Origin of the sequence: Longispora sp. NPDC051575 (assembly GCF_040681875.1) — a bacterium.
In the GTDB taxonomy this organism is placed as follows: domain Bacteria; phylum Actinomycetota; class Actinomycetes; order Mycobacteriales; family Micromonosporaceae; genus Longispora.
Window position 1 is genome coordinate 569185 of the sequence record NZ_JBFAZP010000004.1, and the last position, 112174, is coordinate 681358.

Annotated in this window: 106 protein-coding genes (2 of these 106 running past the window's edge); 43 read left to right on the top strand and 63 right to left on the bottom strand. The window is 72.9% G+C overall.

What is annotated here, in order from left to right; translation table 11 throughout:
• Nucleotides 1-1274: the 5' end (the start) of a tetratricopeptide repeat protein gene (locus AB0M43_RS13430; protein WP_363724207.1), read on the bottom strand. Its footprint begins 1684 nt before the window's first position; the window shows 1274 of its 2958 coding nt (coding positions 1-1274); its start codon is at nt 1272-1274; the stop codon falls past the left edge of the window.
• A gap of 241 nt (nt 1275-1515) precedes the next feature.
• Between AB0M43_RS13430 and AB0M43_RS13435 the strand changes: the two genes are divergently transcribed.
• Nucleotides 1516-2130: a VanZ family protein gene (locus AB0M43_RS13435; RefSeq protein WP_363724209.1), complete on the top strand. Its 615-nt coding sequence runs from the start codon at nt 1516-1518 to the stop codon at nt 2128-2130.
• Here the strand turns inward: AB0M43_RS13435 and dnaN are convergent.
• Nucleotides 2079-3215, bottom strand: coding sequence for a DNA polymerase III subunit beta (gene dnaN, locus AB0M43_RS13440; RefSeq protein WP_363724211.1), 1137 nt, complete (start codon nt 3213-3215; stop codon nt 2079-2081). The two genes, AB0M43_RS13435 and dnaN, sit on opposite strands and share 52 nt — an antisense overlap.
• Nucleotides 3216-3732: 517 nt before the next feature.
• Between dnaN and AB0M43_RS13445 the strand changes: the two genes are divergently transcribed.
• Nucleotides 3733-4089, top strand: coding sequence for an MmcQ/YjbR family DNA-binding protein (locus AB0M43_RS13445; protein ID WP_363724213.1), 357 nt, complete (start codon nt 3733-3735; stop codon nt 4087-4089).
• Nucleotides 4090-4098: 9 nt separating this feature from the next.
• The gene (locus AB0M43_RS13450) at nt 4099-5049 is read left to right on the top strand and encodes an NAD-dependent epimerase/dehydratase family protein (protein ID WP_363724215.1); all 951 of its coding nucleotides are present in this window, start codon (nt 4099-4101) and stop codon (nt 5047-5049) included.
• Nucleotides 5050-5090: 41 nt separating this feature from the next.
• Here AB0M43_RS13450 and AB0M43_RS13455 read toward each other — a convergent pair whose 3' ends face one another.
• Both AB0M43_RS13455 and AB0M43_RS13460 read right to left on the bottom strand, forming a co-directional pair.
• Complete coding sequence (locus AB0M43_RS13455; RefSeq protein WP_363724217.1) at nt 5091-5942, bottom strand: GNAT family N-acetyltransferase; 852 nt, start codon at nt 5940-5942, stop codon at nt 5091-5093.
• Nucleotides 5943-5992: 50 nt separating this feature from the next.
• Nucleotides 5993-7192 carry an ABC transporter substrate-binding protein gene (locus tag AB0M43_RS13460; RefSeq protein ID WP_363724219.1) on the bottom strand — a complete coding sequence of 400 codons (1200 nt, stop codon included), beginning with the start codon at nt 7190-7192 and terminating at the stop codon, nt 5993-5995.
• 161 nt (nt 7193-7353) lie between these two features.
• Between AB0M43_RS13460 and AB0M43_RS13465 the strand changes: the two genes are divergently transcribed.
• Together AB0M43_RS13465 and AB0M43_RS13470 are read left to right on the top strand one after the other, a co-directional pair.
• Complete coding sequence (locus AB0M43_RS13465) at nt 7354-8085, top strand: 5-oxoprolinase subunit PxpA (protein ID WP_363724220.1); 732 nt, start codon at nt 7354-7356, stop codon at nt 8083-8085.
• 139 nt (nt 8086-8224) lie between these two features.
• The gene (locus AB0M43_RS13470; RefSeq protein ID WP_363724222.1) at nt 8225-8992 is read left to right on the top strand and encodes a C1 family peptidase; all 768 of its coding nucleotides are present in this window, start codon (nt 8225-8227) and stop codon (nt 8990-8992) included.
• A 111-nt stretch (nt 8993-9103) separates the two neighbouring features.
• Here AB0M43_RS13470 and AB0M43_RS13475 read toward each other — a convergent pair whose 3' ends face one another.
• Nucleotides 9104-9733: a GNAT family protein gene (locus AB0M43_RS13475; RefSeq protein WP_363724224.1), complete on the bottom strand. Its 630-nt coding sequence runs from the start codon at nt 9731-9733 to the stop codon at nt 9104-9106.
• A 121-nt stretch (nt 9734-9854) separates the two neighbouring features.
• Complete coding sequence (locus AB0M43_RS13480) at nt 9855-10793, bottom strand: helix-turn-helix domain-containing protein (protein WP_363724226.1); 939 nt, start codon at nt 10791-10793, stop codon at nt 9855-9857.
• A 940-nt stretch (nt 10794-11733) separates the two neighbouring features.
• On the opposite strand from AB0M43_RS13480, the gene AB0M43_RS13485 reads away from it, so the two are divergent.
• Both AB0M43_RS13485 and AB0M43_RS13490 read left to right on the top strand, forming a co-directional pair.
• Entirely contained in the window at nt 11734-12990 is a 1257-nt protein-coding gene (locus AB0M43_RS13485) for an MFS transporter (RefSeq protein ID WP_363724228.1), read from the top strand.
• A gap of 9 nt (nt 12991-12999) precedes the next feature.
• A complete protein-coding gene (locus AB0M43_RS13490) occupies nt 13000-13557 on the top strand; it encodes a GNAT family N-acetyltransferase (protein ID WP_363724230.1) in 558 nt (185 codons plus the stop codon).
• Here the strand turns inward: AB0M43_RS13490 and AB0M43_RS13495 are convergent.
• The 8 genes from AB0M43_RS13495 to AB0M43_RS13530 all read right to left on the bottom strand — a co-directional run bounded on the left by AB0M43_RS13495 (nt 13532) and on the right by AB0M43_RS13530 (nt 19648).
• The gene (locus AB0M43_RS13495; protein ID WP_363724232.1) at nt 13532-13819 is read right to left on the bottom strand and encodes a hypothetical protein; all 288 of its coding nucleotides are present in this window, start codon (nt 13817-13819) and stop codon (nt 13532-13534) included. The genes AB0M43_RS13490 and AB0M43_RS13495 overlap by 26 nt on opposite strands.
• A 57-nt stretch (nt 13820-13876) precedes the next feature.
• Nucleotides 13877-14995 (bottom strand): AAA family ATPase, encoded by a 1119-nt coding sequence (locus tag AB0M43_RS13500; protein ID WP_363724234.1) that lies wholly within the window; start codon nt 14993-14995, stop codon nt 13877-13879.
• Entirely contained in the window at nt 14985-15743 is a 759-nt protein-coding gene (locus AB0M43_RS13505; RefSeq protein WP_363724236.1) for an RNA ligase family protein, read from the bottom strand. The genes AB0M43_RS13500 and AB0M43_RS13505 overlap by 11 nt, the downstream gene beginning before the upstream one ends.
• Nucleotides 15744-15818: 75 nt before the next feature.
• Nucleotides 15819-16367 (bottom strand): NUDIX domain-containing protein, encoded by a 549-nt coding sequence (locus AB0M43_RS13510; protein WP_363724237.1) that lies wholly within the window; start codon nt 16365-16367, stop codon nt 15819-15821.
• Entirely contained in the window at nt 16364-16765 is a 402-nt protein-coding gene (locus tag AB0M43_RS13515; RefSeq protein WP_363724239.1) for a cupin domain-containing protein, read from the bottom strand. The genes AB0M43_RS13510 and AB0M43_RS13515 overlap by 4 nt, the downstream gene beginning before the upstream one ends.
• On the bottom strand, nt 16762-17562 hold the full coding sequence (locus tag AB0M43_RS13520; RefSeq protein WP_363724240.1) for a serine/threonine protein kinase: 801 nt from the start codon (nt 17560-17562) through the stop codon (nt 16762-16764). Before AB0M43_RS13520 ends, AB0M43_RS13515 begins: the two co-directional genes overlap by 4 nt.
• 28 nt (nt 17563-17590) lie before the next feature.
• A complete protein-coding gene (locus AB0M43_RS13525) occupies nt 17591-19288 on the bottom strand; it encodes a hypothetical protein (RefSeq protein ID WP_363724242.1) in 1698 nt (565 codons plus the stop codon).
• A gap of 9 nt (nt 19289-19297) precedes the next feature.
• Nucleotides 19298-19648 carry a helix-turn-helix transcriptional regulator gene (locus AB0M43_RS13530; RefSeq protein ID WP_363724244.1) on the bottom strand — a complete coding sequence of 117 codons (351 nt, stop codon included), beginning with the start codon at nt 19646-19648 and terminating at the stop codon, nt 19298-19300.
• A gap of 118 nt (nt 19649-19766) precedes the next feature.
• Here AB0M43_RS13530 and AB0M43_RS13535 point away from each other — a divergent pair, with 118 nt between their 5' ends.
• Together AB0M43_RS13535 and AB0M43_RS13540 are read left to right on the top strand one after the other, a co-directional pair.
• Entirely contained in the window at nt 19767-20873 is a 1107-nt protein-coding gene (locus AB0M43_RS13535) for an alkane 1-monooxygenase (protein ID WP_363724246.1), read from the top strand.
• Between the two features lie 9 nt (nt 20874-20882).
• Nucleotides 20883-21479 (top strand): TetR family transcriptional regulator, encoded by a 597-nt coding sequence (locus AB0M43_RS13540; protein ID WP_363724248.1) that lies wholly within the window; start codon nt 20883-20885, stop codon nt 21477-21479.
• Between the two features lie 27 nt (nt 21480-21506).
• On the opposite strand, the gene AB0M43_RS13545 is transcribed toward AB0M43_RS13540, so the two are convergent.
• The gene (locus AB0M43_RS13545; RefSeq protein ID WP_363724250.1) at nt 21507-21905 is read right to left on the bottom strand and encodes a DUF1801 domain-containing protein; all 399 of its coding nucleotides are present in this window, start codon (nt 21903-21905) and stop codon (nt 21507-21509) included.
• Nucleotides 21906-21976: 71 nt separating this feature from the next.
• Here AB0M43_RS13545 and AB0M43_RS13550 point away from each other — a divergent pair, with 71 nt between their 5' ends.
• Both AB0M43_RS13550 and AB0M43_RS13555 read left to right on the top strand, forming a co-directional pair.
• Entirely contained in the window at nt 21977-23170 is a 1194-nt protein-coding gene (locus AB0M43_RS13550) for a cytochrome P450 (RefSeq protein WP_363724252.1), read from the top strand.
• A complete protein-coding gene (locus tag AB0M43_RS13555) occupies nt 23167-23394 on the top strand; it encodes a ferredoxin (RefSeq protein WP_363724254.1) in 228 nt (75 codons plus the stop codon). Before AB0M43_RS13550 ends, AB0M43_RS13555 begins: the two co-directional genes overlap by 4 nt.
• A 144-nt stretch (nt 23395-23538) precedes the next feature.
• Here AB0M43_RS13555 and AB0M43_RS13560 read toward each other — a convergent pair whose 3' ends face one another.
• From AB0M43_RS13560 to AB0M43_RS13570, 3 genes are all read right to left on the bottom strand, one after another.
• Nucleotides 23539-23772, bottom strand: coding sequence for a hypothetical protein (locus tag AB0M43_RS13560; protein ID WP_363724256.1), 234 nt, complete (start codon nt 23770-23772; stop codon nt 23539-23541).
• An 88-nt stretch (nt 23773-23860) separates the two neighbouring features.
• Entirely contained in the window at nt 23861-24283 is a 423-nt protein-coding gene (locus AB0M43_RS13565; protein ID WP_363724258.1) for a hypothetical protein, read from the bottom strand.
• A 238-nt stretch (nt 24284-24521) separates the two neighbouring features.
• Nucleotides 24522-26453 (bottom strand): FUSC family protein, encoded by a 1932-nt coding sequence (locus AB0M43_RS13570; RefSeq protein ID WP_363724260.1) that lies wholly within the window; start codon nt 26451-26453, stop codon nt 24522-24524.
• Nucleotides 26454-26521: 68 nt separating this feature from the next.
• Here AB0M43_RS13570 and AB0M43_RS13575 point away from each other — a divergent pair, with 68 nt between their 5' ends.
• Complete coding sequence (locus AB0M43_RS13575; protein WP_363724262.1) at nt 26522-27997, top strand: potassium/proton antiporter; 1476 nt, start codon at nt 26522-26524, stop codon at nt 27995-27997.
• Between the two features lie 18 nt (nt 27998-28015).
• On the opposite strand, the gene AB0M43_RS13580 is transcribed toward AB0M43_RS13575, so the two are convergent.
• From AB0M43_RS13580 to AB0M43_RS13595, 4 genes are all read right to left on the bottom strand, one after another.
• Entirely contained in the window at nt 28016-28561 is a 546-nt protein-coding gene (locus tag AB0M43_RS13580; RefSeq protein ID WP_363724264.1) for a histidine phosphatase family protein, read from the bottom strand.
• Between the two features lie 167 nt (nt 28562-28728).
• Nucleotides 28729-28989 (bottom strand): Prokaryotic metallothionein, encoded by a 261-nt coding sequence (locus tag AB0M43_RS13585; RefSeq protein ID WP_363724266.1) that lies wholly within the window; start codon nt 28987-28989, stop codon nt 28729-28731.
• 52 nt (nt 28990-29041) lie between these two features.
• Nucleotides 29042-29440, bottom strand: a complete 399-nt coding sequence (locus AB0M43_RS13590) for an OsmC family protein (RefSeq protein WP_363724268.1) — start codon at nt 29438-29440, stop codon at nt 29042-29044.
• Nucleotides 29421-30638 (bottom strand): EamA family transporter, encoded by a 1218-nt coding sequence (locus tag AB0M43_RS13595; RefSeq protein ID WP_363724269.1) that lies wholly within the window; start codon nt 30636-30638, stop codon nt 29421-29423. Before AB0M43_RS13595 ends, AB0M43_RS13590 begins: the two co-directional genes overlap by 20 nt.
• A gap of 66 nt (nt 30639-30704) precedes the next feature.
• Between AB0M43_RS13595 and AB0M43_RS13600 the strand changes: the two genes are divergently transcribed.
• Nucleotides 30705-32171, top strand: a complete 1467-nt coding sequence (locus tag AB0M43_RS13600; protein ID WP_363724270.1) for a PLP-dependent aminotransferase family protein — start codon at nt 30705-30707, stop codon at nt 32169-32171.
• 287 nt (nt 32172-32458) lie between these two features.
• Here AB0M43_RS13600 and AB0M43_RS13605 read toward each other — a convergent pair whose 3' ends face one another.
• The 10 genes from AB0M43_RS13605 to AB0M43_RS13650 form a co-directional block, all read right to left on the bottom strand.
• Entirely contained in the window at nt 32459-32731 is a 273-nt protein-coding gene (locus AB0M43_RS13605; protein ID WP_363724272.1) for a hypothetical protein, read from the bottom strand.
• A 151-nt stretch (nt 32732-32882) separates the two neighbouring features.
• Entirely contained in the window at nt 32883-33761 is an 879-nt protein-coding gene (locus tag AB0M43_RS13610) for a hypothetical protein (RefSeq protein ID WP_363724274.1), read from the bottom strand.
• Between the two features lie 614 nt (nt 33762-34375).
• Nucleotides 34376-35275 carry a proteasome subunit alpha gene (gene prcA / locus AB0M43_RS13615; protein ID WP_363724276.1) on the bottom strand — a complete coding sequence of 300 codons (900 nt, stop codon included), beginning with the start codon at nt 35273-35275 and terminating at the stop codon, nt 34376-34378.
• 28 nt (nt 35276-35303) lie between these two features.
• A complete protein-coding gene (gene prcB / locus AB0M43_RS13620) occupies nt 35304-36131 on the bottom strand; it encodes a proteasome subunit beta (protein ID WP_363724278.1) in 828 nt (275 codons plus the stop codon).
• Nucleotides 36050-36562: an endonuclease domain-containing protein gene (locus tag AB0M43_RS13625; RefSeq protein WP_363724280.1), complete on the bottom strand. Its 513-nt coding sequence runs from the start codon at nt 36560-36562 to the stop codon at nt 36050-36052. Before AB0M43_RS13625 ends, prcB begins: the two co-directional genes overlap by 82 nt.
• 6 nt (nt 36563-36568) lie before the next feature.
• Nucleotides 36569-36784, bottom strand: a complete 216-nt coding sequence (locus tag AB0M43_RS13630; RefSeq protein WP_363724282.1) for a ubiquitin-like protein Pup — start codon at nt 36782-36784, stop codon at nt 36569-36571.
• Nucleotides 36785-36869: 85 nt separating this feature from the next.
• Nucleotides 36870-38387 (bottom strand): depupylase/deamidase Dop, encoded by a 1518-nt coding sequence (gene dop, locus AB0M43_RS13635; RefSeq protein ID WP_363724284.1) that lies wholly within the window; start codon nt 38385-38387, stop codon nt 36870-36872.
• 112 nt (nt 38388-38499) lie between these two features.
• Complete coding sequence (locus tag AB0M43_RS13640) at nt 38500-38850, bottom strand: VOC family protein (protein WP_363724286.1); 351 nt, start codon at nt 38848-38850, stop codon at nt 38500-38502.
• Between the two features lie 20 nt (nt 38851-38870).
• Nucleotides 38871-39137, bottom strand: a complete 267-nt coding sequence (locus AB0M43_RS13645; protein ID WP_363724288.1) for a peptidoglycan-binding protein — start codon at nt 39135-39137, stop codon at nt 38871-38873.
• Between the two features lie 241 nt (nt 39138-39378).
• Nucleotides 39379-39912: a GNAT family protein gene (locus AB0M43_RS13650; RefSeq protein WP_363724290.1), complete on the bottom strand. Its 534-nt coding sequence runs from the start codon at nt 39910-39912 to the stop codon at nt 39379-39381.
• A gap of 168 nt (nt 39913-40080) precedes the next feature.
• Here AB0M43_RS13650 and AB0M43_RS13655 point away from each other — a divergent pair, with 168 nt between their 5' ends.
• Nucleotides 40081-40617 (top strand): DUF402 domain-containing protein, encoded by a 537-nt coding sequence (locus AB0M43_RS13655; RefSeq protein ID WP_363724292.1) that lies wholly within the window; start codon nt 40081-40083, stop codon nt 40615-40617.
• Between the two features lie 97 nt (nt 40618-40714).
• Here the strand turns inward: AB0M43_RS13655 and arc are convergent, their stop codons facing one another.
• Nucleotides 40715-42481 (bottom strand): proteasome ATPase, encoded by a 1767-nt coding sequence (arc, locus tag AB0M43_RS13660; RefSeq protein ID WP_363724294.1) that lies wholly within the window; start codon nt 42479-42481, stop codon nt 40715-40717.
• Nucleotides 42482-42631: 150 nt separating this feature from the next.
• On the opposite strand from arc, the gene AB0M43_RS13665 reads away from it, so the two are divergent.
• Nucleotides 42632-42910 carry a ferredoxin gene (locus AB0M43_RS13665; RefSeq protein ID WP_363724296.1) on the top strand — a complete coding sequence of 93 codons (279 nt, stop codon included), beginning with the start codon at nt 42632-42634 and terminating at the stop codon, nt 42908-42910.
• 111 nt (nt 42911-43021) lie between these two features.
• Here AB0M43_RS13665 and AB0M43_RS13670 read toward each other — a convergent pair whose 3' ends face one another.
• The 3 genes from AB0M43_RS13670 to AB0M43_RS13680 are packed head-to-tail and all read right to left on the bottom strand — an operon-like array spanning nt 43022 to nt 45598.
• Nucleotides 43022-43579, bottom strand: coding sequence for a hypothetical protein (locus AB0M43_RS13670; RefSeq protein WP_363724298.1), 558 nt, complete (start codon nt 43577-43579; stop codon nt 43022-43024).
• On the bottom strand, nt 43572-44513 hold the full coding sequence (locus AB0M43_RS13675) for a tRNA (adenine-N1)-methyltransferase (protein ID WP_363724300.1): 942 nt from the start codon (nt 44511-44513) through the stop codon (nt 43572-43574). Before AB0M43_RS13675 ends, AB0M43_RS13670 begins: the two co-directional genes overlap by 8 nt.
• Nucleotides 44513-45598, bottom strand: a complete 1086-nt coding sequence (locus AB0M43_RS13680) for a M50 family metallopeptidase (protein WP_363724571.1) — start codon at nt 45596-45598, stop codon at nt 44513-44515. The genes AB0M43_RS13675 and AB0M43_RS13680 overlap by 1 nt, the downstream gene beginning before the upstream one ends.
• 86 nt (nt 45599-45684) lie before the next feature.
• On the opposite strand from AB0M43_RS13680, the gene AB0M43_RS13685 reads away from it, so the two are divergent.
• The 6 genes from AB0M43_RS13685 to AB0M43_RS13710 all read left to right on the top strand — a co-directional run bounded on the left by AB0M43_RS13685 (nt 45685) and on the right by AB0M43_RS13710 (nt 52830).
• On the top strand, nt 45685-46515 hold the full coding sequence (locus AB0M43_RS13685; RefSeq protein ID WP_363724302.1) for a PD-(D/E)XK nuclease family protein: 831 nt from the start codon (nt 45685-45687) through the stop codon (nt 46513-46515).
• 208 nt (nt 46516-46723) lie between these two features.
• Nucleotides 46724-47926, top strand: coding sequence for a sensor histidine kinase (locus AB0M43_RS13690; RefSeq protein ID WP_363724304.1), 1203 nt, complete (start codon nt 46724-46726; stop codon nt 47924-47926).
• A complete protein-coding gene (locus tag AB0M43_RS13695) occupies nt 47919-48596 on the top strand; it encodes a response regulator transcription factor (protein WP_363724306.1) in 678 nt (225 codons plus the stop codon). The genes AB0M43_RS13690 and AB0M43_RS13695 overlap by 8 nt, the downstream gene beginning before the upstream one ends.
• A 115-nt stretch (nt 48597-48711) precedes the next feature.
• Nucleotides 48712-49473 (top strand): ABC transporter ATP-binding protein, encoded by a 762-nt coding sequence (locus AB0M43_RS13700; protein ID WP_363724308.1) that lies wholly within the window; start codon nt 48712-48714, stop codon nt 49471-49473.
• Complete coding sequence (locus tag AB0M43_RS13705) at nt 49473-51995, top strand: FtsX-like permease family protein (protein WP_363724310.1); 2523 nt, start codon at nt 49473-49475, stop codon at nt 51993-51995. The genes AB0M43_RS13700 and AB0M43_RS13705 overlap by 1 nt, the downstream gene beginning before the upstream one ends.
• A 136-nt stretch (nt 51996-52131) precedes the next feature.
• Nucleotides 52132-52830 carry an MBL fold metallo-hydrolase gene (locus AB0M43_RS13710; RefSeq protein WP_363724312.1) on the top strand — a complete coding sequence of 233 codons (699 nt, stop codon included), beginning with the start codon at nt 52132-52134 and terminating at the stop codon, nt 52828-52830.
• A gap of 25 nt (nt 52831-52855) precedes the next feature.
• Here AB0M43_RS13710 and AB0M43_RS13715 read toward each other — a convergent pair whose 3' ends face one another.
• Nucleotides 52856-53500 (bottom strand): HAD family phosphatase, encoded by a 645-nt coding sequence (locus AB0M43_RS13715; protein ID WP_363724314.1) that lies wholly within the window; start codon nt 53498-53500, stop codon nt 52856-52858.
• A 42-nt stretch (nt 53501-53542) separates the two neighbouring features.
• Here AB0M43_RS13715 and AB0M43_RS13720 point away from each other — a divergent pair, with 42 nt between their 5' ends.
• The 4 genes from AB0M43_RS13720 to AB0M43_RS13735 all read left to right on the top strand — a co-directional run bounded on the left by AB0M43_RS13720 (nt 53543) and on the right by AB0M43_RS13735 (nt 57601).
• A complete protein-coding gene (locus AB0M43_RS13720) occupies nt 53543-53866 on the top strand; it encodes a multidrug efflux SMR transporter (RefSeq protein WP_363724316.1) in 324 nt (107 codons plus the stop codon).
• 231 nt (nt 53867-54097) lie between these two features.
• Complete coding sequence (locus tag AB0M43_RS13725; RefSeq protein ID WP_363724318.1) at nt 54098-55477, top strand: alkaline phosphatase family protein; 1380 nt, start codon at nt 54098-54100, stop codon at nt 55475-55477.
• A 1-nt stretch (nt 55478) separates the two neighbouring features.
• On the top strand, nt 55479-56702 hold the full coding sequence (locus tag AB0M43_RS13730) for an MFS transporter (RefSeq protein WP_363724320.1): 1224 nt from the start codon (nt 55479-55481) through the stop codon (nt 56700-56702).
• Nucleotides 56699-57601: a hypothetical protein gene (locus AB0M43_RS13735; protein WP_363724322.1), complete on the top strand. Its 903-nt coding sequence runs from the start codon at nt 56699-56701 to the stop codon at nt 57599-57601. Before AB0M43_RS13730 ends, AB0M43_RS13735 begins: the two co-directional genes overlap by 4 nt.
• Here the strand turns inward: AB0M43_RS13735 and AB0M43_RS13740 are convergent.
• The gene (locus AB0M43_RS13740) at nt 57598-58608 is read right to left on the bottom strand and encodes a GNAT family N-acetyltransferase (RefSeq protein WP_363724324.1); all 1011 of its coding nucleotides are present in this window, start codon (nt 58606-58608) and stop codon (nt 57598-57600) included. The genes AB0M43_RS13735 and AB0M43_RS13740 overlap by 4 nt on opposite strands.
• 155 nt (nt 58609-58763) lie before the next feature.
• Here AB0M43_RS13740 and AB0M43_RS13745 point away from each other — a divergent pair, with 155 nt between their 5' ends.
• Together AB0M43_RS13745 and AB0M43_RS13750 are read left to right on the top strand one after the other, a co-directional pair.
• Complete coding sequence (locus tag AB0M43_RS13745) at nt 58764-60224, top strand: SDR family oxidoreductase (protein ID WP_363724326.1); 1461 nt, start codon at nt 58764-58766, stop codon at nt 60222-60224.
• A 186-nt stretch (nt 60225-60410) separates the two neighbouring features.
• Nucleotides 60411-61451 (top strand): Gfo/Idh/MocA family oxidoreductase, encoded by a 1041-nt coding sequence (locus AB0M43_RS13750; protein WP_363724328.1) that lies wholly within the window; start codon nt 60411-60413, stop codon nt 61449-61451.
• Nucleotides 61452-61666: 215 nt separating this feature from the next.
• Here AB0M43_RS13750 and AB0M43_RS13755 read toward each other — a convergent pair whose 3' ends face one another.
• From AB0M43_RS13755 to AB0M43_RS13775, 5 genes are all read right to left on the bottom strand, one after another.
• Nucleotides 61667-63538: a S8 family serine peptidase gene (locus AB0M43_RS13755; protein ID WP_363724330.1), complete on the bottom strand. Its 1872-nt coding sequence runs from the start codon at nt 63536-63538 to the stop codon at nt 61667-61669.
• An 81-nt stretch (nt 63539-63619) separates the two neighbouring features.
• The gene (gene thrS / locus AB0M43_RS13760) at nt 63620-64783 is read right to left on the bottom strand and encodes a threonine--tRNA ligase (protein ID WP_363724332.1); all 1164 of its coding nucleotides are present in this window, start codon (nt 64781-64783) and stop codon (nt 63620-63622) included.
• 161 nt (nt 64784-64944) lie between these two features.
• Nucleotides 64945-66189: an ATP-grasp domain-containing protein gene (locus AB0M43_RS13765; RefSeq protein WP_363724334.1), complete on the bottom strand. Its 1245-nt coding sequence runs from the start codon at nt 66187-66189 to the stop codon at nt 64945-64947.
• Nucleotides 66189-67445, bottom strand: a complete 1257-nt coding sequence (locus AB0M43_RS13770; protein ID WP_363724336.1) for an MFS transporter — start codon at nt 67443-67445, stop codon at nt 66189-66191. The genes AB0M43_RS13765 and AB0M43_RS13770 overlap by 1 nt, the downstream gene beginning before the upstream one ends.
• A gap of 2 nt (nt 67446-67447) precedes the next feature.
• A complete protein-coding gene (locus tag AB0M43_RS13775) occupies nt 67448-69445 on the bottom strand; it encodes a PEP/pyruvate-binding domain-containing protein (RefSeq protein WP_363724338.1) in 1998 nt (665 codons plus the stop codon).
• Nucleotides 69446-69678: 233 nt separating this feature from the next.
• Between AB0M43_RS13775 and AB0M43_RS13780 the strand changes: the two genes are divergently transcribed.
• Entirely contained in the window at nt 69679-70254 is a 576-nt protein-coding gene (locus tag AB0M43_RS13780; RefSeq protein ID WP_363724339.1) for a hypothetical protein, read from the top strand.
• A 150-nt stretch (nt 70255-70404) separates the two neighbouring features.
• On the opposite strand, the gene AB0M43_RS13785 is transcribed toward AB0M43_RS13780, so the two are convergent.
• Nucleotides 70405-72150: an ABC transporter ATP-binding protein gene (locus AB0M43_RS13785; protein WP_363724341.1), complete on the bottom strand. Its 1746-nt coding sequence runs from the start codon at nt 72148-72150 to the stop codon at nt 70405-70407.
• Between the two features lie 289 nt (nt 72151-72439).
• Here AB0M43_RS13785 and AB0M43_RS13790 point away from each other — a divergent pair, with 289 nt between their 5' ends.
• Nucleotides 72440-73279, top strand: a complete 840-nt coding sequence (locus AB0M43_RS13790) for a chitosanase (protein ID WP_363724343.1) — start codon at nt 72440-72442, stop codon at nt 73277-73279.
• A gap of 150 nt (nt 73280-73429) precedes the next feature.
• Here the strand turns inward: AB0M43_RS13790 and AB0M43_RS13795 are convergent, their stop codons facing one another.
• Both AB0M43_RS13795 and AB0M43_RS13800 read right to left on the bottom strand, forming a co-directional pair.
• Nucleotides 73430-74803, bottom strand: a complete 1374-nt coding sequence (locus AB0M43_RS13795; RefSeq protein ID WP_363724345.1) for an MFS transporter — start codon at nt 74801-74803, stop codon at nt 73430-73432.
• 92 nt (nt 74804-74895) lie between these two features.
• Nucleotides 74896-77802: a YbhB/YbcL family Raf kinase inhibitor-like protein gene (locus AB0M43_RS13800; RefSeq protein ID WP_363724347.1), complete on the bottom strand. Its 2907-nt coding sequence runs from the start codon at nt 77800-77802 to the stop codon at nt 74896-74898.
• 248 nt (nt 77803-78050) lie between these two features.
• Here AB0M43_RS13800 and AB0M43_RS13805 point away from each other — a divergent pair, with 248 nt between their 5' ends.
• Both AB0M43_RS13805 and AB0M43_RS13810 read left to right on the top strand, forming a co-directional pair.
• The gene (locus tag AB0M43_RS13805) at nt 78051-80075 is read left to right on the top strand and encodes a hypothetical protein (protein WP_363724349.1); all 2025 of its coding nucleotides are present in this window, start codon (nt 78051-78053) and stop codon (nt 80073-80075) included.
• Nucleotides 80075-80611, top strand: a complete 537-nt coding sequence (locus AB0M43_RS13810) for a hypothetical protein (RefSeq protein WP_363724351.1) — start codon at nt 80075-80077, stop codon at nt 80609-80611. The genes AB0M43_RS13805 and AB0M43_RS13810 overlap by 1 nt, the downstream gene beginning before the upstream one ends.
• A 54-nt stretch (nt 80612-80665) precedes the next feature.
• On the opposite strand, the gene AB0M43_RS13815 is transcribed toward AB0M43_RS13810, so the two are convergent.
• The gene (locus AB0M43_RS13815; protein WP_363724352.1) at nt 80666-81427 is read right to left on the bottom strand and encodes an IclR family transcriptional regulator; all 762 of its coding nucleotides are present in this window, start codon (nt 81425-81427) and stop codon (nt 80666-80668) included.
• Nucleotides 81428-81541: 114 nt separating this feature from the next.
• On the opposite strand from AB0M43_RS13815, the gene AB0M43_RS13820 reads away from it, so the two are divergent.
• From AB0M43_RS13820 to AB0M43_RS13830, 3 genes are all read left to right on the top strand, one after another.
• Complete coding sequence (locus tag AB0M43_RS13820; protein WP_363724353.1) at nt 81542-82453, top strand: 5-dehydro-4-deoxyglucarate dehydratase; 912 nt, start codon at nt 81542-81544, stop codon at nt 82451-82453.
• Nucleotides 82453-83709, top strand: a complete 1257-nt coding sequence (locus AB0M43_RS13825; RefSeq protein WP_363724355.1) for a glucarate dehydratase family protein — start codon at nt 82453-82455, stop codon at nt 83707-83709. Before AB0M43_RS13820 ends, AB0M43_RS13825 begins: the two co-directional genes overlap by 1 nt.
• 89 nt (nt 83710-83798) lie before the next feature.
• Complete coding sequence (locus AB0M43_RS13830) at nt 83799-84998, top strand: hypothetical protein (protein ID WP_363724357.1); 1200 nt, start codon at nt 83799-83801, stop codon at nt 84996-84998.
• A gap of 148 nt (nt 84999-85146) precedes the next feature.
• Here the strand turns inward: AB0M43_RS13830 and AB0M43_RS13835 are convergent, their stop codons facing one another.
• The 3 genes from AB0M43_RS13835 to AB0M43_RS13845 form a co-directional block, all read right to left on the bottom strand.
• Complete coding sequence (locus AB0M43_RS13835) at nt 85147-86556, bottom strand: BNR-4 repeat-containing protein (protein ID WP_363724359.1); 1410 nt, start codon at nt 86554-86556, stop codon at nt 85147-85149.
• A gap of 11 nt (nt 86557-86567) precedes the next feature.
• On the bottom strand, nt 86568-87434 hold the full coding sequence (locus tag AB0M43_RS13840) for a carbohydrate ABC transporter permease (protein ID WP_363724361.1): 867 nt from the start codon (nt 87432-87434) through the stop codon (nt 86568-86570).
• Between the two features lie 97 nt (nt 87435-87531).
• Nucleotides 87532-88437, bottom strand: coding sequence for a sugar ABC transporter permease (locus AB0M43_RS13845; RefSeq protein ID WP_363724363.1), 906 nt, complete (start codon nt 88435-88437; stop codon nt 87532-87534).
• 122 nt (nt 88438-88559) lie between these two features.
• Here AB0M43_RS13845 and AB0M43_RS13850 point away from each other — a divergent pair, with 122 nt between their 5' ends.
• Entirely contained in the window at nt 88560-89813 is a 1254-nt protein-coding gene (locus tag AB0M43_RS13850; RefSeq protein ID WP_363724365.1) for a transposase, read from the top strand.
• 39 nt (nt 89814-89852) lie between these two features.
• Here AB0M43_RS13850 and AB0M43_RS13855 read toward each other — a convergent pair whose 3' ends face one another.
• Complete coding sequence (locus AB0M43_RS13855; RefSeq protein ID WP_363724367.1) at nt 89853-91067, bottom strand: sugar ABC transporter substrate-binding protein; 1215 nt, start codon at nt 91065-91067, stop codon at nt 89853-89855.
• A 367-nt stretch (nt 91068-91434) separates the two neighbouring features.
• Here AB0M43_RS13855 and AB0M43_RS13860 point away from each other — a divergent pair, with 367 nt between their 5' ends.
• From AB0M43_RS13860 to AB0M43_RS13890, 7 genes are all read left to right on the top strand, one after another.
• Nucleotides 91435-94143 carry a carbohydrate-binding protein gene (locus tag AB0M43_RS13860; RefSeq protein ID WP_363724369.1) on the top strand — a complete coding sequence of 903 codons (2709 nt, stop codon included), beginning with the start codon at nt 91435-91437 and terminating at the stop codon, nt 94141-94143.
• 207 nt (nt 94144-94350) lie between these two features.
• Entirely contained in the window at nt 94351-94470 is a 120-nt protein-coding gene (pqqA, locus tag AB0M43_RS13865) for a pyrroloquinoline quinone precursor peptide PqqA (protein ID WP_363724371.1), read from the top strand.
• 2 nt (nt 94471-94472) lie between these two features.
• Nucleotides 94473-95519, top strand: a complete 1047-nt coding sequence (locus AB0M43_RS13870) for an MBL fold metallo-hydrolase (protein ID WP_363724373.1) — start codon at nt 94473-94475, stop codon at nt 95517-95519.
• Entirely contained in the window at nt 95516-96196 is a 681-nt protein-coding gene (pqqC, locus tag AB0M43_RS13875; RefSeq protein WP_363724375.1) for a pyrroloquinoline-quinone synthase PqqC, read from the top strand. Before AB0M43_RS13870 ends, pqqC begins: the two co-directional genes overlap by 4 nt.
• On the top strand, nt 96193-96444 hold the full coding sequence (gene pqqD, locus AB0M43_RS13880; protein WP_363724377.1) for a pyrroloquinoline quinone biosynthesis peptide chaperone PqqD: 252 nt from the start codon (nt 96193-96195) through the stop codon (nt 96442-96444). Before pqqC ends, pqqD begins: the two co-directional genes overlap by 4 nt.
• 200 nt (nt 96445-96644) lie before the next feature.
• Nucleotides 96645-97814 (top strand): radical SAM protein, encoded by a 1170-nt coding sequence (locus AB0M43_RS13885; RefSeq protein ID WP_363724379.1) that lies wholly within the window; start codon nt 96645-96647, stop codon nt 97812-97814.
• Complete coding sequence (locus tag AB0M43_RS13890; RefSeq protein WP_363724381.1) at nt 97811-99349, top strand: glycoside hydrolase family 88 protein; 1539 nt, start codon at nt 97811-97813, stop codon at nt 99347-99349. Before AB0M43_RS13885 ends, AB0M43_RS13890 begins: the two co-directional genes overlap by 4 nt.
• A 121-nt stretch (nt 99350-99470) precedes the next feature.
• Here the strand turns inward: AB0M43_RS13890 and AB0M43_RS13895 are convergent, their stop codons facing one another.
• Entirely contained in the window at nt 99471-100400 is a 930-nt protein-coding gene (locus AB0M43_RS13895) for an IclR family transcriptional regulator (protein WP_363724383.1), read from the bottom strand.
• A gap of 792 nt (nt 100401-101192) precedes the next feature.
• Complete coding sequence (locus tag AB0M43_RS13900) at nt 101193-101699, bottom strand: 2'-5' RNA ligase family protein (protein ID WP_363724385.1); 507 nt, start codon at nt 101697-101699, stop codon at nt 101193-101195.
• A 250-nt stretch (nt 101700-101949) separates the two neighbouring features.
• Between AB0M43_RS13900 and AB0M43_RS13905 the strand changes: the two genes are divergently transcribed.
• Nucleotides 101950-102705 (top strand): class I SAM-dependent methyltransferase, encoded by a 756-nt coding sequence (locus AB0M43_RS13905; RefSeq protein ID WP_363724387.1) that lies wholly within the window; start codon nt 101950-101952, stop codon nt 102703-102705.
• 176 nt (nt 102706-102881) lie between these two features.
• Here the strand turns inward: AB0M43_RS13905 and AB0M43_RS13910 are convergent, their stop codons facing one another.
• The 10 genes from AB0M43_RS13910 to AB0M43_RS13955 form a co-directional block, all read right to left on the bottom strand.
• Nucleotides 102882-104060 carry a hypothetical protein gene (locus AB0M43_RS13910; protein ID WP_363724389.1) on the bottom strand — a complete coding sequence of 393 codons (1179 nt, stop codon included), beginning with the start codon at nt 104058-104060 and terminating at the stop codon, nt 102882-102884.
• Nucleotides 104061-104071: 11 nt separating this feature from the next.
• A complete protein-coding gene (locus AB0M43_RS13915; RefSeq protein WP_363724391.1) occupies nt 104072-104620 on the bottom strand; it encodes a hypothetical protein in 549 nt (182 codons plus the stop codon).
• Nucleotides 104621-104661: 41 nt separating this feature from the next.
• The gene (locus AB0M43_RS13920; protein WP_363724393.1) at nt 104662-105282 is read right to left on the bottom strand and encodes an LUD domain-containing protein; all 621 of its coding nucleotides are present in this window, start codon (nt 105280-105282) and stop codon (nt 104662-104664) included.
• Nucleotides 105283-105343: 61 nt separating this feature from the next.
• Complete coding sequence (locus AB0M43_RS13925; RefSeq protein ID WP_363724394.1) at nt 105344-106828, bottom strand: lactate utilization protein B; 1485 nt, start codon at nt 106826-106828, stop codon at nt 105344-105346.
• Entirely contained in the window at nt 106825-107532 is a 708-nt protein-coding gene (locus AB0M43_RS13930) for a (Fe-S)-binding protein (protein ID WP_363724396.1), read from the bottom strand. The genes AB0M43_RS13925 and AB0M43_RS13930 overlap by 4 nt, the downstream gene beginning before the upstream one ends.
• 1 nt (nt 107533) lies before the next feature.
• Nucleotides 107534-108373 (bottom strand): amidohydrolase family protein, encoded by an 840-nt coding sequence (locus AB0M43_RS13935; protein ID WP_363724398.1) that lies wholly within the window; start codon nt 108371-108373, stop codon nt 107534-107536.
• A gap of 2 nt (nt 108374-108375) precedes the next feature.
• Nucleotides 108376-109371, bottom strand: a complete 996-nt coding sequence (locus tag AB0M43_RS13940) for an ABC transporter permease (protein WP_363724400.1) — start codon at nt 109369-109371, stop codon at nt 108376-108378.
• A complete protein-coding gene (locus tag AB0M43_RS13945; protein ID WP_363724402.1) occupies nt 109368-110876 on the bottom strand; it encodes a sugar ABC transporter ATP-binding protein in 1509 nt (502 codons plus the stop codon). The genes AB0M43_RS13940 and AB0M43_RS13945 overlap by 4 nt, the downstream gene beginning before the upstream one ends.
• Nucleotides 110873-111913 (bottom strand): sugar ABC transporter substrate-binding protein, encoded by a 1041-nt coding sequence (locus tag AB0M43_RS13950; RefSeq protein ID WP_363724404.1) that lies wholly within the window; start codon nt 111911-111913, stop codon nt 110873-110875. Before AB0M43_RS13950 ends, AB0M43_RS13945 begins: the two co-directional genes overlap by 4 nt.
• On the bottom strand, nt 111910-112174 hold the final stretch of the coding sequence (locus AB0M43_RS13955) for an SDR family oxidoreductase (protein WP_363724406.1). 506 nt of this gene lie beyond the right edge of the window; the window shows 265 of its 771 coding nt (coding positions 507-771); its start codon lies off the right edge, out of view; its stop codon occupies nt 111910-111912. The genes AB0M43_RS13950 and AB0M43_RS13955 overlap by 4 nt, the downstream gene beginning before the upstream one ends.

Below are 112174 nucleotides of genomic sequence, written 5' to 3' on the forward strand. Positions count from 1 at the left end.
TCCCCGTCGGACAGCACGTCGAGGGACACCGGGACCGCGCCGCTGACGGTGGCGAGCCGGCGGCGGCTGGTGATCAGGACCAACGAGCCGCGGGTACCGGGGATCAGCGGCCGGACCTGCGCCGCGTTCGCCGCGTTGTCCAGGACGACGAGGACCCGCCGGTCGGCCAGCTCGCCCCGCCACAGGGCCGCGCGTTCGTCCAGCTCGTGCGGGATGGCCCCGTCGGGCACCCCGAGGGCGCGCAGCAGCGAGCCGAGCGCGGCCCGGGGCGCCAGCGGCGCGCGGCCGGAGGTGAACCCGTGCAGGTCGACGAACAGCTGCCCGTCCGGGAACTGGCCCGCGAGGCTGTGCGCGACGTGTACGGCCGTCGCGGTCTTGCCGACCCCGCCCATCCCGTCGATCGCGGAGATCACCACGGTGGTGGCCGCCCGGGCGGCGAGCGCGGCCAGCCGGGCCACCTCGGCGCCGCGACCGGTGAAGTCGGGCACGTCGTACGGCAGCAGCCGGGGCACCGGCCGGGTGGCGACGGCGACCGGCGCGGGCGGCGTGGACGTCAGGGTCGGGTCGCCGCGCAGGATCCGGCCCTGGAGCGCGGCCAGCTCCGGCGAGGGCTCCAGCCCCAGCTCGTCGGCCAGCAGCCGCCGGCCCTCGTCGTACCGTTCGAGGGCCTCGGCCTGCCGCCCGCCCCGGTACAGGGCCAGCATCAGCAGGCGCAGCGGTTCCTCCCGGAGCGGGTACGCCCCGGTCAGGGTGGAGAGTTCGGCCAGGACCTCGCGGTGCAGGCCGGCGTCGAGTTCGCGGTCGAGGCAGGTCTCCAGCGCGGTCAGCCGCTCCTCGGTCAGCCCGGCCCGGACCCGGTCGACCAGGTCGCTGCCGGGCAGGTCCGCGAGGGGCTCGCCCCGCCACAGGTCCAGCGCCGCGCGGAGTCCGGCCCGGTCCCCGGCCGCGCGGGCCTCGGCGGCGCGCTGGCGGAACACGTGCAGGTCCACCTGGTCGGGCGGCAGGTCGAGCACGTACCCGGCGCCCCGGCGGGTGATCGTCGTCCCCACGGGGCGCAGCAGGGCGCGCAGCCGGGACACGTACGTCTGGATCATGCCCTGCGGCCGGGCCGGGGAGTCCTCGCCCCACAGGCCGTCGACCAGCCGGTCCACGGACACCGGGCGGCCGGCGTCGAGGGCGAGGACGGCCAGCACGGCGCGTTGCATCGGGGGCCCGAGGGGGAGCGGCCGGTCGTCGTGCCAGTACTCCACCGGACCCAGCAATCCCAGTCTCACCGCCGGACCCTAACAAGCCCCGCCGGTGGCCCCCACGGCCGCCGCCGCGACCGGGAACCCGCTCACACCCGCGCCCACCGGGCAACCCCGCAGCCCCTCGGCCGGGCGGGTCGGGCGCTCCGGACATCCGACCCGGGCGGGCTCCGTCGGTGCCGCTCCCGGCAGACCGCTCCGTCGATGGGCGTGACGCTCCCGGTCGGCTCCGGGGCCGGGTAGATTCGCGGTCGGACGGGGAGGTGGCATGGTCAAGGGGTGGCACGGTCTGTTCGGCACGTTCACCGGCGTCGCGCTCCTCACGGTGGCTCTCCTACCGGTGGCCGTGCTGGTGGTGTGGGTCCTGGCGCGCCGTCGCCGGGCCGCCGGCACCCCGGGGGCGTGGCGGCTGTCGCTGGCCGAGGTCGGCATCGTCTACGGGACCGTGCCGTGGGTGTGGATGATCCTGTTGCCGGGCAGCCGGGCCGGCGCCGTCACCGGCCGCCTGAGCCTGGTACCCCTGCATGATCTGGTGAAGATCTTCGCCGACGGGCCGGCGAGGGCGACCGGCCAGATCGTCGGGAACCTGCTGGTGTTCGCGGCGTTGGGGTTCTTCGCCCCGGTGCGGTTCGCGGCGCTGGCGTCGGTGACCCGGGTCCTGGCGCTCGGGGCGGGCTGTTCGGTCCTGGTCGAGGTCGCGCAGTACGTCCTGCGGCTGGACCGGGTGTCGTCCGTGGATGACGTCCTGCTCAACGCGGCCGGTGCCGGGCTGGCCGCGCTGGCGTCGCGCCGCTGGTGGCGCACCCCGGCCGACGCGCCGTCAGGCCAGCCTCACCCGGCCGCCGTGTCACCGGCGGGGAGGCGGACCGCCGCGAGGAGGTAGCGGAAGTCGGTGCCGTCGGTCAGGGTCGCCGGCTTCCCCGGCCCGCTGAACGTCATCCGCACCGTCTCCCCGGACAGCGCCGCCAGCCCGTCGAGCAGGAACCGCGGGTTGAACCCGATGCTCAGCCCCTCCCCGTGGTACTCGGCCGGCACGCTCGCCGTGGCCCGCGCCTCGCTGCCGGTCCGCGCCTCCAGCCGCAGCAGCCCGGGGCTCAGCGCCAGGTGCACGGGCGTCTGCGGGGCCGCGACCAGGGCGACCCGCTTCACCGCGTCGAGCAGCGCGCCGGTCGCGACCGTGGCGTGGATCGCGCCGGTGGCCGGGAACTGGGCGACGTAGTCGGCGAGCGGGTTGTCGAGCAGCCGGGTCACGGTGTGCCGGGCCCCGCTCTCCAGCCCGAGCAGCCCGTCCCCGGCCGCACCCGACCGGCCGCCGTCCGTGGCCAGTCGCAGGGTCAGCGGGGTCCCCGGGGTCAGCTGCCGGACGACGGCCGCCAGGGTCCGGGCCGGCACGAGGGCGGTGGCCTCCAGGCCGGGCCGGGCGGGCGCCCAGGGCAGGTGCCGGACCGCCATCCGGTACCGGTCGATGCACGACAGCGTCAGCGTCTCCCCGTCGAGCCGCAGCCGCGCGCCCGTGAACGCCGGCACCGTGTCGTCCCGGCTCGCCGCGAGCACGACCTGGGTGACGGCCTCCGCGAACGGCACCGGGTCGACCGTGCCGGCCACCGGCGGCGGGACCGGTGGCGCCGGGTAGTCCTCGATCGGCAGCGCGGCCAGCGTGAACGTGGCCACGGCGCAGCCCACCACGAGCCCGGCCCCCTCGGCGGTCAGCACCAAGGGCCCCGCCGGCAGGCTCTTGACGATCTGGGCGAGCAGCCGCCCGGACACCAGCAGCTCCCCCGGCTCGGCGACGGTCGCCGGCGCGGTGGCGGCGGTCGAGACCTCGTAGTCGAACGCGGAGACGGTGAGCCCGTCGCCCGCGCGCAGCACCAGGCCGGCGAGCACGGGCAGCACGGGCCGGGCCGCGAGCCCCCCGGCGGCCCAGGCCACGGCGTCGAGCAGGTCGGCACGTTCGATCGTCAGCTTCACGGCCGCCACCCTAGGCCGGGGGTACGACACAACGGCTTCCGGCGCGTCAGCCCCCGGAACCGTGCCGGCGGGCACCGCGACCGAGGGCCGAGGTGGCAGCCAACCGGGGCGACCGTCAGTCCACGATGGCCACACCTCGAGAAAGTCTTGGCTGGTCAGATGGCCCGGGGGTCGAAAATGCAGTCCGCGTCATGAAAAATTCATGCGGCCGGGCGTAGCTTTCTCGGTGTCGGGGCACCCATCCCCGGCAGTGGTGGGCCGACGCAGCCCACCCACCCGTCCTTCCGGGGGGCGTCATCCGTCTCGCAAACACAGACGCCCCCCGGAAGAGACAAACCACAAACCTCTGATGGTTACGAGTGGGGCACCGACCCGTCGCGCATCAGCTCGGGCCCGGCACCTGGGCCGCCCCGAACTCCCCGGCCCGCACGGCCCCGAGAAACACGACCCAGTCCGGGGCGGGCGGTTAACTATTGATCACCGAGTGCGACTATTCGCCGGAGTACACAATAGGGGCATGGATCCCGTCGACAGACTGCGCGAACTCTGCCTGGCCCTGCCCGAGACGACGGAGCGGTTGTCGCACGGCGAGCCGACCTGGTTCATCAGGGGCAGGAAGGTGTTCGTGACCCTCGCCGACCACCACCACGACAACCGGCTCGGGTTCTGGTGCGCGGCCCCGCCCGGCACGAGCGAGGCGCTGGTCACCGAGGACCCGGAGCTGTACTTCCGGCCGCCCTACGTCGGCGGGCGCGGCTGGCTGGGCGTGTACCTCGACGTGCCCGTCAACTGGGACGAGATCCGCGACGTGGTCACGGAGGCGTACCTCATGGTGGCCCCGAAGTCCCTGCACGCCCGGATGCGCGAGGGCTAGATTCCCCCCATGCGGATCCTGGTACTGGGCGGGACGTCCTTCGTCGGACGCGCCATCGTGGAGGAGGCCCTGCGGACCGGGGCGGAGGTGGCGGTCTTCGGCCGGGGAAGGACCGGGACGGACCTGTTCCCCGAGGTCCCCCGGCTGATCGGCGACCGGGACACCGGCGACTACGCGGCCCTCGCCGACGGCAGCTGGGACGCGGTCGTCGACTCCAGCGGGTACGTGCCCCGACATGTCGACCAGGCGATGGACGCGCTCGGCGACCGGGTCGGGCGGTACCTGTTCGTGTCCAGCCACGCGGTCTACGCGCTCACCGGCCTGGCCCCCGGCAACGACGAGGACACGCCCCTGCGCCCGGCCGTCCGGCACACCGAGCACCTGGACGAGGCGACGTACGGGCCGAACAAGGTGGCCTGCGAGGAGGACGTCCTCGCGCGGTACGGGGACCGGGCCACCATCGTGCGCCCTGGCAAGGTGGCCGGCCCGAACGACAACCAGAACACCCTCACGTACTGGGTCCGCCGGGTCGCGCGCGGCGGCCGGGTGGCGCTGCCGGGGCGGCCCGAACAGCCGGTGCAGATCATCGACGCGCGGGACCTGGCGACCCTCGTCGTGCGGCTGCTCCGCGACGACCGGCCGGGCGCGTACACGGCCGTCGGGCCCACGGTCGCCCTCGGCGAGGTGATCGCGCTCTGCGCCCGGGTCGCCGGGGTCGACATCGAGGTCGTGCCGGTCCCCGAGGACGCGGTCGGGCCGATGTACCCGCTGGTCCGGCCGGTGGAGGTGTGGGCGGGGCAGCAGCGGAGCTCCGCGCGGGCCCGGGCCGCCGGGATGCCGGTCACGCCCCTGGAGACGACGATCCGCGACGTGCTCGCCTGGGACCGCGCGACCGGCGAACGACCGATCGACTGGGGCATCACCCCCGAGGAGGAATCCCGCCTCCTCGCCGACCACTAGCCCCACCCGGCCACGCCGGTCCGCCTCCCAGCCGGGATCCCTCAGCCCGCAGTCGCCCCGTCGAAGCGCCAGACCCGGAGGTCGTGCACCGGCACGTACCCGATGGCCTGGTAGATCTTGTTGCTCGTGGGGTTCGCCACGTCCGTGTAGAGGCTGCACACCGCCCCGTCATCGAGGATCCGCTGACTGACGGCCGCGACACACCCGCTGGCATATCCGCGCCCCCGCGACCCGGGCGGCGTGTAGACCCCGCTGACCTTGGCCACCCCCAACAGTGGCGGATCGACCCACAGCATCGACACCGGGCCGTCGCCGTCCTCCCACAGCCAGACCTCTCCGGCGTCGAGGTGCCGGTCCACCATGGCCGGCACCTGGGACACGTCCTCGTCCGGGACGGCCTCCCGGAAGAACCCGGCCACCCAGGCCAGCACCACCTCGCGGTCGCCGGGGCCGGCCTGCTGGAGCGCGCCCGGGACCCCGAGCGGCGGGACGACGGCGTCGAGCCGGAACAGCCGGGTACCCCTGGTCGCCGACAGCTCCGCCCCGGTGCGTTCCGCCCACAGCCGGGCGAACTCGTCCGACGCCGTCGCCGGGCCGCCCACGGCCGGGAGCCCGGGCAGGTGTCCGGCGCACCAGTCGACCAGGGCGGCCACCACGTCGGGGCCGACGGCGGTCAGGAGCAGGGGGTGCGGCGGGGTGCGCAGGGCCACGCCCACGAGGTCGTCGCCGTCGTGGACGGCGAGCCAGAGGGCGCCCTCCTCGACCGGGACCGCACCGGCGGCGCGGGCGGAGACGAGGTTCGCGGCGATGTTGTGCCGGACCGGGTCGCGGCCCAGCCAGGGCAGCACCTGGTGGGCGAAGGCCTCGACGGAGGGCTCGGAGTGAACACGCATCCCCCATTGTCGCCCGGCCGGGCCCCGCGCGCGGCCCCGCCCGAGCCCGGTCAGTACAGGAGCTGCCAGCCGCCGAGCCGCACCACGAACGTCGTCAGCGTCCCCTTGTCCACCCCGCCGTGGTGGTCCGGCCCGAACACGTAGTTGCCGGCCACCCCGTCGTAGTGCGTGTTCTCCAGGGCGTCGCGCAGCGGACCCCGCTCGGTGCCCTTCGTGGTCGTGATCGCCTCGGTGATCATGTGCAGGGCGTCGTACGCGCTCGGCGCCACCCCGGAGTACGTGTTGTACTCCTGGATGTACCGCCGCCGGAACTCCTGCTGGGCCAGCCCCGCCGGGGTGGTCGCGATGCTGTTGGGGTCGAGCACGGCCGGGTGCACCATGAACATGCCCTCGGCGTCGGCGGCCGTCGGCCCGGACAGGAACTGGTCGGCCCCCGCCGACGGGTCGAGGAAGATCTTCCCGGTGTACCCGGACGCCTTGATCGCCGACACCGCGCGCGCCGCCCCGGGCATCAGCGCGCCGAGCAGGATCGCGTCGGGCCTGGCCTCCAGGAGCGCGGCCAGCCGGTCGGTCACGTCGGAGCCGTCCTCGGCGAACCGTTCGCCCTTCACCAGGCTCAGTCCGTCGCTGGACCGGATGGCGAGCGCGCCGGTCATGACCTGGGTGACGATGTCCCCGTAGGTGCCCCTGGCGGTCAGCAGGCCGATCTTCTTCGCGCCCATCCGCAGCGCGTTGTCGGCGATGGCCGCCGCGATGTCGCCGCCGTTCGGGGACACCTTGAAGCAGAACTTCCGGGCCGAGACCGGGGTGACGATGGCGTCGCTGGCGGCCAGGGACACGAGCGGCACGCCCAGTTCCTCGGCGACCGGCACCATCGCCATGGTCACGGCGGTGGTGCTCGCGCCGACGATGGCGGCCACGTGGTCGTTGGTGACGAGTTCGCGGGCGGCGGCGGCGCCCTTCGCCGGGTCGCTGGCGCTGTCCTTGACGACGAGCCGCAGCTTGCGCCGCTTGCCGTCGACCAGTACCCCGCCCTCGTTGATCTGGTCGACCGTGACCCGCAGCGCGTTGCGGTGCACGGTGCCGATCGGGAGGCCGGGCCCGGTGAGCTCCACGACGGCCCCGACGACGACCTCGCCCTCCAGCACCACGGCACCCCGGTCGGACGTCGCGGGGCCGCCACAGCCGGCGGCGACGGACGCGACGAGTACGGCGGAGGTGAGTCCGGCCCAGAACCTGCGATCGACCATCCGCGATGGTGGTCACATTCCGTCGCGATGGTCAAGTGACGAACACGGACATTACAGGACCCTGACCTGCTTTTGCCCGCCGATTCCCCGAAGTTCCATCACAGTGGGTTACTCGGATATGCCCGACTTGCCGGCACCCGCCGGGCGGGCAGAATGGGCCGATGGATCTCAACGCGGACCTCGGCGAGGGTTTCGGCCGCTGGCACCTGACCGACGACGACGCCCTCCTCGACGTCGTGACCAGCGCGAACGTGGCCTGCGGCTTCCATGCCGGCGACCCGGCCACCATGCGCAGGGTGTGCGAGGCCGCCGTCGCGCGCGGGGTCCGGATCGGCGCCCAGGTGTCCTACCGCGATCTGGCCGGCTTCGGCCGCCGCGCGATGGACGTCCCGGCGGACGAACTGGCCGACGAGGTCACGTACCAGATCGGGGCCCTGCGGGTCTTCGCCGAGGCCGCCGGCGGCACGGTCGGCTACGTCAAGCCGCACGGCGCGCTCTACAACCGGGTGGTCGACGACCCGGCGCAGGCGGCGGCGGTGGTCGCCGGGATCGTCCGGGCCGGGGGCGGGCTGCCGGTGCTGGGGCTGCCCGGCTCGGAGCTGCACGCCGCCGCCCGGGCCGCCGGGTTGCCGACCGTCGCGGAGGCGTTCGCGGACCGGGGGTACACGGCGCGGGGGACGCTGGTGCCGCGCGGCACGCCGGGCGCGGTCCTCGGGGCGGAGGCGGCCGTGGCGCAGGCGCTGGGGATCGCGCGGGACGGCCGGGTCACGGCGGTCACGGGCGAGGTGGTCGAGGTGGCGGCCCGGTCGGTGTGCGTGCACGGGGACACGCCGGGGGCGGTGGCGGTGGGGCGGGCGATCCGCGCGGCGTGGGAGATGACGCCGTTCACCTAGGCGCCGGGTGCGGGCACGCGTGGCGAGCTCGGCCGGATCCGCGGCATTCGCGTGGTCCCGGCCGCCCGTCGGGTAAGGACTGTGTCGGCTCCTGCACAGGGGACTGGCGCGATCGAGCTCCGAAGCGGATCGTGATCTCATGACCACTCCCCGCAATGCGATCTACGGTTGGGTCCCTGACCTGCCCGATCAGCGGGACCACCTGTTCTCGGCGGCCCCGACCACCACCCCGCTGCCCGCGAAGGTCGACCTCCGTGGTCAGTGTCCACCCGCGATCTACGACCAGGGCGCCCTGGGCAGCTGTACGGCGAACGCGATCGGCACCGGGTTCGAGTACACCCTGATCAAGCACGGGTTGGAGATCTTCACCCCGTCCCGGCTGTTCGTCTACTACAACGAGCGGGTCATCCTCGGCACCGTCGACAGCGACAGCGGCGCCATGATCCGCGACGGCATCAAGTCCGTGGCCAAGCAGGGCGTCTGCCCCGAGCCCGACTGGCCCTACGACATCGCCCGGTTCACGGAGCGGCCGCCCGCCAGCTGCTACGAGACCGCGCTCGACCACCGGGTGACCGCCTACAAGCGGGTGCCCCAGACCCTGCGCCAGCTGAAGAGCTGCCTCGCGCAGGGCTACCCGATCGTCTTCGGCTTCGCGGTGTACGAGAGCTTCGAGTCCCCCGAGGTCAGCGGCACCGGCACGGTACCCATGCCGGACGTGGACTCCGAGCAGATGCTCGGCGGGCACGCGGTGCTGTGCGTGGGCTACGACGACGAGACGATGCGGTTCCTGGTGCGCAACTCGTGGGGCGAGCGCTGGGGCGACCGGGGCTACTTCACGATGCCGTACCCGTATCTGACCGACTCCACGCTGTCGCGCGACTTCTGGATGATGACGCGGACAACGTGATCGGGGGCGGCGGGCGGCGGCCGGTGGGGGCCGCCTCCCGCCGCGCACTCCGGGCACTCCACCCGGGCCGGGCGCCCAGAACCCGGCCCGGGTGCCCGGCGGCGCGCTCCGTCACGCCACCCCGAAGTACTCGCGCACCACGTCCGGCAGCACCAGGCCCACGGTCCCGGCGTGCCGCGCCTCCCACACGTCCCGCGTCAGCCGCATCCGCACCATGTCATCGGCCCCGCTCCCCTCGCGAGGGTGCCGCCCGACCCCGTTGTCCACGTACCCCACGGCCCGGGACACCCCGAGCGACGCGGCGTTGTCGTGCCACGCCTCGGTCTCGGCGACCTGCGCCCCGAGCCCGTCGAACGCCAGCGCCAGGGCCGCGATCCGCATGGCCTTCCCGATCCCGCGCCCCCGGAACTCCGTCCCCAACCAGGACGCGGTCTCCACGGTCCGTAGGGTCGCGAAGTCGGCGGCCTCCAGGTTCTGGGACCCGACGATCCGGCCCCCGACCCGGACGGTCAGGTCCAGGCACCAGGATTCGGGGTGCCAGCCGCCCAGGTGGCGCCAGTAGTACTGGTGCACGGCACGGCCCGCGCGCTCCTCGGTGGCCCCGAATCTCGGCAACCGGGGGTCGAGTTCCACGTCGGCGGGCATGAGGTCGGCGAGCGGAATCAGGTCGGCGTCGACGGTCGGGGTGAGCACGACATCGCCGAGGGTCATGTGCACCGCGGAGAAGGGCCAGTAGGTCATGCCCGCATCGTGGCAGCTCACCCACTGCGCCGCACCCGGATAACCGGCCGGGCCGGGGCTCGGACCGCCCGGGGCGCACGCACAGCACCGGGAGTCGGCGCCGGCCACCCGCGGCCGGGGGCTACCGCCGGAACGCGCTCCGGTACGCGGCCGGGGACACCCCGACGACACCGTGCAGGTGCTGGCGCAGCGAGGTGGCGGTGCCGAACCCGGCCCGTTCGGCGATCCGGTCGATGGGCAGGTCGGTGGTCTCCAGGAGCTGACGGGCCCGTTCGACGCGCTGGGCGGCGAGCCACCGGGCGGGGCTGAGCCCGGTCTCCTCCCGGAACCGCCGGGTGAAGGTGCGCACGCTCATCCGGGCGTGCCCGGCCATGGCCCGCAGGTCGAGGTCGTCCTCCAGCCGGGTCAGCGCCCAGCCCCGGGTCGGCCCGGTGCTGGCGTCCCCGGTCTCGGGCACGGGCCGCTCGATGAACTGGGACTGCCCGCCGTCCCGCCACGACGGCACCACGCACCGCCGGGCGGCCCGGTTGGCGACCTCGCTGCCGTGGTCGGACCGGATCACGTGCAGGCACAGGTCGATGCCGGCGGCCACCCCGGCGGAGGTCAGCACCCGCCCGCCGTCGACGAACAACACATCAGGATCAAGATCCACTTTTGGGTACCGGGCCCGGAACAGCTCCGCGTAGTCCCAGTGCGTGGTGGCCCGCAGCCCGTCGAGCAGCCCCGCCTCGGCCAGCACGAACGCCCCGGTGCAGATGGACATGATCCGCCCGGGGAACTCCCGCAGCGCCCGCAGCACCGGCTCGGGCGTCCCGCCGTCCCGGACCAGCTGCGACCGGCCGTGCACCCCGGGCACGATCACGGTGTCGGCCGTATCCAGCGCCTCCAGCCCGAGGTCGGGCACCACGGTGAACCCGCCCCCGGCGGCCCGCACCGGCCCGAGGCCGACGGTGACCACCTCGTAGTAGGGCGCGCCGAGCCCCATGGGGTCGACATCGGACCACCCGTCGGCCCCGGGCACCCACACCCCGCTCCCGACGGGCCCGGCGGACTCCCCCACGCGGTCCTCCGCCGCCGACCACCGGTCCTGACCATCCGGGGCCTCCCACCGACCCGGACTTCCCCCTCGGGCTCCCTGGCCGGCACCTCGGCCAGCGTCCCACCCGTCCCGGCGACCCGGGTCCCAACCGCCCTCGCCGCCAGCGTCCCGGCGACCCAGGTCCCAACCGCCCTCGCCGCCCCCGTCCCGGCGACCCGGGTCCTGCCCGCCTTCGCTGCCCGTGCCCGCATGGCCGCCCCCGCCCCGACCTGTCCGGCGACCTCCCGAACGGCCGCCCGGGGTGTCCCAGCCGGACCTCTCCCCGCTGTCGGCACCCCACGAAACCTGGCCGGCACCCCACGCGTCCGACGCCGGGCCCACTCGGTGGCCGAGCCCGGAATCCGGTCGCACGGCTCCTTCGAAGTGGCCGGCGGCCGTCCCCCCGAGTGCACGACCCGCCACCGGGCCGAGGCCCGCACGGCGCGGGTCACGGTCTGCGGCGTCTTCGCCCAGCCGGTCGCCCTCCCACCGCCCGGTGGCATACCGGCGCGAGGCGGCAGGCTCCGACCCGACCGCGGCACCAGGGCCCGACCTGTCACGACCCCCACGGTCCGACGTGCCCTCGACACGGCCTGGCTCCCCGCGCCCGTCCCCACGATCCCCGCTCCGCGACCCGGCACGGCGGCGACCATCCCCGACGGCCGAACCATCGCGGCCCGGATCCGCACGGCCGCCGGCACGGTCACCTGCCACCCGGGTGCCCAGGTCCCCGTCCGGCAAGCCGCCCACCGCCGGCCGTTCCCGGGCCGCGCCGAACACCTGGGCCGGCGTCCCCAGGTCGAACGCCACGAACAGGTCGAGGGCGATCACGGCCACCCGGTGCGGTCTCATGGCCCGATTCTTTCACACATTGGCTTTCGGGCCACTCCTCCGCCGACCCCCGGGCACGGAGGATGACCGGGTGAGAACACTCCACCGCGCCTGGGTCATCGCCGCCGTCATCCTCGTGGCCATCGTCGGGGCGGCCGGCTTCCGCGCCACCCCCGGCGTCCTGATCACCCCGTTGCGGGAGGAGTTCGGCTGGTCCCGGGGCACCATCTCGGCGGCCGTCTCCGTCAACCTGCTGCTGTTCGGCCTGACCGCGCCGTTCGCGGCGGCCCTGATGGAGAAGCTCGGCGTCCGCCGGGTGGTCGCCGGGGCGCTGGTGCTGGTGGCGACCGGCAGCGGGCTGACCGTGTTCATGACGTCGAGCTGGCAGCTGATCCTGTGCTGGGGCGTGCTGGTCGGGCTCGGTACCGGCTCGATGGCGCTGGCGCTGGTCGCCACGATCACCGGCCGGTGGTTCACGAAGCACCGGGGCGTGGTCACGGGCGTGCTGACGGCCGGCGGGGCCACCGGACAGTTGATCTTCCTGCCGCTGCTGGCGTTCCTGGCCCAGGAGAACGGCTGGCGGGTCGCCGCGCTCAGCGTCGCCGGTTCCGCGCTGGCGGTCGTCCCGCTGGTCTGGTTCTTCGTCCGGGACCGGCCGCGCGACGTGGGCGCGCTGCCCTACGGGGCGACCGAGGAGCCGCCGGTCGTGCCGCTGGCCCCGGGCGGGGCGGCCCGGCGGGCGGTGGGGGCGCTGCGCACGGCGGCGCGTACCCGCTCCTTCTGGTTTCTCGCCGGGGGTTTCGCGATCTGCGGGGCCAGCACGAACGGCCTGGTCGGCACGCACTTCATCCCGGCCGCGCACGACCACGGCATGGCCGAGACCACGGCCGCCGGTCTGCTGGCCCTGGTCGGCGTGTTCGACATCGTCGGCACGATCGCGGCCGGCTGGCTGTCGGACCGGATGGACTCCCGCAAACTCCTCGCCGGGTACTACCTCCTGCGCGGCCTGTCCCTCCTCGTCCTGCCCAGCCTGTTCTCGGCCACCACGGAGCCGAACATGCTGATCTTCATCGTGTTCTACGGCCTGGACTGGGTGGCGACCGTGCCGCCGACCGTGGCGCTGTGCCGGGAGGTGTTCGGCGAGGCCGGCCCCGTGGTGTTCGGCTGGGTGTTCGCGGCCCACCAGATCGGCGCGGCGGTCGCGGCCGTGGGCGCCGGCCTGATCCGCGACTCGTTCGGCCACTACGACGCGGCCTGGTACGTCGCCGGGGCGCTGTGCTTCGCGGCCACCGCGTTCTCCCTGGGGGTGCGCGAAAAGCCCAGGACTCCGGTGACGGCCGGCGTCTAGGGTTGGCCCATGATCCCCGACCTGCCCATCGAGACGGACCGGCTGCTCCTGCGGGCGTACGCCCCGGGCGACGTCGACGACCTGTACGCCTTCGAGTCCCTGCCCGAGATGCACCGCTACGTCTACTCGGTCCCCCGCACCCGCGACCAGGTCGCCACGATGGTCGCCGAACGCGCCGGCCGGACCGTTCTGACCGCCGAGGGCGACTTCCTCGGCCTGGTCGTGGAGCTGAGGGAGACCGGCACGGTGATCGGCACCGTGGTCCTCAAGTGGGCGAGCGCCGAGCACCGCCAGGGCGAGATCGGCTACGCCCTGCACCCGGCGTACCACGGGAAGGGTCTCGCCCTGGAGGCGGCGACCCCGCTGCTCCGGCTCGGCTTCGAGGGCCTGGGCCTGCACCGGATGTACGGGCGGATCGACGGCCGCAACACCGCCTCGGCGAAGCTGCTCGAACGGCTCGGGATGCGCCGCGAGGCCCACCTCGTGCAGAACGAGTTCGTCAAGGGCGAGTGGACCGACGAGATGGTCTACGCGGTGCTGGCTAGCGAATGGCGTTCTTCTTCTTGATGCCCCACACCACCACGCCGATGATCACGGCGGACACCAGGCCCAGGCACAGCCAGGTCATGAAGCTCGGGTAGGTCGACGAGGAGCCGCTGACCCCGTGGCCGCCGCTGGACCCGCCCCGGTAACCGCTCGACCGGCCACCGCTCTTGCTGCCGCCGCCACCGCCCCGGCCACCGCTGCCGCCACCCTTCGCGAAGGCCGTGGCGGGCAGGACGATCAGGCTGAAGTAGACGGTTGTGGCGATGGTCGCGACTCGGCGCACGGGTCCCCCGGGTGATCGACGGCGAGACCCCCAGGATGGGAGCCCCGGTCCCGGACGTCAAGCGTTGTCGATCCAGGTCACGCTGTGCGCCTCCGTGACGTCCGGAGTCTCCCACTTCGCGGCGAGCCGGCCGATCACCGCGTCGGGCACCGGGGCGGGCCGGGCGCGGTTGCGGGCCCGGAGCACGGCGGGCGGCGCCTCCAGGGCCACCAGGTCGACCCGGCCGCCGTACGCGGTGATCAGGCCGACGCACTGTTCGCGCAGCTGCCGGGTCACGTTCGTGGCGTTCCAGACGAAGGGGCGGCCGGCCCGCAGGTGCTCGCGGGCCTCCCGCTGGGCGGCGGAGACCACCACGCCCTGGTCCCCGGTCGGCTTCACCCCCAGCCGGGTACGCACCGCGTCGAGGCTCACCACCGGCAGCCCCGGCCGGTGCGCGGCGACCCAGTGGTCCTTGCCGACCCCGGGCAGCCCGGACAGCACGGTGACCGTGAGCCGGGTGTCGTCGTGCGCGGCGTAGTCGGGGTCGCGGGCCTCCCGGCGGAAGTACTCGAACCGGGCGTGGTCGGAGGGGAACGCGCGCGGGGCGTCGAGGCAGCGCTGCTCGGCGCAGTACTCGGCGTACAGGGTCACGTTGTCGAGGACCTGGTCGGCGTCCGCGCAGGTCCGGCCCAGGATGTCGGCCGTGGCGAGGAGTACCAGGTCGGAGTTGTTCGCCAGCAGGCTGACCCGGAACGCGATCTTCTCCAGGTCGGGCCGCTCCAGCGCCCAGAACGGGATCTGGTGGTGCCGGATCAGCGCCGCGACCTGCTCGCGGAACTCCCGGGGCGCGCCGCCCTCCCACAGCACCCGGCGCGCGAACAGCTCGCCGCGCCGGGAGTGGCCGTGCGCGGTGATCCGGCCGCCCTCGTCCACCCGGGTGCAGTCGGGCTTGGCGACGTCGTGCAGGAGCACGGCCGCGAACAGCCGGACCCGGTCGGCGGCCGGCAGCGCGCGCCAGGCGGGCAGGGCCGCCAGGGCCTCGCACGCCATCCGGGTGTGCACGGCGACGTCACCCTCGGCGTGGTGCACCGGGTCCTGGGGCACGCCGGCCATCCGGCGCACCCAGTCGAAGGCGTCCTCGATCGCGGCCCACGGCACGGTCCACGCCGGGCCGGTCGGGCACAGGTCAGCGAACATACATCACCGCCGGGTCGGCGAGCTGGTTCGGCGTGATCGGCCGGTCCTGCCAGTGGCTGCCCGAGTCGAGGACGGCGGTGAGGAAGCTGGGCCGGACCCACTTGTACCGGCCGACGGTCTCGCCGTTCTCCTCGACCTTGACGTAGAGCCCCTCCATGTCGTCGGAGCCGTCCGTCTCCCCGTCGGCCGCGCCGGTCGCGGCCAGCGCGGCGCGCCAGTCCGGCGTCCGGCAGGTCGACGGGCCGACCAGGGCGGTGAGCTGCGCGAGGGTGTCCAGCGGGCCGGTGCGCAGGACCGGGACGGAGCACACCGGGGTGCCGTCCAGGAGCGCGCGGCGGCGGTCGGTGGACAGGAACGTCCCCGTGTCGCGGTCGAGGATGTCGAACTCGCAGAAGTAGTGCGGGAGGGCATCGTAGAAGACGGTGTGCTTGGCGTACAGCCACTCGCCGTACAGGACGTGCCGGGTGCCGAGCCGGGGGCGGAGCAGGTCGGCGACGGTGGCCGCCCAGGCCTTCAGCGGGGCGAACTGCCGCTCCCGGGGGCCACCGGTCAGGTAGTGGCCCCGGCTCTGCAACAGCAGCGCCCCGTCGGCAGCGAAGCTGATCGCCGCGTTCGCCCCGTCCAGCTTCTCCTCGACGACGAGGTGCCGGCCCCGGATCTCCCCGAAGGGCACCGCCGCGAGGTCGGCGTCGCCCGGCTGGAGCCGGGAACCCTGGAGATGGGGGGTACGGGGGTACTTGCGCAACATCCCGTCAGTTCTACGTCACCCGGTGCGGTGACTCAACGTGATTTCCGGCCCGGGGCGAGGTCCGGGCCGCGTTCCTCAGCCGCGCGCGGCCCCGGAATCCCGGGCCCGGAGCTCCACCGCGAGGTCGATCATCTCCGCGAACTCCGCCCCGTCGGACAGCAGCAGCACCCGGGCCTCGGCCGCCGGCACGGCCCGCACCTCCAGCACCTGTTCCCCGTCCTCGGGATTCGTCGGCGCCCCGTCGAGGGTCACGTCGGCGTACACCCACAGCCACGCCCGCTCCGGATGCGGCTGCCACGGCCTGTACGGCTCGGGCAGGTCGCTGACCCCCCGGTGCGCCCCGACCACGCCCAGCGGCCCGGCGAGGACCGCCCCGGCCTCCTCGCGCAGTTCCCGCGCCACACAGTCGACAATGGACTCGCCCTCCTCCCGGGTACCGCCGGGCAGGAACCACACGTCGCGCCCGTCGCGGCAGACCACGATCCGCTCGCCGACGAAGCAGACGGCGTGGATGTTGGTCACGAGTTCGTCGGGCGGTTCCGTGGTGGAGAAGACCATGTCGAGGCCGCCCCACTCCCAGCGGGCCGGCGCGTGCAGTACCGGAAAACGTCGTTCGAAGTTCATGAGCCGTGCACCCGGAGGTCGGCCTGCTCGAAGCCCGGGGTCACGACGCAGGACAGCAGGACCTCCTTGTCCCACAACGGTCGCGCCGACTGCCACGTGCCGCCGGGGACCACCAACTGGAGCACCTCGCCGGCCTCCAGGTCGGGGCCGAGCACCGTCTCGGTCACGTCGCCGGGCTCGTCACCCGTGCCGCCGGTGCGCAGCAGGAGCGGCCCGCCCAGGTGCCACAGCCACAGCTCGTCGGAGCCGGCGGCGTGCCACAGGGCCTCCTCGCCGGAGCGCAGCAGGTAGTGGATGCAGGTCACCGCGGGACGAATGCCCTGGTCAGGGGAGGTCCAGGTCCGCCGGTACCAGCCGCCGACGGGGTGCGGCTCCAACTGGAGCTGCTCGATGGTCACAGAGTCGCCTTTCGCCAGGCGGCCGCGAGGGACCGCACGCTGTCGAACCGCCGCTCCGGATCCGGCTGGCAGGCGACGCCGACCACGTCCAACTGGTCCGCCGTGCCCCGCCACGCCGACTCGTCGTCCTCGCTGTCGAGGAGGGTGCGGAGAATCCGACCCAGGGTGTACACCGTGGTCCGGATGTCGATCACTTTATCCGGTGCGAACGGGTACTCCTCCGGAGCCATCAGCCGCACGGCCCCCGAGACCTGTTCGGTGGGCGTGAACGGACCCGGCCGGTACTCGTCGAGATCGCACAGCGCGAGGGTGCCCGTGCCGAAGTCGTAGAGCAGCGCGCCCTCGTTGAGGTCCACGGCCACCAGCCCGGCCCGCTCGACGGCCAGGTGCGCGTCGAGGAGCCGGCCGAGGGCCCGTTCGACCTCGCGGACGGGGCGCTGGCGGAACCGGGCGAGCGCGCCGGCCGGGTCCCTTCTGGACCAGCCGGGCTGGTGCAGCACCTCGCCGCGCTGCCACGAGTACACCAGGGCCAGGGTCTCCCCCACCGTGATCGCGTGCCGCAGGGGCACGATCGCGGGGTGCCGGACCATGGCGTGGAACGCGACCGCCCGGCGCAGGGACGCGTCGGCCGACCGGGTGAGGGCGGTCTTCACGAACCAGCGCCGGGCGTCGACCTCGACCCCGTAGGCGACACAGCCCGAACCCTGCTGGTCGAAGGTGCGGAACACCTCCCCGACCCGGTGCAGGTACGGCGCGACGGCGTCTACGGCGGCGATGTCCAGCAGGGGATGCGACATAGGGCAGCATCTTGCCACTTCGGACACCTCACAGGACGGGCTCCGTGTCCGTCACCCTCACGACGGCCCGGGCCCGCAGCCGCCGGGCGAGCAGCACCCCCGCCCCGGCCGCGACGATCAGCACCACCGTGGGCACGACCTCGCCGTGCAGGGTGACCAGCAGGAACCAGGTCCCGCCGCCGAACAGCCCGACCAGCGCCCAGAGCATGCCCCGGTCCGCGCGCAGCACCCGGTCCGCCCCGACGAACACGGCCAGCGCGAAGGGCACGATCACCAGGGCCGGCACCGTGACGGCGAGATAGCCCCACAGGGTCGCGAACGCCTCGGCCCCGCCCGCCGCCCCCGCCGCCGGATCCGTGAACACCATCTCGGGAACGGTGAACAGGAGCGGCGCCAGGAGCAGTGCCACCGCGGCCACCGACCACACCGCCGGGCGGGCCGGACGTTCCCGCAGTCCGGCCAGCGCCACGGGTGCGAGCAGCACACCCGCGAGCGCCATCCCCGTCCTTGACGGCTCCCACCACACCATCGCGAGGAACGCCGCCGACGCCGGCACCGCGAGGTACGGCACGGCCGCCGGCCACCACCGCCACGCCGCCGCGGCCAGCAGCATCAGCGCGTGGCCCGCGAGCATCGGCGTCAGGTCGCCGTTCGCGACCTGGAACGGCAGCAGCACCGCCGAGACCGCCGCCCCCACGCCGAGCGCGACGGTGGTGACCGCGCCCGCGCCGAGCGCCCGGGTCGCCCCGGAACGCACCGCCAGGAACAGCACCCCGGCCGCGCCGAGCAGCTGCAGCGGGGCCGTGGCGTGCCCGCTGAGGAAGAAGGTGCCCCCCTCGGCCCCCCAGTCGTCCAACGTCAGGAACCAGGGCATGGCGAGCCAGGTCGCCGGCAGCAGGAGCACCGCCGCCGCCCACAGCCACCCGCTGGCGCCCCGACGCCGGTGGGCGAGCAGCCCGGCCGCGACCATGGCCGCGAGCGCGCAGAGCGCGGGCAGCAGGGGGTAGCCGACCAGTTTGACGTACCCGTAGCTGTGGTCGCCCGCGTCCCACCGGAACACCCCGCCGGGGATCCCGCCCCGGCCGGTCAGGTCGGTGACCGACAGGGCCGCCCAGCCGAGGCCGCCCGCGACCGCGAGCAGGCGCACGGGGACCCGCGTGACCGAGTCCCGGGTGCCCAGGAAGGCGACCGCGCCCAGCAGCGCGTACGCGCCGAAGGTCGCCGGGGACATGCTCCGGCCCTGGTTCGGGTCGTTCGTGAACAGGGTGGTGGACGTCAGCCCGGACACGAACTGGCCGGAGACGGTGCCCGCCAGGGCCACGCCCACCAGCACCCGGCCGACCGTCCGGGGCAGCACCGCCCAGCCGAGGGCGGCGACGAGCCAGACCACCGTGGTGCCGGCGACGAAGTAGACCCACCAGGTGGCCGGGAACCCGGCGCGCAGCTCCCACCCCCGGGTCATCAGCTCGACGCCCGACAGGCAGGTGAGCAGGAACAACGCGACCGGCGCGGCGAGCCGCAGCCCGGTTTCCACTCCGGCGTGCCGGTCCAGGCCGAGCCGGCGGCGCAGGCCGCTGCCGACCAGGTCGGCCGTGTCGCCCAGGGTCGGGTGGGTCTGGCCGGGCCGGGCCCCGTCGAGGAGGGTGGCGACGAGCTGGTCGCCGTGCTCGGCACGGAATTCAGAGGGGTACGCGCGCAGCAGCGCACGGTACCGACGCTCCAGCATGGCTCTCTCCTAGGTGGTGGCGAGTCGGGGGGCGGCGGGGCTGGTCCGGGCGCTCAGCCGGGCGGTGGCCTCGGCGGCGTTGCGGGCGAGCCGGTCGGCCTCCTCGGCGAGGATCGCGGCGCCGGAGTCGGTCAGCCGGTAGTACCTCCGGAGGCGGCCGTCGACGACCTCCTCGTGGTCGGGGGCGACCTGGCCGGCGGTGGTGAGCCGGTCGAGGGCCGCGTAGAGGGTGCCGGCGCGCAGGGTGAGCCGGCCGGCGGACAGGGCGGTGACCTCGGTGATCACGCCGTAGCCGTGCAGGGGGCCACCGGCGAGCGCGGTGAGGATGAGAAACGTCGGTTCCTGGATGGACTGGGCCATGGGTTCAATATACCGATGGTCGGCATATACCGCCAGACGTAGACAGAGAATCTGCTCTTGTCTTTGATCTTTACACGTACTAGCTTGCTGTAAACCGCTCGCGAAAAGAGGTCCGTCGATGACCGCTCCCGACTGGCAGGACGGCAAGCGCTACCTGTGGCCGCTGGGCCTGCTGGTGCCCCTGATCCCGTTCGGCGCCTGGCTCGGCGTGCTCCTCACCGGCTCGCCGGTGTTCTGGTGGGTCGGGCCGATCCTGGTGTTCGTCGTGTTCCCCCTGGTGGACACGATCGTCGGCCAGGACACCGAGAACCCGCCGGAGGCGGAGATCCCGGGCCTGGAGGCGGACAGGTACTACCGGTGGTGCACCTACCTCTACCTGCCCGTCCAGTACATGTCCCTGGTGCTCGCCTGCTGGCTGTGGACCCGCCCCGAACTGGGCGTCGTCGACCGGATCGGGCTCGCCGTCAGCGTCGGCTGCGTCAGCGGGATCGCGATCAACACCGCCCACGAACTGGGCCACAAGCGCGAGAACGTGGAGCGCTGGCTGAGCCGGATCGCGCTCGCCCAGACCGGCTACGGCCACTTCTACGTCGAACACAACCGGGGCCACCACGTCCGGGTCGCCACCCCCGAGGACCCGGCCAGCTCCCGGCTCGGCGAGAGCTTCTGGGCGTTCCTGCCCCGCTCGGTCGTCGGCAGCGCCCGGTCGGCGTGGAAGCTGGAGTTCGCCCGGCTCCGGCGCGGCGGCGGCAACCCGTGGACCTGGCGCAACGACGTGCTCACCTCGTGGGCGATGACCGTGGTGCTCTTCGCCGTGCTCCTGGCCGTCTTCGGACCGGGCATCTGGCCGTACCTGCTGGTCCAGGCCGTGTTCGGCTTCTCGCTCCTGGAGGTCGTCAACTATCTGGAGCACTACGGGCTGTCCCGGCAGCGCGAGACCACCGGCCGGTACGAGAAGGTCCGCCCCTCGCACTCCTGGAACTCCAACCAGGTGCCGAGCAACCTGCTGCTCTTCCACCTCCAGCGGCACAGCGACCACCACACGTACCCGACCCGGCGGTACCAGTCGCTCCGGCACTTCGACGAGGCCCCGCAGCTGCCGTCCGGGTACCCCCTGATGATCGTCCTGGCCTGGGTGACCCCGCTCTGGCGCCGCGTCATGGACCCCCGGGTCCTCGCCCACTACGGCGGGGATCTGAGCCGGACCAACCGGGGGCCGCAATAGGATCGGCGCATGACGTATGCCCACGCCGCGCGCGCCCTGCTGCGCGACACCCTGCTCGACGCGGTCGCCGAGCTGCTCACGGGCCGGGCGTTCGGTGAGATCACGATGGCCGGGGTCGCGTCCGTGGCCGGGGTCAGCCGGCAGACGTTGTACAACGAGTTCGGCTCCCGCCCCGCGCTCGCCCAGGCCTACGTGATGCGCGAGGTCGCCCGGTTCCTCGACGGCGTCGAACGGGCCGTCCTCGCGCACGCCGACGACCCGCACGCGGCCGTCACGGCGGCCTTCGGGGTGTTCCTGTCGACCGCCGCCGAGCACCCGCTGATCAAGAGCCTGGTCACCAACGACGGCAACGCCGAGCTGACCGCGCTGATCACCACCGGCGGGGAGCCCGTGCTGCACACGGCGACGGCGTTCCTCACCGAGCTGATCACTCGGACCTGGCCGCACGTGGACCCGGAGGCCGCCGGGCTGCTGTCGGAGGCGGTGACCCGGCTGGCGATCAGCCACGCGATCCTGCCGAGCGCCGCGCCGGAGCTGACGGCGGCGGCCGTCGAACGGTTGCTGTCGCCGTTCATCACGGCGGAGACGGGGCTGGCGCCGCGCTGACGCCCGGCGGTCGCGGACCCGGCCCGGTCAGGCCGCCCCCGCGCCGCCCTGCTCGGCCGCCGCCAGGAAGATCTCCGCCAGCACCGCCTGGTCGACGTCCGACAGCCGCTTGAACCGGATGCAGCTCTTGCCGATGTCCGCCTTCGGCAACCGGTCCTGGTAGGACTCGGGGAGGTAGCCGCCGTCGGGGGCGAGCGCCGTGACGTACACCGAGATGTAGTTCTTCCGGCTCGCCATGGAGATCAGCACGGTGTCGCCCTCGCGCCCGCTGGCGTACCGGTAGTGGAACCTGCCGTAGCCCGGCATGCCGAACTCCATGGTCGGCTCCAGCGCGGGCACGGTGCGCCGGATCAGGTCGTGCAGCTCGCCGAGTTCCGTCCTGCGTGGCTGGTCGAGCCCCGCGACGTACTCCTCCGGGGTACTCATGTCTTCATTCTTCCCGAAGGGGGCACGATTGGGGTATATATAAACCACCGTCGATAACGTGAGGGGTTCTCATGCCCATTCCGTTTCCGTTGCCGGACCCGCCCACGCTCTACCACCCGACTCCCCTGCTCGCCGAGCTGCGGGCGAACGACCCGGTCACCCAGGTGGAGTTCCCCGACGGCAAGCGCGCCTGGCTCGTCACCCGGTACGCCGACGTGCGCACCGTGATGATGGACGCCCGGTTCAGCCGCGCCGCCGCGAGCTCCCCCGACCAGCCGCAGATGGGCCTGGGCGCGCTGGCCAGCGAGTCCCTGATCGCCAAGGACCCGCCCGAGCACACCCGGCTGCGCCGCCTCGTCGCCCGCGCGTTCACCCACCGCCGGGTCGAGGAGCTGCGTCCCCGGGTCGCGGAGGTCGTCGCCGACCTCATCGCCGGCCTGCGCAAGCAGCCCGAGCCCGCCGATCTGGTGGAGAACTTCTCCCTCCCGCTGCCCGTGCAGGTGATCTGCGACCTGCTCGGCGTGCCGGCCGGCGACCGGGACCGGTTCCACGGCTGGTCGGACGCCGTGATGGGCAACTGGGAGCGCGACCAGGCGATCATGGTCGGCGGCTTCACCGAACTCGGCCGGTACTTCGCGGAGCTGATCGCCGAGAAGCGCGCGCACCCCGGCGACGACCTGATGACCGGCCTGATCGCGGCCCGCGACGAGCACGACAAGCTCACCGAGGAGGAGCTGGTCACGCTCGGCATCGGGCTGCTGATCGGCGGGCACGAGACCACCGCCAACCAGATCAACATGTTCCTGCTGACCCTGCGCGAGCACCCCGACCAGCTGGCGCTGCTGCGGTCCGACCCGGCGCTGCTGGAGACCGGGGTCGAGGAGCTGATGCGGTTCACCCAGCTCGGCAACTCCGTGTCCAGCATGATCCGGGTGACCACCGAGGCCGTGGAACTCAGCGGGGTGACCATCCCGGCGGGCGCGCCCGTGATGCCGGCCCTCGGCGTGGCCAACCGCGACCCGGCCGTGTTCGCCGACCCCGACCGGCTCGACGTGACCCGGGCGGACAACCCGCACATCGGCTTCGGCGCGGGCGCGCACCACTGTCTCGGCGCGCAGCTCGCCCGGATGGAACTCCAGGAGGCCCTGCGCGGCCTGCTGCACGGCCTGCCGAACCTGCGGATCGTCGCCGACGACGCGGACCTGGTCTTCAAGCCGACGATGATCGTGCGCAGCCTGCACACCCTCCCGGTGGCGTGGTCATGACCGCGCAGTGGCAGGTGTCCGTGGACGGGTTCGGGTGCATCGGCTCGGGGATGTGCGCGGCCTCGGCCCCGGACTTCTTCGAGCTGGACGGGCGCGGCAGGTCCCGGGCCCTGCACGAGAAGATCGACCCCGATGAGCGGGTACTGGACGCGGCGGTCTCCTGCCCCGTCGAGGCGATCAGCCTGGTGGACCTCGCGACGGGCGAAGAGGTGCCCCTGGACTGACGGGCCGCCCGGCGGCGGGGTCCGACCCCGGCCGCCGGGCCGCCGGCCATCCGGTAGCTCCTCCGGGACGGTGGCCGTCCGGGCCACGACCAGGGGTTGTGTGGCCAGCCGCACCGCCGGCACCATGCCGAGCCGGGCGGGCGGCTAGTCCTCGCGGACCCAGCCGCGGCTCGTGCACAGCATCCACACGCCGTCGACGTCGATCTCGTCGCCGACGTTGTAGGCCTTGCCGACGAAGTAGCAGTGCGTGCCGGCCGGGGCGGCGGCCTGGGCGGGCGCCGGGGTCAGGAGCGTCGCCGGGAGCCCGACCACGGTGAGTCCCGCGAGGGCGGCCGCGCCGACGAGGGCGGTGCGCAGGGCGGTGCGGGCACGGTTCACGGTGGCCTCCTGGCTGTACCCGCGCCTTCGGTGGCGCCGGACGTGCGGCACAAGCTACGCCCCGCGCCAGATCGACTCCATCCGCCGATCAGCGGAGTCCAGAGTGGAGGTATCCGCGCAGGGCCCGGGTCCGGCGTTCGCACAGGGCGCGGGAGTAGCTGGCCAGCACCGTCGTGTCGACCGGGTCCCGGCCGGGCGCGCGGTGCACGACGGGCGCGTGGATCGACAGGAACGGCCGGTCCTGCACGGTCGCGCACTCCACCCGGTCGACCTCGGCCCACGGCACGGTCTGGGTGCTGGTCAGCCGGCGCAGCACAAGGTGGTCGGCCGTGAGGGTGACCCCGCGCATCGGGGCCCGGACGATGCCGGCGAGCGCGGCCAGGCCCAGGGGGACGTAGACGAGCATGACGTCGAGGTCGCGGCTCCGGGCGAGGGAGGCGACGCTGACCGTGAGGAAGAGGCCGAAGACGCCGAGCAGCGCGATGGTCTGCCACCACGGCCGCCAGGTCACCCGCGAACCCCTCTCTTAACCTTCCTTCCCGCTACCTTAGCCAGCACCGCCGGCCGGCCGCATCCCGGCGCGGTATAGGTCACAGCGGGGTAACGGCCACGCCGCCGGGGACGCCCGCCCAGGTCAGGGCACGGATCGCCGAGTCCGAGCCGCGCCGTCGACCCCGACCCCGACCCCGACCCCGGCCCACCGTGGCAGCCGGGGCGGCGCCGCACCGCTCCGGGCGCGGAGTACCCGTCTAGGGCTCTTCCTCCGGGGTGGGGCCGGCCACCAGCAGCCGGGCCGCGCGGACGTGCTCCACGATGTCGGCGAGCGCGTCGTCGGCCTCGTCGTCGACCTCCGGCAGCGGCAGGTCGGCCGGCGGGTGGTGCAGCACCACGGACGCGGCCAGGTCGTTGAGGGCCGCCGACAGCTGGGCGGTCTGGGTGGCGTCCGGCGGCGGCGCGCCGGTGTCGAGCCGGACCGCGTAGCCGGTGACCGCGTCGGTGACGTTCTCCAACGCGACGACGGCCGGCCACCACGCCGCCGCCCGGGTACTCGCCGGGGGCGGCTCCGCGAGCGCCTGCTCGACGGCGGTCCGCGCGTCGGCCAGCCCCCGGTACGCCTGCCGGCGCAGCCGCACCCGGTCGGTCGTGGCGGCCGGCCGCAGCGCCCCGTCGAGGTACGCGGCGACCCCGCGCACGGCCGTGGCGAACCGGGGCCCGATCCGGGCGTGCCAGGTCTCCGGCCACAGCAGGTAGCCGGCGACCAGCACGATCAGGCAGCCGAGCACGGTGTCCACGATCCGCAGCCCCAGCAGCCGCGAGCCGGCGTGGCTGGTCAGGTCGATCAGGAACAGGAACGCGGGCGTGGTGGCGATGGTCATCACGCCGTAGCCCCGGACCCGGCTGATCGGCACCAGGGCCATGGCCAGCACCACGAACGGGACCATCGGCCAGCCGGGCGGCACCAGCGCGAGCACCGCCCCGGCGACGGCGACCCCGAGGACCGTGCCGGCGGCGCGCTGGGCGGCCCGGGCGAACACCGAACCGAAGTCGGGCTTGAGGACGAACGCGACGGTGGTGGGCAGCCAGTACGACCGGTCCTGGTGCAGCAGGTCCGCCGCGACCAGGGCGATCCCCATGCACAACGCCAGCCGGGTACCGAACATCAGCGCCGCCGGGGACAGCACCCGCGCGTACGCCTGCCGGAGCCGGTCCGGCCGGGCCGCGCCGGGGGTGCCGTGCCCGGTGAGATGGTCCTGCCCGGACTCGGAGACCGCGCGCAGCGCCACCCGCAGCGAACGCAGGCCCGGGGTGTCGCCGGGCAGCTTCTCGGGCAGCCGGGGCGGGCGGTCCTCGCGGATCGCGTCGGCCAGCTCGAAGACGGCGGCGACCATCCGGTCCGGGACCGGCTTGTTCTCCCACACCAGGGCCGAGGTGGACTCGCCCAGCAGGGTACCGGCGTTGAGCAGTTCGAGGAGCTGGCGTTCCTCGTCGGTGCGCGGGCCGGTCCGCAGCCGGTACCCGAGGAGGTTGTCGTAGGCGTTGTTGAACGCGGCCGTCACGAACCGCCGGGCCGGGACCGCCGCCGGGGTACCGGTCACCGCCAGCTGGTTGACGAGCGCGTCGAACGCCGCCGCCACGGCCGCGCGCTGGGGCCGCTGCCGGGCCAGGGGCCACTCGGCGAGCGCGAGGAGCAGCAGGAGGGCAGCGCCGGCCAGATACAGCAGCGGCGGGGCCCACAGTGGCCCGGACAACGGCATCGAGTAGCCCAGGACCCCGGTCACCACGAACTGCAACCCGGCCAGCGAACTCACCGGACCGGCCGCCGCCGCGGCCCCGCTGACGAAGAACAGCGCGACGAGGACGGGCAGCGCGTACACGTGGTGGCGCAGTTCGATCCCGACCACCATGCCGAGCGCGCCGGCCAGGGCGGGCACCGCGATCCGCAGCAGCCGGGTCCGGTACGCCTCCGAGCGGTCGTTCGCCGAGGACAGCAGCATCGCCAGCGCGGCGGGCACCACGAGCGGCAGGTGGCCGGTCGCCAGGCCGACGGCGAGCACCACGACGACCGCCACGGTCAGCCGCAGGGTCGGGCCCCACGGGATGGGCGCGGACACCGGGCGCAGGGACAACACCAGCCAGTCCGGGGCGTAGCGGTCGGGACGCCACCACTGGGCCTGGGTCATATCTGAAAGATAATAGGCTTTCTCAGCGCTGTGAAAAGATCACACACACCGCCGACGAAAGGGACCGGGTGCATTCGGACAACCTCTACGTGATCCTTCTCATCGCCGGCCTCGCGGTCCTCGCCAGCGTCGGGGCCGCCCGACTGGCCAGCGGCGCCGGTCTCCCCGTCCTGCTCGCCTACCTGGGCGTCGGCCTCCTCCTCGGCGAGGACGGCCTCGGCCTGACATTCGACGACTCCCACCTCGCGCACAACGTCGGCAACGCCGCGCTCGCCGTCATCCTCGTCGAGGGCGGCCTCGCCAGCCACTGGCGCACCCTGCGCCCCGCCCTCCTGCCCGCCAGCGTGCTCGCCACCGTCGGCGTCGGCATCAGCGTGCTGGTCACGGCCCTCGGCGCGTGGCTGTTCATCGGCGTCGACTGGCAACTGGCCCTGATGCTGGGAGCGGTCGTCGCCTCCACCGACGCGGCGGCCGTGTTCTCCGTGCTGCGCAACCTGCCGCTGCCGGGCCGGCTCGGCGGGCTGCTGGAGGCCGAGTCCGGCTTCAACGACGCGCCCACCGTCATCCTCGTCGTCATGCTCAGCGCCGCCGGGCTGGAGTGGAACGCACCCCTCATCATGCTGTACCAGCTGGCCGCCGGTGCCGCCCTCGGTCTCCTGATCGGCGGCGGGGGCGCGTGGCTGCTGCGCCGGCTGTCCCTGCCCTCCTCCGGCCTGTACCCGATCGCCGCGTTCGGCACCGGCATCATCGCGTTCGCCGCCGCCGGTGCCCTGGAGGCGAGCGGCTTCCTCGCCGCGTACCTGGCCGGCATCGTGCTCGGCAACGCCAAACTCCCGCACCGCCGCGCCGTGCAGTCCGTCGCCGAGGGCCTCGGCTGGGTCGCCCAGATCGGCCTGTTCGTCATGCTCGGCCTGCTCGTCACCCCGCACGAACTGGGCTCGGCCATCCTGCCCGCCCTGATCGTCGGCGCCGTCCTGCTGCTCGTCGCCCGCCCGGTGTCGGTGTTCGTGTCCCTGCTGCCGTTCCGGCTGCCCTGGCGGGAACAGGCGTTCCTGTCCTGGGCCGGCCTGCGCGGCGCGGTACCCATCGTGCTCGCCACCATCCCCGTGGTCGCCGGCGTCCCCGGCAGCGAACAGCTGTTCAACATCGTGTTCGTCCTCGTGGTCGCGTTCACCCTGGTCCAGGGCCCGACGCTGCCGTGGCTGGGCCGGGTGCTGCGGGTGACCTCCGCCGACCCGATCCGGGACATGGAGGTCGAGTCCGCGCCCCTCGACGCGCTCGCCGCCGACCTGCTCTACCTGACCATCACGCCCACGTCCCGGCTGCACGGCTGCGAGATCTTCGAACTCCGGCTGCCCGCCCCGGCCGCGATCACCCTCGTGGTGCGGCGCGGGGAGGCGTTCGTGCCCGAGCGGCGGACCCGGCTGATGATCGGGGACGAGCTGCTCGTCGTCACCGGGGCGGACAACCGGCCGGCCGTGGAGGACCGGTTGCGGGCGGTGGCGCGGGGCGGGCCGCTGGCGCGGTGGTACGGGTTCCGCTGAGGTCCCCCTGACGGTCCGTCAGCGGGCGGTCCAGCCGGTCGGGACCGTGTACTCCCAGCCCGGTCGCCACGCGAACGGCGCGTCGACCATCTCCTCCAGCGGGACGCCGGACAGCAGGTGTTGCAGCGCCCACCGGTTCGCCGAGTGCGCGATCACCACGACCCGCCGGCCGTCCCAGCGCGCCGCCAGGTCCTGGAGGAACGCGGCGGTCGCGCCGACGACCTGGCGGTAGCTCTGCCCGCCCGGGAACGGCTCGTCGATCCGGGCCCGGCGCGGGTCCAGCTCGGCGACCGGCGCGCCGTTGAGGTGGCCGTAGTCGCACTCGCGGAGCCGGCTGTCGAAGTACACCGGGACGGGTCGGTCGGTGAACGCGAGCGTCGCCGTCTCCACGGCCCGGCCCAGGTCGGAGGTGAAGACGGCGTCGACGGCGCGGTGCCGCCCGCCGAGCGCCCGGGCCGCGTCCCGGCCGAACGCCGACAGCCGGCCGGGCAGCCAGCCGGTCGCGATGCCGGCCTCGTTGTCCTCGGTCTTCGCGTGGGTCTCGTACACCAGGGAAACGGCCATCGGGCCATTCTGCCGGGCGGGGCGGGGTGGCGCTGTCCCGTCGCGGGGCGGGCCGGGTGGCCACGGGGGCTGGTGGCCGGCTCGGGCCCGGTGGCCCGCTCTGGCCCTATGGCCGGATGGCCGGGTGGCCGGGTGGCCCGCTCTCGCCCGGTGGCCGCGTGGCCCGGTCAGCCCGGGTGCGCGCCCACCGCGTCGCGGATCTCCGTGCCGTGCGCCATCCCGCTGGACCGCGCGCAGTGCCCGCAGCAGAAGAACCGGCCGTCGACCTCGACGCCGTGCCCGAGGACCCGGCACTTGCAGTGCTCGCAGATCGGGGCCAGCCGGTGGGCCGCGCACTCCATGGAGTCGAACACGTGCACGTGCCCGCCGACCGTGTGCACCTCGAACGACATCCAGTAGTCGTTCCCGCATACCTCGCAAGTCGCCATGCCCAATACTGTGCAAGACGCCGGCCGGCCCAGGGGCGGAAACTCCCGAAATCTAGGGGAGAATTTGGATGGTTTCGGTGGGTTCGCGCAGAGCCCGGCCGACGGTGCAGTACTTCTCGTGCACCCGGTGCGCGACCGCCTCGAACACCCCGGCCGCCTCCTCGTCGCCGGGCGGCAGCTCGATCTCGTAGGTCGCCGTCACCGGCCCGAGCTTCGTCGGCTCGACCTTCTCCGCGTCGACCCGGACCGCGAGCCGGACCAGGCGGTGCCCGCGCTTGGCGGTCAGCGGCTCGACGGTGACGATCTCGCAGCCGCCGAGCGCCGCGAGCAGCAGCTCCACGGGCGAGAACACGCCCTCGTCGTCCGCGCCGCCGATCGCGACCCGCGCGCCCCGGTCGTTGGTGGCGAAGAAACCGCCGTCGTCGGTGCGCTCAACGTTCACTGTGGCCATGGTCGCCGATGCTAGCGGGCGCGCGGGCCGGTGTCCGGTGCGGCACGGAATCAACCAGGACAAGAGACCTCGACGGGTACGACGTCGCCGCGCACCGCCCCGGCTCCGCCGCCCGGGGGCCGGGTGCCAGCTCCCCGACCGGGAGGGCGCCGTCGGCCACTTCTGATTCCGCGTGGCCCGCGCCGCCCGGGGCCGGTGCCGGGTGCGCGGCGCGGTCGACGGGTTCCGGGTGCGCGGCGCGGGCGGCGGGTTCCGGGTGCGCCGCGCGGTCGGCGGGTTCCGGGTGCGCCGCGCGGTCGGCGGGTTCCGGGTGCGCCGCGCGGTCGACGGATTCCGCCCGGACCACGCGGCCGGTCACCCGGGCCGGGGCCGACAGCCCGAACGCGAGCCCCGCCGCGACGAGCACCGTCCCGAGGATCGCCCCGGTCGACGGCACCGTCCCGTCCAGCACGGCCGTCGCCGCCAGCGCCGCCACCGGCAGCAGCCCTGCGAACATGCCCGCCTTCTCGACCCCGAGCCGGGCGAGCCCCCCGTACCAGAGGACGAACGCCAGCGCGGTGAGCACCACGGCCAGGTACAGCAGCGCCCATGTCTCCGGCCACGTCGGCACCCGCCAGGTCTCCCCGGCCGCCACCGACGCGACGAGCAGCAGCGGCACGGCGAACAGGCACGCGTACGTCGCGATCGCGATCGGGGTCAGATCCACCAGCAGGGGCGCGGCGAGCAGCGAGAACGCGACCTCCCCGGCGAGGGTGCCGGCGGACCACAGCAGCCCGGCGGTACTCGCGTGCCCCGCGCCCTGCACCAGCGCCACCCCGGCCACGATGACGGCCGCGCCGACCGTGATCCGCAGTGCCGGGCGGCGGCGGGCGAGCAGCGGGCCGATCAGGGCGAGCACGACGGGCGTACCCCCCACGACCGTGCCCACGACCGCCGGCTCGGCCTCGCGCAGGGCGGCGAGCAGGCACACGTTGAAGCCGACCAGCCCGATGGCGGCCAGCACGGCCAGCCGGACACCGGACCGCAGGCCGATCCGGGGCAGCCGCCGGGCGATGACCAGCAGGATCACGACCGCCAGGGTGTAGCGCAGCACCTGTCCGGCCAGCGTCGGGTAGGACAGCAGCGCCCGGCTGATCGGGACGGAACTGCCGAGGATGACCATCGCGGACGTGCACAACGCGGCACCGAGAACCTTCATGCCGGGTACGCTAGTACCGCGTTGGTCCGCCCCATAGGGCCAATTGATCAGTGAAAAAGGGGACCAATGCTCGGGCTCTCCCTCACCGGGCCGGCGCGTGGCGACCAGCTCGTCGACGCGCTGCGCTCCGCCGTGCGCGACGGCACCCTCGCCCCCGGCACCCGACTGCCCTCCACCCGCGACCTGGCCGCCGACCTGCGGGTCTCCCGGGGCCTCGTCGTCACCGCCTACGAACAGCTCACCGCCGAGGGCTGGCTTTCGGCCCGGCGCGGCGCCGGCACGGTCGTCGCGCTGGCCCCCACCCCCAACCAGGACCCTTTCCGGGTACGCGACGAGCCGCCCCTCCCCGTGCCCCTGCGCCCCGGCGTCCCCGACCTGGCCCTGTTCCCCCGCGCGGGCTGGCGGCGCGCCTACGAACACGCCCTGGCCACCATGCTCGACGTCGACCTCGACTACCCCGACCCGGCCGGCTCCCCCCGGCTGCGCGCCGCCCTCGCCGAACACCTCGGCCGGGTCCGCGCCGCCCGCGCCGACCCCGCGCACCTCCTGGTCACCACGGCCACCGCCCAGGCCCTCGCCCTGCTCGCCGCCGTGCTGCCCGGCCGGCGGATCGGCGTGGAGGACCCGGGCAGCGCCGGCGTCCGCGACCATCTCCTCGCCAACGGCCTGGAACCCGTGCCGGTGCCCGTGGACTGCTCCGGGATCACCGTGCCCCCGGCCGGACTCGCGGCGGTGCTGGTCACGCCGGCACACCAGTACCCCACTGGTGTCGTGCTCTCCCCCGCCCGCCGGGCCGCCCTCGTCGCCTGGGCGCGCGACACCGGAGCCCTGATCATCGAGGACGACTACGACGCCGAGTTCCGCTACGACCGCGACCCCGTCGGCTGCGTGCAGGGCGTCGCCCCCGACGTGACCGCCCTGCTCGGCTCCGTCAGCAAGGCCCTCGCGCCGGCCGTCCGGCTCGGCTGGCTCCTCGTCCCGCCGCACCTGTGCGGGGCGGTCACCCGGGCCAAGACCGCCGCCGACCGGGGCGGCCCCACCCTCGAACAGCTCGCCCTCGCCGAACTCCTCACCGGCGGCGGCTACGACCGGCACCTGCGCCGGGCCCGCCGCGCGTACCGCACCCGCCGCGACGCGCTCGCCGCCGCCGTCGCCGCGTACCTGCCCGACGCGACCGTCGAGGGCATCGCCGCCGGGCTGCACGCCGTGGTGAGCCTGCCGTCCGGAGTGGACGACGCGGAACTCTGCGCGCGGGCCCTGGAGCACGGACTGGCCCCGACGCCGCTGAGCAGCCTGCGGTTGGCGGCGGCGGGACCCCCGGGCCTGGTGATCGGGTACGCGGCGACCAGCCCGGGCGAGCTGACCGCCGGCATCCGACTCCTGGCGGAACTCCGGACGGACCTCGCGGGCCCGCGTACCCCTGACGGCTCCAGCCCTCGATCTGGCTCTTGCACTGACTCCGACCCTCGGCCCCTGACTCCGGCCCTGGACCGTGACTCTGGCTCTTGCACTGGCTTCGGCCCTGGTCCGTGACTCTGGCTCTTGCACTGGCTTCGGCCCTGGTCCGTGACTCTGGCTCTTGCACTGGCTCCGGCCCTCGGCCCCTGGCACCGGCCCTGGTCCGTGGTCCTGGCCCTGGTCCGTGGCTCTCGCCCTGGTCCGTGGCTCTACTCCGGCCCTGGTCCATGACTCCGGCCCTGGTCCATGACTCTGGCCCTGATCCGTGGTCCTGGCCCCGGTCCGTGGCTCTCGCCCGGTGCTCCCGGCGCACGGCCTGCCCAGGTCACCCGCCCGGTGGGCGACGGCGGACGCGGGTCAGATCAGCGCGCGGGAGACGTCGACCGCGGGGCACCCGCCAGGCGGCGCAGGACGCCCGCGACCTCGGGGTCCAGCACCAGCTCCGGATCCGGCGGCTCCAGCCCCGCCACCTCGCCGCCCGCCCGGGCCACGGCCAGCACGATGGCCAGGTCACGCACCCCACCAGGGCGCGCCACGGCGACCACAGTCCCGGATCCGAACCCGTAATTGCGCGCCTGGGACCTGGCTGCGGCGTCGAGCTCGGCGTACGTCAGGACGTGGTCGCCGTGACGCACGGCTATTTTCTGCCGATTTCGCATCAACTGGGCGTCAAATCCGTCCAACACGCCGGCCAACGTTCGCACCACCGGACTGTCGGCCCCGACACGCCGGTCCGCCCCGACCTCGACCACACAGCCCCCCGTCGCCGCCGACCCGCCGCTCTGTTCAGCCATGCCGCCGCTCCCTGACCGCCGCCGCGAGCACCCGCAGCACCCCTGCCACCCGGTCCGCGCCCCAGTCCCCGACGTCGAGCACCAGTCCCGCCACGCCACGCTCCCCTTCCGCGATCCGCCACGCCCACTCCCCGACGACCCGCGGGTCCGCGCCGGTGGTGTCCACGACCAGCCGCGCGGGCCGGCCCTCCGCCGTCAGGGTCGCCAGCGCGGCCGCGACCCGGCCGGGCGAGTCGACGGGCAGCACCAGCTCGGGCGGAACGCCCCAGTCCCCGAGCCGGGTCGCCCCGGGCCAACTGTCGGCCCACTCGTGACGGCCAGAATCAACCACCCCGAGACGGGTACGAAAAACCGGGGCACCCGTCGACTCGGCCCGGACCCGCGGCCCAGCACTACCCGGCATCTCAGCCCGGACCGGCAGCTCAACGCGGACCTGCGACTCAACGCGGACCGTCGACTCGGCGCGGACCGGCAGCTCAACGCAGACCTGCGACTCAGCCCGGACCGTCGACTCGGCCCGGACCGTCGACTCGGCATGGACCTGTGGCTCGGCGCGGACGGGCAACTCAGCCACCCCGGCCGGTGCACGCGACACGTGCTCCCGACCGTCGGCCAGCCGGGACCGTGGCCCCGGGTGCCGGGCTCCGACCCCGGCACCCGGGAGTCCGGCGCCCACCACCCCCACGGCGATGAGCAGGTCCTTCTCCAGACGACGGGCAAGGTCGGGCGCGACCGGCCCTGACGCCCACGGTGGCGGGAGAGCCACGAACAGCCGGTCGTCCTCGCCGCCGAGAATGGCCTCGACGGCGTGCCGGTGCCGCTCGGCGACGACGCTGTCGACCAGCGCGGTCCGGCCGTCGGAGACCCGCACGCCACCCCACCACCCCTTCGAGTTAGTATTACCTAACTTAGGGCAGGCTAACGTGTTGCCGGCGCGCTGTCACCCGTGACCCGACCCACAACACCCTCCAGACAGGACGAAGGCCCGCCACCCCGAAGGGCGACGGGCCACTCGCACGAAGTAAAGAGCTACCCGGGGTCGGAATCCGTCCCCGGAACCGCCGCGTCCGCCCCGAGCCGTTGCGGAGTGCGGGGTGCGGGTGCGGGGTGCGGGGTGCGGGAGGAGTCCACCAGCACTGACCGAACCAGGACCGCGCGGGACCGGAAACGGGGCGATCCGGCCCGCGCGCAGGCCCACAGACCGAGCCAGAACCACGCGGCACGCGGCACGCGGCACGCGGCACGCGGCACGCGGCACGCGGCACGCGGCACGCGGCACGAAAGGCTAGGCGACCCAGCCCACGCAAGCCAACAGACCGAGCCAGAACCACACGGCACGGAAGGCTAGACGACCCGGCCCACGCGCAAGCCCACAGACCGAGCAGGCCAACGCGGCACGGAAGCACCCCGTGCCGTCGGCGGCCCCACGTCATCCGCACAGTCAGACGCGGGCGGGGTGCGGCCCGCCCGCGTCTGACTCACATCTCAACTGTCGGTCGGCTCCGTGGCGGTCCCGGAGTCCTCGGGCGGGGTAGCGGCGGCCGGCTTCGCCCGCTTCCGCGGCGCCGGCGTCTCCGCCTCCACCGAGGCGGGCGGGTCGATCGAGGTCGCCGGACCGGCGGTCATGGCCGTGTCCGTCGGGGTCGGCTGCTTCTCCGGGGCGGACTCCGCCTCGGACGGCCCACCCGTGCCGTCCAGCAGGTTCCCGAGTGCCGCACCGGTGATCCGGCGGAACTTGCGCCCCGGCCGGCGACGGTCCAGCACCGCCACCTCCAGCTGGGGCCCTTCGAGCACGCGCGGCTTGCCGCCCTCGCCGCCCACGCTGGCCAACGCGGCGATCGCCAGCTTCAGCGCGTCGCCGAGGGCCGCCTCCGGGTTGTGGCTCTGGCGCAGCTTGTTCGAGATGGCCTCGGTCGAGCCGCCCATCGCGATGAAGCCGGCCTCGTCGCCCACGGAGCCGTCGTACGTCAGGCGGTAGAGCTCGTCCGTCTGCGGGGTCGCCCCGACCTGCGCGACGCAGACCTCGACCTCGTACGGCTTCGAGGAGTCGGTGAAGATGGCGCCGAGCGTCTGCGCGTACCCGTTGGCGAGGCCCCGGGCGTTCACGTCGCGGCGGTCGTAGGAGTAGCCGCGCAGGTCGGCCATCCGCACCCCGGCCGCGCGCAGGTTCTCGAACTCGTTGTACCGGCCCACGGCCGCGAAGCCGATCCGGTCGTAGATCTCGCTGATCTTGTGCAGGGCCGTCGACGGGTTCTCCGCGACGAACAGCACCCCGCCCTCGTACGTCAGGACGACGACGCTGCGCCCCCGGGAGATGCCCTTGCGGGCGTACTCCGAGCGGTCCCGCATGATCTGCTCGGGTGAGGCATAGAACTGCATAGCCACGGCTGGGCTCCTCTCAGTGAGTCAGGGGTCAGACGGAACGCTGGGCGACGATCGCCTCGGCCAGCGCGGCGGTCTCGGCGTCGCCCAGGCGGTGGGTGCCCTCGGCGGTGGCCGTCATGACGATCGGGAAGATCCGGCGGGACAGGTCCGGCCCACCGGTGGCGGTGTCGTCGTCCGCCGCGTCGTACAGCGCCTCGATGGCCATCGCCTGCGCGTCGGCGATGCTCACCCCCGGCGTGTACCGCTTCTTCAGGGAGGACTTGGCGAACAGCGAACCGGAGCCGATCGCGTGGTAGTCGCGCTCGGCGTAGATGCCGCCCGCGACGTCGTAGCTGAAGATCCGGCCGGCCTTCGCCGGGTCGACCGCGTCGAGGTCGAAGCCCGCGAACAGCGGCACGACGACGAGGCCCTGCATCGCGGCGCCCAGGTTGCCCCGGATCATCGTCGCGAGCCGGTTGGCCTTGCCGTCCAGGGTGAGGGGGGTGCCCTCGATCTTCTCGTAGTGCTCCAGCTCGACCTGGAACAACTTGATCATTTCCAGGCCGACGCCCGCGGTACCGGCGATGCCGATCAGCGAGTACGCGTCCGCCGGGTAGACCTTCTCGATGTCACGGCTGGCGATGAGGTTGCCCATGGTCGCGCGGCGGTCACCGGCGAGCACGACCCCACCGGCCGCCGCGACGGCGACGATCGTGGTCGCGTGCGGGGCCATGTCGGCCGCGCTGCCCGGCGGGAGCGCGCGCCCGCCCGGGAGCATCTCCGGGGCGGCGGCGCTCAGGAACTCGGTGAACGACGAGGACCCCGGAGTGGTGAAGAAAGCGGGAAGACGCCCGGGTGAATCAAATCCCGATGCCACGTGGTCTCCTTCAGATACTCGATCGCCTTGCGAAGGCTGCCGACGTTGTCTTGGAACTGGCCGAGCCCACCACTGCACTGGAAACACAGGTTGCCACGTACGTTACCGAATTCATGATCGTGGTCAACGTGCTCGGGGGCCGGCGCACCGCGGGTCGCGGACCGTCCACCCTGCTCCACCGGCAGGGCGCGGTCGCTCGCGGAAGTCGTTGGGGAAACGGGTCGGCGGCCGCTCGGGCCGCCGGATGACGCGCCCTGGCGCTCCGGCGATTCCACACGGCCGGCCGTGGCGTGCCCGTCGTCACGGGACCCGCCGTGGCCGGCCCCGCCGGATGGGCGATGACCGTTCACGCAGAGGTCGGCGCAGGAATTCCGCAGGGAACGACCGCGAGCGGGGCCCGGACCGTTCCTGTCCGATACGGAATCGGACATATGCTTCTATTCCCCGCCTTTCTGTACGTATCCTCTGATGAACTCTTCCGCGTTTTCTTCCAGGACCGAGTCGATCTCGTCCAGCAGGTCGTCGACGTCCTCGCCCATCTTCTCCCGGCGCTCGGCGGCCTCCGGGTTGACGGCTGGCGGCGGGGTGTCGACCTCGTCGTCCTTGCGGTTCTTCCCCGACTGCGACTGCCCACCGGTGTCACGTGTAGCCATCGGTGATCTCCCTCCTGAGAAGCGTCACTCACCCTAACGCGCCGGTGTGACAAAACAGTCCCCCGGCACGTTCAGACTTGAACTGTTACGCCGAACCCTTACCGGTCAGCGCCTCCAGGAGATCCTTGGCGCTCGCACACCGGTCGAACAACGCACCGACGTGCTTCTTGGTGCCCCGTTCCGGCTCCAGCATCGGCACCCGGACCAGCGCCTCGCGGCCCACGTCGAAGATGACGGAGTCCCAGCTGGCGGCGACGACCTCGGAGTAGTACTGCGCGAGGCAGCGGCCCCGGAAGTACGCCCTGGTGTCCTCCGGGGGCTCGGTGACCGCGCGGGCCACCTCCTCGTCGGTGAACAGCCGCTTCATCGAGCCACGGGCCACCAGGCGGTGGTAGAGGCCCTTCTCCAGGCGCACGTCGGAGTACTGCAGGTCGACGAGCTGGAGCTTCGGGGACGCCCAGGTGAGGTCCTCGCGTTCCCGGTACCCCTCGAGGAGTCGCAGTTTGGCCACCCAGTCGAGGGTGTCCGCACAGCTCATCAGGTCGGAACCGAGCCGGGAGAGGATGTCCTCCCAGTGCATCAGGACGTCCTCGGTCTCCTCGTCGGTGCCCTTGGCGTCCACATAGTTGCGGACCCGCTCGTAGTAGGCCCACTGGATGTCGAGCGCGGTCAGGCGGCGGCCGTCGCGCAGGCGCACCCGGTGGGTCAGCGTCGGGTCGTGGCTGATCGCCTTCAGCTCGCCCACCGGGTCGGCGATCGCCAGGTCGCCGGCCAGCGCCTTGTCCTCGATCATGGCCAGCACCAGGGACGTGACGCCCACCTTGAGGTACGTGGCGATCTCGGCCAGGTTCGCGTCGCCGATGATGACGTGCAGCCGCCGGTACTTGTCCGCGTCGGCGTGCGGCTCGTCCCGGGTGTTGATGATGGGCCGCTTGAGCGTGGTCTCCAGCCCGACCTCGACCTCGAAGAAGTCGGCGCGCTGGGTGATCTGGAAGCCCGTGCCCGAGCCGTCCTGGCCGATGCCGACCCGGCCCGCGCCGCAGTAGATCTGCCGGGTGACGAAGAACGGCGTCAGGTACGCCACGATGTCGGCGAACGGGGTCGACCGCTTCATCAGGTAGTTCTCGTGGGAGCCGTAGCTGGCGCCCTTGTTGTCGGTGTTGTTCTTGTACAGGTTGATCGGCGGCGCGCCCGGGATCGTGGCGGCCCGGCGCGCGGCCTCGGCCATCACCCGCTCGCCGGCCTTGTCCCACAGCACGATGGCGCGCGGGCCGGTGACCTCGGGGGTCGAGTACTCCGGGTGGGCGTGGTCGACGTAGAGCCGGGCGCCGTTGGTGAGGATGACGTTGGCCAGGCCCAGGTCCTCGTCGGCGAGCGCCTCGGCCGGGTCGTAGAGGGCGCCGGAGTAGCTGAAGCCGCGGGCGTCGCGCAGCGGCGACTCCTCCTCGTAGTCCCAGCGGGCGCGGCCACCGCGGGTCAGCTCGGGTCGGGCTCCGTAGGCGTTGACGATCTGGGAGGAGGTCACCATGGGGTTGGCCCCCGGCTGTCCCGGCACCGAGATGCCGTACTCCACTTCGGTACCCATCACGCGACGCACACTCATCCGCACACCCCGCCCCTCAATCGGCCGACTCTACGCTGAAGCCTACGGGGATTTAGGAGATTCCATAAGCTCGTAGTGGCGGACAAGCTTCACAGCGTAGGCCTTTCGGGCCTTACCCTGCCTCGCCGACACAGAACTCGTTTCCCTCCGGGTCGGCGAGCACGATCCAGGCGAAACCGCCGCCGGGTGCCGACCGCCGGGCGACCTCGGTCGCGCCCAGCGCCGTGAGCCGGGCGGCCTCGGCCTCGCGGTCGTCGGCGAGGAAGTCGAGGTGCACCCGGTTCTTGCCGGTCCGGGGCTCGGGCACGGCCTGCAGGCCGACCCGCAGGGTGTCGCCGGTGCCGAGGATCACGAAGCCCGGGTACTCCGCGGCGACCTCGTACCCCAGCGCCGCGGTCCAGAACGCGGCCAGGCGGGCCGGGTCGGCGCAGTCGATGGTCACCATTCCCGGCGTGATCGTCATGCCGGAAACACTAGCGCGGGTCAGGCCGCGAGGTCCCAGTGATGCCGGTCCCGGACGGCCGTGACCAGGGCGTGGGTGGTGACCGGGCCGGCGAAACCGTCGACGGTCAGCCCGGCCTCCGCCTGGAACCGGCGCAGGGCCGCGTCGTCGTCGCCGGGGAGGCCGAGCTCGGCGAGCATCCCGTGCACGACGTCGGGGTCGGCGGGCGGGGCCGCCGTGGTGTCGGTCGCCACCACCCCGGCCAGTGCCGTGCCCACCGCTCGGAACATCTGTCGCAGGTCGCTCATCACGCACCCCTTTGTCTCTGGTACCTCCAGGGTGGCGCGGTCCGGACCGTCCGGCATCAGGCCCAGGTCGGACCCCACAACCTTCGCGGGGTACGACCTAGGTCGGACACCGGTCGGGGTTTCCCCTGAGACGCAGGGCGCGGGAAGCTCGGGGTGCGGCCCGGGTGGGCCGGACCTGCCGGGACGGGAAGCGGGACGCGCCATGGGCCCGCGCGGGCGCCCATGACGGTCCCGGGGCCGGTCAGTCGGTGGCGAGGCGGGCGTGCAGGTGGTCGTCGTGCCGGACGCCGTCGTCGTCGCGGGAGCCGCCCCGGCGGGTGCCCTCCAGGAGGTAGCCGGCGCGGTCGGCCACCTGGCAGTCGGCCGCACGACCGACGAGGTGCAGGAACTCGATCCGTTCGAGGCCGAGGGCCCCGAACGCCCAGCGGGAGACGGCCCCGATCGCGTCGACCTCGATGCCCTGGTCGCGGGCCCAGGGGGCGATCCGGAAGCCCAGCTTGGCGGTACCCCACGTCTGGTCTATGCGGTTGAGGTGCACCATGCCGAGCAGGTTCCCCTCGGTGATCTCCAGGATCGAGAAGGTGACCTGGTGCCCCGGGGACCAGTCCCCGAGGCCCTGGCACCAGGCGGCGGCAGTGGCCTCGTCGGTGACGCCGGGGGCCGGCTCGACCCCCGGGTCCTGGAGCATCCGCCAGGCGGCGGGCCCCTCCGGCGCGTGCGGGGGCCTGAGCTGGATGTTCCCGGCGACGATCTCCACGGGGTCAATGGCGGACATGGGGCCCATGCTGCCGGGGTCCCTCGCGCACCCGGCCGCCGGGGTAGGGGTCGGGCTGGCCGGGCCGACCCGGGTCAGGCGGGCCCTCGCCCGGCGGCTCTCGGGCGACGACGCTCCCACCACCGGACCGGACTGCGGGAACACGCCACGGGCAGTAGCGTCGCGGGCATGATCGGCGATGAGGTCCAGTTCACCGTCCGTAAGTACGATGGCAGCCTGCACTGGCACTTCACCATGCTCCGCCTCGGCGAGGACGACCACGGCGTCTGGCTGGGCGCCCCCGTCGGCACCGTCTTCAGCAAAGCCGACCAGGGGCCGATCCGCACCTCCACGAGCCCCTTGGTCACTCTCGTCCCCCGCGAGACCTGGTGGACCGCCTCGTTCTACGGCACACCCGCCCGCCTGGACGCCTACTGCGACGTCACCACCCCCTCCCGCTGGCTCCACCCGGGCGAGGTGACGATGATCGATCTGGACCTCGACGCCTGCCGCGAACGCGACACCGGCCGGGTCTATCTCGACGACGAGGACGAGTTCGCCGACCATCAGGTCCGCTACTCCTATCCACCGGACATGATCGCCCGGGCCGGCGACACCGCCGACTGGCTCACGGCCGCACTCCGCGATGCCACCGAGCCCTTCGCCAGCCGGTACCGGACCTGGCTCGACAGGATCACCGGACCCGGACCAGCACCGGCCGACTAGGAGGTGGCGCCGGCGGCGAGGTGTGCGGGGCGGTGGATCGGCCCCGGGAACGGCGAACGGCCCGGTCACCTGGGGTGACCGGGCCGCCGCGGGAGTGCTACAGGTACTGACCGGTGTTGCTGGCCGTCTCGATGGAACGGCCGGCGTCGGCGCCCTTGCCGCCGGAGACGAGCGTGCGGATGTAGACGATCCGCTCGCCCTTCTTGCCGGAGATCCGGGCCCAGTCGTCGGGGTTGGTGGTGTTGGGCAGGTCCTCGTTCTCGCGGAACTCGTCGACGCAGGCGTCGAGCAGGTGCTGCAGGCGCAGCCCCTTCTTGCCGGAGGACAGGAAGTTCTTGATGGCCATCTTCTTGCCCCGGTCCACGATGTTCTGGATCATCGCGCCGGAGTTGAAGTCCTTGAAGTACAGGACCTCCTTGTCACCGTTGGCGTAGGTGACCTCGAGGAACCTGTTCTCCTCGGTTTCGGTGTACATCCGCTCGACGACGGCCTGGATCATGCCGGCGACGGTGGCGTTACGGGCGTTGCCGTGCTCGGCGAGGTCCTCGTCGTGCAGCGGCAGCGTGTCCAGGATGTACTTCGAGAAGATGTCCTTGGCCGACTCGGCGTCCGGACGCTCGATCTTGATCTTCACGTCGAGCCGGCCGGGGCGCAGGATGGCCGGGTCGATCATGTCCTCGCGGTTGGAGGCGCCGATCACGATCACGTTCTCCAGGCCCTCGACGCCGTCGATCTCGCTCAACAGCTGCGGGACGATGGTGTTCTCCACGTCGGAGGAGACGCCACTTCCACGGGTACGGAAGATGGAGTCCATCTCGTCGAAGAACACGATCACCGGCGTGCCCTCGCTGGCCTTCTCACGGGCCCGCTGGAAGATGAGCCGGATGTGCCGCTCGGTCTCGCCCACGTACTTGTTCAGCAGCTCGGGACCCTTGATGTTCAGGAAGAAGCTGGTGTGCTTCTCCTGCCCGCGCAGCTCGGCGATCTTCTTGGCCAGCGAGTTGGCCACCGCCTTGGCGATCAGGGTCTTGCCGCAGCCGGGCGGCCCGTAGAGCAGAACGCCCTTCGGCGGGCGCAACTGGTGCTCCCGGAACAGCTCGGCGTGCAGGAACGGCAGCTCGACGGCGTCGCGGATCATCTCGATCTGACGGTCGAGGCCTCCGATATCGCTGTAGTCGATGTCGGGGACCTCTTCGAGGACGAGCTCCTCGACCTCGCTCTTGGGCACCCGCTCGTAGGCGTAGGCCGCGCGCGGTTCCACCAGCAGGGAGTCGCCGGGACGCAGGTGCGTACCGATCAGGGTCTCCGCGAGGTGGACCACCCGCTCCTCGTCCGCGTGCGACATGACGAGCGCACGGTCGCCGCCCTCGAGGATCTCCTTGAGGGACACGACCTCGCCGGCACGCTCGAAACCGAGCGCCTCGACGACGTTGAGGGCGTCGTTGAGCAGGACTTCCTGCCCGCGACGGAGTTTGTCGAGCTCAATGGACGGTGAGACCACGACCCGGAGTTTGCGGCCGCCGGTGAAGACATCCACCGTGTCGTCGTCGTATCGACCCAGGAATACACCGTATCCACTGGGTGGCTGGGCCAGTCGGTCGATTTCCTCTTTGAGCGTGATGATCTGTTCGCGCGCGTCCTTGAGCGTGGCGACCAGTCGCTCGTTCTGCTCCGATGACCGCTGCAACTGGGCCTGGGTGGCGGCGAGCCGCTCTTCCAGGAGCCTCAGGTGCCGTGGACCATCCGTCAGCTTGCGCCTCAGTAGCGCGAGCTCCTCCTGGAGGAACTCGACCTGCGTGGAGAGGTCCTGCGCCTCCTGCTCCCACCGCTCGGCGCGCGCGTCAGCATCTTCGTTTCGTGCCACGTCCCACCTCCCCGGGCTTGACGTCGTGTTCTCCACACTAACGGTTGCGGAGGCAAAATCGATCCCCCTGATCCGGCGATTCCCGACGCGTTACGGCGCGGTAGGTTGGGTCCGTATGGCCAGGGGCCTGGCCGAGGGGGAGGATGCGCGATGTCAGAGCTGCGGGTATGGGTCGATCAGGATCTGTGCACGGGTGACGGCCTGTGCGTGCAGTACGCGCCGGAGGTCTTCGAATTCGACGTCGACGGCCTCGCCTACGTGAAAAATGACAGCGGAGAGTTGCAGCTCGACCCCGGAGTGCGAGTAGGTGTCCCGGATCACCTGAAGTTGGACGTGATCGACGCCGCCAAGGAGTGCCCGGGCGACTGCATCCACGTGCACCGGGCGGCTGACGACGTTGTCGTGGCCGGGCCGCACGCGGCGGAGTAGGGCGCCAGCCGGGCCGCACGCGGCGGGACAGGTGCCGCGCGACCCGCGACGGAAACGGCCCGGCCACGGAGTCGAAACTCCGCGCCGGGCCACGTTTCCCCAGCTGGAGGGCTAGAACGCCCCGCGGCCGGTGAGTTGTCCCAACAGGTGGGCGAACTGTTCCAACCGGTCCATCTGCCCGGCCCCGCCGTCCGTGACGGTCTTGCCGAACCGCAGCGAGTCGTGCCGGATCGGGGTCGCCTCCCCCGCCTCCGCGACCGCGCCGGCCTCGTCGAGCGAGCTGAGCAGCACGTACACGTCGACGCCCTCGCGGCGGATGGTGCCGTTGGGCTCGCGGAACAGCCGGCGGCGGTACCCGACCTCGGTGACGGCCGCGAGCGGGATCACCCGGACCGCCGACGTCATCGAGCCGGGCGGCCCCTCCTCCTCGGGCAGGTCCTCGCCGTGCCACAGGAGCAGCCGGTGGCCGTCGCAGATCGCGGCCTCCTGCCACACGGCGTTGAACTCGTTGACGAACCGCTCCAGGGTGAAGCCGAGGACCGTCGCGCCGACCAGCAGCGGCTCGACGGCGGCGAGGGCCACGTCCGGGTCGCGCAGGTAGGCCCGGGCCGCGACGTCCAGCTCCTGGTACGGGGACCAGTCCGGGAAGATCGCCAGGTCGTCACTCACTATCGTCGGCACCCTTCTGAGCGGTGTCCTGTTGGGCGGTGTCCTGTTGGGCGGTGTCCTGCGCGGCGGCGTCCTTCTGGGCGGCCTTGCGGGCCTGGTACGCCTCGATGCCCTTGCTGGGCTTGCGCCGCCGGACCGGGGCGGTGACCCCGGGGGCGAGCTTGCGGGCCGTGACCAGGAAGGCGGTGTGCGCGATCATCCGGTGCTCCGGGCGCACGGCCAGGCCTTCGAGGTGCCAGTCGCGGATCATGCTCTCCCAGGCGTGCGGCTCGGTCCAGCCGCCGCGCTCGCGCAGCGCCTCGCACAGCTCGGACAGCTGGGTGGTGGTCGCGACGTAGCCGATCAGCACCCCGCCGGGGATGATCGCCTTCTCCACCATGTCGAGCATCTCCCACGGTGTGAGCATGTCGAGGATGACGCGGTCGATGTCGTTGCCGTCGAAGCCGGCCACGTCGCCGAGCCGCAGGTCCCAGGTCGGCTGGTCGCCCCCCAGGAAGTTTTCCACGTTCTTGCGGGCGATCGCGAGGAAATCCTCACGCATCTCGTAGGAGATCAGCCGGCCGGAGGGGCCGATCGCGCGGAGCAGCGAGCAGCTCAGGGCACCCGAGCCGGCGCCGGCCTCCAGGACCCGCGCGCCCGGGAAGATGTCGCCGAGCGCGACGATCTGGGCGGCGTCCTTCGGGTAGATGACCTGGGCGCCGCGGGGCATGCTCAGCACGTAGTCGGCGAGCAGGGGCCGCAGGGCCAGGTACGCGGTGCCGCTGACCGACGTGAACACCGACCCCTCGGGGCTGTCCAGGATCTCGTCGTGGCTGAGCGCTCCCCGGTGGGTGTGGAACTCCTTGCCGGGTTCCAGCACGATCGTGTGCATCCGGCCCTTGGGGTCGGTGAGCTGCACCCGGTCGCCGGGGCGGAACGGTCCACGCGGCTGCATCACTTGCGTTGTCTCCTCGGTTCGAGCAGGAAGGCGAGGTCCTCGGTACGCAGGACCCCGACAACATCCTGCCCGGCGGTCACCAGGTACTCACCGGCCGGGTTGGCCCGGACCTCCTCGGCCACCGCCTCGCCGTCCAGATCGATCGACAGGCGTCGCACCGTGGAGATGTCGCGGGCGGCCAGGTCGACGGCCATCCAGGGGCTGCGGTGCGCGGGGACGGCGTGCGCGGCGGGCCACCGGACCAGTGCCACCGGCCGGTCCCGCGCGTCGGCGATCATGATCCCGCCCGCGGCGGCCTCGTCGGCCCGGCGGAGCGCCTCGGCGATCGGGGTACCGGTGACGACCGTGATCAACGGCCGGACCAGCTCGCCCAGCCGGATCTCCGGCACCCGGCGCAGGATCGCGCCCAGCCGGATCGCCGAGGACGCCCCCGACCACAGCACGGACACCACCAGGGCCGTGAACACGACCCCGATCCAGGTCAGCCGGCCGGTCAGCGCGCCGGCCACCATCGCCAGCCCGAGCACCACCGCGACCGCCCGGCCGACCCAGCCCGCCACCACGCTGCCGGTGTGCCGGTTGCCGGTCGCCGACCAGACCGCCGCGCGCAGCGCCCGCCCGCCGTCCAGGGGCAGGCCGGGCAGGAGGTTGAGGACGGCGATCAGCAGGTTGCTCAGGGCCAGTTGGAAGGCCAGTTCGCGGGCGACGGTGCCCGGTTCGGTCAGGGTGAACAGGGCGACGCCCAGGCCGCCGAGCAGCAGCGACACGGCCGGGCCGGCGAGGGCGACGAGGAGTTCGGCGCGCGGGCGGGGGGCCTCGGACTCCATCTCCGTGTACCCGCCGAGCAGTTCGAGGGTGATCCCGCGCACCCCGATCCCCGAGCGCAGGCTCACCACGGCGTGCCCGAGCTCGTGCAGCAGGACCGAGAGCAGCAGGGCGACGACGAAGAGCAGCGCTATCAGGTACGGCGCGGGGCCGGTCAGCTGTGGCAGGTGGCCCCGGACCACGGAGCCGTACCCGACGGTGACGGCCACGGCGAACAGCAGCCAGGACGCGTGCACGTACACCGGGACGCCCAGGATCGCGCCCACCCGGAGCGCCGCCGTCCTTCGCTGTCGACTCACCGCACCGATGCTACGTGTCGGGGGTGTCCCATACTCTTGACGGCATGACGACGACCGAGCACGCGGAGCCACGACGGGTCGCCCTGTCGCCGTCCCGGGCGGCCGACTTCAAGACGTGTCCGCTGCTCTACCGGCTGCGGGCCATCGACCGGCTGCCCGAGCTGCCCACCCCGGAGATGGCCCGGGGCACCCTGGTGCACTCGGTGCTGGAGCACCTGTTCGACCTGCCGCCGGCGGAGCGGACCCCGGAGCGGGCGGCGGAGATGGTGGCGCCGGAGTGGTCGCGGATGAGCGGCGAGACCCCGGACCTGGCGGCGCTGTTCGAGGGCGGCGAGGCTCCGGCAGAGTGGCTGACCTCGGCGGAGGAGCTGCTCGGCGGGTACTTCACCCTGGAGGACCCGAGCCGGCTGGAGCCCGCCGAGCGGGAGAGCATGATCGAGGCGGAGCTGCCCTCGGGCCTGCTGCTGCGCGGTTTCATCGACCGCCTGGACGCCTCCCCCGCCGGTGACCTGCGGGTCGTCGACTACAAGACGGGCAGCGCGCCCCGGGAGGCCTTCGAGGCCAAGGCGCTGTTCCAGTTGAAGTTCTACGCGCTGATGCTGCTGCGCACCCGGGGCGTGGTCCCCCGCGCCCTGCGCCTGCTGTACCTGCGCGACCGCGCCGTGCTGGACTACGCCCCCGACGGCGCGGAGGAACTGGAGCGGTTCGAACGCAATCTGGAGGCCCTGTGGCGGGCGATCACCACCGCCACCGCCAACCGGGACTTCCGGCCGCAGCCGAGCAAGCTGTGCGGCTGGTGCCGGCACCAGGCGCACTGCCCGGAGTTCGGCGGCACCCCGCCGCCCTGGCCCGTCCAGCCCGAGCCGACCCCGTGACCGGGCCACGCGCGCACGTGCCGACCGCCGGAGCGCGGCCGGGCGTCGCCACCCGGGCCGGGACACGCCTCGCCCCCGGGACCTGGTCGGCCGCCGCAGCCGGGCCGGGCGCGGGCCTCGGAAACCTGACCGCGCCCGGGACCAGGACGGCTGTCGGGACGCGCGTCCCGGTCGGAGTCGGCGCCCGCCCGGCGCCCCGGTGGTCGCCGTGATCGGGAAGTGGCTGCGGGACCACCCGCTGGCCGCCGACTCGATCCTGGCGGGCGCGATCGTCGTCTTCACCGTGGCGGGCGGCGTGCTCGCCCCGCCCGAGTTCCGGTCGCAGGGCCCGGTCGCCGTGCTGGTCGGCTGGTCGCTCGTCGCCGCGGTGCCGATCGCCCTGCGCCGCAAGTGGCTGGTGCCCAGCCTGGCGGTCTGCGTGGCCATGTGCGCGTTCTCGCTGTTCCACCTGATGTCGGGCACCGAGTCCTACGCGCTGATGATCCTGACGTACACGATGGCCGCGTACTGGCCGCTGCGCCGCGCCCTGCTCGTCGCGGTGCCGATCTGGGCCGGCATCTTCGTGTCGTACGTGACCCTCACCCGGATCGGGGTCGCCGAACAGCAGGCGTGGATGAGTTCCCCGGAGCTGCTGCTGTTCTCCAACTCGCTGGTGCTGACGTTCACGCTGCTGGTGGGCCGGCTGGCCAGTACCCGTCGGATCGTGGAATCCGATCTTCGCGAGCGGACCCGGATCGCCGAGACGACCCGCCAGGCGCTGGCCGACCAGGCCGTGGCCGACGAGCGCCGCCGGATCGCCCGGGAGCTGCACGACGTGGTGGCGCACCACGTGAGCGTGATGGGCATCCTGGCCACCGGGGCGCGGCGGTCGATGGCGAAGAACCCGGCGGCGGCCGACGCGGCGCTGGGCACGATCGAGGAGACGGGCCGCACCACGCTGCGGGAGCTGCGCCGGCTGCTGAACATCATGCGCACCGACGACGACCAGGCGGACCTGGCGCCCCAGCCGAGCCTGGCCGGGGTGGAGGCCCTGATCGAGCAGCTGCGCGAGGCGGGCCTGCCGGTGCGGCTGGAGGTCCTCGGCGAGCCCTACGACCTGGATCCCGGGGTGGCGCTGACGATCTACCGGATCGTGCAGGAGGCGCTGACGAACACGCTCAAGCACGCCGGGCCGGCCACCGCCGAGGTGCGGTTGACGTTCGGTGACGACGCCGTGGAGGTCGAGGCGACGGACGACGGGCGCGGGCCCTCGGTGCGGCCCAACATCGCCGGGCACGGGCTCGTCGGCGTCCGCGAACGGGTCGCGCTGTACGGCGGGCAGCTCCGGCTCGGCCCCCGGCCGGGTGGCGGATTCCGGATAGCGGCCCGCATCCCCATGGACCGACCAGGTAGCGTCACTGAACGTGAATAGCGGTCAGCTCCCGGTCCGAGTCCTGCTCGTCGACGACCAGCCCCTGCTGCGCACCGGGTTCCGCATGGTCCTGGGCGCGGAGAGTGATCTCGACATCGTCGGCGAGGCCGGCGACGGCGCCGAGGCGGTGGACCTGGCCCGCCGGCTGCTGCCCGACGTGGTGCTGATGGACATCCGGATGCCCCGGATGGACGGGGTGGCCGCGACGAAGGCGATCGTGGACGCCCGGCTGCCGGTCCGGGTGCTGATCCTGACGACCTTCGACCTCGACGAGTACGTGGTGAGCGCGTTGCGCGCCGGGGCCAGCGGCTTCCTGGCCAAGGACGTGCCGGCCGAGGACCTGGTGTCGGCGATCCGCACCGTGGCGGCGGGCGAGGCCGTGGTGGCCCCCCGGCTGCTGCGCCGGCTCCTCGACCAGGTCGTGGAGCACCTGCCCGACCCGAACGTGAACCCGACGAAGGCCCTGAGCGCCCTCACCGAACGCGAGCGCGAGGTGCTCGGGCTGATGGCCCGGGGGCTGTCGAACGCGGAGATCGCCAAGGAGCTGTCGGTGTCGGAGACCACGGTCAAGACGCATGTCGGGCATGTCCTGACGAAGCTGAATCTCCGGGACCGGGTCCAGGCCGTGGTGCTGGCCTACGAGTCGGGGCTCATCCGCCCGAACGCGTAGGGCGACTCGTCCCCGAGGGGGAGTCCGGAACATTCCCGAGCACGACTCGCGGGGCCGAAACGCCGCCTACTGTCACTCTTAGATACCTCCGCCACGGGGATAAAAGGGGACAGCAGTGACTACTGCAGTAAAGTCGGTCGCGGCGCGCGCGTCTGATGTGTGGAAGGTGTACGGGCAGGGCGAGGCGCAGGTGATCGCGTTGCGGGGCATCAACGTGGAGCTGGCCAAGGGTCAGTTCACGGCGATCATGGGCCCGTCGGGTTCGGGCAAGTCGACGCTGATGCACTGCCTCGCCGGGCTGGACACGGTGACGCGCGGTGACCTGTTCGTGGGCGACACCCAGGTCAACAAGTTGTCCGACAGTGGTCTGACGAAGCTGCGCCGGGACAAGATCGGGTTCATCTTCCAGCAGTTCAACCTGTTGCCCACGCTGACGGCGCAGGAGAACATCCTGCTGCCGCTGTCGATCGCGGGGCGCAAGCCGGATCAGGCCTGGTACGACACGGTGATCAAGACCGTGGGTCTCGAGGACCGGCTCAAGCACAAGCCGACCGAGCTGTCGGGTGGTCAGCAGCAGCGGGTGGCCTGCGCGCGGGCCCTGGTCAGCCGTCCGGACGTCATCTTCGCCGACGAGCCGACCGGTAACCTCGACTCGCGGTCGGGTGCCGAGGTGCTCAACTTCCTGCGGAACTCGGTGCGCGACTTCGGCCAGACGATCGTGATGGTCACCCACGACCCGACCGCCGCGTCCTACGCCGACCGGGTGATCTTCCTGGCTGACGGCCAGATCGTCGACGAGCTCCTCGAGCCGACCGTCGACCAGGTGCACGACAAGCTCAAGAGCCTCGACCCGCACGCGCACAGTGGTGACAACTGATGCTCAGGGCGACACTGAAGAGTCTGCTGTCCCGCAAGCTCCGACTCGTGCTGTCGGCGCTCGCGGTGGTGCTGGGCGTGATGTTCGTGTCCGGCGCGTTCGTGCTGAGCTCGACGCTCAACAAGTCCTTCGACAGCCTGTTCGCCTCCGTCTACGAGGGAACGGACGTCACGATCACGGGCAAGTCCAACGTCGCCAACGGACCGACGGACGCGATCCCGGCCTCCGCGCTGGAGAAGGCGAAGTCCACCGCCGGCGTCAAGACGGCGACCGGCTCCGTGTTCGCCGACGGCGCGCGGGCGATCGGCAAGAACGGCAAGGTGGTCGCCGGCGGCGGGCAGCGCTTCGGGGCCAACTGGACGGGTGAGACCGACATCGTGAAGATGCGGTCCGGCAAGGCGCCCTCCGCGGACAACGAGATCGCGGTCAATCAGGCGTTCGCCGACGCGTCCGGGTACAAGATCGGTGATTCGGTGGGGGTCCTGACCCTGGAACCGAAGAAGCAGTTCACCATCGTCGGCATCTTCGGCTACTCCGGGGACCGGGGCTCGATCGCCGGCGAGCAGACGATCGCGTTCACCACCCCGGTCGCCCAGCAGTTGATGCTCGGCGAGAAGGACGTCTACTCCTCGGTGGACGTCACGGCCGCCGACGGGGTCTCGGCCACCAAGCTCCGGGACGACCTGCGCTCCTCGCTCGGCGACGGGTTCGTCGTCAAGACGGGCGAGGAGATGAGCAAGGCGCAGTCCGACTCGGTCAAGGGCGTCTTCGACGTGATCCGGAACATCCTGCTCGGCTTCGCGGGCGTGGCCCTGCTCGTCGGCATCTTCCTGATCATCAACACGTTCTCGATCATCGTCGCCCAGCGGACCAAGGAACTGGCCCTGATGCGGGCGATGGGCGCCAGCGGCGGACAGGTCATCGGGTCGGTGATCGTCGAGGCCATCATCATCGGGTTGATCGCCTCCGTTCTCGGCCTCGCCGCCGGGATCGGCGTGGGCGCGGCGCTCGTCGCCGTCGTCGGCAGCGTCATCCCGTCCGCGGGCCTGGTGATCCCGCTGTCCGCGGTCATCGCGGCGTTCTCGATCGGCATCCTCGTCACGGTCGTGGCCGCGCTGTTCCCGGCGTTGCGCGCCTCCCGCATCCCGCCCATCGCGGCCATGCGGGACGCGGCGAACACGACGAAGCCGCTGACGACCATCACGATCGTCGGCGGGGTCGTGACCGCGCTCGGCGTGGCCGGCCTGTGGGTGGCACTCGCGGGCGGGGCCGGGGACAACACCCTGGCGCTGCTGCTCGGCGGGGTGCTGTTCGCGTTCATCGGGGTCGCGCTGCTCACGCCGATGATCAGTCAGCCGGTCGTGTCGGTCCTGGGGCAGTTCATGTCGTGGTCGATGCCGGGCAAGCTCGGCCGGCGCAACTCGGCCCGCAACCCGCGCCGGACCGCGATCACGTCCGCCGCGCTGATGATCGGCATCGCGCTGGTGATCGGGGTCAGCGTCGTCGCGACGTCCTTCAAGGCCAGCATCACCAAGGCCATCGACACCGGCCTCCAGGCCGAGCTGATCATCGCCGGCGAGCAGACCGGGCCGATGCCGCCGACGTTCGACCCGTCCGTGCTGGACAAGATCAAGAACACGTCCGGGGTACGCAGCGTCACCGGGATCTACTTCGACGGCGCGAAGATCAACGACAAGGACGGCGGCTTCGTGTACGCCGTCAGCGACGTCAAGGCGCTCGGGGACATCATGGGGCTGAAGGCGACCTCCGGCTCCGTCGACGCGCTCTCCGGCAACCAGCTCATCCTCGACGAACGCACCGCCAAGGACGCGAACCTCAGCGTGGGCGGGACCGTGAAGGTCCAGACCACGCGCGGTGAGGCGGTCACGTACACGGTCGCGGGGGTCTTCAAGGAGAGCCAGGTCCTGCGCGGGTACGTCCTTCCGCAGGCGGCGGCGGCGAACTTCCTCGCGCCCAATCCGGCGCAGGCGTACGTCCGGCTCGACAGCGGGGCGAGCGTGTCCGCGGCCAAGGACAAGATCGACACGTACCTGGCGGACAGCCCCGAGGTCACCGTCGCCGACCGTAGCTCCTACGTGAAGCAGCAGACCTCGTTCCTCGACATCCTGCTCGGGATGATCCAGGTCCTGCTGGCCCTGGCGATCATCATCGCGGTCCTGGGCGTGATCAACACCCTGGCGCTGTCGATGATCGAACGCACCCGCGAGCTGGGCCTGCTGCGTGCCGTCGGCATGAGCCGCCCCCAGATCATGGGGATGGTCACGGTCGAGTCGGTGGTGATCTCGCTGTTCGGCACCCTGCTGGGCATCGGGGTCGGCGTGGGCCTCGGCGCGGCGATCGTCCGGGCGCTCAAGGACGAGGGTCTGAGCACCCTAGCCCTGCCGTGGACCCAGATCGTGGTGTACCTGATCCTCGCGGTCGTCATCGGCGTCGTCGCCGGCGTGATCCCGGCGATCCGGGCCGCCCGGACCGACGTCCTGCGGGCGATCTCCTACGAGTAGCCAGCACAGAACGACGAAGGCCCCCGCCACCACTGGCGGGGGCCTTCTCCGTCCGTTGCCGCGCGGCCGGTCCACTGTGCCGCCCGACGTGCGGCGGGGCGGCGGCGGCGTACCCGTCGTGGGTATCTTTCGGGTCATGAGACTCACCGTCGTGGGCTGCGCGGGCTCGACCACCGGCCCGGACTCGGCCTGCTCCAGCTACCTGGTCGAGGAGGACGGCCACCGGCTGCTGCTCGACCTCGGGGCGGGCGCGTCCGGCCCGCTCCAGCGCTACGCGGACCCCCTCGACATCGGCACCCTGATCCTGTCCCACGGCCACTCCGACCACTGGGGCGACACGACCCAGCTCGGTTACCACCGGGCCCGGGCCGGCCGGCCGGTCGCCGTGATCGGGCCGTCGGACATGCACGAGGTGCTGACGACGAACCCGGACACGTTCGACACCACGGTCGCGACGGCCGGCGACCGGCGGATCGGCCCGTTCGCGGTCCGGCTGGGGCGGGTCCGGCACGGGGACGTCGAGTGCTGGGGCACCCGGATCGGCGACGCGCTGTGCTACACGGCCGACACGGAGCCGTGTCCGGAGGTCGAGGAGCTGGCGGCCGGCTGCCGGGTGCTGCTCGCGGGGGCGTCCGGGCTCGACGCGGACGGTCCGTTGCGCGGGCACCTCACGGCGGGTGACGCGGCACGGCTGGCGGCCCGGTCGGGCGCGCGGCTGCTGGTGCTCACCCACCTGCGCGCGTGGCAGGACCCGCTGGCGCTGCTGGACGAGGCCGCGGCGATCGCCGGGTGCCAGGTCGTGCTGGCCACTCCGGGCCTGCGGATCGCCCTCTAGCAACCGTCAGAGGGGTACGGGCCGGTCAGACGAGCGCGCGCAGGTACGCCGGGTCCACGCCGACCAGGCTGTCCGCCACGGTCGCGCCGAGCCCGGCCAGGGGCACCTCGCACGGCACGGCGAGCACCGCACACCCGGCCCCGACGGCGCTGGCCACCCCGGTCGGGGAGTCCTCGACCGCCACGCACCGGGCGGGGTCGACGCCGAGCAGGGCGGCGGCGCGGACGTACGGGGCCGGGTCGGGCTTGGTGGCCGGAACCTCGTCGCCGCAGACCACGACGTCGAAGTTGTCCCGGCCGAGGGTGTCCAGGCACACCTCCACGAGGTGCCGGCGGGTGGCGGTGACCAGGGCCAGGGGCACGCCCTCGGCGCGCAGGGCGGCGATCAGCTCGGCGGCGCCGGGCCGCCACGGCACCCCGGCGGAGAAGAGTTCGACCATCCGGCTCTCCAGCCAGTCGGTGCTGTACCCGTGGTCGAGCTCGGGGCGGCCGATGTCGGCGTGCAGGATGTCCATCGAGTCGGCCATGCTCGCCCCGACCATCGCGGTCCGGGCGGCGGGGGACATCGTGCCGCCGTGGTGGGCGGCGAGGTCGTGCAGCGCCACCTCCCACACCTTCTCGCTGTCGAGGAGGGTGCCGTCCATGTCGAGGAGTACCGCCGCGAGAGTCACCAGTTGATCGTGCCAGCCGACCGCGACGTAGGGTGAGCGCTTATGGCGTACATCATGTTGGCCCTGGCCATCGGCTGCGAGATCGGCGCGACGACGGCTCTGAAGTACTCCGAGGGCTTCAGTCGCCTGTTCCCCACCGGCCTGTCCATGGTCCTGTATCTGATCTCCTTCTTCTTCCTGTCGATGGCGCTGAAGGGCATGCCGGTCTCGACGGCGTACGCGATCTGGTCGGGGGTCGGCACCGCCGTGATCGCCGCGATCGGGTTCACGTTCATGGGCGAGGAGGTCTCGCTGGTGAAGATCGGCGGGATCGCGTTGATCATCGGGGGCGTGGTGCTGCTGAACCTGGGCGGGGCGGCGCACTAGCGGGGCTTCACAGTACCCAGGAAAAGGTGTTAAATCGCTGATAACGGGTGCCCGCCCTGACGGGTTACCCGTGGGTACTGAAATTCCAGGGCGACGTGCGATCTTCCCTACAGGGGTCGAGGGAGACCAGTCTCGTGTTCATCACCCGTCCATCCGGCATGGTGCGGTCGGCAACCCTCCGCCAGCAGCATGACGCGGATCGGTGAACAACTCACCCCCTCAGGAGTACACATGTTCAGGAGACAGGTGGCCGTCGTGGCCTCCGTCGTCGCCGCCCTGGCGACCGTGGGCGCGGGCGTCGCCGTGGCCGCCCAGCAGCAGCCCTCGGCCGGTGCCGCCGCCGCTGTCGCGGCGGTACCGCGCCCCGACCACGTCGTCGTCGTGCTGTTCGAGAACACCGACTACGCGGACGTCATCGGCAACACCACCGACGCGCCCTACTTCAACTCCCTCGCCGGTCAGGGCGCGAGCTTCACCCAGTCGTTCGGGGTCACCCACCCCAGCCAGGGCAACTACATCGCCCTGTTCTCCGGCTCCCAGCAGGGCGTCACCGACGACAGCTGCCCCAAGAACTTCACCAACAAGGGCAACCTGGGCAGCCAGCTGATCGGGGCCGGGTTCACCTTCAAGGGGTACTCGGAGGGCATGCCCTCCGACGGGTACACCAGCTGCTCCAGCGGGAAGTACGTGCGCAAGCACAACCCCTGGGTCAACTTCGACAACGTGCCCGCCGCGAGCAACCTGCGGTACAGCCAGTTCCCCACCGACTACACCAAGCTCCCCACGGTGTCGTTCGTGGTGCCGGACATGTGCAACGACATGCACGACTGCTCCACGAAGACCGGGGACACCTGGCTGAAGAACAACCTCGACGCGTACGCGCAGTGGGCCAAGACGCACAACAGCCTGCTGATCGCCACGTTCGACGAGGACAACTTCGGCTCCGTGAACCAGATCGCCACGGTCATGGTCGGGGAGAAGGTCCGCCCCGGGCAGTACTCGCAGCAGATCAACCACTACAACGTGCTCCGGACCCTCGAGGACGCCTACGGGCTGCCCGCGCTGGGCAGCGCCGCGTCGGCCACCCCGATCACGGACATCTGGACCACGTCCACCCCGCAGCCGACCCCGACCGGGCCCAGCCCGACCGTCGCGCCGACCACCGCGCCGCCCGCCGGCGGGGTGACCAACCCCGGCTTCGAGTTCGGCACGTTCACCGGCTGGACTAGGACCGGGACGACCGCGATCGCCACGGTGCCGCACTCCGGCGCGTACAGCGGGGCGGCCGGGTCCACCAGCCCGACCGACGGGGACTCGACCCTCACCCAGACGTTCACCGCCCCGGCCGGCAAGACCAAGCTGACCATCTGGTGGAAGGGCGACTGCCGGGACTCCGTGAAGTACGCCTGGGCGACGATCGTCGTCAAGCACAACACCTCGGGGAGTACCGCGACCCCGCTGGCGAAGACGTGCGTGGCCAACGGCGCGTGGAAGTCGGTGACCGACACGATCACGCCGGGGCACTCCTACACGGTCCAGCTGACCAACCACGACGACAACTACGCGGGTGACCCCAGCATCACCTGGTTCGACGACATCACGCTGAGCTGACGTGTACCTGTCCACCGTGCGACCCGGGGCGTCCGTGGAGGGCGCCCCGGCCCGCAGGTTCGTCACCGGCAACGTGCTGGCTCTCGGGCTGGTCAGCCTGGTCACGGACATCTCAGCGGAGATGGTGACAGCGGTACTGCCCGCGTACCTGGTGCTCGGCCTGCACCTGTCCATCGCGCAGTACGGGGTCGTCGACGGCCTCTACACCGGCGCGACCGCGCTCACCCGGCTCGCGGGCGGCTACGTCGCCGACCGGTTCCGGCTGCGCAAACTCGTCGCCGGCCTCGGCTACGGCCTGTCGGCGGTCGCGAAACTCGGCCTGCTGGCGGCCGGCGCGGCCCCCGGCGCGATCGGGGCCGTGATCGCCGTCGACCGGACCGGCAAGGGCCTGCGCACCGCGCCCCGCGACGCCCTGATCACGCTGTCCTCCCCCGCCGACGGGCTCGGCCGGGCGTTCGGCGTGCACCGGACCCTCGACAGTCTCGGCGCGTTCGCCGGCCCGCTGGTCGCGCTGGCGGTGCTGGCCCTGGCCGGCTCCGGGCAGTCCTACGACGCGGTGTTCGTGGCCAGCTTCTGCGCCGCCGTCCTCGGCGTCCTGCTGCTCGTGCTGTTCGTCCGGGACCGCCGCGACGAACTGCCGCCGGTCCGGGCGTCGCTGCCCCGGGCGTTCGGGCTGCTCCGGCAGGCGCGGTTCCGGTCGTTGTGCGTGGCGGCGGTGCTGCTGGGCGTGACCACGGTCGGCGACGGCTTCGTCTACCTCATCCTCCAGCGGCGCGACGACCTGCCGATCTGGACGTTCCCGCTGCTCGCGGTCGGGGCGAACCTGGCGTACCTGGTGCTGGCCACGCCGCTGGGCTGGCTCGCCGACCGGATCGGCCGCTGGCCCGTGGTCCTCGGCGGCTACGGCGCGCTGCTCGCCGTCTACCTCCTGCTCGCCTCCGGACACGGCCCGCTGCCCCTGATCCTCGGGCTCTACGGCCTGTTCTACGCGGCCACCGACGGGGTGCTGATGGCCCTCGCCGGCCCGCTGCTGCCCGCCGAACTGCGCACCAGCGGGTTCGCGCTCGTGCAGTCCGGGCAGGCGCTGGCCTACCTGGTGTCCTCCGTGCTGTTCGGCCTCGCCTGGCAGAACTGGGGCGTGCCCGTCGCGTGCCTGGTCGCGGCCGGGGCGGTGGCCGTGGCCCTCCCGGTGTCCGGGCTCCTCCTCAAGGGACGTACCCCATGAAGTGGCGCATCCTCGTCGCGCTCACCGCCACCGTCGTGCTCGCGGGCGCCGCCCTCGGCTACGTGTGGTTCACCCGGCCTGCCCCCGCCACCGCCGCGACCGTGTCCCTGGCCGGGCCGGGCCTGCTCGTCCGGTCCGCCGACGGGGTACTGGCCGTGGTCGGCCCCGACGGCTCCCGGCGCGCGTCGGCCCTGCACTGCGCCCGGGTGTACGCCGCGCACGGCACCGGGGTGTGCCTGCGCGAGGACCTGGGCTCGTACACGGTGACGATCCTCGACGCCGACCTGAGCGTGACCCGGAGCCTGCCGCTGAATGGGCTGCCGAACCGGGCCCGGGTGTCCGGCAGCGGCCGGATGGCGTCGTGGACGACGTTCGTGACCGGGGACTCCTACAACGGCGGGCAGTTCGCGACCCGGTCCGGCATCCTCGACACCGTCACCGGGACGCTCGCCGGGAACCTGGAGAACTTCACGGTGGGGGGCGCCAAGCCCAACCTGGACGCCAACTTCTGGGGCATCACCTTCGCCGCCGACGACAACACGTTCTACGCGACGATGTCCACGGACGGGCACCGGTACCTGATGAAGGGCGACTTCGCGGCCCGGGCCATGCAGCGGGTCAAGGAGAACGTGGAGTGCCCGTCGCTGTCGCCGGACGGCACCCGGGTCGCGTACAAGCGGATGCTGCCCGACCGGACCTGGCGGCTGACCGTCCTGGACCTGGCCAGCCTCGCCGAGACCCCGCTCGCGGAGACCCGCAGCGTGGACGACCAGGCGGCGTGGCTGGACGCCTCGACGGTCGGGTACGGCGTCGACAAGGGCGTCTGGTCCGTGCCCGCCGACGGCTCCGGGGCGCCCCGCCTCGTCGCCGCCGACGCGGGGTCCCCGGCCGCCCTCTAGAGCTCCTGCTGCCAGTACGCCCAGGTGTCGACCGCCCGGAACCCGATCCGCTCGTTGATCGCGATCATGTGGCCGTTCTCGGCGGCGTTCCAGGTGTCCACCGCGCGCAGCTCCGGCACCGCCGACCGGGCGAACCGGAGGTTCTCCAGCTTCGCCACGGTGCCCAGCCGCCGGCCGCGGTGGTCGGGGTCGGCGATCGTGTTGTCCTGCCAGCCGTGCCAGTCGTTGCCGCCGTCGAGGGACAGCGCCGAGTACGCGGCGAGCCGGCCGGTCGCGGTGTGCACCAGACCCACGCCGAACGCCCGGCAGCCGCGCGCGACGCCCGCCGCCTCCCGGGCGCGGATCCGGTCCGTGTCGTACCTCGACGGCTCCAGCACGAGGTCCCCGGTCGGCGCGTCGTCGTTGAGCCGGCCGTCGAGGTAGGCGATCCCCGCCACGACCGCGTCCGGGGCCGCCTCCCGCCAGGTGACCAGCTCGTAGCCGGCGGCGTGCGACCAGGACTCGGCGAGCAGCGCGTCGAGGTCGCCGGCGGTGTCGGGGGTCCACCGGCGGCGGACCTCGTCCAGTGCCCGGCGCGCGCCCACCGCGCGGGCGAAGTGGCTGCCCGGGCCGTACGTGGCCTCGGTGCCGCCCGGGCCGGTGTCCGCGCCGCCGCCGCCGATCCGCCGGCAGCCGTTCGCGGCGGCGCGTTCGAGGGCCTTCGCGTGCAGGGCGCGGCCGACGCCCCGGCGGCGCTCGGCGGGGTGCACGCCGAGCAGTACCCGGCAGTTGTCGAGGTTGTCGATCGTGTTGAGTTCGACGTCCAGGTAGCCGACCGGGCGGCCGTCGTCGACCGCCAGCCAGTGCTCCACGCGCTGGCCGGGCCACGGATGGCGGAGTTCCGCGTCGAGGTCGGCCAGGGTCTGTTCGGGGAAGTCCGGGATGTCGTGGGCGAGGATGTCGCGGCCGAGGGCGTGCCGGGCGGCGACGGCGGCGGGATCGGTCGGGTCGAGCGCGAGGATGTCCATGGCGTCAGGGTGGTCCGCGCGCGGCCGGGCCGCGACCGAATTCCGGCGCGGCCCAGGGACCGGCGCGGCACGGCCGGAGCACTGCGGGTCCGGATGCGGGAGCCGGCTTCGCGGGCCGGCCACCCCGGCCCCGGTACCCCTCTAGACTGGTCTGTGTGGTTCGTTGTGTCGTGACCGGTGCGACCGGGTATGTCGGGGGCCGGCTGGCGCCCCGGCTGCTCGACGCCGGCCACACGGTGCGCTGCGTGACCCGCGACGCCGGCCGGCTCCGCGACGTGCCGTGGGCGACCCGGGCCGAGATCGTCACCGCCGACCTCGCCGAACCCGAGGGCCTCGCCGAGGTGCTGGCCGACACCGACGTCGCCTACTACCTGGTGCACTCGATGGGCGGCCCCGACTTCGAGGCCGCCGACCGCCGGGCGGCCCGCAACTTCGCCGCCGCCGCCCGGGCCGCCGGGGTGCGCCGGATCGTCTACCTGGGCGGCCCGGACCCCGGCGACGCCGACGCCTCCCCGCACCTGCGGTCCCGGGCCGAGGTGGGCGACATCCTGCTGGCCGGCGGCGTGCCGACCGTGGTGCTGCGCGCGGCCGTGATCCTCGGGTCCGGCTCCGCGTCCTTCGAGATGCTGCGGTACCTCACCGAGCGCCTGCCGGCCATGGTCACCCCGCGCTGGGTGCGCAACCGGATCCAGCCGATCGCGATCCGCGACGTGCTGCGCTACCTCGTGGCCTGGGCCGACGTGCCCGACGAGGTGAACCGGGCCTTCGACATCGGCGGCCCCGAGGTGCTGACCTACGCGGACATGATGCGCCGGTACGCGGCCGTCACCGGCCTGCGGCCCCGGCTCATCGTGCCCGTCCGGGTGCTGTCGCCCAAGCTGAGCGCCCTGTGGGTCGGGGCGGTCACCCCGGTCCCCGGCCGGATCGCCCGGCCGCTGGTCGCGAGCCTGGTGCACGAGGCGGTGTGCGCCGAACACGACATCGCGCGGTACGTGCCCGACCCGCCCGGCGGGCTGATCGGCTTCGACGACGCGGTCCGGCTCGGGCTCGCGAAGATCCGCGACGCCGACGTGGAGACCCGGTGGGCGACCGCCGCGTGGACCGGCGCGCCCGCCGAGCCGCTGCCCACCGACCCGAACTGGTCCGGCGGGACGGCGTACGTGGACGAGCGGACCCGGCCCGTGCACGCCCCCGACGCGGCGCTCTGGCGGGTCGTGGAGGGCATCGGCGGCGAGACCGGGTGGTACTCGTTCCCCCTGGCCTGGTCCGTGCGCGGCTGGATGGACCGGCTCTCCGGCGGCGTGGGCCTGCGCCGGGGCCGCCGCGACCCGCACCGGCTGCACGTCGGGGAGGCGCTGGACTTCTGGCGGGTCGAGGAGATCGTCCCCGGTCACCTGCTGCGGCTGCGCGCCGAGATGCGGGTGCCGGGGCGGGCCTGGCTGGAGATGTACGTCGAACCCGGCCCGGACGGCAGCGTCTACCGGCAGCGCGCCGTGTTCCTGCCCCGGGGCCTCGCCGGTCACCTGTACTGGAAGGCCGTCTCGCCGTTCCACGCCGTCGTGTTCGGCGGCATGGCCCGCAACATCGCCCACGCGGCGGAGCGGGCGGCCGGGTGACGGAGCGGGTGGCCGCGTGGCGTCGTCGTCAGGCGGTGACGGAGCGGTCGGCCACGTGATGGCACCGTCCGCAGGGTGGCGGAGCGGTCGGCCTGTGACCGGACACTCGGCCGCCCGGCGGAACGGTCGGCCGGGTGGCGGCCCCGCGCGCGGCTATGGTCGACCGGGCATTCGGGAGGGACACCAGTGACATTCAAGATCGGACTCATCGGGTACGGCCTGGCCGGGTCGGCCTTCCACGCGCCCCTGATCGCCACCACCCCCGGCCTGCGGCTCGACGCGGTGCTGACGGCCAACCCGGAGCGCGCGGCGCGGGTGGCCCGGGAACACCTCGGCGCCCGGGTCGTCGCCGACATCGAGGAGCTGTTCACCCTCGACCTCGACCTCGTGGTGATCGCCTCGCCGAACCGCACCCACGTGCCGTACGCGCGGGCCGCCCTCGGGCTCGGGTTCGCCGTCGTGGTGGACAAGCCGCTCGCCGGTACGTCCGCCGAGGCCTCGGCGCTGGTGGAGCAGGCCGAGGAGCGCGGGCTGCTGCTCACCGTGTACCAGAACCGGCGGTGGGACGGGGACTTCCTGACCGTCCGGCGGCTCGTCGCGGAGGGCGCGCTGGGGCGGGTCGGCCGGTTCGAGTCCCGGTTCGAGCGCTGGCGGCCGACGATCAAGGAGGGCTGGCGGGAGAACGCGGACCCGGCCGAGGTCGGCGGCACCCTGTACGACCTGGGCAGCCACCTCGTGGACCAGGCGCTGCACCTGTTCGGCCCGGTCACCAGCGTGTACGCCGAGGTGGACACCCGCCGGGCCGGCGCCGTGGTGGACGACGACTCCTTCGTGGCCCTCACCCACGCCGGCGGGGTGCGCTCGCACCTGTGGACCAGCGCGGTGACCGCCCGGGTGGGGCCCCGGTTCCGGGTGCTCGGCGACGCGGCCGGGTACGTGAAGTACGGGCTGGACCCGCAGGAGAACGCGCTGCGGGAGGGGCGGGTTCCCGGCCCCGGGTGGGGCACGGAACCCGAGGACGCGTGGGGGGTGCTGGGCTCCGACGGGGAGACCCGGGCGGTGCCGACCGACGCGGGTGACTATCCGGCGTTCTACCGGGGGGTGCTCGGCGCGCTGCGCGGGGACGGGCCCGCGCCGGTGGATCCGCGTGACGCGGTGGCGGCGTTGACCGTGCTGGAGGCGGCGCGGCGGTCCTCGGCGGAGGGCGTGACTGTCCGGCTGACGTGAGCGGCGGACGGCCGGGGCCGAGCGGGCAGCCCGGATAGGCGATCCGGGCGGGCGACCCGGGTGGGCGGTCCCGGTAGGCGGTTCGGGAGGGCGCGACCGGCGGGCGTTCACGGAAACTCCCCGGCACGGGCCGCTCCCCCACCGGCTACGAAAAAGAGCCCGCGTGACCCGGCCCGGAAAACCCCGGACCGGCCACGCGGGCTCCTCGTACCCGTCTAGTAGGTCGTCGCCCGCAGCACGCCCGCACCGAAGCCCGGGTTGCCGGCGCGCTTGAGCGCCAGCGCGTACATCGTGCGGTTCACCGTGAGCGGGGACTGGCTCGCGCCGATCTGCTCGCGGATCAGCGCCGCGACCCCGGCCGCCGACGGCGCCGCCGCCGAGGTGCCGAAGAACCGGCAGCCACCCTGCACGTTCGAGGGGCAGGTGCCGGAGCCGAAGCCGCCGACCCCGCTGACCGTCACGCCGTCCGCCGCCGCCCACGCGGGGCCGACGAAGGACCGGAAGCCGCCGCCGGCGACGCCCGTGCACGGACCGACGCCCGTCGCGCACACCGTGGTCGAGCCGATCTGGACCGGGCCGGCCGCGCTGTAGGACTCCAGCGGGGTGGTGGCCGGGTCGGTGGAGACGTTCGAGGCCACCGCGCCCGCGCTGGTCGCGAAGCCGAGGTAGTTCGAGTCCGGGTTCAGGGAGCCGGCCCGGTCACCCGGGTCGACGGCCGTCACGAGGGCGGTCCGCCAGCGCAGGTCGAAGGTGGGGATCTTCACCGCCGAGGAGGAGCCGGCCACGTCCACGACGATCTTCGCCGGGATGTTCGCGCCCGTGGTGTTCTCGAAGATCAGCTGCTCGATGGAGTCGCCGACGCCGTTGGCCTGCACGTTGGTGCTGGACGCGAGGCAGTCGGAGCCGTCGGCCTTCATCAGGTACAGGTTGAGGTTGGTGAAGCCGCCCTGCCCGATCGTCGGGTAGATGGCGCGCGGCTCGCTCCACTGCAGGGTGGGCAGGATCGCCCCGCCCGGCCGGATGATCACGTCGTAGGTGTTGTCCGCCCCGCGCAGGTTGACGGTGTTGCGGGGCGCGGTCGGGCAGTTCGCGTAGCTGCCGGCGACCCCGTCGGGGGTGCGGCCGGTGCCGACGGCGGGCGCCCGGGTGGCGTGCTTGGCGCCGAGGTTGCCGGCGGACGAGCTGACCCAGATGCCCTGCTGGGCGAGCTTCTCGGCCGTCTCCGCGCCGAGGCCCTGCTGGAACGCGGGCTCGTCGTCGAACGCGATGTCCTCGGCGATCAGGTTCGCGCCGGACGCGGCGAGCGCGTGGAACGCGGCCACATAGGACGTCAGGTCCTCGCCCACGGTGTGGAACGCCAGCTTCGCGTCCGGGGCCATGTCGTGGGTGATCTCCATCATCGCCGTGCCCTCGTCACCGTCGCCGACCGCGAGCGCCTGGCTGTCGGCGGGCAGTTCGCCGCGCGCGATGGCCTCGGCGAGGCTGGACACGCCGTCGGAGATGAAGCCGACCTTCTGGCCCTTGCCGGTGAAGCCCCGGCTGTTGGCCACGTCGGTGCGGTGCAGCGGCACGGCCTCGGCGACGAGCTGCGGGTCGGAGTCGACCTGCGGCTTGAGGGTGGGCCGCAGGGTGGCGACCCAGCCGAGCCCGGCGACGGCGTCGACCTTGTCGTACGGCACGACGGCGTGCACGAGGCCCGCCTCCGGCAGGGTCACGCCGGGCACCTTGGCGAACTCGGCGGAGCTGCGCACGACGGTCGCGCCGAGGTCGCGCAGCGCCTGCTCCTCGGCCTTGCCGACCGGGCCGGTGGCGTGCAGGGTGAGGTCGATGCCGCCGGCCGGCGAGATGGTCAGGTAGCCGGCGGACAGGGTGTCGCGCTGGGCGTCGGACAGGCCGCCGCCGCGCAGGCCCCGGTTGGTGCCGACGGCCGCGCGGATCTGGGCGACCCGGTCGGCGACCAGGCTCGGGATCTTGCTGGCCGCCGCCGGGGCGCCCGGGTCCGCGGACGCGGGGACGGCGACGGCCATGACAGCCAGAGGTAGGGCGAGCGCGAACGCCGCCGTGAGTACCGCAACTCTCCTGGGCAAGGAGACCTCCCATGTCAGATCAAACAGTCGATCGACCCTATCGCCTGCGGTTGTCATAAAGAACACTGTGGACTGAGGCAGTCAGGGAGCACAGTGGCCGATCCGGGACACGGCATCCGATACCGCCAGCACGGCGGACTCCGCCTGGCCCCGGACCCGCAGCGACACGGCCCCGGCGGCGGCCTCGCGGGCCCCGATCACGGCCACGTACGGCACCCGGTCGGCGGTCGCCCGCGCCACCCGGGCGCCCAGGCCGCCGTCGGCGTGCACCTCGACCCGCAGGCCGGCCGCGCGGGCCGCCGCCACGAAATCGGACACGGGTACGTCGCCGACGGGCAGCACCGCGACCTGGACCGGGGCGCACCAGGCGGGCAGCGCGCCGTCGTGCTGGTCGAGCAGCAGGCCGAGCAGGCGTTCCATGGACCCGACCAGCGACCGGTGGATCATGACCGGGCGCCGCCGCTCCCCGGAGGAGTCGGTGTAGGACAGGTCGAACCGCTCCGGCTTGTGGAAGTCCAGCTGGACGGTGGACAGGGTCCACTCGCGACCGGCGGCGTCCGGTACCTGGATGTCGATCTTCGGTCCGTAGAACGCCGCCTCGCCGGGCAGCTCCTCGAACGCCAGGCCCCGGTCGACGAGCGCGGCGCGCAGGATGCCCTCGGCCCGCGCCCACATCTCGTCCCCCTCAACATATTTCGCCCCCGGTCCCCGCAGCGACAACCGGTACCGGTGTCCCGAGATGCCCAGTTTCGCGTAGCACTCGCCGATCAGGTCGAGCACGGCCCCGACCTCGCCGTCGAGCTGGTCGGGGGCGCAGAACAGGTGCGCGTCGTTGAGGGTGATGCACCGCACCCGGTTCAGCCCGCCGACCACCCCGGAGCGTTCGGCCCGGAACATCTGGCCGATCTCGCCGATCCGGACCGGCAGTTCGCGGTAGGACCGGCCGCGCGCGGCGAACACCAGCGCGTGGTGCGGACACAGGCTGGGCCGGAGCACCTCGTCGTCCATCACGGGGAACATGTCGTCGGCGAAGTGCTGCCAGTGCCCGGACAGTTCGTAGAGTTCGCGTTTGCCGATCGGCGGGGAGTAGACCTGCTGGTAGCCGGCCCGGCGTTCCAGGCCGCGCACGTAGTCCTCGATCGCGGACCGGACGGCGGCCCCGGCGGGCAGCCAGACCGGCAGACCGGCCCCGATCAGCGGGTGGTTGTGGATCAGGCCCAGGTCGCGGGCGAGTTTCGCGCTCATGGCGGGTGCTCCTTCGGTGCTGAGGGGCACGCACACCGACGACAAAGCCCCGGGGCACATGCCCCGGGGCTGGTCGTTCGCGTGGGTTACCGCGCGTCGGTCCGTCGCCAGGGAGGTCCTGGCGTCGTCGTCGACTGCATGGCGCGGATCATCGTTCGAGGTTAGCCCCGCCTCCGGCCGGCCGCAACCAGGTTCACCCGGACGTCGCGGGCGGCGGTCAGGGCCGCGTTGTACGCCACGGCCGGCGCGTCGGCCACCGTCCGGATCTGGCAGAGCGAGCCCCGGTAGTCGGTGGCCGGCGCGACCCGGTCGCCGGGGCCGGCGTTCCACACCACGTCCACCACGAACGGGTTGGCGGCCACCACCCCGGGCTCGACCAGGGATTCCACGGTGCCGGCGGCCTGGGGGTAGACGGTGACGACGCTCGCGTACCGGCCGGTGTGCTCCGGCACGGGCACCGGCTGGCCGAGCGCGGCCCGGCAGAGCAGTTCCCAGCTGGACACGGTCAGGCAGTCGGTCATCATCGGGGCGAGCAGCCCGCCGCCGAGCCGCGCGTTGATCTCCACGAGCACCGGCCCGTCGGCGGTCAGGATGAACTCGGAGTGCAGGAACCCGGTGAGCCCGAAGTGCCGGACGCAGGCCTCGACGGCGCGTTCCATCTCGGCGCGGGCGGCGGGCGGGGCCAGGACCGGGAAGGTGTAGGACACCTCGCAGAAGTGCGGGCGCGGGCCGAGCTGGCGGTCGGTGACGCCCAGGTGCACGCAGCGCTGGTCGGTGACGACGGTCTCGACGCTGAGCAGCGGGCCGGTGACGAACTCCTCGGCCATCAGCTCCCCGTCGAGGTACCGGCCGCCGGTGGCCAGCGCGTGGTGGTGCGCGCGGACCTCCTCGGCGGTCCGGCACAGCAGCACGTCGAGGCTGCCGGCGCCCTTGACGTTCTTCAGCACCACGGGCCCGACCCGCTCGAACAGGGCGACGGCCTCCTCGGCGTCGGCGGCCGGGGCCCAGCGCGGCGAGCGGATGCCCAGTTCGGTGTAGACGTGCCGGGCGGCGCGCTTGTCCCGGAACGTCGCGACCGCCTCGACCGACGGGAAGGGCGCGCCGAGCGCCTCGGCGAGGGTCGCCGCGAACGGCAGGTTGCGGTCCCCGACGCACACGACGCCGATTGTCGAGTCCCCGGAGCGGGCCCAGTCGAGCAGCCCGGGGTCGAGCTCGTCGCCGTCGGTGTCTTTCGCGTTGAATACTCTGTCCCGGCTGACCAACAGCTCAAGGAGGCTGCCGTCGGGCACGTCCCGGTAGACGGACGGGTCGCTGGTGACCAGGGCCGGGTCGAGGCCGGCGTCCTCGGCCCACCGCAGGCAGGACAGGCCGGTGCCGGCGATCCCGGCCTCCACGAAAATCAACATCACAATCCTCCTTGGGTACGGCGGCGCGCCAGGACGGACGGGGGCACTCGGCGCGCGAGCGCGAACAAGGGCACCAGGATCGCCATCAGCAGCCCGGCACCGAGTGCCGCGTGGCCGAGGAAGGCGTCGAGCCGGCCGTGGGCCAGGTACGCGCCGAGGGCGAGCGCGACGAGGGCGCACACCCCGCGGTCGAGGATGGACTCGGCGGACAGCAGGGTCGCCCGGTACCGCGAGTCCGTGATCGCCTCGTTGAGCAGCTTGCGCTGGATCGGGTACGACAGCCCCGAGGCCAGGGAGAACACGCACAGACAGGCCACGACCAGAGCCACCCCGACGGGTACGACGAGCGCGAGCGCGCCGGCCATCACCGCCGTCAGGGCGAACACGGCGCGCAGGTCGCCGAGGACCTTGCGGACCCGGTGGCTGCGGGCCGCGCCGAGCACCTCGAAGACGGTCATCGCGGACATCACCAGGCCGTGCCAGGCCAGCGGGACGTGTTTGGACTCCAGGATGGGCTGGAACAGGTTGACCTGGCCGATCCGGGCCAGGGTGAAGATGGCCACGCCCTGGAGCATGATCAGGACGAGCACGCGGGAGGTGCGCAGCTGGGTGAACGCGCCGGTCAGGGTGGCGCCCAGGGAGACCTTCTCGTCGGGCGGGGCGTCCTCGTGCACGGGTGGCGGGAGTTTCGGCAGGCCGAGGACCAGGGCCAGCGCGACGGCGGCGTTGAGCGCGGTGAGCCAGTACACCGAGGTCATGTGCCAGGTGAGGAGCAGGCCCGCCACCGGCCAGACCGCGATCTTGCCCACCAGGCTGTACGCCCGGCTCCGCCCCTCGGTCCTCTGGTAGTCCTCCCCGCGCCCGGCCCGGTGCAGGTACTCGAACAGGTACGCGCTCGCCGCCCCCGACACCAGGGACCGGGCCAGGGCCACGAGCAGCCAGTGCGCGAGGAACCCGGCGTAGGACGGCTCGGCGATCGGCAGCAGGTTCGCGGCGAGCAGCACACCCGCCCCGGCGCCGAGGCTCCACCGGTAGTCGAACCGGTCCGCCAACAGCCCGGTCGGGATCTCGAACAGGCAGAACACGAGGTAGTAGACGCTCTGGATGCCGAGGATCTCCTCGTTGCTCAGCCCGACCAGGCGCTGGTAGGAGTAGAAGACCGGCACCCAGACGAGCAGGCCGAAGAAGAACTGGAAACCGTAGGTGAGGCCCACGACCCGGCGGACGGCGGGCGCGGGCGCGAGGGTCGCCGTCACGGTCAGCTCGCGTAGGGCCGGAGCTGGACGACGGCCACCCGGTCCCCGTCGCTGACCCACTCGATGTCCACGGGCTCGGCGAACGTGTAGTCCGGCGAGAAGTGCGCCTGGAGCAGCCGGCCGGCCACCGCCAGTCGGCCGAGCAGGTCGCGGTCGGCCCCGCCCAGGTCACGGTCGGCGTCGCCGAGGGACAGGGTCCGCCCGCCGCCCTCGACCGTGTTGAACAGGTACTGCATCGGAGCGGCCGTCCCCGACACGATGTCCCCGACGGACTTCTCCGACAGGTTCACGTACACGTTGCGAAAGTCCGCGCGCCGTAACGGGTTGGTGGTGACCAGCACCCCGCCCATCGAGGCGGCCACCTCCTCCTGGATCACGACCCCCATGTACGCGTCGTCCAGGGAGATGCCGGCCTGCTGGCGGAGCCGCACGCTGCGCGGGGACAGCAGCGACGCCCACACGTCGGTGACGCTGCGGACCACCTGGTCGGCGGTGGTGACCTGGTTGACGGACTCGTAGATCCCGGCGGCGGAGAAGCCGGCCAGGTCCTCGGCGTTGGACGAGCTGCGGACCACGAAGCTGCCGACCCCGCCCAGGTGCCCGACGATCGCCCCGTCGATCCGGCGGCGCATCGGCTCCGGCATCCGGGTGGCCCGGATCGCGCGCTGCAGCTCCAGGGCCAGCGCGTCGACCTCGTGCGCGTCGAGTTCCAGGGCCATCTTGAGCTTGCCGATGGTCTGCTGGATCCGGGGCGAGGACTCCAGGAACTCCCGTTGCAGGGAGAACGGCAGGGCGATGCCGCGCGGCACGTACAGGGTGTCGTTGAGGAGGCGGTGCGCGGCCGGGAGCAGGTCGGGGGCGCCGAGCAGCTTCTCCAGGTACGGCAGCAGGTTGTCCCGGGGCGGCCGGGGCACCTGGTAGAAGCCGAGCAACCGGTCGGACCGGTGCGCGAGCAGGTGCTGGAGCTCGCCGAGGTTGGCGGCCTTGGTGCCGTACCGGTACCGGTCGGAGGTCCGCAGCTCCGCGAGGGACACGATCGGGTTGGACAGCACCTCCGGGCTCTCCATCAGCACCCGCTGGGCCACCCACGCCGGCCGGCGGTCGACCTCGGCCGGGGCGTCGACCACGGTCAGGCCGATCTGCTCCGCGTCGGGCGTGACCTCGTAGCGGACCCACTTCCCGTCGAGGCCCTCGTCGGCGATCCGGTCGAGCACGTCGAGCTGGATCGCGTTCGGGATCTGCCAGCCGGCCGCGAGCACGTTGGTGTGCGACAGGGGCGTGGTGTGCCGGGCGTTGATGATGCCGGCGAGCCGGGGGATGTCGTCGGGCACCCGTTCCATGGCGATGATGTCGTACCACTCCAGGGGCTCGGCGCGGTCGTAGTCGCGGGCGTCGCGGAAGGCGCGCAGCCGGCCCTCGGCGACCCCCGGTTGCAGGGCGACGAACGGGGCGTCGGAGAAGAGTTCGTGCGCGGAGATCCGGGGCACCTCGGCGGCGGGGATCTCCGCGAGGTACTGCTCCTGCAGGTGGGTCGCCGGCTTGAACAGCAGCGGCAGCGCGGGGTCGACGTGCTCGCGGACGAACCGGTGGAACCAGCGGAGCATCTCCGCCGTCATCGTGTCCACCTCGACGGTCTCCAGGGAGAAGAACCGCTTCTCGGTACCCGTCTCGGCGTCGACCCGGGTGTGCAGGGCGAGCAGGCCGAGGTACAGGTCGCGGTCCGGGTCGTGGTAGAAGCGCTGGTTGAACGCGTCCACGTTGGCCTCGAGCTCGTCGCGCCCGATGTGCAGGATCTCCTCGGCGATGTAGTAGGCGTGGAAGCCGTAGGCCTCCTGGGACAGGAAGTGGATCCGCCCGGCGGGTCGGTCCACGACCAGTTTGACGAACGAGTGCCCGGACAACCTTCCGGCCAGCTGGTCGAACGCCTCGAGGGTCAGCCGCTCCCCCACGACCGCCCTCACCGCCGCGTCCGTCTCCTCTGTCGCCGTCCTGTCCACCATGGAGTCCTCTCTCGCTCGCCCGTTTCCCAACCCAGCGGAGTTTGGTGCACACCGGGGGTAATGGTCAATTGATACCCATCTGTAGGGGGCGTCACACGCGACAGACTTGCCCAGATTGGTCCTTTTTAGAGGGTACAAATTTCGGTGCTTTTGTGTTTTCCGGGGGCATTCATGTTCGACGCCCGGTGTGACCGGTCTTATACCGCCGATGTGTGATCGGTCATGATGGATGCATGATCCGATTCCCCTCCCGTCTCGCGACCGTCCTGGTCGCGGCGGCGGCTCTCCTCGCCCCCGCGCTCCCGGCCCACGCGGCCGCCGGGCCCGCGCCCCTCCGGACCCGTTGCGCGGTCGTCTACTTCGACCTCGGCGACGTGCTCGTCGACTCCTCCGACCCGACCCACTTCCGCTACGAGGAGGGCGCGCTCCGGCACCTGCGCACGCTGCGCCTGCTCGGGGTGCCACTGGGGCTGATCAGCAACATCCCGCCGTCCTGGGGCGCCGACGACGCCGCGCGGATCGACGCGCTGAAGGCGTACATCGCCGCGACGTGGACCGAGCCGGAGCCGTTCGTCTGGTCGTACTTCGAGGGCCGGATCCTGCTGCCCCGCACCGACGCCGAGCGCAAGCCCGCCCCGGCCCTGTTCACCCGGGCGCTCGGCCAGACGGGCGGCTGCTCGGCCGTGTTCGAGGGCGACTCGGCGGCGGAGGTGACGGTGGCGACGTCACTGGGCTTCCGGGGCTACCTGACGGGCCAGCCCGACCAGCCGTTCTACCTGCCGGTGTGGCGGGTCGTCACGGGCCTCTGACCGGCGTCGACATGCGCCCGGGCGGCCGGTGGGCCGCTCGGGCGCGATCTTGCCGGCTCGGGGTCCACCCGGCACGGCAGGCCCGGCTTCGTGGCGCGCCCGGCTTCGTGGCGCGCCCGGCGCGATCCGGCCGGTGTCCCGTGGCGCGGGTCAGTCGACGGCGACCAGGAACTGGTGGGCGGCCAGCTCGCGGTACAGCGGGCTGGTCTCCAGCAGCTCCGTGTGCCGCCCGACCGCCACCACCTTGCCGTGTTCGAGGACCACGATCTGGTCGGAGTCGACCACCGTGGACAGCCGGTGCGCCACCACGATCAGGGTCCGGTTCTCGGCGACGGCCGCGATGGCCTGGCGCAGCGCGGCCTCGTTGCGGGCGTCGAGGTTGCTGGTCGGCTCGTCCAGCAGCAGGATCGGCGGGGCCGACAGCAGGGTACGCGCGATGGCGAGCCGCTGGCGCTCCCCGCCGGACAGCAGCACCCCGCCCTCGCCGACCTGGGCGTCCAGGCCGAGCGGGGTGCGGTCGATCAGGTCGGTCAGGTTCACGGCGGCCAGCACGTCGGCCATCTGCGCCTCGGTGGCCGTGGGCGAGGCGAGCAGCAGGTTGTCGCGCAGGGTGCCGGCGAGGACCGGGGCCTCCTGTTCCACGTACCCCAGGTGGGAGCGCAGTTCGTCGCGGGGCTGGGCGCGCACGTCGCGGCCGGCGACCCGCAGCTCGCCCTGGTCGAGTTCGTAGAAGCGCTCGACGAGGGACAGCAGCGTGGACTTGCCGGCGCCGGACGGGCCGACGAGCGCGGTGCGGGTCCCGTACGGCACGGTGAAGGTGATGTCGCGCAGCACCGGGTCGCCGTTCTCGTAGGAGAAGCCGACCTGGTCGAACTCGACGGCCGGGCCGCCCACCGCCGGGGCCGTCGTGGCGAGGTCGTGGTCGGTCTCCGCCGGCAGGGTGAGGATCTCCTCGATCCGTTCGAGCGCGCCGAGCCCCGCCTGGAGCTGCGTGTACGCCTGCAGGGCTCCGCCGAGCGGCATGACCAGGAAGAACAGGAACAGGATGAAGGCCACCAGGTCGCCGACCGTGATGTGTCCACTGGCGACCCGGGCGCCGCCGACCCCCAGTACCAGGAGGAAGGAGCCCTGGATCGCGGTCACGACCGTGGGCCGGATGAAGGCCTGGAGCCGGGCGATCCGCAGGCCCGCGTCGTAGGCGTCCTGGGCGCTGGCGGAGACCACGTCGGTCTCGCGGGCCTCGGCCCGGCTGGCCCGGATGGTCCGGGCGGCGGAGATGGCGCGCTCGACGGCGGAGGTCATCTCCCCGACCCGGGTCTGCGCCTCCAGCGACGCGCGCCGGACCTTGCCCGCGAAGCCGATCCCGGCGGCCAGGCCGGCCGCGAGCCCGACCAGGGTGACGGCGAACAGCAGCGGGTCGAGCACGATCATCGCGGTGGCCGCGCCGACCACCATCACCGCGCCGGAGACGATCTCGAACAGCCCGGAGGTGACCACGGCCCGCAGCAGGGTGGTGTCCGCGCCGACCCGGGAGAGCAGGTCGCCGACCCGGCGCCGGTCGTACTCCACGATGGGGAGGCGGAGCAGGTGGCCGGTGAGCCGACGGCGCGAGGACAGGACGAGGCCCTCGGCGGTGCGCTGGAGCAGGTACTCCCGGATGCTGTCGATCACCGAGGCGCCGACCAGCAGGGCCACCAGGATCAGGACGAACCGCCCGTAGGACTCGCGGGCGCCGATCGCGTTCAGCAGCTCGCGGGTGACCAGGGGCTGGACGAGGGTGCCGGCGGCCGCGACCAGGGACAGCACCGCCACGACGGACAGCGTGCCCCGGTAGGCGCGCAGGTAGGGCAGGAGAGTCCGCAGACCCACCTTGCGCGTGGGCTTCGACGTGGACATGCGGCCTCCCCCGGTATCGGCCCTCCGAGGGTATCCGGATCGGGGGCGCGGGCCGTCCGTCGTGAGGAGTAGTCGGGCGCCCTCCCTGTGGAGTAGTCCGGCCGGCGCGGAGGACGACCCGGGAGTAGTCCGGCCACAGGGGACCCGGGCGCACCCTGTGCCAATCGGAAAGTACAAGTGCCGGAAAGTGCCCGGTGGGCCAGCTTTGCCCGACCCCGTTGACACGGACGACCTTGGAGGTTAGGAAGGTTAGGTAACCTTCCTAACCTTCCCCCCTCAGGAGGTACCCATGCGGTTGTCCCAACGGCTCGTCAGCGTGGCGGCGGCGGTGACCCTGATCGCGGGCGCTCCCCTCGTCCTGTCGAGCACCGCGTCCGCGCACCTGTCCACGCCGGCGGCCTCGGCCAACGCCGCGCACGTGGACCTGAACGACCCGCACAAGAAGGACATCGCCATGCAGCTGGTGTCCAGCGCGGAGAACTCCTCGCTGGACTGGAAGTCGCAGTACAAGTACATCGAGGACATCGACGACGGCCGGGGCTACACGGCCGGCATCATCGGGTTCTGTTCCGGGACCGGGGACATGCTCGACCTCGTGGAGCTGTACGCCCAGCGCAAGCCGGGCAACGTGCTCGCCAAGTACCTGCCGGCGCTGCGCAAGGTCAACGGCACCGACTCGCACACCGGGCTCGGGTCCGCCTTCGAGAAGGACTGGGCGACGGCCGCCAAGGACTCGGCGTTCAAGAAGGCCCAGGACGACGAGCGCGACCGGGTGTACTTCAACCCGGCCGTCCAGCAGGCCAAGGCCGACGGCCTGTGGGCCCTAGGCCAGTTCGCCTACTACGACACGATCGTGATGCACGGCAACGGCACCGACCGGGACAGCTTCGGCTCGATCCGCAAGAACGCCCTGAAGAAGGCCAAGCCGCCGTCGCAGGGCGGGGACCAGGTGACCTACCTCAACGCGTTCCTCGACGCGCGCAAGGTCGCGATGAAGCACGAGGACGCGCACTCCGACACCAGCCGGGTCGACACCGCCCAGCGGGTGTTCCTCAAGGCCGGCAACCTGGACCTGAACCCGCCGCTGAGCTGGAAGGTCTACGGCGACCCGTTCCGCATCGACAGCTGATTCCACCCCTCCGCGCACGCCGGCCAGGTCGCCCCCCGACCCGGCCGGCGTGCCCGCGTCAGCCCCCGCCGAGCCCCCCGGCCTGCGGGGTGGCCGCGACCGTGTCGTATTCGGCCCGATCCGTGCACCCGGGCCGCCGGGTGGACGGCCTCACGGGGCGGGCTCCGGGCGGACCAGGCCCGGCCCGGTGGTGAGCAGCGTGACGGCGAGCACCGCGAGCCCGTACCCCACGATCAGCCACCAGGGGAACGCGTCGGATCCGGCCCCGGACGCCAGCGCGGACGCCGCCAGGGCCCCGGCGACCGCCACCCCGAGGGACTGGCCGACCTGCCGGCTGGTGGACGCGATCGCGGCGGCCACCCCGGCCTGGGCGCGCGGCATGCCCGACACCGCGGTCTGGGTGATCGGCGGGTTGACGACCGCGAAGCCGAACCCGAAGACGGCGTAGGCCGCGATCAGCCAGCCCAGCGGGGTCGCGACGGTCACCGGCAGCATCATCAGCCCGCTGACCGCGAAGGCGGCGCCCGCGACGAGCAGCGGCAGGCGTGGCCCCCGGTGGCCGACGAGCCGGCCGGTCAGCGGGCCGAAGACCAGGACCATCACGGCCATCGGCAGTACCGCGAGCCCGGCGTGCGCGGCGGACAGCCCCCGGACGTCCTGGAGGTACAGGGTGTTGAGGAACAGGAACCCGCCGAGCGCCGCGAACGAGCTGACCGCGATCAGGGTGGCGCCGGAGAACGGCGCGCTGCGGAAGAACCGGAGTTCCAGCAGCGGGTCGACCCGGCGCGGTTCGTAGTACAGCAGGGCGGCCAGGGCCGCGACGGCCAGGGTGCCGAGGCCGAGGATCGGCGGGGAGCCCCAGCCGGCCGTCGGGCCCTCGATGATCGCGAACGTCACCGAACCGAGCAGGGTGATCACCAGGGCCTGGCCGACCAGGTCGGGCCGGCGGGGCCGGGGCGCGCGGGACTCGGGGACGAACACCGCGGTGAGCACGACCGCCGCGAGGCCGACCGGGATGTTGATCCAGAAGATGGCCCGCCAGCCGACGGTACCGACGAGCAGGCCGCCGACCACGGGGCCGAGCGCCATGCTGATCCCGACCACCCCGGACCACACGCCGATCGCGCGGGCGCGTTCCCGGGGCTCGGTGAACGTGTTCGTGATGATGGACATGGCGACCGGGTTGAGCATCGAGCCGCCGACCGCCTGCACGATCCGGGCCGCGACCAGCCAGCCGAGGCCGGGCGCGAGGCCGCACAGGAACGAGCCGCCGGTGAAGAGGACCAGACCGACCTGGAAGGTACGCCGCCGGCCGAGCCGGTCCGCCGTCGAGCCGGACAGGATCAGCAGGCTGGCCAGCACCACGGTGTACGCGTCGATGGTCCACTGCAGGTCCGCGACCGTGGCGTCGAACTCGCGCCGGATGGACGGCAGCGCGACGTTGACGATGGTGTTGTCCAGGCCGACGATCAGCAGGCTCATGCAGCAGACCGCCAGGATCGGCCCCCGCCGCCGGTCGGACAACGCGCCTCCCCGGCGTGGTGCCGGCCGGGCTGGGGAGACCAGCCCGGCCGGGTGGTGCCGCACGGCCCCGAGGAGGCCGCGTCGGGTCGCGGCTAGGTGTGCGCCGCCGAGTTCCCCGCCAGCTTAGTGCTGGCCAGGTCGTGGGCGAGGATCGCCGTCTCCACCGCCGCGACACTCGACGAGGAGGTCACGCCGGGCAGCGTGGCGACGTCGAGGGCGTAGAGCGTGAACTCGTATTTATGGGTACTGCTGCCGGGGCAGGGGCCGAAGAACTGGAGGGCCTTGTTCCCGGTACTCATCCCCTTCTGTTTCGCCGGTGACTGGCCGGGCACGTCGTAGCCGAGGCCGAGCCCCTCGGGCAGCGAGCTCTTCGTCGGCGCGAGGTCCCAGATCACCCAGTGTTTGCCGCTGTTGGCCGTGTCGACGAAGGTGATCGCGTAGCTCTTCGCCCCGGCGCCCGCCCCCCACGCCAACGGTGGCGAGATGTCGTTGCCGGCCACCCCGTCCTGCTGACACGTGTACTTCACCGGGATGTTCCCGTTGTTGGCGTACGCGGTGCTGGTCAGCGCGAACGGCGCCGTCCCGCCCGCGAACGACAGCCGGACGATGGAGTTGTCCAGCACGGTCGGCGTGCCGCCGTTCTTGTCGTTGTTCGTGGAGGTCAGCCACAGCCCGCCGTCGGGCGTCCTGACGACCGTGCGCACCCGGCCCCACCGGCCGTTGAAGAACGCGCGCGGGGTGTCCGTGGTGTTCCCGGTGATCTTCATGACCCACAGCCGCCCGCCCCGGACGGCCGCCATGTAGATCCAGTCGTTGACGATCTCCAGGCCGCTGGGCGAGGCCGAGGCCACGTCCCACTGCCGGACCGGGTTCACGTACGCGGTGTTGGAGCACGAGCCCTCGCAGTTGGGCCAGCCGTAGTTCTTGCCGGACTGGATCAGGTTCAGCTCGTCCCAGGTGCCGTCGCCGAACTCCGAGGCCCACAGCCGGCCCATGGAGTCCCAGGCCAGGCCCTGCGGGTTGCGATGCCCGTAGCTGTACACCCGGGTGCCGAACGGGTTGCCCGGCGCGGGCGCCCCGGTGGTGGTCACCCGGAGGATCTTGCCGTTGAGGGAGTTGAGGTTCTGGGCCCGCTGGCCGTCCTGCGCGTCGCCGACCGTGATGTACAGGTACCCGTCGGGGCCGAACTTGAGCCGGCCGCCATTGTGGAACTTGGACTTGGAGATCCCGGTGACCAGCGGTTCCCGGGCCCCGATCGCCCCGTTCTCGTACGTGAACCGGGCGACCCGGTTGTCGGAGGCGGAGGTGTAGTACACGTAGACGTAGTGGTCCGTGGCGAACGTCGGCGACACGGCCAGCCCGAGCAGCCCGCCCTCGCCGACGGTGGTGACCGCCTCGGTGACCTTGCCGACGACCGTCTTCTGCCCGGCGAGGGTCACCCGGACGATCTCGAACCGGTCGCGCTCGGCGACCAGCGCCGACCCGTCGGGCAAGAAGCCGATCCCCCACGGCAGGTCGAGCTTCGTGACGTCCTTGTCGTAGACGGGGTCCCCGCCGCCGGCCGCGCCCGTGGTCTTCACCGACAGGCCCGCGCTGCGCGCCGAGACGTTGTTGTTGGCGTCGAACGCCTCCACCGCGAACGAGTACGTGGTGTTGGCGGTCAGCCCGTCGGCCGTGGCCGTCAGGTCGGGCACCGTGGCGAACTTCGTGCCGTCGCGGTAGACGTTGTACCCGGTGACGCCGACGTTGTCCGTGGAGGGGTTCCAGGCCAGGGTGGCGCTCGTGGAGCCGACGTTGGTGGAGCGCAGCCCGGTCGGGGTGGTCGGCGGCTGCGGGTCGTCGCTCGGCGGGGTGGTGATGTCGACGTTGTTGCTGCCGACCGAGCCGTTCCCGGCCCCGTCGCGCGCCTGCACGCTCAGCACGTACCGCGTGTTGGGGGTCAGGTTCTTCAGGATCACCGAGGTGATGTTGCCGCCGACGGTCTGCATGACGTTGCCGCCGTTGTAGACCTCGTACATCGCCACGCCGACGTTGTCGGTGGCCGCGTTCCAGGCGAGTTCCACCTGGGTCGGCTGGACCTCGCCCACGACGCGGGCGTTGCCCGGGGCGGTCGGGGGCTGGGTGTCGCTCGGCGCGGCGACGCTGATCCGGTCCAGGTTCGGCCCGCCGACGGCGCTGGTCGCGGTGGCCCGGATCGTGTTGGCGCCCGCGACGAGGGTGGCGCTGACCGTCTTCTCGGCCCAGGTGTCCCAGTTCGTGGTGGAGGGGAAGGACACCGCCGGGGCGACGACCGTGCCGTTCACGGCGACGTCCAGCGGTCGGTCCACCGTGGTGCCGTTGGAGTAGCGCAGCCTGACGGCGTACGTGCCTGCGGTCGCCGAGTTCACCGTGAACTCCACGTGGCCGCCGACCACGTTGTCGTAGTTGACGAAGCCGGTACCCGTGTAGCCGGTGTGGTTGGCCTCGACCACGCCCAGCGAGATGGCGGCGTTCTCGGCCTGGTAGTCGGTGGCCGGCGTGGCGGCGACGTCCACGTCGAGGTAGTCCAGGTTGGGACCGCCCGTCGCGGTGGTGCCGGTGAGCCGGATCTTGTTGGTACCGGCGACGACCGGCGCCGTGATGGTCCGCGTCTCCCAGGTGTCCCAGTTCGCGGTGGCCGGGAACGACGCGCCCGCCGCGACCACGGTGCCGTTCACCGCGATGTCGGCGGGCCGGTCGGCGGCGGTCCCGTTGGCGTACCGGACGCCGAGGGTGGCCGTGCCCGCCGACGGGGCGGAGACCGTGAACTCGACGTAGCTGCCGGCCACGTTGGTGGAGTCGGCGAAGCCGGTACCGGAGTAGCCGGTGTGGTTGGTGGCCACCACGCCCTGGGCGATCGCGGCGTTCTCGGCCTCGTAGCGGGTGGCAGCGGCGGCGGCGCTACCGGCGGGGAGTATGGCCGCGACCAGCAGCGCCGAGCCGAACGTGGGCAGGAGACGCAGAAGGGGTCTGGACTTCACGACGCACCTCACATTAGATAGATAACCTTCCTTACCTGGAGTGCGCCGCGATCAGACCACCGGGGAGGGAACCGTGTCAACGGCACACTCCGCCCAGCGGGACGGCGTTTCGCCGCAGGTCACGGGCGAGGGCGGCGGAGCGGCTCGGGGACGTCGGCGGACCGCCCCCGGGGACGGTCCGATGTCTGGCTCCTCCCCGACTGACGGAATACCTTGACACTTCTCCGACGGAACTGGTTACGTGGCTCATGGGCTACAGGGCACAGTCCGCACGTGCTGTCTATGAGTACCTGTTCAGCGTCGACCCTCGGCCCACCGGCCTGACCGACCGGTTCAACTGGAGCATCCTGGTCGTCAACGACTACTCGTCGACCAGTAGCCGTCTGCTGCGGCTCCATGCCCAGGAGCTGTGCGCGCGCACGGCCGACCGGGTCAGATTCGCCTTCTTCACGGGTACCTCGCGGCCACGCGCCGAACCAGCTCCGGCCCCTGACCGCTCCATGGCCACAAGGCTCCGCCGTCTACTGCGGCCCAACTCGTTCGCCGAGGCCGGTCAAGACAGGCTCGACTTCGAGGACCTCGACTGGCGGGAACTGCGGCCGGTGGTCCTGCGGCCCCTGCGCGGGCCCCACGAGATCGCGGTGGCGATCGACGACCACGACGACATCCACACGTCGGCAACTCCGGCGGCCGAGGAGGCCGCGCTGTTCGCCCAGAGACTCGGCATCGGCCGCCACCTTCCCTGCCTGGTCATGTTCACCGACGTCGGAGAACGGCGCGTGCACGTGCTTCCCCTCGCCCACCGGCATCCGAACGAGGTACGAGTGCGCCTGCTGCACTGGATCGACACGTACTACGAACGCAACCGGGCCGCGCTGGAACGGTGGAGTTCCGTCGAGGACGACGTGCTGCGTCTCGTCCGGGAGGCACGCACCTCCCTGAACGCGGTACGGAGCTGGCCGGACCGGCGCCGCTCGGACCTGCGCTGGTTGGCGTGCGTCTCCGGGTTGGCGCAGGACCTCCACGCCACCCACGGCGACCTCCCGCGCATCCTCGGAGACCACACCGCCCCCGTGGCTCTTCGCGAGGTGGTCGGGGCATTCCGCACCGCGATGGTCGACTGTGACCGGCAGGAGGAACTGGGGCGCAGGTACGCGGAACTGGCCCGGCTGGCGCTCGCGGCCCCAGACAGGCACGATCTGCGGTCCGTGCTGACGCGGGACATCCGCTCCCTTCCTCCGGACGCGCGGGACCTCCTGCGGAACGCGGCCACGAAGGTCGCTCCCCTACCGCCGCCGGCCACGCTTCCGGGCGAGCTGATGAGCTGGTGGCGGCACACCGCCCTGCCCACGGTGTCGCGGCGACAGTTCCGCGCGTGGTGCGCCGAACTGCTTCCCCACCTGCCTGACGTCGTGGGCGCGCCGCGCGAGTGGCGGGACAACTACGCGACGTTCCGCGGCGCGCTGGGCGCCGTGCGGCTCACGGCCACGGACGAGGACGCGAGCGCCGGGATCGTGGCCGCCCTCGCCACCTGCCAGCCCGCTGAGGTCTGGCGCGACAGCGCCGCACTGCTCGGCCCGGTGATCACCGAGGCGCTGCGCCACCTGCGCCTCTCGGCCCCCGGATGGCTCGCCCACTGCGCGCCGCAGCTGACGTACGGCGGGGCCCTGCCCATCGGCTCCCGGGACGACACGGCCACGATGCGGCAGTTCATCGACGCGTCAGCCACCCTGTCCACCATGACATGGGTACGGGACACGACAGTCCAGGGGGAGATCGTCGAGCAGGTCAGGCGCATGGTGGTCCAGGACCTGCTCGGGCTGGCGCGCGTCGCCGACACGGTGCCCGCCGTCCGGGCCGATGCCCTCATCCGGGCGAAGGCGGACCTGGGCAGGGTCCACACCGAGCTCGCCACCCAACTGGACCGCGCGGTCGACGAAGGACCGCCCAGCGTCACGGACCCGAGGGCACTGACCGCTCTCGCCGCCGCGCTCGACGACTACGAGGCGGCGGTGGCCGCCATCTGGTACCCGCACATGTACGACCCGGAGGTGATCGAGGTGCGCACCCCCAGGAGTCCCCTCCAGGCCTCCGGCGCCACACGGCACGCCGTTCCCGACGCCGCACACCGGCTACGGGGTGCGCTCACCGACGTGGTGACGTCCTCCGCCGAGGTGGAGGTGCTCCGGGAGGGCGCGCTGTTGACCGCCAACGAACTGCGGGCCGTGCTCCGGGCCGGCCGCGGCGCGCCCCCGCACGGGACGGCGGTCTGATGCCGGTATGGCTCGCCACAACGTTGCCCGTCGTCACCCTCGTCCTGGGGGCGGTGCTCAGTCACCTCGCCGAGCGCAGCCGCGACGCCCGGCAGCGGTCCGCCGCCCGGGCCGTCCGCGAGGCCGACCGGGAACAGGAGCGGCTCCGCCGGCGGGAGTCCTTCGAACTGGAGCACCTGACCGACCTGCACGTGGCCCTCACGGCGCTGCTCCGGGCCACCAGCCGCATCCACCACGCCAACGCGCTCGCCCTCCGGCAGGCCGGCGCCTACGCCGGTGATCTGCTGCCCGAGGACATCTCCGACGAGCAGTTCGAGGCCCACCGGAAGATCGTCGCCCTCAAGGAACTCGCGCTCGACCGCCGGATCCGCGACCTCGTCGACGAGGCCCACCTCCAGGCCACCGCCGTCGCGGCGCTGGTCGGCGGAACGGTGGACGCGGGGGCACGCCTGGTGCGGTTGACCGGCGACGCCGTCGTCGAGGCCCAGACCGCGATCGCGCTCCGGATCCGGGAGATCTACGTCGACGGCGGTTGACCGAGGTTCCGATGCTGGCGCGCGCCTTCGCGTACCCGCGAAAGGGGCATCGGTTTAGCGCACGCCCTCCTTGCGCAGCTTCGCCCCGAGCGCGCGGGTGTGCCGCACGACGGCCTCGATGACCTTGTCCACCTCGGGCTGCGGCAGGTCCGCCGGCATCGAGCAGCTGATCGCGTCGCTGGCCGGGATGCGGTAGTCCACGGTGCAGGCCACGCAGGCCACCCCGGGGGTGCCCTGTTCCCGCTCGAAGGCCCAGCCCCGGCTCCGGACCGCGTCGAGCTCCGCGACCAGGGTCGGCACGTCGGTGATGCTCTCGTCGGTGAACGCGGGCAGCGGGCCGCCGAGCATCGCGACCACCTCGTCGTCGGTGAGCCCGGCGAGCAGCGCCTGGCCGAGGGCGGTGAGGTGCGCGGGCAGCCGGCGGCCGACCCGGGAGATGACCCGGACCGCCTCGCGGGACTCGCGGCTGGCCAGGTAGAGCACGTGGCCCTCGTCGCGCCGGGCGAAGTGCACGGTGTGCCCGACCTCGGCGCGCAGGTCCTCCAGGGCCTCCAGGGCGAACGACAGCGCCGGGTCCTTGTCCAGGTAGGCGGTGCCGGTGAGCAGGGCGTGCGGGCCGATCCCGTAGGCCGAGCGGGTCTCGTCCGCCTCGATCCACTTCAGCTCGGCGAGGGTGCGGATCAGCGCGTGCAGGCTGCTGCGCGGGTACCCGACGAGTTTCTGCAACTCCGACAGCGTCAGGCGCTCGGGGGAGGCCGCCAGCGCCTCCAGGATCCGGACCGTCCGCTCGGCGGACTTGACCAACGAGGACTCCATCGTCCACCCCATCTACGCGCGTGTATTGACCGCCACTATAGCGAACGATAACTTCATCTCACATGGTGTGCAGCATGCTGGCTGCCGTCCACATATATGAACCGGAGTTCCGCGATGCTTCCAGACGGACTGCTGTCGTTCCCGCTGACCCCGTTCACCGCCGACGACCGGCTCGACCTCGCGGCCTACCGCGAGCATCTCGACCAGCAGCTCGCCGGGGGTCCGGGGGCGCTGTTCGTCGCCTGCGGGACCGGCGAGTTCGGGGCGCTGTCCCCGGGCGAGTACCGGGAGGTGGTCGGCGCGGCGGTGGCGACCGTCGCCGGCCGGGTGCCCGTGTACGCCGGGGCGGGCGGCGGCCCCGCGCTCGCCCGGGAGTTCGCGGTGGCCGCCGCCGAGTCCGGGGCCGACGGCCTGCTGCTGCTCCCGCCCTACCTGGTCACGAGCCCGCCGACCGGTTACCTGCGCCACGTCGAGCACGTCGCGAAGGGCACGGACCTCCCCCTGATCGTGTACCAGCGGGCCAACGCCCGGCTGTCCCCCGCGACGGCCGTCGCCCTGCTCGACCTGCCCACCGTCGTCGGCATCAAGGACGGGATCGGCGACGTCGACGCCTTCCTGCGGATCGTCACCGCCGTGCGGGCCAGCGGGCACCCGCGCGCCGACGCGTTCGGCTTCCTCAACGGGCTGCCGACGGCGGAACTGTCCGCCCAGGCGTACCGGGCGATCGGGGTGCCCAGCTACTCGTCGGCCGCGTACTGCTTCGCGCCCCGGATCGCGCTCGCCTTCCACGCGGCGGTGCACGCCGACGACACCGCCACCACCCAGCGGCTGATAGCTGAGTTCTACGGCCCGTTCGCCGAACTGCGCGACGAGGTGCCGGGGTACGCCGTGTCCCTCGTCAAGGCCGGGGCCAGACTGGGGGGACTCGACCTCGGCGGGGTCCGCCCGCCCCTGCTGGACCCGACGGACGCGCACCTCGCGCGGCTGGCGGAGATCCTCGACAACGGACACAAGGCGGTCTCGTGATGCGCGTCGACAGTGTGCTCGTCACCCCGGTGGCGTTCCCCGACCCGCCGCTGCTCAACGCGGCCGGCGTGCACCAGCCCTGGGCGCTGCGCGCGGTCGTCGAGGTCCGGACCGACACCGGGCTGACCGGCCTCGGCGAGACGTACGGCGACGCCGCGCACCTCGACCTGCTCGACCGGGTCGCGCCGACCCTGACCGGGCTCGACCCGTTCGACCTCAACGACCTCGACCGCCGGGTCGCCGCCGTCACCAAGGGCGCCGACCGCCCCGACCTGCACGGCCTGACCGGCGGCTCCAGCGGGGAGAAGACCAGGGCCCGGGTGTTCGCCGCCTTCGAGGTCGCCTGCTGGGACCTCCAGGGCCGCGCCGTGGGCCGGCCGGTGCACGCGCTGCTCGGCGGCAAGGTCCGCGACGCGGTGCCGTACAGCGCGTACCTGTTCTACAAGTGGGCCGGGCACCCCGGAGCCGGGCCCGACCAGTGGGGCGCGGCCCTGGATCCCGAGGGCATCGTCGAGCAGGCCCGGCGCATGATCGACGAGTACGGCTTCGGGTCCATCAAGCTCAAGGGCGGCGTCTTCCCGCCCGACGAGGAGATCGCGGCCGTCCGCGCGCTGCACGCCGCGTTCCCCGGGCTGCCGCTGCGGCTGGACCCCAACGCCGCGTGGACCCCGGCGACCGCGATCCGGGTGGCAAAGGAGACCGAGGGGCTGCTGCAGTACCTGGAGGACCCGACGCCCGGGATCGCCGGCATGGCCGAGGTCGCCGCCGCCGCGTCGATGCCGCTGGCCACGAACATGTGCGTCGTGGCCGTCGAACACCTCGAACCGGCCGTCCGGCAGCGCGCCGTCGGCGTGGTCCTCGCCGACCACCACTTCTGGGGCGGGCTGCGCGGCTCCCGGAACCTGGTCGCCGTGTGCGACGCGTTCGGGCTCGGGCTGTCCATGCACTCCAACTCCCACCTGGGCATCTCCCTGGCCGCGATGACGCACCTGGCGGCGGCCACCCCGACCCTGACCTACGCCTGCGACACGCACACCCCCTGGCAGGGCGGCGTGGACGTGGTGGCCGAACCGCTGCCGTTCGTGGCCGGGGCCGTGGTGGTGTCCGACTCCCCCGGCCTCGGCGTCGAACTCGACCGGGCGGCACTCGCGCGGATGCACGCCGACTACCTGGCCTGCGGGATCCGGTCCCGGGACGACCTGGGCTACATGCGGAGCATCGATCCGGGGTACGAGAACCGGCGGCCCCGGTGGTGACGGGGAGCGGCGGCCGGCCCTCGGCCGTGGGCGGCGAACGACGCGGGCCGGGGCTTCCCGCCGTGCGCGACGGCGGAAGGGACCCTGTCGTGGCCGGGCACGCCTACCCCTGGGACGTGCTCGGCGACCCCGCGTTCCCGGAACGCGCCGCCGGCCTCGGGGTGCGCTCGGTGACCCTGGCGGCGGCGTACCACTCGTGCCGGGCCGCCACGCCCCTGCACCCCGCCCGGCAGGTCGTCGACGCCACGTACGCGGCCCTGTACCGGCCCGTGCGGCCCGAGGCGTGGACCGGGCGCCTGGTGCCCCGCACGCCCGACTGGATGGCCGAGCGGGACCCCTTCGGGGAGGCCGCGGGGATCCTGCGCGCCGCCGGGCTGCCCGTGACCGCCTGGGTGGTGCTCACCCACAACACCCGGCTCGGCACCGCCCACCCGGACCTGGCCGTCGTCAACTGCTTCGGCGAGCGCTACCCCTACGCGCTGTGCCCGCAGTGGGCCGAGGTGCGCGGGTACGCGGCGACCCTCGCGGCGGAGGCCTGCCGGGACGTACCCCTCGACGGGGTGTCGCTCGAAGCCTGTGGGCAGCTCGGCATCACGCACCTGTCGCACCACGAGAAGACCGACGGGGCCTGGTCGCCGGCGAGCGCGCGGCTGCTGTCGGTGTGCTGCTGCCCGGCGTGCCGGCGGGCCTGGCGGGACCGGGGCCTCGACGACCACCGGCTGGTCGCCGACCTGCGGGCCGTGGTGCGCGCGCTGTCCGGGTCCACCGGGATCGACGCGCCCGTCGCGGACCTGATCGGGGCGGAGGAGGCCTCGGGGGTACTGGCGACCCGGCACGCGGCCGCGGGCGCGCTCCGGGAGGAGGTCCTGGCGGGGTTGCCGGGCATCGCGGTGACCCTGCACGCGTCGCCGGACCCGTGGGCGACCGGCCCGTCCCCGGGCCTGCCACTGCCGTCGGGAGCCCCGGTCCCGCCGGGTGCCGCCGCCGACCCGGGGCTCGTGTCCCTGCCCGGGGTGGCCGGGGTGCTGGTGCCCGCGTGGCCCGTGGCGGCGGCGACCGCCGCCGGGGTGGGCGCGATGCGGGGGGCGGTCGGGCCCTCGATGGCTGTCGGCGCCTACGCGACCGTGCTGGCACCGACCACTGTGGACGACGTGCCCGCGCACGCCCGGCGGCTGCGGGCGGCCGGCGCCGACGGCCTGCACCTGTACCACCTGGGTCTGGCCCCCTCGGACCGGCACAAGGGCTTCACCCGCGCGATCGAGGCCTTCGAGGCCGACCCCGCGAACTAGACCGACCGGAACGCTGCCGCCGCGCGGACCCGCGGCGGCAGCTTCGCGCACCGGGGCACGCGGCAGAACCACGGCACGGCGGTGGGCGGGCGGGACCCCTCAGCCCCGGCCCGCCCTGTCCTCGCCCGCGCGGGCGGCGGGGGCGCGGCTACAGGCCCGCCGTGTGGATGTCCCCGTCCGCGACCGTCACCTCGCGGGCGCTGGAGGCCCCCGTCGCCACGATCCGGACCGGGTCCCGGAAGCCGGCCACCAGGTCGATCCGCTGGATCTCCCGGGGTGTGCGGATGGTGGTCTCCGCCGTCCACGTCCGCCCCGAGGTCAGCAGGAAGGTGTGGATGTCGGGCTGGCCGAACCGGGTGCCGTACACCCGCCAGGTGTTCGGGCCGATCCGCTCCATCTCGCGGGTCCGCACGCCGGTGGCCACCTCGCGGGTCGACCAGGCGCTGCCGGTCCACACGGACGCCATCACGTGCGAAACGGCCGCGTCGTCGTAGGTGAACCAGACGACGAACGGCTTCCCGTCGTCGAGCCAGCCGGTGAGCTGGATGTAGTCGGGGGACTTCATCCCGGCCGGGCGGACCAGGGCCGTCGTCGCGACCAGGCAGGGGCCGTCCTGGTCGGGATCGCCGATCTGGGTACCGAGGTCCCTGCCGGCCGCGCTGCGGAACCGCAACGTGCCCGGATCGAACGTCGCGTGGTGGATGTCCTTGTGGTAGTAGTCGTGCACGTTCTGGGTGGGGCCGCCGCCGGCCTTCGTCCACACCAGGTGCACCCGGTCGCGGGCCGGATCGTGGCGGAGCTGGCCGACGTACTCCTCGTTGAGGTGGTCCGCGCGGGTCGTCGAGCCGATCGCGTACGGGTGCCCGGTGAGCTGCACGGAGGACTTCCAGGTCCGGCCGTGGTCGGTGGAGCGCACGTACAGCATGGGCCGGGTGTCGGTCGGGGCCGACGGGTCGACCTCCTGGCTGGTCTCGCGGTAGAAGACGAACAGGTGGCCGCACGGGGTGCGGAACGGCATCGGGTAGCTGGCGGCGGGGGCGATGTCCGCCACGGTCCACGTGCCTGCGGCCGAGTGCGGGCGGGGCGAGCGGGCCACGACGAGGGCCTGGTTGTGCATGCCGACGAAGAGCAGCAGGTGGCCGTCGGCGGCGAGGACGAGCGTCGGGTAGTTGTGCGAGTCGCCGCCGCCGTCGAGGACCTTCTGCTTCGCCGACCAGACGCGGGTGGCGTGGTCGTAGGACTGGACGTAGCTGTCCTCGTTGAGGCCGCCCCAGGAGATGAAGGTGGTGTCGACCGCCGGGTCGTGGACGGCGCCGGCGACGGGGCGGCGGTCGGTGCGGGCGGCCACCCGGGTGGCGGTGGTCATCAGGGTGAAGGCGGGCGCGGCGGCGGCACCAGAGGCCGCACCGGGTCCGGGCGCTCCGGCACCGATCGGGGGCCCGGCGGCACCCGACCCGCTGGCTCCCGGTTCCGCCGACGCCGCCCCGCCCGTCAACGCCGCCCCCAGCACTCCCCCGGTGACGACCCCGGCCGCCCGCAACACTTCTCGTCTGTCCATTGAAGACACTCCTAACCTTTGATCGCGCCGCTGGTCAGCCCCCGCATGAACTGGCGCTGGAACGCGAGGAACGCCAACACGGAGGGCAGCAGGGCCAGCAGCGCGGCGGCGAGCAGGACGCCGATCCCGACCTCCTCGTCGGAGCGCAGGGTGCGCAACGCGATCGGCAGCGTGTACTGACCGGGCTCGGTGGCCACGATCAGCGGCAACAGGTACTGGTCCCAGATCATCGTGAAGCCGAACACGCCGATCACGCCGAGCGCGGGCCGGCACATCGGCAGGATGATGGAGAAGAAGGTGCGCAGTTCGCCGGCCCCGTCGATCCGGGCCGCCTCCTCCAGTTCGATCGGGACGTCCTTCATGAACTCCGTCATCACCAGGATCGAGAAGCCCCACGCGCCGACGGGCAGGATCATGCCGGCGTAGGTACCGATCAGATTGGTGTGGAAGGGTGGGATGTCGGCGAGGACCACCGACAGCGGGACGATGATCACCTCCTCGGGGAGCATCATGGTCGCGAGGACGACGATCAGCACGACCGCCATGCCGCGGAACTTCTTCCGGGCCAGCGAGTAGGCCGCGAACACGCTGACCAGCATCTGGAGCAGCAGGCCGAAGCCGACCACGACGAAGGAGTTGAGCAGGTAGAGGTAGACGTTCTTGCGGCCGGCCTCGACGAAGTTGTCCAGGGTGAAGCCGTTGGGGATCAGGGAGAAGCCGGTCGGGTCGATCACCCGGCTGAACGCGCCGACCAGCAACGCGACGAGCGGGCCGGCGAAGACCACGACCATCATGGTGTACAGCAGGAGCTTGGCCGCCCAGGCTCCCGGGCCGCGCCGGGACTCCAACCCGAGCGCGCTGTCGAAACGGTCACTCATGACAGCACCCCTTCGCGCGTCGCGCACACGGGCCGGCCGGTCGCGGCGTCGCGCACGGTCTGGGACGTCGCCTCCGGGGCGGGGCGCACATGGACGGTCATCGGGAGTCCTTCCGGCGGAACAGTCGCACGCCCACGGTCAGCACCAGGGTCGCCGCGAACAGCACGATCGAGCCGGCCGCCGCGACGCCGAGCTCGCCGCGTTGCAGGCCCAGCTTGTAGATCAGGGTCATCAGGACCTCGCTGGATCCGTTGGGCGCGCCGTTGGTGAGCGTGAACACCTCGGTGAACACCCGCAGGCCCCGGATCGCGGCGAGCGTGAACAGGATGCCGAACACGGGGCGCAGCGCGGGGACGGTGATGTGCCGGAGGCGGCGCCAGGGGGTGGCCCCGTCGACGGCGGCGGCCTCGTACAGGCTGCGGTCCACGCCGGCCAGCCCGGCCAGGATGATCATCATGTCGTACGGGGCGCCGCGCCAGATCCCCATCGCCATGATGGACACCAGCGAACTGTTCTCGCTGGCCAGATAGGGTTGCGGCGCGATGCCCACCCAGCCGGCGATCGTGTTCATCAGGCCGGAGTCGCCGGGGTAGTACATGATCCGCCAGACCTCCGCGACGGCGGCCATGGTGGTGACGACGGGCAGGAACGCGGCGGTGCGCACCAGCCACAGGTGCCGGGCCTTGCCCTCGACGAGCAGGGCGAGCACGAACCCGATCACGAGCGAGCCGACCGTGGTACCGGCGGCCAGGGCCACGGTGTGCCACAGGGCGCTGGTGAACGCCCGGTCGGACAGGATCGTGCTGTAGTTGTCGACGCCGACGTAGCGGTCGCCGAGGTAGGTGCGGACCTCGTAGAAACTCATCCGCAGGCCCTGGGCCATGGGGATGAACTTGAAGTACAGGAACAGCACCAGGGCCGGCGTGAGGAACAGCCAGGCGACGAGGGTGCCGCGCCGCCGGCTGGAGTGCCGGCGGCGCGACGAGGGTTGTGCCACGGTCATCCGGGTTCCTTCTGGACGCCCTGCCGACAGGCCGGGAAGGGAAAGTAGGTCGCGGATCCGCCTGGGGCGGAGTTTGTGTCGTACCCGGTGGATATCGTCCACCAGGTGGATTCGAGGGCGCGATGTTGATTGGACGTAGGTACCGGTTGGCGCCCACGCCCGCGCAGGCCGAGTCCCTTGAGCGTTGGGCCGGCACCTGCCGGTCTGTGTGGAACACGGGTCTGCACCAGCGCCGGGAATACCGCCGCCGTGGCGGGTGGATGAACTACGTGGAACAGGCCAGGCAGATGGCCGAAGCCAAGGTGGAGTTCCCGTGGCTGTCGGAGGCCCCGTCGGATGTGTTGCAGCAGACGTTGATGGACCTGGACCGGTCGTGCCGGGACCAGGGGACGTGGTCGGTTTGGTGGCGGGGTAGGTCCCGATGGACGCCGTCGATGCGTTTTCCCGTCCGCCCCCGTTCCTTGCTCGTCCAACGACTCGGACGCAAGGTCGGTCAGGTGAAGCTGCCGAAACTCGGATGGGTCCGATTCCGCTGGTCTCGTCCCCCGGGTGGCGTGGTTCGCTCGGCCACCGTGTCTTACTCTGCGGGGCGTTGGTGGGTCTCCCTGCTCGTTGAAGATGGACAGGCGACCCCCGAGCGGCATGCTCGCTCGGAGAAAGCGGTCGGTATTGACAGGGGCGTGAAGGTCGCGGTCGCCACGTCCAACGGCATGCTCGCCGACCGCAAGTTCGTCCGGGCCGGCGAGGAACGCCGGATGCTGACATTGCAACGCCGCGCCGCTCGACAGGAGCGCCACCGCCGCTCCCATGCCGCAAAGACATCGAACCGGGCCAGGGCCACCCGGCAGCGACTCTCCCGCGTGTGGGCGAAGATCCGCAATCGGCGAGCCGACTTCGCCCATCAGGTGACACACGAGCTGTGCCGGGACAATGCGCTGCTCGGAATCGAGAAGCTCCCGGTCAAGAACCTCACGTCCTCGGCGTCCGGCACCGTCGAGAAGCCTGGTCGGACCGTCAAACAGAAGGCTGGCCTGAACCGGGCGATCCTTGACAAGGGCTGGCATGCCTTCGAGTTGGCCCTGCACAACCAGGCACGCAAGACCGGCACGACGATCGTGAAGGTCAATCCGGCGTACACGTCGCAGACCTGTTACGTCTGCGGGCACATCGCCCGGGACAACCGCGAGAGCCAAGCGGTGTTCCGGTGCGTCGCCTGCGGACACCAGGACCATGCCGACGTGAACGCGGCACGCAACATACTCGCCCGAGCACTGCGGGCGACCGGGCGGGACGGACCACGCCCCCCGGCTATCAACGGGCGCATCAGTCACCAGGGACCTCCTCTCGTGCCGCGCCAACCACTGCCCGAGCCGTAAGGCCCGGCGGACTCTCTGCCGTCAAAAGCGGAGCGGATGTCAAGACGCGAGGGCGTTCTGCTTCTTCAGCTCTTCGGTGAGCTTGGCGGCGAGGGCGTCCATCGCGGGTTGCACGCCGGCGGAACAGTTGGCGTACACGGCGTTCATGGCGTCGGCCGTGATCTGGCGGAACGGGGCCCAGTTCGGCACGGGCGGGGTGTAGACCGCCGCCTGGTACGCCTCCTGGAACACCTTCCACCGGGGGTCCTGGCGCACGGCACCGAGGTCGACCTTCGTGTTCACGGGCAGCCGGACGATGGCCCCGGGGTCGTCCTTGTTCATGCCGACCTGCTGGCCCTCGACGGAGGTGACGAACTCGGCGAACTTCTGCTGGCCGCTCTGGTTCTTCGAGCCGGCCATCTGGTACACGTTCTCGCCCTCGCCGAGGGTGCCGGGGCCGCCGGCCGGCCCGTTCGGTACCGGGATGACCTCGATCTTGTCGGTGCCCATGTTCTTCACGAACCGGGCGAGCACGTACGGCCCGACCAGGTAGATCCCGCCCTGGCCCTTCTCGAACGCCTCGTGGGTGACCGTGGTGTCGTTGTTCACGGCCCCCGGGTTGACGCTCTTCGTGACGCAGAACTGGTCGCGCAGCCAGCTGACCGCCTGCACGGACTTCGCCGAGTTCACGGCCGGCTTCCACTGGCCGGCGCCGGACGGGGCGAGGAAGTCGCCGCCGTTGGCCCAGAGCAGGGAGGAGGTGTACCAGGACGCGTACCCCCGCTTGGTGGTGGCGGGGATGACGAACCCGGCGGTGTCCTTCTTCCCGTTGCCGTCCGGGTCGCCCTCGGTGAACGCCGAGCCGAGTTTCGCCAGGTCGTCCCAGCTGGACGGCGCGGGCAGGCCGACCTTGGCCCGCCAGTCCTTGCGGACGACCAGGGCGAAGGACTGCGCGGAGAACGGCGCGGCGTAGTACCTGCCGTCGGAGGCCTGGGCCGCCTTCCACGCCCGGTCGGAGAGCTGGTCGGCCCCCGCGAACTTCTTCTTGTCCACCTCGCGCAGCCAGCCCTGGGACTGCATGGTGCCGAGCTGCGCGGTGTCGTTGATGACGATGTCGGGCAGCGCCTTCTGCGCGGCCTGTTGCTGGAGCTTGGTCTCGAAGTCGTCGAACAGCGCGACGACCTTGACCTTGATGCCGCTGGACTTCGTGAAAGCGTCGGCGAGCCGCTGGGCGGTCTTCGCCGAGTCGGAGTCGGGTGCCTGGCGGATCCACATCTCGATCGGTGCCTTCGAATCCTGATCTGTCGCGGTGGGCTTCGGTGAGGAACAACCCGCCACCAACGCGATAGCCAGTGTCCCGACCACCGCCGCCCCGAGCCGACGCCGTGACATCTGACCGCCTCCTGTTCACATACTTGGACAGGTGTCGCCCTTATGGCAACGATTCAGCTGACCGTAGCGAGTGGCATGCACCACAGTCAATGGCGGCCGACCCGCTTCTGGACAGCGAACCCGACGCCGCGCCGGAGGGAGACTTCTTTCCGCCTGACAGATCGGAGTAATCAGGAGCCTTCCTCGGCGACGGGGGCCTGATTAGCGTGTGCACCACCAATACATCCGATCACTTGGAGTGGGTGGGCGCATGAAGCGGCACAGGATCACCCGGCGCGCGGTACTCGGCACGGCGGCCGGCGCCGCGACGGTGGCGGCGCTGTCCCCCGGGACGGCAGGGGCTTCCGTCGAGCGGAACGGAACGACGGACCCACCGACCGGGCGGGCCGCCGTCCGCGCGGTGCCGCTCGACAACCGGATGGCCACCGACGCCCAGTGGGCCGAGTTCCTCCGGGGCTGCGACCTGGTCTGGAAGCGGCCGCCGAGCCTGTGGCACGAGGGCCCGTTCCTCGGCGACGGCCGGCTCGGCACACTGGTCTACAAGGAACCGGGGAAGAACCAGCTCCGGTTCACCGTGCAGCACGCCGAGGTGCAGGACCACCGGCCGGAGTTCGGCAGCCAGTACGGGGTGTGCCGGCTGCCGGTCGGGTACCTCACCCTGGAGCCGGTCGGCACGATCAGCTCCGTGGACTGGCGCCTGGACCTGTGGAACGCCGAGCTCGCCGGCACGGTCACCACCTCGGCCGGCAGGCTGACCCTCCAGGTGTTCATCCGCGACCAGGTGCTCGTCGCGAACGTGGTCGCCAGCGGGGGCGAGCAGGTGAGGTGGACGTTCCACCCGCAGGAGGCGGTGTCGCCCGCGTACCCGGGCAAGCCCAAGCCGGAGGGGTACACCGACAATCCCGCGCCGACGACGAAGAGCACCGGGGACGTGCGGCAGGTGACCCAGACGCTGCTGGGCGGCGGGCGGACCGCGACCGCGTACCGGCAGAAGGGTTCGTCGCTCTTTCTCACCGTCGCGCACAGCTTCCCGGGAACCACCGCCGAGGCGACCGCGCTGACCAGGGTGAACACGGCGGCCGACACCGCGCTGCCGGAGCACGTGACCGCGCACCGCACCTGGTGGCACGCCTTCTACCGCAAGAGCTTCGTGTCGATCCCGGACCAGCGGATGCAGGCGTTCCACTGGATCCAGCTCTACAAGGTGGCCGCCGGGACCCGCGCGGGCGGCCCCGTGATGGCGACCACCGGCCCGTGGCTGGAGCCGACCCCGTGGCCGGCGGTGTGGTGGAACCTCAACGTCCAGCTGGAGTACTGGCTCATCCACGGCTCCAACCACCTCGAACTCGACGCCGTCACCAGCACCCTGGCCGCGAACCAGCAGCAGCTGATCGCCAACGTGCCGGCCGCCTACCGGTCCGACTCCTCCGGGGTGGGCCGCAGCTCGGACATGTTCTGCAACCGGAGCGTGGGCAAGCCGGGCGACACCGGTACCGCCGAGGTGGGCGACCTGACCTGGGCCCTGCACAACGTGTGGCTGTCCTACCGGCACAGCATGGACGACACGATGCTGCGGAACGTCCTGTTCCCGATCCTGCGGCGCGCGGTCAACTACTACCTGCGCTTCCTCACCACCGACAGCGCCGGCCGGATGCACCTGCCGCAGACGTTCTCCCCCGAGTACGGCGTCAACGCCCCCGACTGCAACTACGACCTCGCGCTGCTCCGCTGGGGCTGCCGGACCCTGCGGGAGTCCGCGACCCGGCTGGGGATCACCGACCCGCTGATGGCGAAGTGGCAGCAGGTGCTCGACAAGCTGACGCCCGCGCCCACCGACGCGAACGGGTTCATGATTGGGGCGGGCGTGCCGTTCGCCCAGTCGCACCGGCACTACTCACACCTGCTGTCGGTGTACCCGTTGTACCTGGTCAACTGGGAACAGCCCGCCCAGCGCGCCCTGATCGAGACGTCCGTCGACCACTGGCTCGGCCTCGCCGGCTCGCACCGGGGCTACTCCTACACCGGGGCCGCGTCGTTCTGCGCCATGATGGGCCGGGGCAACGCGGCGCTGGGCTGGCTGAACAAGTTCCTCGACCCGACCGTGGCGTATCCCGTGCGGGCCAACACGATGTACACCGAGGCCGGGCCGGTCGTGGAGACACCGTTGTCCGCGTCGCAGTCCCTGCACGACATGCTCGTGTCCAGCTGGGGCGGGGTGGTCCGGGTGTTCCCGGCCGTGCCCGACGCCTGGGCAGACGTGACCGTGCACGACTTCCGCACCCAGGGCGCGTTCCTGGTCAGCGCGGGGCGGGTCGGCGGGGTGACCCGGTTCGTGCGGGTGCGCAGCCTGGCCGGGGAGCCGCTGCGGCTGCGGCCGGGGGTCACCTCCGGCGCGGCCGTCCTGCAGGCGGAGGACGCCGTCGTGCTGGGCGGCGTCGTGGAGGCCAACCACGCCGGGTACACCGGGGCCGGGTTCGTGAACTTCGACAACGTGGTGGGCTCGGCCGTGCGGTTCGCGGTGACCGCCCCCTCGGGACCGACGACCCTCCTTTTCCGGTACGCCAACGGGACCGCCGTCGACCGCCCTGCCACCCTCGTGGTGAACGGCACGGCGGTGGCGACCCTGTCGTTCCCCGGCACCGGGGCCTGGGACACCTGGGCCACCCGGTCGGTGGGCGTGACCCTGGCCGCCGGGGCCAACACGGTGCAGCTCACGGCCACCACGGCCAACGGCGGGCCGAACCTCGACAGCCTGGCCGTGGGCACCGGGGCGGGGCTGGCCGTGGTGCTCGACGACGGGTCGGCGGCCACGTGGCGCGACGTCGGGGACGGGATGATCGAGATCGACCTGCCCCGGGACCGGGAGGTGCTGGTGCACCCGGCCGGGCCGACGCCCGCGTGTGTGATCGCGCCGGTGCTGGTCAGCAGGCCGGGGACCGCCTGGGGGCTACCCACCTGACCGGGGTCACGGTCGTGCCGGACGGGGCCGCTCGGCTCGGCATGTCCGGTGCCGGGTCGGACGCGTCCCGCCTGGGCCCGAGCCCGGGTCGGCGCGTCCCGCCCTGGGCTCGGCCCGGGTTCCGTAACGCGGAAAGTTCCCGCCGGCCCGGTGGGGCCGGGTGCATCATGTGCGCACCTCTACCCAAATACCCGCAGGAGGAACACGATGGACGCTCCCCAGCCCGCCCCGGCGCGCCGGCCCTGGACCCGGCCGCGGGCGGTACAGGTCTCCCTCGGCGCGGAGGTCACGGCCTACAGCGGTGCCGACCCGTACAACCCGCGCTGACCATGTGGGCGCGGATTCTCGGATCCGCCGCCGGCGGCGGGTTCCCGCAGTGGAACTGCTCGTGCCGCAACTGTGACGGCGCCCGGACCGGCACGCTGCCGGTCCGGGCCCGGACCCAGGCGGCGCTCGCCGTGAGCGGGGACCGGCGGAACTGGTTCCTGGTCAACGCCACCCCCGACATCACCGTCCAGTTGGGACGGTTGGCCGCGGGTGACGAGCACGGCCGACCCGGGCCCGTAGCGGGGCGGGCCCGGACCGGCCCCGGCAACGGGGGCGCGGCGGCCGGGACGGCCGGGTGGGAACCTGCCGACGGGGAGCCCCGCCGGAGTCCGGTCAGCGCGGTGCTGCTCACCGACGCGGAACTCGACCACACCGCCGGGCTGCTGTCGCTCCGCGAGGGCGACGGGCTGACCGTGTACGCGACCGCCGCCGTCCTGCGCGCCGCCGCCCCCCTGCTCGACATCCTCGGCGCGTACCAGCCCGTGGTGCGGCGGGTGCTCGAACCCGGCGTGGACACCCCGCTCGACGGGACCCTGAGCGTGCGCCCCCTGCCGACGGGCTCCACGAAGCTCCCCCGGTACGCCGCGCACCTGCCCGCCGACCCGACGAGCGTCGTCGGCTACCGCTTCACCGAACGGACCGGCACCCACCGGCCGGGCGCCGGCGACCCGGCGGCCGGCACGCCGGAGGGCCCCGCGGTGCTCGTCTATCTGCCGTGCGTCCCCGAGCTGACCCCGGCGCTCGTCGGGGAACTGGCCTCCGCGCGGGCCGTACTCGTCGACGGGACCTGTTGGACGGACGACGAGATGGCGCTGGTCGGCAGGCCCGAGAAGACCTCGCGCTCGATGGGCCACGCCCCGGTCACCGGCCCCGGCGGCACCCTCCCGGTCCTGGCCGCGCTGTCCGGCCCCGACGGGCGGGCCCCGCGCCGGATCTACACCCACCTGAACAACACCAACCCGCTGCTCGTCGAGGACTCCGCGCCCCGGCGCGCGGTCGCGGCGGCCGGCGTGGAGGTGGCCCACGACGGGATGGAGCTGCGGACATGACTGCGGAGTTCGTCGCCGAGCTGCGGCGGCGCGCCACGATCTACTGGGAGAAGCACCCGTTCCAGCAGGCGATGCTCGCCGGGGAGCTGGCCCCGGACGCGGTGCGCGGGTTCGTCGCCAACCGGTGGTACTACCAGCGGTCGCTGCCGCAGAAGGACGCCGCGATCCTGGCGAACTGTCCCGTGCCAGAGGTGCGCCGGCGGTGGCTGGAACGGATCGCGTACCACGACGGTCCGGCCGAGGGGGAGGGCGGCATGGCCGACTGGTTGACCCTGTGCGACGCGGTCGGGCTGGACCGGGCCGAGGTGCTCGACACCCGACGGGTACTGCCCGGGGTGCGGTTCGCCGTCGACCGGTACTCGCAGTTCGCCCGCGAGGCGCCCTGGGTGGAGGGGGTGGCGTCCTCGCTGACCGAGCTGTTCGCGCCCGACCTGATGGCCCGGCGGATCGCGGCGTTCCGGACCCACTACCCGTGGATCGACCCCGCCGGCCTCGGCTACTTCGAGAAGCGGTGCGTACAGGCGCCCCGCGAGGCCGGCCACGCCCTCGACGTCGTCCTCGAACACGCGACGACCGCGGAGCAGCGGGCCGCGTGCGCCGACGCGCTGACCCTGAAGTGCCAGGTGCTGTGGGGGATGCTCGACGCGCTGGACCACGCGTACCGGGGGCCCCGGTGATCCCCCGGCTCGCCCCGCACGTGGCCCTGCACTGGCAGCCGGCCCGGGGCGAGTGGCTGCTGACCCGCCCCGAGTCCGTGGTCGTGCTCAACGGGACCGCCGCCGACATCCTCACCCTGTGCGACGGGGTCCGCGACGTCGGGGCGATCGTGCGCGCCCTGCGGGACAGCTACGACGACGTCGACCCGGCCGACGTCGAGGCCCTGCTGACCGACCTGGCCGGCCAACGCCTGGTGGTGCTCACATGACCGCCCCGAATCCCGGCGAGCACCCGTCGGCCACGGGGGTCGGTGCCGGGGAGCCCGCCGGAGCCGGCACCTCCGCCGGAGCCGACGCGTCCAGTGGAGCCAGGGCGTCCGGTGGAGCCGACACCTCCGGTGAAGCTGGGGCATCCGGTGGAGCCGGGGCTGGCTCCGAGCCGCCTGCCGGAACCCCTGCGTGGCCGGCCGTGCCCGCGCCTCTCGGGCTGCTCGCCGAGGTCACGCACGCCTGCCCACTGCACTGCGCGTACTGCTCGAACCCGGTCGCGCTCGCCCCGCGCTCCTCCGAGCTGACCACCGCCGAGTGGGACCGGGTGTTCGGCGAGGCCGCCGCGCTCGGCGTCGTCCAGGTCCACCTCTCCGGCGGGGAACCGCTGCTCCGCCGGGACCTCGCCGACCTGGTGGCCAGCTGTAGGCGGCACGGCCTGTACACGAACCTGATCACCAGCGGGGTCGGGCTCGACGCCGACCGGCTGGCCCGGCTGCCCGTGGACCACGTGCAGCTCAGCGTGCAGGACGCCACCGAGGCCGACTCCGACGCCCTCGCCGGCACCCGGTCCTGGCGGCACAAGGTGGCCGCCGCCCGGGTCGTGAAGGACGCCGGCCTGCCGCTGACCGTGAACGTGGTGCTGCACCGGGCCAACGCCGACCACGTCGGGGCGGTCGTCGCGCTCGCGGACCGGCTCGGCGCGGACCGGCTCGAACTCGCGCACACCCAGTACTACGGCTGGGCACTGCGGAACCGGGCCTGGCTCGCCCCGTCGATGGCCCAGGTCCGGGCCACGGCCGAGGCGGTGCGCGCGGCCCGCGAGGTCCTGGAGGGGACGGGGCCCGGGGCGGCGGGCGGCGCGGGGGCCGAGGGTGGCGCGGGGGCCGGGGGCGAGCGGGCAAGCCGGGGAGCGGCGGGGGTGCGCGGTATCCGTACCCGGATGGAGATCTCCTATGTTCTTCCGGATCTGCACACCGGGGCGGTCAAGCCCTGCACCGGCGGCTGGGGGCGGACCCAGCTGACCGTCGCGCCCGGCGGGGACGTGCTGCCCTGCGCGGCGGCCGGCACCCTGCCCCTGGTGATGGAGAACGTCCGCGACCGGCCGCTGGACTGGATCTGGTACTCGTCCCCGTCGTTCGACCGGTTCCGGGGCACCGACTGGATGCCGGACCCGTGCCGGAGCTGTGACCTGCGGGAGGTCGACTTCGGCGGCTGCCGGTGCCAGGCGTTCCAGCTCACCGGGGACGCCGCCGCGACCGACCCGGTGTGCCGGCTGTCCCCCGACCGGCACCTGGTGGACGCGGCGCTCGCCGGGCCGCCGCCGGCCAGGCCCGTTCCCCGACCGCACGCACCGGGAGGTACCCGATGAAGGTCCCGCGCAGTTTTCTGGTGTGCGGGCTGGTCACGGCACTGGTGCTCGGGTCGGTCCCGGCGCTGGCGGCGGGCCCGACCGGCAGGGCGCCGGACCTGGCGGCTGTCGGCTACGAGGCCGAGGACGGGGTGCTGTCCCGCGCCGTGGTCGAGGCCAACCACCCCGGCTACACGGGTACCGGGTTCGTCAACTACGACAACGTGGCCGGCGGCTCCGTCGAGTGGACGGTGTCGGCGGCGCGGAACACCACGACGACCCTCCTCTTCCGGTACGCCAACGGCACCGCCGCCGACCGGCCCCTCCGGATCACCGTCAACGGCACGGGGACGGTCACCGCGTTCCCCGCGACCGGCGCGTGGACCACCTGGCGCACCGTCCCCGTCACCGCGACCCTCGCCGCCGGCCCGAACGCCGTCCGCGCGACCGCCACCGCGTCGGCCGGCGGTCCGAACCTGGACTCGGTGACCGTCGGCGGCACCGACTGGTCCACGGCCGTGGTCGGGTCCACGATGCGCCGGAAGACCCCCGACACCCTCGGCGGCTGGGGCTACACCCAGGGCCTGTACCTGTACGGCCAGTACCTGGTCTACCAGCGCACCCGGGACCCGCGGCTGCTCGCGTACCTGCGGCAGTGGGCCGACCGGTTCGTGGCCGCCGACGGGGGTACCTCCTTCTCCTTCGACAACCTCGACCAGATGCAGTCCGGCAACGTGCTGCTTCTGCTGGCGCGGGAGACCGGGCTGGCGAAGTACCAGACGGCGGCGCGGAAGATCCGGGACCGGCTGCGGACGTACCCGACCACGTCCGACGGCGGGCTGGTGCACGCCACCGGCAGGCCCGGGCAGCTCTGGGCGGACGGGTCGTTCATGGTCGCGCCGTTCGTGATCCGGTACGGGCACCAGTTCGGCGAGGCCCGTTGGGGCGACGACCTCGCCGCCCGGCAGCTCCTCGTCTACGCGGCGCACCTGCAACAGGGCACCGGGCTGCTGTCGCACGCCTACGACGAGAACCGGTCGCAGAGCTGGGCGGACCCGCGCACCGGGCTGTCCTCGCAGTACTGGTGCAGGGCCATCGGCTGGTACGGCATGGCCGCCGTCGACATCCTCGAACTCCTGCCCGCCGACCACCCGGACCGCGCCGCGATCGTCGACTCCGTGCGTCGGCTCGTGGCCGGCTACGCGCGCTACCAGGACCCGGCCACCGGGCGCTGGTTCCAGGTCGTCGACCGGGGTGACCTGTCGGGTAACTGGACCGAGACCTCGTGTTCGAGCATGTACACGTTCACCGTCTCCCGGGCGGTGCGGCGCGGCTATGTCGACGCGTCCTACCAGCCGGTGGCGGACAAGGGGTACCGGGGCGTGCTCGCCAAGGTCGGGACCGGACCCGACGGCCTGACCGACGTGGCCGACATCAGCGTCGGCACGAACGTCGGCGACCTGTCGTACTACCTGGGCCGCACCCGGGCCACGAACGACCTGCACGGCCTGGGCGCGTTCCTGATCATGAACGAGGAGTCGGGGCCGGTGGGGTGACCGGTTCCGGCCGGTCGGGTGATCGGCTCCCGACCGGGTCGGCCGGGGCCGGCAGATTGCCGGTGGCGGGCTCCCGACCAGGTCGGCCGGGCCGGCCCGGCCGGGCCGGGTCCGTGGCCGCTCAGGCCCGGCGGGGCTGGGCGCCCAGGGCCGCCGACACCTCGTGGGCGGCCCGGACCACGTGCGGGGCGATCCGGCAGACCTGCTCGCGTTCCAGGTCGAACACCAGCCCGGACACGCTGACCGCGCCGACCGGCACGTTGCGGTGGTCCACCACGACCGCCGCGACGCACCGGACCCGGGACACGTTCTCCTCGTCGTCGAACGCCCAGCGCCGGACCCGGATCGTGGACAGGTGCGCCGCCAGGGTCGGCACCGTCGCGATCGTGCGCGGGGTACGCGGCGGCAGGCCCGTCCGGCCGATGATCGCGCGCATCTCCCGGTCGGGCAGCGCCGCGAGGATCGCCTTGCCGATCGCCGTACTGTGCAGCGGGAACGTCGCCCCGACCCGGGACCGCATGCCGTACGCGCCCCGGCCGTCGACCTTGTCGACATACACCGCCTCGTCGCCCTGGCGGACCCCGAAGTGCACCGTGTAGCCGGACTGCTCGCACAGCGCGTGCAGGGCCGGGCGGGCCGCGCGGGCCAGGTCCGAGTCGTCCCCGGCCCGACCCGCGAGCCGGAGCACCGCCGGCCCGAGCAGGTACTCGTGCTCGTCGCCGTCGCGCACCCAGCCCAGGGCCACGAACTCCTGGAGGATCCGGTGCACCGTGGAGACGGGCAGGCCGGTCGCGCGGGCTAGCTGGGAGACCCGCCGGTGACCGGCGAGGGCCTCCAGGACCGCCACGGCTTTCGCGATCGCGCTCGGGGTCGGCGCCGGGGCGCGGTCCGGGGTTCGTGCCGGGGGCGGGGGCGGGGTAGGGGCACGGTCCGGGGTCCGTTGCGGAGTCGAGGTCACGGCCGCGTTCTGGGGCGGGGTGGACGCCTGGGCCGGGGGCTGGTCCGGCGACGGTGCCGGGGTCCGGGTCCGGGTGGTGAGTGCCCTGGTCATCGGAGGTCCAGGGTGGCACCGGGCTGCCATGGAACGAACATGAACTGCCTCCTCACTGGTTGACACTGCCCCACGCGCACCGATGTCATCGGATGACCCACCGGTAGCGACCGTGAATGCCGGGCCGGAGTGGCCGAATGCGACCCCGCTCGCGACCCGGCCGTCACGGTGCGCGATCCGGGCGACACCGGACACCCGGAGTCGGCCGCGACGACCCCACCCGGGCCGGATTGGTCACCGACGGGGCAGTTCGCGGCGGTCACAGAACGCGGTCGGGCGTGCACAGCGACTCTTTTCCGTGTGGCGGGAAAGGGTTCCCCCGAAGCGAATCTCATTCATCACTATGACTGCTGAAGCGATAGGAAGCTAGTCTTACTAACAATTGAGATCCGATGACATCACCGGGAGGGCGGGCGCCCCGCGAGGAGGCCCGTCGCGGCTCACGGCTGCCCGCACGGCGGCCACCGGCCTCGGCCCGACGGGCGGCACCTCCGCCGGGCCGGCGGCAAAGATGCCAGGCCAACGGCACAGTTGCCAGGCCAGCTGCACGGTTGCCAGGGCCTGCGGCACGGTTGCCAGACCGGCGGTGCGGTTGCCGGCACCGGCCGCCATCGGACACGCGGAGGGCCCCGGACTCCGGGGAGGCGGGGCCCTCCGCGCCCCGTTCCGGCGGAGCCGACCGACCTCAGGCACGACCGACAGCGAAGCGACCGACAGCGGGCAGTGCCTCCCCACCGGGCGCGACCACTCCCCGACCGCCGAACCCCAGGTACCGAGGCGCGTTCGCCCTGGTCAGGGCCCGGTCAGGTCGACCTTGTCGGTGATGGTCCAGCCCTGGTCGCGCACGCCGATCCAGAGCTGGTCGACCACCTCGCGCACCGGCAGCAGCTCCGCCACGATCGCGGCGATCTCGGCGGCGGCCGGATGCCTCAGCCCCACGGTCACGTGCGGCTCCGGGTCGGTGCCGAACCGGCCGGCGTACGGGGGCATGCCCGGCCAGCGTTCCCGGGCGGCGCGGCAGAGCGGACCGAGCGGGACGGCCGGCAGGTAGACGAAGTCCGCCGTGTGCCGGACCTCGGTGAACTCCAGCTCGACGGGCGGGTGGGCGGCCGCGAAGTCCCGCAGCCACGGCCGGCCCTCGTCCTCCAGGTCGCCGACGGGCACGAACGGGTACAGCAGCGTGACGTGCGCGGGCAGGCCGGTCCGCACGGCCCGGGGGTAGTCGACGGCCACCGCCGCGAGGATCCGGTCGGCGGCCCGGACCGGGGCCACGAGCGCGGATCTGGGCTGGCCGTCCATGGTGCCTCCGGGGTGGTGGTGCGCGGGAGGCCATTGTCCCTGCCCGCCCCGGAGCACCCGCCGCCGGACCTGAGCGGAGCGGCGCCGCCCACAGGGGGTGCCGGGCCTCCCGGGACGGGACGCACGGGCCCCCGCCCGGCCCGCGTCGCCTATCCGCGACCGCCCAGCGCGACCCTGCCCCGGGCCGCTCCGGGGCCCACCGGTTCGGAAAACGCGTTGCCACAGGTCGCGGCTCGGTCAGACTGGGCCGATGACCAGATTCGAGACGCTGCTCGCCGAGGGTGCGGCCGTACCCGTCGAGGGTTGGGACTTTTCCTGGTTCGCCGGCCGGGCCACCGAGGAACGCCCGCCCTGGGGCTACGCGCGCCTGCTCGGCGAACGGATGGCCACGGCCGCCGTCGCGCTCGACGTCCAGACCGGCGGCGGCGAGGTGCTGGCGACGATCGACACCGCTCCGGGGGTACTGGTCGCCACGGAGTCCTGGCCGCCCAACCTGGCGGTGGCCCGCCGCACCCTCGCCCCGCTGGGCGCGACGGTCGTGGCGGCGGCCGACGGCGGGGACCTGCCGTTCGCGGCCGGCACGTTCGACCTGGTGACCAGCCGGCACCCCGTGACCACCCGGTGGGACGAGATCGGACGGGTACTCCGCCCCGGCGGCGGCTACCTGTCCCAGCAGGTCGGCGTCGGCTCGGTCCGGGAACTCACCGACGCGGTCATGGGTCCGCAGCCCGTCAGCCAGGACCGGAGCCCCGCGCGGGCCGTCGCGGCGGCGGAGGCGGTCGGCCTGGAGGTGGTGGACCTGCGGGAGGCCACGCTCCGGATGGAGTTCCACGACATCGCGGCCGTGGTCGTGTTCCTGCGCAAGGTGATCTGGACGGTGCCCGGGTTCACCGTGGAGCGGTACCGGGACGCGTTGGTGGCCCTACACGAGCGGATCGGGGCGGAGGGGCCGTTCGTGGCGCACTCGACCCGGTACCTGATCGAGGCGCGCCGCCCGGAACGCTGAGGCGGCGCGCCCCGTTTCGGCCCCGCGCGTGGCCTGGCGGCACGACGCGGGACCGGCATGGTGCGGCACTCCCGGGGACGGTGTCGTCCTGCGGCCGCGCGGGACGACGCGCTCCTCGGGAGTGCCCGGAGGCGTCCGGCGCCCGCCCGGGGAGGAGGGCGCGCGCCGGACGCGGGTCAGCGGGTGAGCAGGAACGTGAAGAAGTCCCGGTACTTCTGCACCGCGACGCGGAGCTGTTCGGTGTCCGGGGACGTCCCGTCGTTCCAGGCGTCGAGTTCGCGCTGGCGGTGGGTGAGCTCGGCGGTCAGGGTGCGGATCGCCTCGTCCACCAGGGTGCGGGCCTCGCCGGCCACGGCCGACGGGTCGTCCACGAAGCGCAGCTGCAACGCCTGCCAGCGCTCGTGCAGCCCCTCGGAGGTCCCGGCCGTCCAGAGCCTGCGGGCCGGCTCCGCCGGGGTCGGCGACGGCTCGACGGCGTCCTTCGGCGAGACGGCGTCGTGCGTCGTCGCGCCGGTCGCCGTGTCGTGCGTCGCCGTGCCGAACGTCTTCGGGTCGGCTGTCGCGTCGGACGCCCTCAGGTCGGGCGTCATCGCGCCGGGCACCTTGGCCGAGCCGATCGCGGTCGGCTCCTCCGGCACGGGACCACCCGGCCCCGGGTCGGCCTCGACCACGCCGGACCCGTGCGCCGGGTCGGTGCCCCCGTGCGCCCAGTGGGTGTCCTCCACCCCGCCGGCCCTGTGCAGCAGGTCGGCCGTGGGGTGCCCGTCCAGCCCGGACTCCCGCGCGGCGTCGGCGCCGTGGTGACCCGAGCGGGCCGCGTCGACCTCGCGGTCCGTGGCGGTCCGGGTGTCGGAGACGCCGGGTACCGGTTCCTCCGGCAGCGTGTCCCCGCTGGCCAACAGCCTCGGCTCGTCGTCGGCCCGGGAGTCCGCGCCCGGCACCGTGCTGGTCCGGGACTCGGAGTCCCACGGGCGGTCGGCGCGCGGGGTACCCGTCCGGAACTCGGCGTTCAGGGGCCGGTCGGCGCCGGTACCCGTCGACCCGGGGGTGTCGGTGTCCGGCCGCTCGTCGGCGTCGGTGCGCTCGGCGATCAGGTCGTCGGCGGAGTCCCGGGTCGCCGCGCCGCCGCTCGGGTAGAGCGTGCCGGGCGACGGGTCGGTGGCAGTGTCCTGGAAGGTCGGGGTGGCCTGCCCGGACAGGGTTCCGTCCTCGGTGGCCCGGGTCGCGGGGTCGGTTTCGTCGGTGCCCGACGTACCGTCCCAGGCGGGCTTGCTCTTCTGGCGCCGCGACTCGGCGGCGTCCCGGCCGGGCGTGGTGGTCGGCTTGCCTCGTCGGGAGTCGGTGTCCTTGCGCATGGTGGCCTCTCCTACCGGTGGGCGACGTCGTGGGTGGGGCCGAGCAGCTCGACGACCAGGGCGCGGTAGGACACCACGGCCTGGCGGAGCTCTTCGGTACTCGCCTCGCCGCGCTGGTTGCGCACGCTGATGGCGTGCGCCTCGCGGTAGGCGTCGAGGGTGAGGGCGTGGTCGACGGACAGCTGGGCGACCTGCTCGTCGTGGTCGCCGGCCGGGTAGCCGCGCTCCTCGATGAGACGGGTGACCAGTTCGTCGGCGGCGTCGACCGCGGGGCCGGGCTCGTCGAGGAACCGGGACTGCAGGTCCTGCCACTCGGCGGAGTACCGGGCCCGGGAGTCCGGGGTCAGCTCGCGCAGGGTGAGCTGGGCGTGCCGGCGCTCGCGGTCGCGCAGTTCGCGTTCGGCGGCGGCCCGGCTGGCCCGCTCCCCGACGACCCGGTCGTACTCGGGGCCGAACCGGTCGCGCAGCGACCTGCGGCGGTAGACGACCCAGCCGGCGAGACCGAGCACCAGCACCGCGGCGAGCAGGAACACGAACACGATGATCAGGGTGGAAGACATGGGCACCTCCTTCGTGGGGGAGATACCCGTGGGACGGTTTGTTAACCGTCGAACGCGAGGACAACCTCCAGGATGCGCGGTCCGTGCACGCCCTCGACCCGGTCGAGTTCGATGTCGCTGGTCGCCGACGGGCCGCTGATCCAGGTCAGGGGCCGGTCCGCCGCGAGGAGGGCGAGCGCGTCGGCGACGTCGGGTACGACGGTGCGCACGACGCACAGGTGGTGGTCGGGCACCAGGGTCACGGCGCGCCTGCCCTGCCCGGCGGTGCCGTCGAGCACGATCGTGCCGGTGACGGCGATGGCGACGGCGGAACCGGTCAGTACCCCGTCGGCGTGGTCCAGTTCCCGGGCCGTGAGCGGCGGGGTGTCGCGGTGCCAGTCGACGCCCGGGGTGAGCCAGGCGTCCGGCACCCCGGCCGGGGCGACCATGGCCCGGGCGCCCCGGCGTTCCAGCGCGGCGGCGATCGTCGCGGGGATCTCCGCCGTGGGGACGACGTGCACCAGTGCCTTGTAGTCGCGCAACCGCTCGGCGAGCAGTTCCACGAGCGGACCGGAATCGACGGGTACGACCTGCCGGTCGTAGCCCGGGTGCGGCCCGGCGGGAGTCGCGGCCGGGCCGAGTGCCCGCCGGATCCGCCCCAGGATCTCTTCTCGCGCGGTCACGCGTCACCCCTTCGTCCACGTGCGACGGCCACGGCCGCCCGGTGCGGCGGAAAGCGCGGGCTCATTCGGCGCCCTCCCGGAGCCACCAGTCGCGGAACGACTCGTCCGGCACGGCCGGCAGGTCGCGGGTGTCGGTCCAGCCGCCGAGCGCGCCCGGCAACCGTTTCGGCTGCAGGCGGCGGGTCCGGACCGCCCAGCGCTGGGCCCAGGCCAGCCGGCGGGGCGAGCGCAGCACCCAGCCGGCGAGCCCCATCGCGGCCTTCTCCACCGGGTGTCCCGCGCCCCGCGCGACCTTGCCGCGCAGGTGCACCAGCACCTCGGGGATGTCGATCGCGACCGGGCACACGTCGTAGCAGGCGCCGCACAGGGTCGAGGCGTACGGCAGGGACGCGTCCAGCGCCGAGGACGTGCCGCGCAGCTGCGGGGTGAGGATCGCGCCGATCGGGCCCGGGTAGACGGAGCCGTAGGCGTGGCCGCCGGCGCGCTCGTACACGGGGCAGACGTTGAGGCAGGCCGAGCAGCGGATGCACCGCAGCGCCTGGCGGCCGACCTCGTCGGCGAGGACCCCGGTGCGCCCGTTGTCCACCAGGACCACGTGCACGGCGGAGGGCCCGTCGCCGGGCGTGACCCCGGTCCACATCGACGTGTACGGGTTCATCCGCTCCCCCGTCGACGACCGGGGCAGCAGCTGGAGGAACACGTCGAGGTCGGCGAACGTGGGCACGAGCTTCTCGATGCCCACGATGCTGATCAGGGTCTCCGGCAGGGTCAGGCACATCCGGCCGTTGCCCTCGGACTCGACGACGACGAGGGTGCCGGTCTCGGCGACGGCGAAGTTGGCCCCGGACACGGCGACCTTCGCGGTGAGGAACCGTTCCCGCAGGTGGGTGCGCGCGGCGGCGGCCAGGACGGCCGGTTCGTCGGTGAGGTCGGCGGGGGCGTCGGGCATCCGGGTGCGGAAGATCTCCCGGATCTCGGCACGGTTGCGGTGGATGGCGGGCACCAGGATGTGCGAGGGGGTGTCGCCGCCGAGCTGGACGATGAGTTCGGCCAGGTCGGTCTCGTGCGCGGCGATCCCGGCGGCCTCCAGGGCCTCGTTGAGCCCGATCTCCTGGGTGGCCATCGACTTCACCTTGACGACCTCGGCCCACGGCGCACCGCCCGGCCGGGCCGCCGACCCGCCGACCCCGGTCGCCCAGGCCGGACCGCCGGCCGGCGGCGCGTCGGCGGCGTACGCCTCCCTGACCAGGGCGATCACGATCGCGTTGGCCTCGGCCGCGTCGCGCGCCCAGTGCACCTGTCCCCCGGCGGCGACGACGGCCGACTCGAACTGCTCCAGGTACCCGTCGAGGTGTCGCAGGGTGTGGTCCTTGACGGCCTTGGCGTGTGCGCGCAGCTCCGGCCAGTCGGACAGCTCGCCGATCGCGGCGGCCCGCTTGTCCCGGATGGTGTGCGTGGCGTTGCGCAGGTTGGCCCGCAGCTGGGAGTCGACAGTGGACGACTCGGCGGCCCGGGGGAACGTGGGCAGGCCCAGGTAGGTGCTCATGTCGCGGCCAGGATCTCGGCGAGGTGCAGGACCCGGACGCCGGTCCGCTGCCGGGCCAGCGCGCCGCCCACGTGCATCAGGCAGGAGTTGTCGGCCGCGACCAGCACCTCCGCGCCCGTGTGCAGCACGTGTCCGACCTTGTCGGCGCACATCGCGGCGGACACGGCCGGGTTCTTCACGGCGAACGTGCCGCCGAACCCGCAGCACTCGTCGGCGGCGGGCAGGTCCACGAGCTTCAGGCCCCGCACGGCGCTCAGCAGGGTGTGCGGCCGGGAGCCGACCCGCAGGCCGCGCAGCGAGTGGCAGGTGGGGTGGTAGGTGACGGTGTGCGGGAAGTACGCGCCGACGTCGGTCACGCCGAGGACGTCGACCAGCAGCTCGGACAGTTCGTGCACCCGGAGCGCCGCGACCCGGGCCGCGAGCGCGGGGTCACCGGCCGCCAGCCTGGGGTAGGCCTCGCGGACCATCGCGGCGCAGGAGGCGGACGGGACCACGACGGCGTCGTACCCCTCGAAGGTGTCCAGGAAGGGTTCCACCATCGGCAGCGCGTCGTAGCCGGTGTTGTGGTGCATCTGGCCGCAGCAGGTCTGTTGGAGCGGGAAGTCCACGGTGTGGCCGAGCCGGCGCAGCAGCCGCACCACGGCCTTCCCCGTGCCGGGAAACAGGGTGTCGTTGACGCAGGTCACGAACAGGGCGATCCGCATGTCACTCCCCGCCCAGGTAGACCCGCCGGGCGGTGCCGGCGAAGACCGCCCGCCGCTCGTCGTCCGACAGCCCGGCCAGCGCCGTCTCCGTCACCTCCACCACCTGTGGGTACGAGGCGGCCAGCGTGCACACCGGCCAGTCCGAGCCGAACATGAGCCGGTCGGGGCCGAACGTGGCGAGCGCGTGGTCGACGTACCCGGCGAGGTCCCCGGGTTTCCAGCCCGCCCACGCCGCCTCCGTGACCAGGCCCGACAGCTTCGCGGTGACATTGGGCTCGGCGGCCAGCGCGGCGAGCCGGTCGGCCCACGGCTGCCACGCGCCGGCCGCGATCGGGGGCTTCGCCAGGTGGTCGAGGACGAAGCTCACGTCGGGCAGCAGCCGGACGGCCTCGACGGCGGCCGGCAGCAGCGCCGGCGTGACCAGCAGGTCGTAGGCGAGCCCGTCGAGCGCCCGCAGGCCCGCGAGCACCTCGGGCCGGAGCAGCCAGCGCCGGTCGGGCTCGTCCTGCACCTGGTGCCGGACCCCGACCAGGGCCGCGCCGCCCGGCCCGGCCCGCAGGTCCGCGAGCTGGGCGGGCACGTCGCCGGTCAGGTCCAGCCAGCCGACCACGCCGCCGACCAGCGGGTGGCCGGCGGCCGTGGCCAGCAGTTCGCGGGTCTCGTCCAGGTCGGAGACGGCCTGCACCACGATCGTCGCGTCCACCCCGGCGGCGGCGGCCAGGGGCGCGAGCCGGTCCGGGTCGAACCTGCCCCGCAGCGGGTCGGCCCACGGGCCGTCCATCCACGGGTAGGCGCGCGTGGCGACGTCCCACAGGTGGTGGTGCGCGTCGATCCGACCCATCGTCACTCCTGTGTCCGGCCGGAGGTGACGCGGGCGAGCATCAGCGCCACGAGGATGATCGCCCCGTTGAGCGCCCCGATCCACTGCGCGGGCACCCCGGCGAGGGTGAGCACATTCTGCACCAGGTACAGCAGCAGGATGCCCGTGAACGCGCCGAAGATGGTGCCCTTGCCGCCGTTCAGGCTGACGCCGCCGATCACGGCCGCCGCGAACACCGTGAAGATCGCGCCCTGGCCCTGGGCGGCGGCGACCGAGGCGAGCCGGCCGGTGAGCAGCAGCCCGCCCAGCGCGGCCAGCAGGCCGGCGATGATCAGCACCGTCCACAGCACCCGGTCGACCCGGATGCCGGCGGCGCGGGCCGCATCGGGGTTGCCGCCGATCGCGTACAGGGACCGGCCGAAGCGGGTGAACCCGGCGATCACCACGAACGCGGCGAACAGGGCCACGCAGATCCAGATCGAGGCGGGCAGGCCCAGCCAGACGGCGTTGCCCAGGTACAGGAACGACTCCGGCAGGTTGAAGAACGTCTTCCCGCCGCTGATCCCGGTGAGCAGCCCGCGCAGCACGATCAGCATGCCCAGGGTCACGATGAACCCGTTCAGCTGGAACTTCACGATCAACAGGCCGTTGACCAGGCCGATCAGCGCCCCGACCGCGAGGGCCACCGGCACCGCGAGGGCCGGGGGCAGCACCCCGAGGCCGTGGGTGACCCCGGGCTCCAGGACCAGCCAGGCCGCCACCCCGGGCGCGAGCCCGAACGTCGACTCCAGCGACAGGTCCATCTTCCCGGCGATCAGCACGAGTGCCTGGGCGAGGACGAGCAGCGAGATCTCCGACTGCTGCTGGAGCACGTTGACCAGGTTGTCCCAGTGCAGGAAGACCGGGTTCACCAGGTACCCGACGATGGCGATCACGATGATCGCCGGCACCAGGGCGAGGTCGCGGAGCCTGGCGAGCCGGAGTCCTCCGGTCCGGTGGGCGAGGGTCTGGGTGGTCATGACGAGACACCTTCCATGGCGGCGATCAGTGCGTGGTCGTGCCAGCCCCGGGGCATCTCGTCCACGACGGTTCCCTTGTAGAGCACGAGTACCCGGTCGGCGGGGCGCAGGTCGTCCAGGTCGTCGGAGACGATCAGCACCCCGGCGCCCCGGGCCGCCGCGTCGGTGGCGGCGGCCAGCAGGGTCTCCTTGGCCCGGACGTCCACCCCGGCGGTGGGTTGCAGCAGGACCAGGGCGGTCGGGTCGTTGGCCAGCGCCCGGGCCATCACGACCTTCTGCTGGTTGCCCCCGGACAGGTCCTGCACGGGCTGTTCGGGGCCGGCGGCCTTGATGCCCAGCTCCCGGATGGCCCGCTCGCCCAGGGCCGTGCGGCGGGCGGCGCTGAGGAAGCCCCACCGCCCGAGCCGGCCGGGCACGGTCATCGTGGCGTTCTCGGCGATGGACAGCCCCGGGACCAGCCCCTCGTGGTGCCGGTCCTGGGGCACGAAGCCCACCCCGGCGGCCAGCGCGTCCGGCACGCTGCCCGACCGCAGCCGCCGGCCGCCGACCTCGACCGTGCCGGTGGTGGCCGGGCGCAGTCCGACGACGGTCTCGGCGGCGGCCATCTTGCCCGAACCCCCCGATCCGGCCAGCCCCACCACCTCCCCCGGCGCGACGGACAGCGAGAGCCCGGCGAACACCCCGGCCACGGACAGGTCGGTCACCCGCAGCGCCGGCACCGCGCCCGTCGCCGGGGCCGGCCGGTCGCCGGGCATCGCGACCAGGCCCGTCGCCTCGCCGGTCATGGCGGCCACCAGGTCCGGCTTGGGCAGGTCGGCCACCGGGGCGGTGAGGATGTGCCCGGCGTCGCGCATCACGGTCACCGTGTCGCACACCTGGTACACCTCCTCCAGGTGGTGGCTGATGAACAGGAACGTGACACCCTGCTCCTTCAGCGCCGTCATCCGGTCGAACAGGCCCGCGATGGCCTGGCCGTCGAGCTGGGCGGTCGGCTCGTCGAGGATGATGAACCGGGAGCCGTACGACAGCGCGCGGGCGATCTCCACGAGCTGGCGCTGCTCGACGGGCAGCTCGGCCGCCGGTACCCGGACGTCGACACGCACGTCCCAGGTCTCCAGCAGCTCCCGGGCCTGGCGGCGGACGCTGCCCCAGCCGATCAGCCCGGCGCGGGTGTGCGCCTGCCGGTTGAGGAACACGTTCTCCGCCACCGAGAGCGACCCGATGATGGTGGACTTCTGGTACACGCAGGCGACGTGCGAACGCCAGCCCTCCCGGTCGCCGATCGGCGGGGCGGGCGTCCCCCCGAAGGACACCGTTCCGGTGTCGGGGGCCTGGAGCCCCGTCAGCAGGGACACCAGCGTGGACTTGCCGGCGCCGTTGCGTCCGACCAGGGCGTGGATCTCCCCCGGTTCGACCCGGAGGGACACGTCACGCAGGGCGACGGTGACGCCGTAGCGCTTCGACACCGCCTCGGCCGCGACGACGGGAGGGCTGGGGTTCGTCATTTGATCTGGTTCCCCCACAGCGCGGGGTCGTCGGACTTCTTCGAGCCCGGGAACGACCCGTCCTTGGTGACCAGCGGGGCGGGGAGCTGGTCCTCCATCAGGCCCGGCCGGACCCCGACGATGGTGGAGTCGTGGTCGGTCGCGCCCAGCTGGAACGTCTTGCCGTCGATGGCGGCCTTGACGTAGAACAGCGCCCACTTGGCGTACAGGTCGGCGGGCTGGGACACCGTGGCGTCGATGTCGCCGTCCGCGATGGCCTTGAGCTCCTGCGGGATGCCGTCGTTGGACACGATGAACACGTGCTTCGGGTCGCTCGGCGGGACCAGCATGCCCTTCTGCTTGAGCACCTGCAGGGTCGGGTTGAGGAACACGCCGCCGGCCTGCATGTAGATGCCCTTGAGGTCGGGGTGCGCGGCGATCGTGGTCTGGAGCTTGTTGGCCGCGACGTCGCCCTTCCAGTCCGTGGCCAGGCCGATGACCTGCACGTTCGGGAACTTCGTCTTCATGCAGTCATTGAACGCCTCGGTCCGGTCCCGGCCGTTGATCGACGCGAGGTCGCCCTGGAGCATCGCGACCTTGCCCTTGCCCTCGAGCTTCGCGCCGAGGAAGTCGCAGGCCTTGGTGCCGTAGGCGCGGTTGTCGGCGCGGACCACCATGAACACGTCGCCCACGTCGGGCCGGGTGTCGACGGTGACGACCGGGATCTTCTTCGCCTTGAGCTGGGCGAGGGTGGGCGAGATGGCCGCGGTGTCCTGCGGGGCCATCACGACGCCCTTGACGCCCTGGCTGATCAGCGCCTGGATGTTGGCGGCCAGCTTGGCGACGTCGTTCTCCGAGTTGGAGGTCTTCAGTTCCAGCCCGAGGGACTTGGCCTGCTCCGGGGCGTACTTGATGTAGGAGTTCCAGAAGTCGGAGTCCGAGCGCGGGTAGTCGACCCCGACGACGGAGCCGCCGGAGCCGGCCTTGTCGGTGGAGTTGCCGCAGCCGGTGACGACGAGAGCCAGTGCGGCGAGTACCGCTGTCGCGACGCGTTTCATGATCGTGCTCCTTCGGGGGGCGGGGTGGGGCGGATCCGGAGTCCGGCCATGCCGCCGTCGACGGCGAGGGAGATCCCCGTGACGGCGGCGGCGGCCGGGCTGGCCAGGTAGGCGATCGCGTGCGCGACCTCCTCGGCGGTGACGAGCCGCCCGCTGGGTTGGCGGGCGGCCAGCGCCGCTCGTTCCGCTTCGGGGTCAGCCGCGGCGGCGAGCAGCCGTTCCACCCAGGGGGTGGCCGCCGTGCCGGGGTTCACGCACGTG

What these genes read in the sequence shown, in the direction of transcription:
- AB0M43_RS13625 (WP_363724280.1), bottom strand. Translation starts at nt 36,562, where the DNA reads ATGTCCGATTCCGTATCGGACAGGAACGGTCCGGGCCCCGCTCGCGGT.
- AB0M43_RS13545 (WP_363724250.1), bottom strand. Translation starts at nt 21,905, where the DNA reads ATGAGTACCCCGGAGGAGTACGTCGCGGGGCTCGACCAGCCACGCAGG.
- AB0M43_RS13490 (WP_363724230.1), top strand. Translation starts at nt 13,000, where the DNA reads ATGATCCCCGACCTGCCCATCGAGACGGACCGGCTGCTCCTGCGGGCG.
- AB0M43_RS13720 (WP_363724316.1), top strand. Translation starts at nt 53,543, where the DNA reads ATGGCGTACATCATGTTGGCCCTGGCCATCGGCTGCGAGATCGGCGCG.
- AB0M43_RS13540 (WP_363724248.1), top strand. Translation starts at nt 20,883, where the DNA reads ATGACGTATGCCCACGCCGCGCGCGCCCTGCTGCGCGACACCCTGCTC.
- AB0M43_RS13600 (WP_363724270.1), top strand. Translation starts at nt 30,705, where the DNA reads ATGCTCGGGCTCTCCCTCACCGGGCCGGCGCGTGGCGACCAGCTCGTC.
- AB0M43_RS13450 (WP_363724215.1), top strand. Translation starts at nt 4,099, where the DNA reads ATGCGGATCCTGGTACTGGGCGGGACGTCCTTCGTCGGACGCGCCATC.
- AB0M43_RS13930 (WP_363724396.1), bottom strand. Translation starts at nt 107,532, where the DNA reads ATGCGGATCGCCCTGTTCGTGACCTGCGTCAACGACACCCTGTTTCCC.
- AB0M43_RS13445 (WP_363724213.1), top strand. Translation starts at nt 3,733, where the DNA reads ATGGATCCCGTCGACAGACTGCGCGAACTCTGCCTGGCCCTGCCCGAG.
- AB0M43_RS13850 (WP_363724365.1), top strand. Translation starts at nt 88,560, where the DNA reads ATGTTGATTGGACGTAGGTACCGGTTGGCGCCCACGCCCGCGCAGGCC.
- AB0M43_RS13945 (WP_363724402.1), bottom strand. Translation starts at nt 110,876, where the DNA reads ATGACGAACCCCAGCCCTCCCGTCGTCGCGGCCGAGGCGGTGTCGAAG.
- AB0M43_RS13555 (WP_363724254.1), top strand. Translation starts at nt 23,167, where the DNA reads ATGACCGCGCAGTGGCAGGTGTCCGTGGACGGGTTCGGGTGCATCGGC.
- AB0M43_RS13905 (WP_363724387.1), top strand. Translation starts at nt 101,950, where the DNA reads ATGACCAGATTCGAGACGCTGCTCGCCGAGGGTGCGGCCGTACCCGTC.
- AB0M43_RS13590 (WP_363724268.1), bottom strand. Translation starts at nt 29,440, where the DNA reads ATGGCCACAGTGAACGTTGAGCGCACCGACGACGGCGGTTTCTTCGCC.
- AB0M43_RS13860 (WP_363724369.1), top strand. Translation starts at nt 91,435, where the DNA reads ATGAAGCGGCACAGGATCACCCGGCGCGCGGTACTCGGCACGGCGGCC.
- thrS (WP_363724332.1), bottom strand. Translation starts at nt 64,783, where the DNA reads ATGAGCGCGAAACTCGCCCGCGACCTGGGCCTGATCCACAACCACCCG.
- AB0M43_RS13655 (WP_363724292.1), top strand. Translation starts at nt 40,081, where the DNA reads ATGATCGGCGATGAGGTCCAGTTCACCGTCCGTAAGTACGATGGCAGC.
- AB0M43_RS13835 (WP_363724359.1), bottom strand. Translation starts at nt 86,556, where the DNA reads ATGGACAGACGAGAAGTGTTGCGGGCGGCCGGGGTCGTCACCGGGGGA.
- AB0M43_RS13895 (WP_363724383.1), bottom strand. Translation starts at nt 100,400, where the DNA reads ATGACCAGGGCACTCACCACCCGGACCCGGACCCCGGCACCGTCGCCG.
- AB0M43_RS13435 (WP_363724209.1), top strand. Translation starts at nt 1,516, where the DNA reads ATGGTCAAGGGGTGGCACGGTCTGTTCGGCACGTTCACCGGCGTCGCG.
- AB0M43_RS13910 (WP_363724389.1), bottom strand. Translation starts at nt 104,060, where the DNA reads ATGCGCAAGGACACCGACTCCCGACGAGGCAAGCCGACCACCACGCCC.
- AB0M43_RS13840 (WP_363724361.1), bottom strand. Translation starts at nt 87,434, where the DNA reads ATGAGTGACCGTTTCGACAGCGCGCTCGGGTTGGAGTCCCGGCGCGGC.
- AB0M43_RS13845 (WP_363724363.1), bottom strand. Translation starts at nt 88,437, where the DNA reads ATGACCGTGGCACAACCCTCGTCGCGCCGCCGGCACTCCAGCCGGCGG.
- dop (WP_363724284.1), bottom strand. Translation starts at nt 38,387, where the DNA reads ATGAGTGTGCGTCGCGTGATGGGTACCGAAGTGGAGTACGGCATCTCG.
- AB0M43_RS13900 (WP_363724385.1), bottom strand. Translation starts at nt 101,699, where the DNA reads ATGGACGGCCAGCCCAGATCCGCGCTCGTGGCCCCGGTCCGGGCCGCC.
- AB0M43_RS13630 (WP_363724282.1), bottom strand. Translation starts at nt 36,784, where the DNA reads ATGGCTACACGTGACACCGGTGGGCAGTCGCAGTCGGGGAAGAACCGC.
- AB0M43_RS13510 (WP_363724237.1), bottom strand. Translation starts at nt 16,367, where the DNA reads ATGAACTTCGAACGACGTTTTCCGGTACTGCACGCGCCGGCCCGCTGG.
- AB0M43_RS13935 (WP_363724398.1), bottom strand. Translation starts at nt 108,373, where the DNA reads ATGGGTCGGATCGACGCGCACCACCACCTGTGGGACGTCGCCACGCGC.
- AB0M43_RS13855 (WP_363724367.1), bottom strand. Translation starts at nt 91,067, where the DNA reads ATGTGGATCCGCCAGGCACCCGACTCCGACTCGGCGAAGACCGCCCAG.
- AB0M43_RS13520 (WP_363724240.1), bottom strand. Translation starts at nt 17,562, where the DNA reads ATGTCGCATCCCCTGCTGGACATCGCCGCCGTAGACGCCGTCGCGCCG.
- AB0M43_RS13825 (WP_363724355.1), top strand. Translation starts at nt 82,453, where the DNA reads ATGCGCGTCGACAGTGTGCTCGTCACCCCGGTGGCGTTCCCCGACCCG.
- AB0M43_RS13735 (WP_363724322.1), top strand. Translation starts at nt 56,699, where the DNA reads ATGAAGTGGCGCATCCTCGTCGCGCTCACCGCCACCGTCGTGCTCGCG.
- AB0M43_RS13815 (WP_363724352.1), bottom strand. Translation starts at nt 81,427, where the DNA reads ATGGAGTCCTCGTTGGTCAAGTCCGCCGAGCGGACGGTCCGGATCCTG.
- AB0M43_RS13725 (WP_363724318.1), top strand. Translation starts at nt 54,098, where the DNA reads ATGTTCAGGAGACAGGTGGCCGTCGTGGCCTCCGTCGTCGCCGCCCTG.
- AB0M43_RS13470 (WP_363724222.1), top strand. Translation starts at nt 8,225, where the DNA reads ATGACCACTCCCCGCAATGCGATCTACGGTTGGGTCCCTGACCTGCCC.
- AB0M43_RS13675 (WP_363724300.1), bottom strand. Translation starts at nt 44,513, where the DNA reads ATGCAGCCGCGTGGACCGTTCCGCCCCGGCGACCGGGTGCAGCTCACC.
- AB0M43_RS13535 (WP_363724246.1), top strand. Translation starts at nt 19,767, where the DNA reads ATGACCGCTCCCGACTGGCAGGACGGCAAGCGCTACCTGTGGCCGCTG.
- AB0M43_RS13790 (WP_363724343.1), top strand. Translation starts at nt 72,440, where the DNA reads ATGCGGTTGTCCCAACGGCTCGTCAGCGTGGCGGCGGCGGTGACCCTG.
- AB0M43_RS13530 (WP_363724244.1), bottom strand. Translation starts at nt 19,648, where the DNA reads ATGGCCCAGTCCATCCAGGAACCGACGTTTCTCATCCTCACCGCGCTC.
- AB0M43_RS13475 (WP_363724224.1), bottom strand. Translation starts at nt 9,733, where the DNA reads ATGACCTACTGGCCCTTCTCCGCGGTGCACATGACCCTCGGCGATGTC.
- AB0M43_RS13505 (WP_363724236.1), bottom strand. Translation starts at nt 15,743, where the DNA reads ATGTTGCGCAAGTACCCCCGTACCCCCCATCTCCAGGGTTCCCGGCTC.
- AB0M43_RS13595 (WP_363724269.1), bottom strand. Translation starts at nt 30,638, where the DNA reads ATGAAGGTTCTCGGTGCCGCGTTGTGCACGTCCGCGATGGTCATCCTC.
- AB0M43_RS13915 (WP_363724391.1), bottom strand. Translation starts at nt 104,620, where the DNA reads ATGTCTTCCACCCTGATCATCGTGTTCGTGTTCCTGCTCGCCGCGGTG.
- AB0M43_RS13805 (WP_363724349.1), top strand. Translation starts at nt 78,051, where the DNA reads ATGGGCTACAGGGCACAGTCCGCACGTGCTGTCTATGAGTACCTGTTC.
- AB0M43_RS13645 (WP_363724288.1), bottom strand. Translation starts at nt 39,137, where the DNA reads ATGAGCGACCTGCGACAGATGTTCCGAGCGGTGGGCACGGCACTGGCC.
- AB0M43_RS13685 (WP_363724302.1), top strand. Translation starts at nt 45,685, where the DNA reads ATGACGACGACCGAGCACGCGGAGCCACGACGGGTCGCCCTGTCGCCG.
- AB0M43_RS13460 (WP_363724219.1), bottom strand. Translation starts at nt 7,192, where the DNA reads ATGGTCGATCGCAGGTTCTGGGCCGGACTCACCTCCGCCGTACTCGTC.
- AB0M43_RS13665 (WP_363724296.1), top strand. Translation starts at nt 42,632, where the DNA reads ATGTCAGAGCTGCGGGTATGGGTCGATCAGGATCTGTGCACGGGTGAC.
- AB0M43_RS13580 (WP_363724264.1), bottom strand. Translation starts at nt 28,561, where the DNA reads ATGGCCGTTTCCCTGGTGTACGAGACCCACGCGAAGACCGAGGACAAC.
- AB0M43_RS13780 (WP_363724339.1), top strand. Translation starts at nt 69,679, where the DNA reads ATGATCCGATTCCCCTCCCGTCTCGCGACCGTCCTGGTCGCGGCGGCG.
- pqqA (WP_363724371.1), top strand. Translation starts at nt 94,351, where the DNA reads ATGGACGCTCCCCAGCCCGCCCCGGCGCGCCGGCCCTGGACCCGGCCG.
- AB0M43_RS13940 (WP_363724400.1), bottom strand. Translation starts at nt 109,371, where the DNA reads ATGACCACCCAGACCCTCGCCCACCGGACCGGAGGACTCCGGCTCGCC.
- AB0M43_RS13465 (WP_363724220.1), top strand. Translation starts at nt 7,354, where the DNA reads ATGGATCTCAACGCGGACCTCGGCGAGGGTTTCGGCCGCTGGCACCTG.
- AB0M43_RS13500 (WP_363724234.1), bottom strand. Translation starts at nt 14,995, where the DNA reads ATGTTCGCTGACCTGTGCCCGACCGGCCCGGCGTGGACCGTGCCGTGG.
- AB0M43_RS13705 (WP_363724310.1), top strand. Translation starts at nt 49,473, where the DNA reads ATGCTCAGGGCGACACTGAAGAGTCTGCTGTCCCGCAAGCTCCGACTC.
- pqqC (WP_363724375.1), top strand. Translation starts at nt 95,516, where the DNA reads ATGACTGCGGAGTTCGTCGCCGAGCTGCGGCGGCGCGCCACGATCTAC.
- AB0M43_RS13550 (WP_363724252.1), top strand. Translation starts at nt 21,977, where the DNA reads ATGCCCATTCCGTTTCCGTTGCCGGACCCGCCCACGCTCTACCACCCG.
- AB0M43_RS13585 (WP_363724266.1), bottom strand. Translation starts at nt 28,989, where the DNA reads ATGGCGACTTGCGAGGTATGCGGGAACGACTACTGGATGTCGTTCGAG.
- AB0M43_RS13740 (WP_363724324.1), bottom strand. Translation starts at nt 58,608, where the DNA reads ATGGACATCCTCGCGCTCGACCCGACCGATCCCGCCGCCGTCGCCGCC.
- AB0M43_RS13950 (WP_363724404.1), bottom strand. Translation starts at nt 111,913, where the DNA reads ATGAAACGCGTCGCGACAGCGGTACTCGCCGCACTGGCTCTCGTCGTC.
- AB0M43_RS13785 (WP_363724341.1), bottom strand. Translation starts at nt 72,150, where the DNA reads ATGTCCACGTCGAAGCCCACGCGCAAGGTGGGTCTGCGGACTCTCCTG.
- AB0M43_RS13455 (WP_363724217.1), bottom strand. Translation starts at nt 5,942, where the DNA reads ATGCGTGTTCACTCCGAGCCCTCCGTCGAGGCCTTCGCCCACCAGGTG.
- AB0M43_RS13890 (WP_363724381.1), top strand. Translation starts at nt 97,811, where the DNA reads ATGAAGGTCCCGCGCAGTTTTCTGGTGTGCGGGCTGGTCACGGCACTG.
- AB0M43_RS13870 (WP_363724373.1), top strand. Translation starts at nt 94,473, where the DNA reads ATGTGGGCGCGGATTCTCGGATCCGCCGCCGGCGGCGGGTTCCCGCAG.
- AB0M43_RS13640 (WP_363724286.1), bottom strand. Translation starts at nt 38,850, where the DNA reads ATGACGATCACGCCGGGAATGGTGACCATCGACTGCGCCGACCCGGCC.
- AB0M43_RS13925 (WP_363724394.1), bottom strand. Translation starts at nt 106,828, where the DNA reads ATGAGCACCTACCTGGGCCTGCCCACGTTCCCCCGGGCCGCCGAGTCG.
- AB0M43_RS13820 (WP_363724353.1), top strand. Translation starts at nt 81,542, where the DNA reads ATGCTTCCAGACGGACTGCTGTCGTTCCCGCTGACCCCGTTCACCGCC.
- AB0M43_RS13650 (WP_363724290.1), bottom strand. Translation starts at nt 39,912, where the DNA reads ATGTCCGCCATTGACCCCGTGGAGATCGTCGCCGGGAACATCCAGCTC.
- AB0M43_RS13570 (WP_363724260.1), bottom strand. Translation starts at nt 26,453, where the DNA reads ATGACCCAGGCCCAGTGGTGGCGTCCCGACCGCTACGCCCCGGACTGG.
- AB0M43_RS13710 (WP_363724312.1), top strand. Translation starts at nt 52,132, where the DNA reads ATGAGACTCACCGTCGTGGGCTGCGCGGGCTCGACCACCGGCCCGGAC.
- AB0M43_RS13775 (WP_363724338.1), bottom strand. Translation starts at nt 69,445, where the DNA reads ATGGTGGACAGGACGGCGACAGAGGAGACGGACGCGGCGGTGAGGGCG.
- AB0M43_RS13765 (WP_363724334.1), bottom strand. Translation starts at nt 66,189, where the DNA reads ATGTTGATTTTCGTGGAGGCCGGGATCGCCGGCACCGGCCTGTCCTGC.
- AB0M43_RS13810 (WP_363724351.1), top strand. Translation starts at nt 80,075, where the DNA reads ATGCCGGTATGGCTCGCCACAACGTTGCCCGTCGTCACCCTCGTCCTG.
- AB0M43_RS13525 (WP_363724242.1), bottom strand. Translation starts at nt 19,288, where the DNA reads ATGCTGGAGCGTCGGTACCGTGCGCTGCTGCGCGCGTACCCCTCTGAA.